General features: G+C 40.7%; 92 protein-coding genes and 1 riboswitch (1 of these 93 running past the window's edge). Of the genes, 57 read left to right on the top strand and 35 right to left on the bottom strand.

What is annotated here, in order from left to right:
* Together B3394_RS07165 and B3394_RS07160 are read left to right on the top strand one after the other, a co-directional pair.
* Window positions 1–3,154: the 3' portion of a DUF2723 domain-containing protein gene (locus B3394_RS07165; protein WP_286914604.1), read on the top strand. 50 nt of this gene lie to the left of the window's left edge; the window shows 3,154 of its 3,204 coding nt (coding positions 51–3,204); its start codon lies off the left edge, out of view; its stop codon occupies window positions 3,152–3,154.
* 60 nt (window positions 3,155–3,214) lie between these two features.
* Window positions 3,215–3,856, top strand: a complete 642-nt coding sequence (locus B3394_RS07160; protein ID WP_273246468.1) for a polysaccharide deacetylase family protein — start codon at window positions 3,215–3,217, stop codon at window positions 3,854–3,856.
* On the opposite strand, the gene B3394_RS07155 is transcribed toward B3394_RS07160, so the two are convergent.
* Complete coding sequence (locus B3394_RS07155) at window positions 3,853–4,149, bottom strand: thioredoxin family protein (RefSeq protein ID WP_177731584.1); 297 nt, start codon at window positions 4,147–4,149, stop codon at window positions 3,853–3,855. The genes B3394_RS07160 and B3394_RS07155 overlap by 4 nt on opposite strands.
* A gap of 74 nt (window positions 4,150–4,223) precedes the next feature.
* Window positions 4,224–5,459, bottom strand: a complete 1,236-nt coding sequence (locus B3394_RS07150) for a metallophosphoesterase (protein ID WP_286914603.1) — start codon at window positions 5,457–5,459, stop codon at window positions 4,224–4,226.
* 197 nt (window positions 5,460–5,656) lie between these two features.
* On the opposite strand from B3394_RS07150, the gene B3394_RS07145 reads away from it, so the two are divergent.
* Both B3394_RS07145 and B3394_RS07140 read left to right on the top strand, forming a co-directional pair.
* Entirely contained in the window at window positions 5,657–6,184 is a 528-nt protein-coding gene (locus B3394_RS07145) for a hypothetical protein (protein WP_286914602.1), read from the top strand.
* 251 nt (window positions 6,185–6,435) lie between these two features.
* On the top strand, window positions 6,436–9,030 hold the full coding sequence (locus B3394_RS07140; protein ID WP_286914596.1) for an FG-GAP-like repeat-containing protein: 2,595 nt from the start codon (window positions 6,436–6,438) through the stop codon (window positions 9,028–9,030).
* Window positions 9,031–9,106: 76 nt separating this feature from the next.
* Here B3394_RS07140 and B3394_RS07135 read toward each other — a convergent pair whose 3' ends face one another.
* The 3 genes from B3394_RS07135 to B3394_RS07125 all read right to left on the bottom strand — a co-directional run bounded on the left by B3394_RS07135 (window position 9,107) and on the right by B3394_RS07125 (window position 11,413).
* Window positions 9,107–9,298, bottom strand: a complete 192-nt coding sequence (locus B3394_RS07135) for a hypothetical protein (protein WP_177731572.1) — start codon at window positions 9,296–9,298, stop codon at window positions 9,107–9,109.
* 98 nt (window positions 9,299–9,396) lie between these two features.
* Complete coding sequence (locus B3394_RS07130) at window positions 9,397–10,731, bottom strand: sensor histidine kinase (RefSeq protein WP_286914594.1); 1,335 nt, start codon at window positions 10,729–10,731, stop codon at window positions 9,397–9,399.
* A gap of 7 nt (window positions 10,732–10,738) precedes the next feature.
* A complete protein-coding gene (locus tag B3394_RS07125) occupies window positions 10,739–11,413 on the bottom strand; it encodes a response regulator transcription factor (protein WP_286914590.1) in 675 nt (224 codons plus the stop codon).
* Window positions 11,414–11,546: 133 nt separating this feature from the next.
* On the opposite strand from B3394_RS07125, the gene polA reads away from it, so the two are divergent.
* From polA to B3394_RS06990, 27 genes are all read left to right on the top strand, one after another.
* The gene (gene polA / locus B3394_RS07120; protein ID WP_286914584.1) at window positions 11,547–14,405 is read left to right on the top strand and encodes a DNA polymerase I; all 2,859 of its coding nucleotides are present in this window, start codon (window positions 11,547–11,549) and stop codon (window positions 14,403–14,405) included.
* A gap of 124 nt (window positions 14,406–14,529) precedes the next feature.
* Window positions 14,530–15,435 (top strand): nucleotidyltransferase domain-containing protein, encoded by a 906-nt coding sequence (locus B3394_RS07115; RefSeq protein ID WP_177731559.1) that lies wholly within the window; start codon window positions 14,530–14,532, stop codon window positions 15,433–15,435.
* Window positions 15,428–16,885, top strand: a complete 1,458-nt coding sequence (locus tag B3394_RS07110; RefSeq protein WP_286914580.1) for a B12-binding domain-containing radical SAM protein — start codon at window positions 15,428–15,430, stop codon at window positions 16,883–16,885. The genes B3394_RS07115 and B3394_RS07110 overlap by 8 nt, the downstream gene beginning before the upstream one ends.
* A complete protein-coding gene (locus B3394_RS07105) occupies window positions 16,882–17,664 on the top strand; it encodes a class I SAM-dependent methyltransferase (RefSeq protein WP_286914576.1) in 783 nt (260 codons plus the stop codon). The genes B3394_RS07110 and B3394_RS07105 overlap by 4 nt, the downstream gene beginning before the upstream one ends.
* Window positions 17,661–19,046, top strand: a complete 1,386-nt coding sequence (locus B3394_RS07100) for a B12-binding domain-containing radical SAM protein (protein ID WP_286914571.1) — start codon at window positions 17,661–17,663, stop codon at window positions 19,044–19,046. The genes B3394_RS07105 and B3394_RS07100 overlap by 4 nt, the downstream gene beginning before the upstream one ends.
* Window positions 19,047–19,061: 15 nt before the next feature.
* Window positions 19,062–20,567, top strand: coding sequence for a hypothetical protein (locus B3394_RS07095; protein ID WP_286914566.1), 1,506 nt, complete (start codon window positions 19,062–19,064; stop codon window positions 20,565–20,567).
* Window positions 20,564–21,682, top strand: coding sequence for a hypothetical protein (locus tag B3394_RS07090; RefSeq protein ID WP_286914561.1), 1,119 nt, complete (start codon window positions 20,564–20,566; stop codon window positions 21,680–21,682). Before B3394_RS07095 ends, B3394_RS07090 begins: the two co-directional genes overlap by 4 nt.
* A gap of 2 nt (window positions 21,683–21,684) precedes the next feature.
* Window positions 21,685–22,431, top strand: a complete 747-nt coding sequence (locus tag B3394_RS07085) for a glycosyltransferase family 2 protein (protein WP_273246478.1) — start codon at window positions 21,685–21,687, stop codon at window positions 22,429–22,431.
* Complete coding sequence (locus B3394_RS07080; RefSeq protein WP_286914555.1) at window positions 22,428–23,987, top strand: glycosyltransferase family 87 protein; 1,560 nt, start codon at window positions 22,428–22,430, stop codon at window positions 23,985–23,987. The genes B3394_RS07085 and B3394_RS07080 overlap by 4 nt, the downstream gene beginning before the upstream one ends.
* A 36-nt stretch (window positions 23,988–24,023) precedes the next feature.
* Window positions 24,024–25,187: a hypothetical protein gene (locus tag B3394_RS07075; protein WP_286914552.1), complete on the top strand. Its 1,164-nt coding sequence runs from the start codon at window positions 24,024–24,026 to the stop codon at window positions 25,185–25,187.
* Window position 25,188: 1 nt separating this feature from the next.
* Window positions 25,189–26,712 carry a B12-binding domain-containing radical SAM protein gene (locus B3394_RS07070; RefSeq protein ID WP_286914550.1) on the top strand — a complete coding sequence of 508 codons (1,524 nt, stop codon included), beginning with the start codon at window positions 25,189–25,191 and terminating at the stop codon, window positions 26,710–26,712.
* The gene (locus B3394_RS07065) at window positions 26,712–27,374 is read left to right on the top strand and encodes a methyltransferase (RefSeq protein WP_273246481.1); all 663 of its coding nucleotides are present in this window, start codon (window positions 26,712–26,714) and stop codon (window positions 27,372–27,374) included. Before B3394_RS07070 ends, B3394_RS07065 begins: the two co-directional genes overlap by 1 nt.
* Before the next feature lie 54 nt (window positions 27,375–27,428).
* Window positions 27,429–28,742 (top strand): serine hydrolase domain-containing protein, encoded by a 1,314-nt coding sequence (locus B3394_RS07060; protein ID WP_286914547.1) that lies wholly within the window; start codon window positions 27,429–27,431, stop codon window positions 28,740–28,742.
* 220 nt (window positions 28,743–28,962) lie between these two features.
* The gene (gene rplM, locus B3394_RS07055) at window positions 28,963–29,418 is read left to right on the top strand and encodes a 50S ribosomal protein L13 (RefSeq protein ID WP_177731522.1); all 456 of its coding nucleotides are present in this window, start codon (window positions 28,963–28,965) and stop codon (window positions 29,416–29,418) included.
* Window positions 29,418–29,804, top strand: coding sequence for a 30S ribosomal protein S9 (gene rpsI / locus B3394_RS07050; protein ID WP_177731520.1), 387 nt, complete (start codon window positions 29,418–29,420; stop codon window positions 29,802–29,804). The genes rplM and rpsI overlap by 1 nt, the downstream gene beginning before the upstream one ends.
* A gap of 162 nt (window positions 29,805–29,966) precedes the next feature.
* A complete protein-coding gene (gene rpsB, locus B3394_RS07045; RefSeq protein WP_177731517.1) occupies window positions 29,967–30,734 on the top strand; it encodes a 30S ribosomal protein S2 in 768 nt (255 codons plus the stop codon).
* Window positions 30,735–30,834: 100 nt separating this feature from the next.
* Window positions 30,835–31,659: a translation elongation factor Ts gene (gene tsf / locus B3394_RS07040; RefSeq protein ID WP_177731513.1), complete on the top strand. Its 825-nt coding sequence runs from the start codon at window positions 30,835–30,837 to the stop codon at window positions 31,657–31,659.
* A gap of 150 nt (window positions 31,660–31,809) precedes the next feature.
* Window positions 31,810–32,475 carry a queuosine precursor transporter gene (locus tag B3394_RS07035; protein WP_177731510.1) on the top strand — a complete coding sequence of 222 codons (666 nt, stop codon included), beginning with the start codon at window positions 31,810–31,812 and terminating at the stop codon, window positions 32,473–32,475.
* Window positions 32,465–33,025: a DNA-3-methyladenine glycosylase I gene (locus tag B3394_RS07030; protein ID WP_273246483.1), complete on the top strand. Its 561-nt coding sequence runs from the start codon at window positions 32,465–32,467 to the stop codon at window positions 33,023–33,025. The genes B3394_RS07035 and B3394_RS07030 overlap by 11 nt, the downstream gene beginning before the upstream one ends.
* Before the next feature lie 64 nt (window positions 33,026–33,089).
* A riboswitch (TPP riboswitch) is annotated at window positions 33,090–33,187 on the top strand.
* Between the two features lie 51 nt (window positions 33,188–33,238).
* Complete coding sequence (gene thiS, locus B3394_RS07025) at window positions 33,239–33,445, top strand: sulfur carrier protein ThiS (RefSeq protein ID WP_286914542.1); 207 nt, start codon at window positions 33,239–33,241, stop codon at window positions 33,443–33,445.
* A 33-nt stretch (window positions 33,446–33,478) separates the two neighbouring features.
* A complete protein-coding gene (thiC, locus tag B3394_RS07020) occupies window positions 33,479–35,299 on the top strand; it encodes a phosphomethylpyrimidine synthase ThiC (RefSeq protein WP_177731501.1) in 1,821 nt (606 codons plus the stop codon).
* 3 nt (window positions 35,300–35,302) lie between these two features.
* Entirely contained in the window at window positions 35,303–35,887 is a 585-nt protein-coding gene (locus B3394_RS07015; protein WP_286914538.1) for a thiamine phosphate synthase, read from the top strand.
* Complete coding sequence (locus B3394_RS07010; protein ID WP_286914533.1) at window positions 35,860–36,615, top strand: hydroxymethylpyrimidine/phosphomethylpyrimidine kinase; 756 nt, start codon at window positions 35,860–35,862, stop codon at window positions 36,613–36,615. The genes B3394_RS07015 and B3394_RS07010 overlap by 28 nt, the downstream gene beginning before the upstream one ends.
* A complete protein-coding gene (locus tag B3394_RS07005; protein ID WP_286914528.1) occupies window positions 36,608–37,240 on the top strand; it encodes a thiamine phosphate synthase in 633 nt (210 codons plus the stop codon). The genes B3394_RS07010 and B3394_RS07005 overlap by 8 nt, the downstream gene beginning before the upstream one ends.
* Window positions 37,227–37,997 (top strand): thiazole synthase, encoded by a 771-nt coding sequence (locus tag B3394_RS07000; RefSeq protein ID WP_273246487.1) that lies wholly within the window; start codon window positions 37,227–37,229, stop codon window positions 37,995–37,997. The genes B3394_RS07005 and B3394_RS07000 overlap by 14 nt, the downstream gene beginning before the upstream one ends.
* Before the next feature lie 11 nt (window positions 37,998–38,008).
* Window positions 38,009–39,130 (top strand): 2-iminoacetate synthase ThiH, encoded by a 1,122-nt coding sequence (thiH, locus tag B3394_RS06995; protein ID WP_177731485.1) that lies wholly within the window; start codon window positions 38,009–38,011, stop codon window positions 39,128–39,130.
* A gap of 5 nt (window positions 39,131–39,135) precedes the next feature.
* Window positions 39,136–39,846 (top strand): HesA/MoeB/ThiF family protein, encoded by a 711-nt coding sequence (locus B3394_RS06990; RefSeq protein ID WP_286914522.1) that lies wholly within the window; start codon window positions 39,136–39,138, stop codon window positions 39,844–39,846.
* 21 nt (window positions 39,847–39,867) lie between these two features.
* On the opposite strand, the gene aat is transcribed toward B3394_RS06990, so the two are convergent.
* The 3 genes from aat to B3394_RS06975 all read right to left on the bottom strand — a co-directional run bounded on the left by aat (window position 39,868) and on the right by B3394_RS06975 (window position 41,892).
* The gene (gene aat, locus B3394_RS06985; protein WP_177731479.1) at window positions 39,868–40,515 is read right to left on the bottom strand and encodes a leucyl/phenylalanyl-tRNA--protein transferase; all 648 of its coding nucleotides are present in this window, start codon (window positions 40,513–40,515) and stop codon (window positions 39,868–39,870) included.
* A 56-nt stretch (window positions 40,516–40,571) separates the two neighbouring features.
* Entirely contained in the window at window positions 40,572–40,946 is a 375-nt protein-coding gene (locus tag B3394_RS06980; RefSeq protein ID WP_177731476.1) for a DUF3127 domain-containing protein, read from the bottom strand.
* Window positions 40,947–41,016: 70 nt separating this feature from the next.
* Window positions 41,017–41,892, bottom strand: a complete 876-nt coding sequence (locus B3394_RS06975; protein ID WP_286914519.1) for a flavin reductase family protein — start codon at window positions 41,890–41,892, stop codon at window positions 41,017–41,019.
* 169 nt (window positions 41,893–42,061) lie between these two features.
* Here B3394_RS06975 and B3394_RS06970 point away from each other — a divergent pair, with 169 nt between their 5' ends.
* Window positions 42,062–43,219, top strand: a complete 1,158-nt coding sequence (locus B3394_RS06970) for a sensor histidine kinase (RefSeq protein ID WP_177731470.1) — start codon at window positions 42,062–42,064, stop codon at window positions 43,217–43,219.
* Here the strand turns inward: B3394_RS06970 and B3394_RS06965 are convergent.
* The 3 genes from B3394_RS06965 to greA are packed head-to-tail and all read right to left on the bottom strand — an operon-like array spanning window position 43,209 to window position 45,010.
* Entirely contained in the window at window positions 43,209–44,120 is a 912-nt protein-coding gene (locus tag B3394_RS06965; RefSeq protein ID WP_286914514.1) for a hypothetical protein, read from the bottom strand. The two genes, B3394_RS06970 and B3394_RS06965, sit on opposite strands and share 11 nt — an antisense overlap.
* Window positions 44,121–44,122: 2 nt before the next feature.
* The gene (locus B3394_RS06960; protein ID WP_286914509.1) at window positions 44,123–44,512 is read right to left on the bottom strand and encodes an HIT family protein; all 390 of its coding nucleotides are present in this window, start codon (window positions 44,510–44,512) and stop codon (window positions 44,123–44,125) included.
* 21 nt (window positions 44,513–44,533) lie between these two features.
* Complete coding sequence (greA, locus tag B3394_RS06955) at window positions 44,534–45,010, bottom strand: transcription elongation factor GreA (protein WP_177731461.1); 477 nt, start codon at window positions 45,008–45,010, stop codon at window positions 44,534–44,536.
* Between the two features lie 159 nt (window positions 45,011–45,169).
* Between greA and B3394_RS06950 the strand changes: the two genes are divergently transcribed.
* On the top strand, window positions 45,170–45,592 hold the full coding sequence (locus tag B3394_RS06950; protein WP_177731459.1) for a Rieske (2Fe-2S) protein: 423 nt from the start codon (window positions 45,170–45,172) through the stop codon (window positions 45,590–45,592).
* Window positions 45,593–45,627: 35 nt separating this feature from the next.
* Here B3394_RS06950 and B3394_RS06945 read toward each other — a convergent pair whose 3' ends face one another.
* From B3394_RS06945 to B3394_RS06920, 6 genes are all read right to left on the bottom strand, one after another.
* Complete coding sequence (locus B3394_RS06945) at window positions 45,628–47,832, bottom strand: TonB-dependent receptor (RefSeq protein ID WP_177731456.1); 2,205 nt, start codon at window positions 47,830–47,832, stop codon at window positions 45,628–45,630.
* Between the two features lie 302 nt (window positions 47,833–48,134).
* Window positions 48,135–48,539 carry an alternative ribosome rescue aminoacyl-tRNA hydrolase ArfB gene (gene arfB, locus B3394_RS06940; RefSeq protein ID WP_286914500.1) on the bottom strand — a complete coding sequence of 135 codons (405 nt, stop codon included), beginning with the start codon at window positions 48,537–48,539 and terminating at the stop codon, window positions 48,135–48,137.
* A complete protein-coding gene (locus tag B3394_RS06935) occupies window positions 48,539–50,626 on the bottom strand; it encodes a DUF4301 family protein (protein WP_286914498.1) in 2,088 nt (695 codons plus the stop codon). The genes arfB and B3394_RS06935 overlap by 1 nt, the downstream gene beginning before the upstream one ends.
* Window positions 50,587–51,210: a nicotinamide riboside transporter PnuC gene (gene pnuC, locus B3394_RS06930; protein WP_286914494.1), complete on the bottom strand. Its 624-nt coding sequence runs from the start codon at window positions 51,208–51,210 to the stop codon at window positions 50,587–50,589. The genes B3394_RS06935 and pnuC overlap by 40 nt, the downstream gene beginning before the upstream one ends.
* Entirely contained in the window at window positions 51,207–51,932 is a 726-nt protein-coding gene (locus B3394_RS06925; RefSeq protein WP_286914489.1) for a geranylgeranylglyceryl/heptaprenylglyceryl phosphate synthase, read from the bottom strand. The genes pnuC and B3394_RS06925 overlap by 4 nt, the downstream gene beginning before the upstream one ends.
* Window position 51,933: 1 nt before the next feature.
* Complete coding sequence (locus tag B3394_RS06920) at window positions 51,934–52,575, bottom strand: 4'-phosphopantetheinyl transferase family protein (protein ID WP_286914487.1); 642 nt, start codon at window positions 52,573–52,575, stop codon at window positions 51,934–51,936.
* 164 nt (window positions 52,576–52,739) lie between these two features.
* Between B3394_RS06920 and ahcY the strand changes: the two genes are divergently transcribed.
* A complete protein-coding gene (ahcY, locus tag B3394_RS06915) occupies window positions 52,740–54,056 on the top strand; it encodes an adenosylhomocysteinase (protein ID WP_177731440.1) in 1,317 nt (438 codons plus the stop codon).
* Window positions 54,057–54,196: 140 nt separating this feature from the next.
* Here the strand turns inward: ahcY and rpmA are convergent, their stop codons facing one another.
* On the bottom strand, window positions 54,197–54,457 hold the full coding sequence (rpmA, locus tag B3394_RS06910) for a 50S ribosomal protein L27 (protein WP_136403778.1): 261 nt from the start codon (window positions 54,455–54,457) through the stop codon (window positions 54,197–54,199).
* A gap of 23 nt (window positions 54,458–54,480) precedes the next feature.
* Window positions 54,481–54,843: a 50S ribosomal protein L21 gene (gene rplU, locus B3394_RS06905; protein WP_177731438.1), complete on the bottom strand. Its 363-nt coding sequence runs from the start codon at window positions 54,841–54,843 to the stop codon at window positions 54,481–54,483.
* Window positions 54,844–55,045: 202 nt separating this feature from the next.
* Between rplU and B3394_RS06900 the strand changes: the two genes are divergently transcribed.
* Both B3394_RS06900 and B3394_RS06895 read left to right on the top strand, forming a co-directional pair.
* Entirely contained in the window at window positions 55,046–56,371 is a 1,326-nt protein-coding gene (locus B3394_RS06900; RefSeq protein ID WP_177731436.1) for a M16 family metallopeptidase, read from the top strand.
* Window positions 56,372–56,384: 13 nt separating this feature from the next.
* Entirely contained in the window at window positions 56,385–58,427 is a 2,043-nt protein-coding gene (locus tag B3394_RS06895) for a M16 family metallopeptidase (protein ID WP_177731434.1), read from the top strand.
* Window positions 58,428–58,477: 50 nt separating this feature from the next.
* Here the strand turns inward: B3394_RS06895 and B3394_RS06890 are convergent, their stop codons facing one another.
* A complete protein-coding gene (locus B3394_RS06890; RefSeq protein ID WP_177731432.1) occupies window positions 58,478–59,341 on the bottom strand; it encodes a DMT family transporter in 864 nt (287 codons plus the stop codon).
* Between the two features lie 114 nt (window positions 59,342–59,455).
* Here B3394_RS06890 and B3394_RS06885 point away from each other — a divergent pair, with 114 nt between their 5' ends.
* Window positions 59,456–59,974, top strand: coding sequence for a cation transporter (locus B3394_RS06885; protein ID WP_286914483.1), 519 nt, complete (start codon window positions 59,456–59,458; stop codon window positions 59,972–59,974).
* 47 nt (window positions 59,975–60,021) lie between these two features.
* On the opposite strand, the gene gldD is transcribed toward B3394_RS06885, so the two are convergent.
* Genes gldD through mutY form a run of 4 tightly spaced genes read right to left on the bottom strand, consistent with a single transcriptional unit; the run spans window position 60,022 to window position 63,452 of the window.
* Window positions 60,022–60,591 carry a gliding motility lipoprotein GldD gene (gene gldD / locus B3394_RS06880; protein WP_414654264.1) on the bottom strand — a complete coding sequence of 190 codons (570 nt, stop codon included), beginning with the start codon at window positions 60,589–60,591 and terminating at the stop codon, window positions 60,022–60,024.
* 3 nt (window positions 60,592–60,594) lie between these two features.
* Window positions 60,595–61,887, bottom strand: a complete 1,293-nt coding sequence (gene gldE / locus B3394_RS06875; protein ID WP_286914478.1) for a gliding motility-associated protein GldE — start codon at window positions 61,885–61,887, stop codon at window positions 60,595–60,597.
* A gap of 23 nt (window positions 61,888–61,910) precedes the next feature.
* Window positions 61,911–62,354, bottom strand: coding sequence for a single-stranded DNA-binding protein (locus B3394_RS06870; protein ID WP_177731424.1), 444 nt, complete (start codon window positions 62,352–62,354; stop codon window positions 61,911–61,913).
* Between the two features lie 42 nt (window positions 62,355–62,396).
* Window positions 62,397–63,452 (bottom strand): A/G-specific adenine glycosylase, encoded by a 1,056-nt coding sequence (gene mutY / locus B3394_RS06865; protein ID WP_286914476.1) that lies wholly within the window; start codon window positions 63,450–63,452, stop codon window positions 62,397–62,399.
* A gap of 116 nt (window positions 63,453–63,568) precedes the next feature.
* On the opposite strand from mutY, the gene B3394_RS06860 reads away from it, so the two are divergent.
* Both B3394_RS06860 and B3394_RS06855 read left to right on the top strand, forming a co-directional pair.
* Entirely contained in the window at window positions 63,569–63,880 is a 312-nt protein-coding gene (locus B3394_RS06860; RefSeq protein WP_262888439.1) for an HU family DNA-binding protein, read from the top strand.
* A gap of 334 nt (window positions 63,881–64,214) precedes the next feature.
* Window positions 64,215–65,774: an Rne/Rng family ribonuclease gene (locus tag B3394_RS06855; protein WP_177731415.1), complete on the top strand. Its 1,560-nt coding sequence runs from the start codon at window positions 64,215–64,217 to the stop codon at window positions 65,772–65,774.
* Between the two features lie 51 nt (window positions 65,775–65,825).
* On the opposite strand, the gene B3394_RS06850 is transcribed toward B3394_RS06855, so the two are convergent.
* Window positions 65,826–66,266 (bottom strand): nucleoside deaminase, encoded by a 441-nt coding sequence (locus tag B3394_RS06850; protein ID WP_177731413.1) that lies wholly within the window; start codon window positions 66,264–66,266, stop codon window positions 65,826–65,828.
* 38 nt (window positions 66,267–66,304) lie between these two features.
* On the opposite strand from B3394_RS06850, the gene B3394_RS06845 reads away from it, so the two are divergent.
* Together B3394_RS06845 and B3394_RS06840 are read left to right on the top strand one after the other, a co-directional pair.
* Window positions 66,305–68,074 (top strand): 1-deoxy-D-xylulose-5-phosphate synthase, encoded by a 1,770-nt coding sequence (locus B3394_RS06845; RefSeq protein WP_286914472.1) that lies wholly within the window; start codon window positions 66,305–66,307, stop codon window positions 68,072–68,074.
* A 46-nt stretch (window positions 68,075–68,120) separates the two neighbouring features.
* Window positions 68,121–69,071 (top strand): DUF3078 domain-containing protein, encoded by a 951-nt coding sequence (locus B3394_RS06840; protein WP_177731410.1) that lies wholly within the window; start codon window positions 68,121–68,123, stop codon window positions 69,069–69,071.
* A gap of 39 nt (window positions 69,072–69,110) precedes the next feature.
* Here the strand turns inward: B3394_RS06840 and B3394_RS06835 are convergent, their stop codons facing one another.
* The 6 genes from B3394_RS06835 to B3394_RS06810 form a co-directional block, all read right to left on the bottom strand.
* Window positions 69,111–71,756 (bottom strand): T9SS-dependent M36 family metallopeptidase, encoded by a 2,646-nt coding sequence (locus B3394_RS06835; RefSeq protein WP_286914469.1) that lies wholly within the window; start codon window positions 71,754–71,756, stop codon window positions 69,111–69,113.
* Window positions 71,757–71,846: 90 nt separating this feature from the next.
* Window positions 71,847–73,187 carry a dGTP triphosphohydrolase gene (gene dgt, locus B3394_RS06830; protein ID WP_273246540.1) on the bottom strand — a complete coding sequence of 447 codons (1,341 nt, stop codon included), beginning with the start codon at window positions 73,185–73,187 and terminating at the stop codon, window positions 71,847–71,849.
* Between the two features lie 51 nt (window positions 73,188–73,238).
* Entirely contained in the window at window positions 73,239–73,949 is a 711-nt protein-coding gene (locus tag B3394_RS06825; protein ID WP_177731406.1) for an AAA family ATPase, read from the bottom strand.
* Between the two features lie 184 nt (window positions 73,950–74,133).
* A complete protein-coding gene (locus tag B3394_RS06820; RefSeq protein WP_177731404.1) occupies window positions 74,134–76,518 on the bottom strand; it encodes a ribonucleoside-diphosphate reductase subunit alpha in 2,385 nt (794 codons plus the stop codon).
* A gap of 94 nt (window positions 76,519–76,612) precedes the next feature.
* A complete protein-coding gene (locus B3394_RS06815; RefSeq protein ID WP_177731402.1) occupies window positions 76,613–77,590 on the bottom strand; it encodes a ribonucleotide-diphosphate reductase subunit beta in 978 nt (325 codons plus the stop codon).
* Window positions 77,591–77,871: 281 nt separating this feature from the next.
* Entirely contained in the window at window positions 77,872–78,438 is a 567-nt protein-coding gene (locus tag B3394_RS06810) for a DUF3109 family protein (RefSeq protein ID WP_273246504.1), read from the bottom strand.
* 214 nt (window positions 78,439–78,652) lie between these two features.
* Between B3394_RS06810 and B3394_RS06805 the strand changes: the two genes are divergently transcribed.
* The 3 genes from B3394_RS06805 to B3394_RS06795 all read left to right on the top strand — a co-directional run bounded on the left by B3394_RS06805 (window position 78,653) and on the right by B3394_RS06795 (window position 80,104).
* Entirely contained in the window at window positions 78,653–79,228 is a 576-nt protein-coding gene (locus B3394_RS06805; protein WP_177731398.1) for a MarC family protein, read from the top strand.
* Between the two features lie 62 nt (window positions 79,229–79,290).
* Window positions 79,291–79,491: a hypothetical protein gene (locus B3394_RS06800; RefSeq protein ID WP_246297037.1), complete on the top strand. Its 201-nt coding sequence runs from the start codon at window positions 79,291–79,293 to the stop codon at window positions 79,489–79,491.
* 4 nt (window positions 79,492–79,495) lie between these two features.
* The gene (locus B3394_RS06795) at window positions 79,496–80,104 is read left to right on the top strand and encodes an FAD-dependent oxidoreductase (protein ID WP_286914457.1); all 609 of its coding nucleotides are present in this window, start codon (window positions 79,496–79,498) and stop codon (window positions 80,102–80,104) included.
* A 36-nt stretch (window positions 80,105–80,140) separates the two neighbouring features.
* On the opposite strand, the gene B3394_RS06790 is transcribed toward B3394_RS06795, so the two are convergent.
* The 3 genes from B3394_RS06790 to B3394_RS06780 all read right to left on the bottom strand — a co-directional run bounded on the left by B3394_RS06790 (window position 80,141) and on the right by B3394_RS06780 (window position 82,907).
* A complete protein-coding gene (locus B3394_RS06790; protein WP_273246506.1) occupies window positions 80,141–81,718 on the bottom strand; it encodes a S41 family peptidase in 1,578 nt (525 codons plus the stop codon).
* Between the two features lies 1 nt (window position 81,719).
* Window positions 81,720–82,148 carry a deoxycytidylate deaminase gene (locus tag B3394_RS06785; protein WP_177731392.1) on the bottom strand — a complete coding sequence of 143 codons (429 nt, stop codon included), beginning with the start codon at window positions 82,146–82,148 and terminating at the stop codon, window positions 81,720–81,722.
* Window positions 82,149–82,313: 165 nt separating this feature from the next.
* Window positions 82,314–82,907, bottom strand: a complete 594-nt coding sequence (locus tag B3394_RS06780; protein WP_177731390.1) for a HupE/UreJ family protein — start codon at window positions 82,905–82,907, stop codon at window positions 82,314–82,316.
* Between the two features lie 143 nt (window positions 82,908–83,050).
* Here B3394_RS06780 and B3394_RS06775 point away from each other — a divergent pair, with 143 nt between their 5' ends.
* Window positions 83,051–83,482, top strand: coding sequence for a TerB family tellurite resistance protein (locus B3394_RS06775; RefSeq protein WP_177731389.1), 432 nt, complete (start codon window positions 83,051–83,053; stop codon window positions 83,480–83,482).
* 53 nt (window positions 83,483–83,535) lie between these two features.
* Here the strand turns inward: B3394_RS06775 and fbp are convergent, their stop codons facing one another.
* A complete protein-coding gene (fbp, locus tag B3394_RS06770; protein WP_286914452.1) occupies window positions 83,536–84,549 on the bottom strand; it encodes a class 1 fructose-bisphosphatase in 1,014 nt (337 codons plus the stop codon).
* Window positions 84,550–84,655: 106 nt separating this feature from the next.
* Here fbp and B3394_RS06765 point away from each other — a divergent pair, with 106 nt between their 5' ends.
* From B3394_RS06765 to B3394_RS06710, 12 genes are all read left to right on the top strand, one after another.
* The gene (locus B3394_RS06765) at window positions 84,656–85,129 is read left to right on the top strand and encodes a GNAT family N-acetyltransferase (protein WP_286914450.1); all 474 of its coding nucleotides are present in this window, start codon (window positions 84,656–84,658) and stop codon (window positions 85,127–85,129) included.
* A 48-nt stretch (window positions 85,130–85,177) separates the two neighbouring features.
* On the top strand, window positions 85,178–86,431 hold the full coding sequence (locus tag B3394_RS06760) for an aspartate kinase (RefSeq protein ID WP_177731383.1): 1,254 nt from the start codon (window positions 85,178–85,180) through the stop codon (window positions 86,429–86,431).
* Window positions 86,432–86,557: 126 nt separating this feature from the next.
* Complete coding sequence (locus B3394_RS06755) at window positions 86,558–89,980, top strand: hypothetical protein (protein WP_286914444.1); 3,423 nt, start codon at window positions 86,558–86,560, stop codon at window positions 89,978–89,980.
* 147 nt (window positions 89,981–90,127) lie between these two features.
* Window positions 90,128–90,721, top strand: a complete 594-nt coding sequence (locus B3394_RS06750) for a TetR/AcrR family transcriptional regulator (protein ID WP_177731380.1) — start codon at window positions 90,128–90,130, stop codon at window positions 90,719–90,721.
* A 128-nt stretch (window positions 90,722–90,849) separates the two neighbouring features.
* A complete protein-coding gene (locus B3394_RS06745) occupies window positions 90,850–91,974 on the top strand; it encodes an efflux RND transporter periplasmic adaptor subunit (protein WP_286914440.1) in 1,125 nt (374 codons plus the stop codon).
* Window positions 91,975–91,997: 23 nt separating this feature from the next.
* The gene (locus B3394_RS06740) at window positions 91,998–95,165 is read left to right on the top strand and encodes an efflux RND transporter permease subunit (protein WP_286914436.1); all 3,168 of its coding nucleotides are present in this window, start codon (window positions 91,998–92,000) and stop codon (window positions 95,163–95,165) included.
* 16 nt (window positions 95,166–95,181) lie between these two features.
* On the top strand, window positions 95,182–96,585 hold the full coding sequence (locus B3394_RS06735; protein ID WP_286914433.1) for an efflux transporter outer membrane subunit: 1,404 nt from the start codon (window positions 95,182–95,184) through the stop codon (window positions 96,583–96,585).
* 268 nt (window positions 96,586–96,853) lie between these two features.
* On the top strand, window positions 96,854–97,456 hold the full coding sequence (locus B3394_RS06730) for a hypothetical protein (RefSeq protein ID WP_286914429.1): 603 nt from the start codon (window positions 96,854–96,856) through the stop codon (window positions 97,454–97,456).
* Entirely contained in the window at window positions 97,453–103,569 is a 6,117-nt protein-coding gene (locus B3394_RS06725; RefSeq protein ID WP_286914428.1) for a hypothetical protein, read from the top strand. The genes B3394_RS06730 and B3394_RS06725 overlap by 4 nt, the downstream gene beginning before the upstream one ends.
* 42 nt (window positions 103,570–103,611) lie before the next feature.
* Window positions 103,612–104,133 carry a hypothetical protein gene (locus tag B3394_RS06720; protein WP_177731368.1) on the top strand — a complete coding sequence of 174 codons (522 nt, stop codon included), beginning with the start codon at window positions 103,612–103,614 and terminating at the stop codon, window positions 104,131–104,133.
* 6 nt (window positions 104,134–104,139) lie between these two features.
* On the top strand, window positions 104,140–104,826 hold the full coding sequence (locus B3394_RS06715; RefSeq protein WP_286914424.1) for a hypothetical protein: 687 nt from the start codon (window positions 104,140–104,142) through the stop codon (window positions 104,824–104,826).
* 4 nt (window positions 104,827–104,830) lie between these two features.
* Window positions 104,831–115,343 (top strand): hypothetical protein (locus B3394_RS06710; protein WP_286914423.1); only part of this gene is annotated, 10,513 nt, incomplete at its 3' end.

Genomic DNA, 115,343 nt, shown 5'->3' with positions numbered 1-115,343 from the left:
ATTTGCAATTGCCTTAATTACTTATTCGCTAACCGTTGAACCCTCCTTAAGTTTCTGGGATTGCGGTGAATACATTGCTACTTCTGCAAAACTGGAAGTAGGTCACCCGCCGGGAGCTCCGTTATTTCAAATGATCGGTGCTTTCTTTGCGATGTTCGCAACAAGCCCTCAAAAGGTCGCTTTAATGGTGAACATGATGTCTGTTTTTTCGAGTGCTTTCACTATTTTATTCATGTTTTGGTCAATGACCATCCTTTTAAAGAAAATTGTTTCCGGCTTTACCGAGTTTGACAAAAACAATGCAATCGTTGTTTTAGGAAGTGCTTTTGTTGGTTCTCTTGCCTTTACCTTTTCAGACAGTTTCTGGTTTAGTGCTGCCGAAGCAGAGGTTTACGCCATGGCATCACTGTTCATTGCAGTATTGTTCTGGCTTGGCCTGCGATGGGAAGAAGACATGCACAGCCCGAGAGGAAACAGATGGCTTTTATTGATTTCGCTAATGATCGGACTTTCTTTTGGTGTCCACTTCATGGCCTTACTAACCATCCCCTCTTTAGGATTACTGTATTATTTTAAAAATTACAAAACCGTTACCATAAAGAACTTCATCATTGCCAATGTGGTAATTGTGGTGATCTTATTCTTTGTCTTTAAGTTCCTGTTACCGTACACACTGGCTTTCTTCGGAAAAATGGAGATTTTCATGGTAAATTCTTTAGGATTGCCGTTTAACTCCGGAACCATTTTCGCAGTCATCTTAATCATTCTTTTCTTCTATTTCGGATTGCGTTATACAAAAAAGAAGGAAAAACCGCTTTACAACACCTTATTACTTTGTGTATTATTCGTTTTAATCGGATTCTCTACCTGGTTAATGCTGCCGATTCGTGCCAATGCCAATGTGGTTATTAACGAAAACAGACCTTCGGATGCTGCAGAGGTTTTAGCCTACTACAACCGTGAGCAGTACGGAGAACAAAAAACATTCTACGGTCCGTTGTTTACTGAAGCCTATGTTGGACTGGACGAAGACAAACCGTATGAAGACGAAAAACCAAACTACGAAAGAGATTATAAAACCGGCACCTACAAAATTGTAAACAACTATGTTAATGCCCGACAAAATACCAGCGACACCCAGAAAGGCTTCCTGCCAAGAATGTGGAGTCCGGACAATGCGGTGAACTACATGACTTTTACACAGCCTGTAAAATTCACCATCAACCCGGAATATTCCCATGAAGACGAACTGGTACAGGTGGTAGCCGAATTCCGTAACGCTTACAGTTCCGGGAAATTAGGAATTGAAGAATATGATAAATTCTTAAAATCTTACGGCGAATACCTTATCATCGAAAAACCGTCCTTTGTTGACAACATGAAATTCATGTTCGAATACCAGTTTGGTTATATGTACTGGCGTTACTTAATGTGGAACTTTACCGGTCGTCAAAACGACATCCAGGGTAAATATGACACCCAAAACGGAAACTGGCTGAGCGGTATCAAGTTTATAGACGAAATCCGTTTAGGCTCTCAGGACAATCTTCCTGCTGATGTATTAAACAACAAGGCAAGAAATACCTATTATTTCCTTCCTTTTATCTTAGCCGTTATCGGTATGATTTTCCATGCCAAAAAAGATCTTAAAAGCTTCTATGTATTACTGGTTTTATTCTTATTCACCAGTTTGGCATTAAAAGTATTCCTGAACGAAAGACCGTTTGAACCGCGTGAAAGAGATTATGCGCTCGTAGGCTCTTTCTACATCTTTGCCATGTGGTTAGGATTCGGGGTTTATGCGATATACGACGGAATCAAAAATTATTTACAGCCAAAAATTGCAGGACCGGTTGTGATAACTGCCTGTTTACTGGCGGCTCCGGTTTTAATGGCCAAAGAAAACTGGGACGATCACGACCGTTCGAACCGTTATACGGCTGTAGCAATGGCTAAAGCCTACCTGGATTCCTGCGAACCGAATGCGATTTTATTCACCATTGGTGACAACGATACCTTCCCGCTTTGGTATGCTCAGGAAATCGAAGGCTACCGAACAGATGTGAGGATCGTAAACACCCAGCTTTTCACACAAGACTGGTACATCGACCAGATGAAATCGAAAGCGTATAATTCCGATCCGCTGCCTATTTCGTTCACACACGACCAATATGTAAAAGGAAAACGCGATTATATGTTCTTCCAGGAATTAACAAAAGAACGCATCGACATCAAACAGTTCATTGACTTTATTAAGAGTGACGATGAGCGAACGCTGTTTACAATTCCAAGAAGCGGACAAAAGATCCACTTCTACCCTACCAATAAGATCAGCATTCCGGTTAACAAGGAAACCGTTATTAAAAACAAAGTGGTAGCGCCACAGTTAAACGATTCTATTGTTTCGGCAATTGATGTGGATATTGAAGGCAGTGCTTTATACATTAACCGTTTAATGATGCTGGATCTGGTTTACAACAACAACTGGAAACGCCCTATCTATTTTACAGGCGGTAGTTTTGGTGACGACGATTATATCTGGATGAAAGATTACCTGCAGCTGGATGGAATGGTGTACAAACTGGTTCCGGTAAAAACACCGATACCGAAAAACGGAAGTCCGCTGGATATGGGTAATATCGATACGGAAAAAATGTACAAAATTGTAATGTCATGGGATTGGGGCAACAGTGGTGATCCTAAAATCTACCACGATCCTGAAACCCGTAAAAACAGTATTTCCTACCGCACGAATTTAGCCCGTTTAACAGAGAAATTAATCGCAGAAGGCAAAAAGGATAAAGCGAAAAATATTATCGATTTAGCAATGGCTAAAATGCCGATTGACGAATTCGGATTCTATACGTTCGTAGAACCTTTCGCTTCCGGGTATTATGAAATCGGAGAAGTGAATAAAGCCCGTGCGATCTTAACCAAGTTAGCCGGAAAATACCAGGAAAACATCCGCTACTATAAAGGATTAAAGAGTGCCGAACAAAACGATATGTATGTGGATATCGTTACCGACATCGAAAGATACCGTGCGCTTCTTGACATCATGAAACAATATGACAAACCGTTTTACGAAACCAACAAAGTCAAATTCAACAGTTATAACAAAATGTTTGAACGTTTCGCAAGAGACATGGAATAACAACCCGATACAATATGCCAATGAGATTCATTGGCATATTGCTTTTATACCGTCATTACAATGAGTTTCTGGATAAAAACGAACCGCTTTATAAAAGCCATTTTCTTTAATCAGGTTTGGGATGTCCCGAATACGGAGAACAGGATATACCTTACTTTCGACGACGGACCTACTCCCGAAATAACGGAATGGGTTTTGGCCGTTTTACAGGAACACCACATCAAGGCCACCTTTTTTTGCATTGGCAACAACATCGATAAACATCCTGATATTTTCAGGAAGCTCATCGCTCACGGGCACACGATTGGCAACCATACATACAACCACCTGAAAGGATGGCAAACAAAACAATCGGAATATATTGAAAACACGGAAGCCTGCCGTAAAGCCATACTAAAGCATTCCGGCACCAAAACAGCCTCCTGCCTGTTCAGACCGCCTTATGGCAAAATAAAGCCGTTACAATCGCGCCAATTGCGAAAATCAGGCTACAAAATAATCATGTGGGATGTGATCAGCATGGACTTTGACAAGACCATTACACCGGAACAATGTCTCGAAAATGTAGTTAAAAACACGACACCGGGAAGTATAGTCGTATTTCACGATAGCGTAAAGGCTTTTAAAAACCTCGAACATACGCTGCCAAAAGCCATACAGCTTTTAAAAGAAAAAGGATTTGAATTTGGTGTATTAAATTAGTATTGCTCCTGAACCAGCGCAATGATCGTATTGGCATCCAGCTCTCCGGATTGTCTCCATACCATCTGTCCGTCTTTATAAATCATTAAAGTCGGTAGTCCTTTAATACGTAGCGCTTCTGCCAGTTCCTGGTTTTTATCGATATCAATTTTAATCACTTTGGCTTTATCACCCAAAGCGGCCGCAACATCTCTGATAACCGGATGCATCGAAACAGAAGGTTCGTTCCAGTCCGTATAAAAATCAATCAGCACTGGTACTTGTGCATTGATAAGTTCTCCAAATTTTGACATAGCTTACAAGTTTAATATACTTTAAAGATACTTTTACAATCTATTATCTATACAAATGTAGCATTTTTAACGAATTACGCTACTTTTTCGCCTTTTTTTAGTTCGATAACCGTTATTTCCGGCCAGATGCCAACCCGTCCCGGATAGGCGTGGAATCCGAATCCGCGGTTCACATAAACATATTTACCAACCTCTTCATACAATCCGGCCCATTGTTTGTAAACGTATTCAATTGGACTCCATTTAATTATACCCGGAATTTCAATTCCGAACTGCAAACCGTGCGTGTGTCCGCTCAGCGTTAAATGGAAATGTTTGTCATGTTGTTTCACCTCGGCATCCCAATGCGACGGATCATGGCTCATCAGAATTTTAAAGTCCTCTTTTACCAATCCTTCCGAAGCTTTGTTTAAATCGCCCGCCTGTTTGAACTTTACACCCCAGTTTTCAACACCAACAAGCGCTATTTCATCGGAACCTTTTTTGATTTTTACATTTTCATTAAGCAACAGCCTGAAATCAATTTGACGGTGTAAATCCTTAATCGCCTTGAAATTTTCATCTTTGGCTTTTTGCGAAGGCCAGTCAACATATTCCCCGTAATCATGGTTCCCCAAAACGGAATATTTCCCTAATGCCGGTGTTTTAATTTTCCGGAAAGTCTCAATCCACGGGTGCATCTCTTCGGCATGTGTATTCACAATATCCCCGGTAAACAGGACAATATCCGATTGCTGCTCGTTTATCAGATCGATCGCATAACTGATTTTTTCAGGATTATCAAAACTGCCGCTGTGCACATCCGAAATTTGCGTGATCGTAGTCCCGTCAAAACTATCCGGAAGATCCGGGAAAAATATCGTCTGGCGGATCACCTTGAAATTGTATTTCCCTTTCGTCATACCATACAGCAAAGAGCTGAAAGGAATCAGCGCTACCATAATGGCAACCTGGCTTACAAACTTTCTTCTTTCCGGAATGGCTTCTTTTATATTGTCAACCTGAGTGAAGTAGTTGATCACTGTGGCGAACATACGGAAAATATCTTCTCCTAATAATATGATCGCGATCAGCAGTTTGGGTAAAAGCGTTATCAAAAGCAGTCCCATCGTAAAGAGCGTCTGTTTGTTCTGCCCTGTTCTTTTATCAAACTGGCTGAAGGAGTAAATCAGATACACAAAAATCAGCAGGCTTATCACCTGATAAGCAATCAGTATCCATCGCTCTTTTGTAATTGTTTTAAATGCCTGGAAAGCATACAGCTCAACCAGTAGTAAAATTATCCCTATAAAAACTAAACGCATCATCATAAATTAATAAACAAAGTAACAAAGAATGCCCTTACTCTTGGTTTTATATTAGCAATATTTTAACTATACCCTGTCATTACTCCGGACTTATCAAAATACCCGCAAAGAGACTATCAATATACATTTTGTTTTAACAAAAATCAAACTGATTAATCAGCATAAGCCAAAATGATTATTTTTGCCGCAAACCTTACAAAATGAGAAAAATCCTATTTTTACTTTTTGCTTTTAGCCTGACTTCGGCCTATTCGCAAGAAGTATTGACCGCACAGTCCAGAGGACGTGTTTTCAATGCCGGCAACCAGCGCCTGACCACAAGTGAAGTCCGCAGCCTGATGCAGACCAATGCAGAAGCATTAAAACTGTATAATGCCGGAAGAAATAAAAAAACATTCGGAAACATCCTGATTGCTGCCGGATCCGGAATGATTGCCGGAAACCTTTTGTACAACCTTACCACCGACAGCGATTCAAAAGTGACCCAGCATAATTTTGGTGCCGGGCAAGTCACTACCGTTGAAAAAGAAAAACAAAAGTTCACAGTAGCCGCCATTGGTCTGGCTGCCATAATTGTGGCCATCCCGATAAAAATAGGCTATACCAAAAAAGTAAAAAAAGCCGTGGATATGATGAATACAGACCTAAAAAATCCAAACCAGGGTTTTATCGAATCTTCTGCTATTATTGCCAATGGTAACGGATTGGGCATTCAGCTTTCCTTCTAAGCACACACTTTTCAATACAAACGATACAACCAGAGTAAAATGCTCTGGTTTTTTTATACAATCCGTTTCCGGCCAATCCAACCAAACCAAAATATTAACCTATAATTTTATTCAGAATACAATCTAACCGTTAAATAATTCCGCATCCCAAAAATATATTTCCAATATTATCACAAAAAGCTAAAAAATGGCTTCTGTTATTTTTATTTAATCTAAATAAATAAATTTGCAAAGACTTAATTAAATGATTTATGAAGAAAATATACTTACTCTTTACTGTCGTTTTCCTTTCCCAGCTGGATTGTAAAGCACAGTTATTAACGCAAAACAGTGCTGTGTTTACCGGAGTATTTTATGGCGACTGCGTGGCAGCCGACTTTAACGGTGATGGTAAAAAAGAAATGCTGGTAACGGGTGCCTTACCCGGCTATGACAGTTTTACAGCCCTATACGAATTGGGTCCTGACGGATTTGTAATGAATACGGCAAACAATTTTACGCCGATAATGTATTCTGCAGTGGCTGTTGGCGATATCAACAACGACGGACACCTTGACTTTGCCATTACCGGTACCGAGTCTATTAACGAAACCCAGGTTTTTGAAATTTACTATGGCAACGGTAACAACACATTCAGCAAAGTAGCAATACCTTCCATAGTTCCTACCAATTACGGTTCTATCGGATTAGCCGACCTGAATCAGGATGGTCACATGGACATCCTGGTGAACGGTATCAACGATACAGACAGTGTTACCAAAGTGTACTTCCAGACCGGAAATACCGGTGTTTTCGAACCGTCAAACATCAATTTATTAGGAACAAACTTTAGCGCGACCAAAATATTCGATGCTAATTCAGACGGATTACCGGACATATTGGTAACCGGATACAGCACAGCCTATGTACCGGAAACAAAACTATACATCAATCAGGGAAATGGTCAGTTTACCAGCCATAACAGCAGTTTAAACTCGGTTTATTTCTCTTCAATTGATACCGCAGACATTAACGGCGACGGTCATTTAGATATCTTATTATCCGGAATGAGCGACACGTTCGAACCGATACTGCATGCATATTTAAACGACGGAGCCGCACATTTTGCACCAATTGGCTCCTCTTTCTTAGGAACTTATTACGGCAGCTCCCGCTTTATTGACTACAACAACGACGGTCTTCTGGACATCTTTACCATGGGTTCCAATGCTGACGGAGACAACAAACTGGCTTTATACAAAAACAACGGCGACGGAACATTCAGCCAGGACGTTACAAACGCTGCTCCGCTGAATCCTTTAACCATGTCCCGCGCTTTATGCTTTGACTATGACAATGACGGCGATACCGATTTGTTTATCATGGGGTATGAAGACAATGATCTGGCAAAATCGATCCTGTACACCAACAATTCCGTTCAGGACTGTACTCCGGTATTCCAATACAATGCCGACAGTAATATGATTACCAATGTTACATTCGGTACGATTAACAATACTTCTCCTTTCCAATCGGGAACAACACCGGTATATGAAGATTTTACCAACATCAGCACACCGGTTATCAAAGGACAAACCTATCCTATCGCAGTAAAAGGACCATCCAGTTCTTTCCCGAGCGATGTAATGGTATATATCGATTTCAACAAGAACGGCAACTTTAATGATGCCGGCGAAGGTTTCTATATTGGCCAGCTTGCTCCGGCAAATCCGGCAAATGCCAATACCCTAACGGCCAATATTGCTATTCCGGCGAATGCCGCAACCGGAACTACGAAAATGAGAATCATCAAGAATACGAATGTAGCGGCTTTGAGCAATCCAGCTGCGCCAAACACCATTAACGATCCTTGTGACACCACATTAAGAGCCGGGCAAACAGAAGATTACAGTATTGCCATTGAAAGCGCTGTGGTTTGCCAGGAACCGGCAGAACCGGTAGGATCATTAGGCTGCATAACGTTTACTTACCAGGGCAATACGGTTACCTATACTACCGTTAGAGGTGCCGACAGAAACATCTGGCTACAGCAAAACTTAGGAACGCCTGCTGTAGCAACTTCTTCGACCGATGAAAACTCTTTTGGAGATTTATTCCAATGGGGACGTTGGGACGACGGACACCAATTGAGAACTTCTTCAACGGTTTTATCGCCGGCAGCAAACAATCCTTCAGGAATCGGAACCGGAAACCCGAACTTCTTTACATCCGGACCGGCATGGTGGAACGGCAACATTTTGACGGACGAATGGACTGCCGCAACACCGGCAGCAACAACCAGCACAAAAGGTTGTGACCCTTGTAAAGCATTAGGTAACGGATGGCGATTGCCAACACAAACAGAATGGGAAGAAATTGCCGTGAAAGAAGTGATTACATCACCCGGAAAAGCGTATGACAGTAATTTAAAACTAACCGTAGGCGGAAACAGAGATACCAGCGGAAATGCTAACTATAAAGGACAAAGAGGTTATTACTGGAGCAGTACCACAAGCAGTATCGGAGCGAAATACTTCTATTTCAGCAGTGCGATCATCAACCCGTCTGCCGGAGGACCACGTGGTCAGGGATCGGCAGTGAGATGTTTCAAACAAGGTACTAATTTAGGCCTGCACGAAACCGCTAAAGCCCGTTTCACGGTTTATCCGAATCCGACAAATACAATCGTAAATATCGATACGGAACAAACGGATATCACTGTAAAAATATTCAACCAGCTTGGACAGCAGATCATCGTTGCAAAATCGAAATCAATCGACCTTTCCAGACTGGCAGCAGGAATATACATCCTGAAAATAGATGGTAAAAACGGTGAAACCTACTCCCAGAAAGTAGTAAAACAATAAGGTGAAAGAAAACACCTCAAATAAAAGAGGCTGATTGTACAATCAGCCTCTTGATATTTTATAGCGAGAAAAACAATTATTTTTTCTCTGATTTCATTTTTGAATTCTCTGCTTTAGCATCCGTTTTTTTAGCCTCTTCTTTTTTAGCTTCAGCTTTCATTTCGGTTTTAGCGTGTTTGTGTGTTTTAACTGTTTTTGCTGGTTCAGTTTGAGCGAAAGTCATTGCTGCAGATCCTAGTAATACAGCAACTAGCATTAATTTTTTCATGATATAAAAGTTTTAATGATTAATTTATGAGTCAAAGTTATATCGCGAAAATGAAGCTAAAATGAAGATTTATCCTTCCCGGAAAAATTAACTTTTATTTAGCTTTTTGCCGGTAAATGGAAAAGCAGTGAAAAAACACTGCCGCTATCCGGCTCTGAGGTTACCGCAATCTCAATATGATGAAAATGCGCTATCGTATGCGCAATAGCCAGCCCAAGTCCTTGTCCTTCCACTTTTAAATTCATCCGGGCAAAACGATTAAAAAGCTTCGAAACCTGTTCCGGATCAATTCCGCAGCCGGTATCGGAAACCGAAAACCGGTATATCCCGGATTCAAAAGCATCCGAAAGAATTATCTTTCCGCCTTCTTTATTATACTTTATAGCATTCACCAGTATATTGAACAGTAAGATATGAATAAGTGTTTTATTCCCCTGGAATGAATAGGACGTACTCATTGTATTTATAACGGTAATGTTCCGGTCCCTGATCCGGTCCTCCAGTTCCAAAAGCAATTCTTCCAGCAATGCCTGCAACGCGATCGTTTCATCGGCCTGAAACTGATTGTTCTCAATCCTCGAAATCAGCAACAGATTATTGATAATCTTTTTTAAGGTATCCAAAGTCCGAAGCGAACTGACTATTTTGTCGAGTCCTTCATCGTTAATCGATTCGTTTACCAGCAGGTTTTCAAACCGGCTTCTCAGGATCGCGATCGGCGTTAGCAATTCGTGCGACACATTCGCAATAAACTGTTTCTCTTTATTAATAACATCCTGCATTCTGCCCATCATCTGATTCAAGGCCGTATCCAGTTCTTTAAAATCATCGGAATGGGACGGAATCATTTCATAATTAAACGCTTCCGGATTATCAATATACCTGATTTTCCTGTCGATAATACGGTAAAACGGCCGTAGCAGGTAATCAATAAAAAAAGCCTCAAACAAAAAGGTCAGCAAGACCAGACCTATCAGTACGGCTACTGTAAAAGAACGGATCACAAAATACAGATCCTTTACCTGAGCCAGGTTATTCCCTATTTCCAGCAGATATGATTTGCCTTCATATTTAAAAAAATACTGCAGTATGCGGTATTCGTTCTTTTCCTTTTCAATAATTCTGGGCGCCGTTATAAAAACCGTTTTCGGTTCCACCTTTACACTGTCGGGAATACGGGAAAGCTGCAAAAACTCGCTGTGCAGGTTGGAAAAACTCGCATAGGTATCGTCCATTGTATTGTTCGACAAAAAATCATTGATCTCCTCATTATTAAGGTTCTTGATAAACTTCTGCTTTTTCTCCGTTAAGCTGGTCGTAATATGCCGGAAAACCACTTTTTCAACCAGTATCGGCAAGGCAAACCACAACACTACAATAAGTGTAATTCTGGTGAGAATACTAAAGGTGGCGATCTGATGTTTAAACTTCATCGGCTGTTCATTCGTTAATGCGATATCCTACATTCCGGACCGTTTCAAACCAATCCAGCTTTTCGTGTTTTTCCAGTTTTTTTCTCAGGTTCCGGACATGCACGTCTATAAAATTAGAATCGGAATTGATTTCCAGTATATCGCCCCAGATATGCTCTGTGAGCTGCAAACGGGTAACCACCCTGTTTTTGTTGAGCACCAGGTACTGAAAAACATCAAATTCCTTTTTTGTTAAGCTAATCGTCTGTTCCCCGTGCCGGACTTTATAATCCTGCAACTGAATCCGGAAACCGTGAATCGGCAGTTCATTCATTGTAAAACCGTGTATCCGGCGGATCACGGCAAACAAACGGGCGCTCAATTCCGTCAATGCAAACGGTTTGGTCAGGTAATCGTCTGCTCCCAGATGAAAACCATTGATCCGGTCATCCAGTTCTCCTCTGGCAGTGATTACAATAATGCCCATCTTCGATTTATTCTTCCGGATGGTTTTTAGCAAATCCAGGCCGTCGCCGTCCGGCAGTCCTAAATCCAGCAACATCACATCATATTCGTTTCTGTCAATTTCATCGAGTGCCGCTTTGCAGTTCTTTTTTACCGTACAGATATAGCCGCTATCGGTCAGGAAACGCATAAGCTCCCCGGCTAATTCCTGATGGTCTTCCACAACAATAATATTCATACGGATAATAGCATTAAAATCTATTAAAATTACAGAATAATCCCCATAATAAATGCGGTTACCAATAAAATTTCCGGGGTATTGAATCCTATAAATATTGGATTCCTTATTTTTACATTCAAATATCATTATCATGTCACAACAAAAACGCCTTTTTCTTCTTGATGCTTATGCATTAATCTTTCGCGGCTATTATGCTTTTATCAAAAATCCCCGCATAAACTCCAAAGGATTAGACACTTCGGCTGTTATGGGATTCATGAATTCCCTGATGGATGTTATTAAAAGAGAAAAACCGGGTTATCTGGCTGTTGCTTTTGACAAAGGCGGAAGTGATTTCAGAAACCAGATGTTTCCGGAATATAAAGCCAATCGTGATGAAACTCCCGAAGCGATAAAAATTGCCGTTCCCTACATACAGGAAATATTAAGAGCCATGCATATTCCCATTATGGAATTACCGGGCTATGAAGCCGATGATCTGATCGGAACACTGGCAAAACAAGCCGAAAAAGAAGGCTATACGGTTTATATGGTTACGCCCGATAAAGATTTTGCACAGCTGGTTTCCGAAAATATTTTTATGTACCGTCCGGCACGAATGGGGAATGATATCGAGATCTGGGGCGTTCCTCAGGTACTTGAAAAATTTGAAATTGAAAGACCGGAACAGGTAATCGACTTCCTGGGCATGATGGGTGATGCTGTCGACAATATTCCGGGACTACCGGGAGTGGGCGAAAAAACAGCCAAAAAATTACTGAAAGAATACGGTTCTATGGAAAACCTCTTGGCCAATACCCATGAGCTGAAAGGAAAAATGAAAGAGAATATCGAAGCCAATGCCGAAAAAGGGATTATGTCCAAAACACTGGCTACGATCCTTTTGGACTGCCCGGTAACTTTTGATGAAAAAGACTTTGAACTGTCCCGTCCGGATGTTGAAAAAACGGAAGCCATATTCCAGGAACTGGAATTCCGGAGAATGAAAGAACAGTTCGACAAACTGTTTGCCGATGGATCGGAATTTGACGAAATCAATACCAATAATTTAGAACCTTCGGCATCGACAGTTTCCAAAACCACTCGGAAATCGGCTAAAAACGAAAACCAGTTCTCATTATTTGGTGAAGCGGCTCCGGCCGAAACAGCCGCTGCGGCACACAACAGTTACTACAATACATTAGAAAACACCAGTCATAATTACCAGATTGTACAAGGCGACCTGGGCATTAAACTAATGCTGCAAAACCTGCTACAGCAATCGGAAGTATGCTTTGATACCGAAACAACAGGCCTCGATGCCTTACATGCCGAACTGGTTGGAATTGCCTTTTCTTTCGAAAAAGGAAAAGGATTTTATGTACCGTTTCCGGAAAACCAGGACGAAGCAAAAGCACTGCTTGAAAAACTGCTGCCGTTCTTTGAAAACGAAAACATTACCAAAATAGGGCAAAACCTCAAATACGACTTAAAAGTATTGTCCAATTATGATGTGGTTGTAAAAGGAAAACTTTTTGACACCATGATTGCCCATTACCTGATCAATCCGGATATGCGCCACAACATGGACGTACTGGCGGAAACTTATTTAAAATATTCGCCGAAATCCATTGAAACCCTGATTGGTAAAAAAGGGAAAAATCAAAAATCCATGCGCGATGTGGAACTGGAAGATGTTAAGGAATATGCTGTGGAAGATGCCGATATTACGTTGCAGCTAAAAGAACTATTCTCGGAGCAGCTGGATAAAACTGGTACTAAAAAACTGTTTGACGACATTGAAATCCCATTGGTTACCGTTCTGGCAGCCATGGAACGCGAAGGAATCCGTCTGGATGTTGATTTTCTGAAATCGCTATCAAAAGAACTCGATAACGATATTAAAGTTTTTGAACAGCACATCTATGAAACTGCCGGGGAGAAATTCAACCTGGCTTCTCCGAAACAATTAGGAGATATCCTTTTCGATAAATTAAAGATTGGCGGAGCCAAACAAAAGAAAACCAAAACCGGACAATATGCAACCGGTGAGGAAGTACTGAGCTACCTTGCCAACGAACATGAAATTGTCAAAAACATTCTGGACTGGCGCCAATTGGTTAAACTTCAGAACACCTATATTGATGCGTTACCGAACCAGGTAGACAAAGTAACCCAGCGGGTACATACCGATTATATGCAAACGGTTGCCGCAACCGGCCGATTGAGTTCGAACAATCCGAACCTGCAAAACATTCCGATCCGTACCGAAAGAGGCCGTCAGATCCGGAAAGCTTTTGTAGCAAGAGATGAAAACTACACACTGGTTTCTGCCGATTACTCTCAGATAGAACTGCGCATTATCGCGGCCTTAAGCGGAGAACAAAACATGATCAATTCGTTCCGGAACGGAGAAGACATTCACGCCTCCACAGCTGCAAAAGTATTCAACGTGCCTCTGGAAGAAGTAACCCGCGAACAGCGTAGCCATGCCAAAACCGTTAACTTCGGGATCATATATGGTGTGTCTGCTTTTGGTTTGAGCAATCAGACCTCTCTGAGCCGTTCCGAAAGTAAGGAACTTATTGACACCTATTACCAGACCTATCCAAGACTGAAAGCCTATATCCAGGAACAAATGGAATTTGCCAGAAATCACGGTTATGTACAAACCGTTTTGGGCAGACGCCGTTATTTAAAAGACATCAATTCTGCGAATGCCGTTGTGAGAGGTGCCGCCGAACGAAATGCCGTTAACGCCCCTATTCAGGGTAGTGCTGCCGATATTATCAAGATAGCGATGATCAATATTCACAAACGCCTGATTGCCGAAAACTGGAAAAGTAAAATGCTGCTGCAGGTACACGATGAGCTTGTTTTTGACGTGCACAACAGTGAACTGGAGAAAATTCAGCCAATGATCAAACACGAAATGGAGAACGCTTTTATACTGGAAGTTCCTTTGGAAGTAGAATTAGGTCACGGAAAAGACTGGCTACAAGCCCATTAGAACAATCTCCTTCCGTTTCCCAATTATTTCATACCATATCATCAAAAAATTAATATTTAATAAAAGATTTTGCTAATTTTAATACGGTTCAACAAACATATTATTAATAGCAAAATCTTTTACTTTGAAGATATTAAAGCCTATTCTCTATTTTTCGATTTTTAATCACCCTCTGAAATTAGAGGAAATCTATTCTTTCTCCGATCATGAGAACAGAAATGATTTTGACTGCGAAATAGAACAGGCATTAGCAAGCGGAATCATCACCAAAACCGATTCCTACTACCATATCAACCTGACTTCCGAACACATTAAAAGACGCGAAACCGGGAACCGGAATGCCGTCAAAGCACTGGGAACCGCACAAAAAAAAGCCCATTTTATCAGTTCGTGGTTTCCTTTTGTAGAAGCCGTTGCCATTTCCGGATCGCTTTCAAAAGGATATTTTGACAGCAAAAGCGATATCGACTATTTTATAATCGTTAAACCGGAACACCTCTGGACCTGCCGGACATTCCTGGTAGCCTATAAAAAATTATTCCTGTTCAATTCCCGGAAATATTTCTGTATGAATTACTTCATTACAGCCGACAATCTTGAAATTGAAGAAAAAAACAGGTTTACAGCCACCGAAATTGCTACTTTAGTACCGCTACACGGAAAAGAAATGCTGACCGCTTTTTTTGAACAGAACCGCTGGGTAACCGACTATTTTCCAAACCATCAGAAAAAAGACGCAGAAATAAAACCCGTTGTTAAAAAACGAATTGTCCGCGCCGTTGAAAACCTGCTTTCCGGTTCCTTTGGAAAGAAAGTAGAGAAAATGACCTTTACCACTACTTTTTCATTTTGGAAAGTGAAATTCGAGAAAAAACTGGCTTCCGAATTTTCCATCGCTTTCAAATCATCAAAAAGAGTGTCCAAACACCATCCTTCCAATTTTCAGAAAAGAGTCATTGACGCTTTAAACCGGAAATACGAAGAATTATATACCGCACACAATATTCAATTAACCAAAGAACATGTCTAACATCCTTTTTTCGCATTCTTATTATTACAGGCTGGATCCGAAGCAATGGAAAAACAAAACGCCTTTTCCGCCTTTGGGAACGCTTTATGCAGCTTCGTTAATGCGACAGAACGGCTATAAGGTTGACTTGTTCGACACCAATTTATTAAACAGTCCGCTGTCTGTCATTCCCAAATTACAACAGTTTCAGCCCGATTACCTGGTTATTTATGACGACGGTTTCAATTACCTGACCAAAATGTGCCTCACTAAAATGAGAGAAGCCTGTTTTGAAATGATCGCCATCGGGAAACAACACCACGCCATTGTGATTGTCTGCAGTTCCGATTCGACGGATCATTATGAAAAATACCTGGAAAAAGGCGCCGATTATATTCTACAGGGTGAAGGCGAATACATCCTGCTGGAGCTTATAAAAGCTTTAGACAGCAAACAAACGGCTGCCAGCCTGAGCGGGATTATTTTTAAAGATCCCGACACGCAGCACACCCGTATAAACCCCAAAAGAACAGTTATTCAGCACCTGGACGAATTGCCGCAGCCGGCATGGGACCTGGTAAATATTCCTGACTATAAAGCCATCTGGCAAAAAAGCAAATATCCTTTCACCCTGAATATTGCCACCACCAGAGGCTGTCCGTATAAATGCAACTGGTGCGCCAAGCCAATTTACGGCAATCGCTACAATGCCCATTCGCCGGAATATATCGTGCGGCAGATCGCTTATTTAAAAGAACAGTTCGGGGTTTCCCGATTCTGGATGTGCGATGACATTTTCGGATTAAAGCCCAATTGGGTACAGGAATTCGGAAAAGAACTGGACAGGCAGAAAATCACCATCCGCTACTACATACAGAGCCGGGTGGATTTATTATTAAAAGAAGATACGATTTCTGTCCTGGCAAAATCCGGTCTGGAAGAAGTATGGGTAGGTGCCGAAAGCGCTTCCCAGAAAATCCTGGATGCGATGGACAAAGGCACTACGGTAGCCCAGATATATGAAGCGACCCGATTGCTCAAAAGCAAAAAAGTGAGCGTGGCGTTCTTTCTCCAGTTTGGCTACCTGACCGAAAACCAGGAGGACATTCAAAAAACCATTGCGATGGTTAAGGAACTGCTGCCGGACAATATTGGCATTTCGGTATCCTACCCGCTTCCGGGAACCAAATTTTACGACAAGGTCAAAGAAGACCTGAAACTCAAATCCAACTGGTCCGATTCTGATGATCTGGACATGATGTTTCACGGCACCTACTCCTCCGAATATTACCGGAAACTGCAACGTTTGGTGCATAAGGAATACCGCATCAGCCAGGGCATCAGTTTTCTGAAAAATATATTTAACGATTCCGTAAACCGGACACAGCTCAAATCCATATTAAAATTAGGGTATTATATTCCCAGTACCTATATTGATCGTTACCGGATAAAAGCATTGGCAAAATCATGAAGGCAACATTCGACATAGCCGCATCAACCTATGATGTAACGTTTACCAATACGGTCATTGGCAAATTACAGCGCAGTTATGTTTACGGTCACCTCAGCAATTGCTTAAACAACCAATCTGTCCGGTCTGTTCTGGAAATAAACTGCGGTACCGGTGAAGATGCGTTCTGGCTTGCCGGGCAAGGTTACCGGGTTACGGCTACCGATATTTCGGAGAAAATGATACAGGTTGCCCAACAAAAAAAGCAGGCTGAAAACATCACTTTCCGCCAGGCCGATATTAATGCGTTGCCGGCGGTTTTCCCTTCGGCACAATTTGATTGTATCTTTTCCGATTTTGGCGGTTTAAACTGTTTGTCGCCCGGAGAATTAAAGAATTTCTTTGCTAATGCAGCATCCTTATTGCCCCGAAACGGAAGCCTGTTTCTGGTGATCATGCCCAAAAACACCCTTTGGGAGCAAGGCTATTTTCTTTTAAAAGGACAATCCGGTAATGTTTTCCGCAGAAAGCAGGAAAAGGTTCTTGCCAATGTGGACGGAGAAAAGATTGCCACCTATTATTATAATCCAAACGATATTAAAAAACTGTCGGAAGAACATTTTACCATAACCACGGTAAAACCGGTTGGGTTGTTTGTTCCGCCTTCTTATCTGGAAACATTCATAAGCAGTAAGCCCAAAACAACCGCCTTACTGAACTATCTGGAAAACAAGGCAAAGAACCTCAGCTTTACCGCCCGTTATGCCGACCATTATTTTATAGCATTACAAAAGCGATGAGTATTCTGCTGACACATGGGTACTATCTTACCGATGACCCGAGAGAACAGAAAATAATGAAGCCCTATCCGCCGTTAGGGCTGCTCTATATTTCTGCCTATTTGTTAGAACGCGGCATCGACAACAAAGTGTACGACAGCACTTTCTATACCCAAACAGAACAGCTTCGCTTTATTGCCGGAATGCAGCCGAAGGTCATTGCGATCTATACCAATCTGATGACCAAAATTGAAGTCATTCAGTTGATCCGGATCTTGCTTATCGATTCCCGCTACGGATTTCCGAAAATCATACTGGGCGGTCCGGACATTACCTATAACTGTGAGAACTACCTGAATACCGGGGCTCATTTCCTGATCATTGGCGAAGGAGAAGAAACCGCATACCAGCTCTACAATGCGATCATGGACAACACCGGTTATTCCGGTATTGACGGCATTGCCTATCTGGAAAACAATGTCGTGGTTAAAACCAAAGCCCGGACAAAGTTCAAAGAGCTTAACGAATTGCCGATACCCAACCGCGAAGCCGTTCCTATTGAAAAATATTTAGAAACCTGGAAAACAAATCACGGCAAAAGCTCCATGACCATTTCCACCCAGAGAGGCTGCCCTTACACCTGCAAATGGTGCAGTACGGCCGTTTACGGGCAAAGCTACCGCAGAAGACCGGCACAGCAGGTTGCGGCAGAAATGCTGCTGTTAAAAGAAAAATACAATCCGGACAGCATCTGGTTTGTAGACGATGTATTTACCGTGAGCCACAAATGGCTGACGGAGTTTCACGATGAGGTCATTGCCCAAAAGGCGGTTATTCCTTTTGAATGCATCACCCGTGCCGAAAGGCTCAACGATGCGATATTGACCCTCTTGAAAGAAGCCGGCTGCTACCGGATCTGGATTGGCGCCGAAAGCGGTTCGCAGAAAATAATCGACCTGATGGACCGCCGTGTTGATGTTAACGTCGTAAAAGAAGCCATACAGAAAACAAATGCACTGGGTATCGAAACCGGAACGTTTATTATGGTGGGCTATCCGGGTGAAGACAAAACCGATATTTACAAAACCATTCAATATTTAAAAGAAGCCAACCCGACAGAATATACCATAACGGTGGCCTACCCGATTAAAGGAACATCCCTTTATGACGAGATCGAAAGCAACATTACCATCAAACCGGACTGGGAAACCTCAACCGACCGGCAAATTGATTTTAAAAGAACCTATTCCCGGAAATTCTATGATTATGCCGTGAGCAAAGTGGTTAACGAAGTCGAATTTTACCGCGAGCTCATTAAAAAGGAAAACAGGAATCCCGTTAAGATTTTAAAGCTGAAGGTAAAATCCCTTTTGGCCGGAGGACTAATGATGATTAGCAAATAGTATAAACAGACACTGATGATAACGGAAAAAGCCGAAGCAAAATACCTGATCTGTATTATAGCATTGTACTTTGCTGTAAGCCTTATTGGTATTCTCCATCATGAGCTCTGGCTGGACGAAGCACATCACTGGCTGTTGGCACGGGATAGCAGCAGTTTTTCGGAATTGTTGCAAAACAGGAAAAACGAAGGGCATCCCGTTGCCTGGAACATACTCCTTTTTATGATTAGCCGTTTTACCGCAAATCCGTTCTGGATGCAGTTTTTTCATATTGTTGTATCCACTATTGCCGTTAGCGTTTTTGTAAAGAAAGCCCCTTTTTCATTGGTCTTTAAAACCCTTTTTATTTTCGGGTATTTCTTCCTGTTCGAATACAACATTATCAGCCGGAATTATAACATCGGGATATTATTCCTGTTTTTAGCCTGCAACATTTACAGGCAGCGAAACGAAAAGTTCACGCTGTACTGCCTGTACCTCATTATCGCGGCAAATATTCATCTTCTGTTTGCAACAATCAGCTGTGCGCTGCTGCTGACCTTTATCTATGAAAACAGAAAAATAAAAACGACGCATTATTGGGGATATACGATATTCTTTTTAGGATTGCTGCTGCTATTCATACAGGTAGTCCCTTCCGATCTGCATGCTTTTGAGCGGAGAGTAGCCGACATTCCTTTCTATGAAAAATTCATCAAAGGTTTTATCTCGCTGTTTAAAGGCATCGTCACCATCCCTGACTTTAGCACCATTCATTTCTGGAATTCCAACTGGATTGTAAACACAAGCAAAACGCTGGCTTTATTAGTAGGCGCTTTACTCTATTTCCTGCCGCTATTGTTTTTCTACAAAAGAAAAAATACGCTGTTCTTTACCTATACCGCCTTAATTGGCGTGCAGTTCTTTTTCTTCGTTACCCAGACAGGTGCCACGCGGTTTGACGGAATCACCTACCTCATTATTATCATTGCCTTATGGATCGACCGCTATTATCAACAGGCCGGAACTTCCGGAAACATTACGGTACAGCTGTTAAAAAAAATAACTGTTTACACAATATTGATCATTCAGTTTTGCAGCGGTATCCTGGCCTGTACCATCGATTATAAAGAACCTTTTTCCTCCGGTAAAGCCGTAGCCGGTTTTTTAAACCGGAACAAACTGTCCCATCTGGAAGTGGCAACCCTGTTTTGTGAAGGAACCATCATCGCGCCTTACCTGAATCAGAAACCTTATTTTGTTTGCCAGAAAAGCCGTCAGAGTTTTTGCGACTGGAGTTTCCGGTGTGACACGCAGCTTTCCGGCGAACAAATCCTTACGATACTCTCGGCCGATACAAACATCAGCACGCCTTTTATCTTTATCAGCAAAAAAAACATCCTTGAAAATCCGGCCGGCATCAGCGACCGGCATCATTTAAAAGTGGAGCAATTAACAAAACTACAGGAAGCTATTGTCCGGAATACTGATTATTACCTTTATAAGATTAGCAATACCCGCCATAACCCGCAACAACAATGAAAAAAATAATACTCCTTTTTAGCTTTATATTCCTCTCCTGTGTTAGTGAGACCTATTCGGATCTATTGGAAACCAACGACCCGTCACTATTCCTGAAATGGAATAAGGCTTATGAAAATGACGACATCCACACTTCCGTTATCGGTCTGAAATGGGCATTATCCTATATAGGCGCCAAACTGCCTGCCAATGCTAACGGTATAACCGCCAGCGGCAATCGCATTGCGATAGATCTAAACAAACTGGGGTTTTCCGAAAATGCAAAAAACAAACTCTATCAGCTGCATGAAACTTTAAAAAACACTTCCGAATACCAGCTTACCGGCACAATCGATTTAGGACGGTATGTATCGCTGCTTTTAGGGGCATCCGAGCATTACTATAAAATTGCCGGAGTACCGGAAAATCTGAATACCCTTCTTAACAAGTACACCCTAAAACCCGAAAAAGGATATGTAAACGATTCAGGCGTTTCACTGGAGCACCGGATAATCCGGTTTTCAGAACAAAACGGCTTAAACCAGTTGTTTGTTTCTTCCGAAATTAATCCGGCAGACGGAACGGTACTGGAATATGAAACAATAGAACTGCTGGAAAACGGGCAATTGCGCTTTGGCATTTTCGACACAAACGGACAGCGAAAAAACAATGCCGATCCGGTACACTCAAATGCCGGCAAACCGGCCAAATGCATGTGGTGTCATGAATCCTCCATACAGCCGCTTTTCAGTATTCAGAACAATTACAACGGCTATCTGTCCTACAATGATTTCCAGAATACCCTTCTCAATTACAGGGTTTCCCATAACGCGATAAAGAACAGTCTGTCCGGTGAGATTGATTTTTCCCAGACCCAGCAGCACACCTTAACAGAATTGTTATATATTTCCTTTATGGAACCTTCTGCCGAAAGACTAAGCCTCGAATGGAATCTCCCGCTGGCTGAGGTGCAAAGCAGGTTATCGGGACTCACAACACATGTGTATCCGGAATTTCCTTTTCTGGGCAATCTGTACAACCGGAAAGACGTTGAAGCGCTGGCTCCTTTTCAGGGACTGGCGGTTTCCGATCATGTAAGGGAGCAGTCTCCGAATGAAGTCAATTATATCAACTGATTATGGTAAACAATAAAAAAATAATAGTTGTCCTTCCGGCTTACAATGCCGCAAAAACCATTGAACGCACCTACAGCGAAATCCCTTTTGATATCGTAGACGACATCATTTTAACAGACGATTTCAGTAAGGACGACACTATTGCTGTTGCCAAAAAGTTAGGAATACAGCACATTATTGCCCATGACCGCAACAAAGGATATGGTGCCAATCAGAAATCCTGCTATAAAAAAGCATTAGCCTTGCAGGCTGATATTATCATCATGCTGCATCCCGATTACCAGTACACGCCAAAACTGATCCCTTCGATGGTAAACATGGTCGTTACCGATTTGTATGATGTGGTACTGGGATCCCGTATTTTAGGCAAAGGCGCCTTAAAAAACGGCATGCCGTTTTATAAATACATAGCCAACCGGCTGCTCACCTTTTTTCAGAATCTGCTTATGAACCAGAAATTATCGGAATACCATACCGGATACCGCTGTTATAAAGCGTCGGTTTTACAGCAGATTGATTTTGAAAAGAACTCAGACGATTTTGTATTTGACAATGAAATACTGGCGCAGTGCTGTTTTACCAATGCCCGGATTGGTGAAATTTCCTGCCCTACACATTATTTTGAAGATGCATCGTCCATTAATTTTAAGCGAAGCGTTATTTATGGTCTTGGTGTGCTGAGGGTTTCTTTTAGCTATGCCCTGCAAAAAACCGGTTTGTTTTCATTTTCAATTTTTAACCGGTCATGAAAGCACTAACAGGAAAATACTACGGCCTGCTGCCACTGCTATTGCTGTGCGGTTTTTATATTGTTAAAGCCACCGGTTTTTCGTTGCATGATTTCGGGAACTACTATTTCGGCGGCTATTTCTTTGCTCAGGGAACGTTCACTGCCGACATGTACTTTCCTTATATTTTTAACCGGGACATTGCCGCTTTAGGATATGAATCCCTTTTTTTAAGTTATGCGCCCAATACGCCATTCCTGACTATCCTCTTTTACCCGTTTCATTTTTTAGATCCTTTTACCGCCAAGCTCATATTCAACCTGCTCAGTACCTTTTTATTCCTGTACAGTACCAGCCGGCTTGTCGCTTTTTATAAGATCAAACCCGTTTATGCCGCTATCATACCGGTCCTGTTTTTCCTTCCGGTTAAAAACAACCTGTTATTCGGTCAGTTATATTTTTTATTATTCTTTCTGTTAGCCGAAGGATGGCTCGCTTATGAAAAAAAACAGCTGTTCCGGATGAGTTTGTTTTGGAGCATGGCCGTTTTGATTAAGGTCTTCCCGGTAATGCTAATTGCTTTCCTGCTGTTTAAAAAAGCTTATAAACCGGCTGCATACCTTATTTTTTGCTGTGCCCTCTTAACAATAGGTTCCGTACTGTTAAACGGTGTTGAGATCTGGTTTTTCTTTTTTGAAAAAGTACTTCCAAAAGCTTCGAACGGCGAAATAGCAACTGCTTTTGTAGACAATTACCAATCGGTTTATATGTTTCTGAAACGTATCTTTATTACCGACGCCATCGAAAATCCCTACCCGGCAGTCAATAACCCGTTTCTGTTTCACTTACTGTTAATGAGTTTTAAGCTTGGACTGGTATTCACGGGGTACTACATAACCCAAATAAAAAAGAATACGCTTTTTGTTTTTTCCTATTGGATCATCATCATGCTGCTGCTTTCTCCCTATGGCAGCACCTATACGTTTATACTGCTGCTTTTTCCGTTTTTTAGTATTGTGAATACCAACAGCAGTCCTATCGTAAAATGCGGCTTTATATTATTACTTTGCGGCAGCTGCAACTGGCCATTACAATTTTTTACAAACAGTGTCTTTCCGGTCAGCTACTGCCGTTTATTACTATTCCTGTTGTTTTTTATACTATACCTGCTTTCCGAAAAAAGTACCGTCAACTGGAAATGGAGTCCGCTCATTTTAGTACTGGCCGCCGGGATGAGCTATTACAGCATCCATACCATGCGCCCTGCAGACGCAATGGGGTTGCTACCTGCAAAAAGTCCGATTCTTATTTATAAATATACCATTGCCGATAACCGGCTGACTTATTATTACTGGAATGAAAATGGTGAAAACCGGATGTCCATACCGTTAGCTGCATCAAAAACGGCTGAGGCAACGATCCGGAACAACCAGATTTACCACAATGACAAACAGCTCACTTATGGCAACGACAATAAAACCAATGCCCTACTAATCAATAACAAAACCCTGATCTATTTATCCGATTACAACCGAGGAATTGGTTTTTATACCTTACGGGTACTAAAAACAGAGTAACCTCAAACAGCTTTTCACCCTAAAACAAAAACCGAATTGGCCACTAAAATAAACCCTAAGCTATTACATATATCCAGCAATACCATCCGGCAGCTGATCATCTCAGCTTTTGGCATGGCGGTTCCTTTCCTGGTTATTCATTTTTCGCAAAAAGAAATATGGGGTGCTTTTGTTTCCATACTGCTGTACACGCTGTTCACCGTCCAGATCATCAATTGGGGCAACAAAGAATATTTACTCCGGCTGTTCAGCCTGCTTCCGAATAAGATCAAAAAGAACTATTCCGGAATATTATACACCCGTCTGCCTTTTGTATTCCTGTTTTCGGCAGGCAGCATGTTTTTCTTTCCGCTGCCTTACACCTTCTATATTTTTATCTGGATACTCGGGCGTTACTTTAATCATTCCACAGAAGCACTGGTGGTGTATGAAAAGAAATTCAATGCTTCCATTAGTATTGAATGTATTGGCTTCCTGATTTTTCTTCTTCCTTTTTATGTATTGAAAAACGATTTCGGAATCTATTCGCTGCTGGTCAGCTATAGCTTTTATCAGTTTGTAAGAGGCCTGCTGTACTTTTTGTTATTCAAAAAATACCTTTCCGTGAAAAACATGAAAATGGATTTTTCCTATTTTAAAACAGCGCTGCCTTTTTTCCTGCTATCCGTTCTGGGTTTCTTTACTTCCAAAATAGATGTGTATTTAGTGGACTATTTCGAAAACAAAACCGTGATTGCCAATTACCAGATCATCAACAGTCTTCTGGTTTTTGCCATGTCGCTGGCCGCTTTTATCTATGCCCCTTTCACTAAAAACATTTACCGCAATAACGAAACGGTCATTTTAAAAATCCAGCGAAAACTCCAATTATTAGGACTGCTGCTCGTTCCCTGCGCGCTGGCCGTTATTTACCTGATCGTACACTATTATCTCAAGCTCAGGCTTTCCTTCTGGTTTTACGGTATTGCTTTTTTATACATTTATCCCTCTTTTAGCTATGGCATTAAAATTGTGGAACTCTTCAAAATATACAAAGAAAAAAGCGTTATAAAAATTTTACTGGTTGGTGCCGTTGTTAATGCGGTTGTATCGACAATATTGCTATATTTAAACCACGGAATGACCGGTGCGCTTTTGGGTGCCGCAATTGCGCAGATTATCATATTACTGATTACCGACAAAACAACACTATTCCGATAAGTTGAAAAAGAATAAAGTCATATTATTCAATCCGAGAAGTGCTAACGGAAAGCACCGCATTCCCAATTCTATATTACAGGTTGGTGCCTCCATTCATGGGCTTTATGATTATGTGTTTATAGACGGAAATCTGGAAAAAGACCCGTGGAAAACCATTGAAAACTATCTTAAAACCGGCGAATTCAAATACTTCGGAGCAACGGTCATGCCCGGTCCGCAATTGCGGCAGGCGATTCCGTTTACCAAAAAAATAAAAGAAACATTTCCGGATATCATAACCGTCTGGGGCGGTTATTTTGCTTCCAATCAATACAAAGTAGCGCTAAATTCCGGTTATGTGGATTATATTATTAACGGTCCCGGCGACAGAACTTTTCCCGAGCTGATTCATGCAATCGAGAATGAAGCGACCGACCGTGTCGTACTCATCAAAAACCTTATCTATAAAAACCCGGAGAACAATATTACCAAAACGGCCGTTGAAGCCTTACTGGATCAGGACACACTGCCGAAGTTTCCGTATGAATACCTCAATACGTTTTATCCGGTCAGAAACTATCTGGCTAAGACATTCATGGGAAACAAAACCTTGTCCTACCATTCCAGCATGGGCTGTCCGTTTTCCTGTTCGTTCTGTGCCGTTGTCCCTATCTACAATGCCCGATGGAAAGGCATGTCGGCTTCCCGTATTTATGAAGACGTACAGTATTTCAAAGAAAAATACAACATTGACGCCATCGAATTTCACGACAATAACTTCTTTACCTCTAAAAAGAGAGTGCTCGAATTTTCCGAGCTCATTTTAAATGACAATATCAGCTATTGGGGCGAAGGAAGGATCGACACGATCAACATGTATTCGGACGATGAACTCCGGCTGATGCGTAAGGCAGGCTGCAAAATGATCTTTTTAGGTGCCGAAACCGGTAACGATGAGATACTCAAACAGATGAATAAAGGCGGTACTCAATCCGGAAAGATGATTAAGGATTTTGTATTGCGGATGAAAAATGTCGACATCGTACCGGAACTTTCCTTTGTACTGGGAATGCCCGCTGCAACAGAAAAACAGGTTTACGACCAGATTGTATGGGACATCAACTTTATACGGGAAATAAAAACCATTAACCCCAAAGCCGAAATCATAATTTACCTGTACAGCCCGGTTCCTACCGAAGGTTCTGAACTGTATCAGCAGATACTCGATGCCGGATTTTCCTTTCCGGAGCACCTGGAAGACTGGATCTCGCCAAGCTGGGAAAACTTCGACCTGCGCAAAAATCCGCTGACTCCATGGCTAAAACCATATATGATTGATACCATTAAAAATTTTGAAACGGTTTTAAACGGCTATTACCCCACCGCTTCCGATTTCAGGATCAGGGGCTTAAAAAAACAATTGCTGCAAACCATCGCCGGACTGCGGTACAAAACCGGATTTTACCAATATCCTTATGAAATCAAAGCTCTTCATAAAATATGGAAATACCGCCAACCGGAAATTGAAGGATTTTATTCGGAATAATGAGAAAGCTAATTCAAAAAATAGTCAGCCCTTTTCTGAAAAAAGCGAGTGCTTTATACCTTTCCAAACCCCGGAAATACCATTATAAAAATATCACTGTAAAGGTCGTACCAACAGTGTTCCCGCCTTTTATCACGATCAGCACCAAATTGCTGCTGCAATTTATCGAACCCCTGCCTTTAGCAAACAAAACCTTTCTGGAGCTGGGCTGCGGCTGCGGCATTATTTCCATTTTAGCAGCAACAAAAGGAGCGGTTGTAACGGCTACCGATATCAATACTGCCGCACTTGAAGCCTTACGGCAAAACAGCTGCCGGAATGCCGTTTCGATAAACATACTGCATTCCGATTTATTTCAAAATCTGAAAGACCACGCTTTTGACTATATCGTCATCAATCCGCCATACTACCCGAAAACACCACAGAATATAGCTGAAAATGCCTGGTATTGCGGCGAGAATTTCGACTACTTCGAACAGCTTTTCGCCCAGTTAAAACCTTATTTAACTCCGGCAAACAAAACCTATATGATCCTGTCCGAAGATTGCGAACTGGATACCATCACTAAAATAGCGGCCGGAAACAGCCTCCGGATGCAGTGCATTCACACGGAAAAAGTCTTCAAAGAAGAAAACTATATTTTTGAAATTGACCGGCAATAATTTTTGACGTAACTTTCGGGTGTAATAAGAAACCCATTCCGAAAGCCCTTTTTTATGAAAAAAGCAATCGTATTTTTCCTTTTCCTGTTTTCAGTAACCGTTGTGGCACAGGAGAAAACACGCTTCAATAAAATTGACAGCCTGCTCACCTATCTTAATGATAACAACAGGTTTATGGGCGCTTTGACCATTCAGGAAAACGGAAAAGTTGTTTTTGAGAAAAATTACGGATATGCCGATGCAGAATCTAAGACAGTGGCAAATCCGGACACCAAATACAAAATCGGTGCTATTACAAAAATGTTTACGGCAACGATCATCTTCCAGTTAATAGACGAAAAACGGCTGACCTTAGATACCAAACTATCCAAATTCTATCCGGAAATACCCAATGCCGACAAGATCACTATCGGGCTGCTGCTGAACCACAAAAGCGGACTGTTCAATTATACTAACGATCCGGATTTTAAAACCTATTCCCAGACACCGCAGACAAAAAAACAAATGCTGAAACGGATTGCTTCCCGTGAGCCGGTTTTTGAACCGGATACCAGAGCAGAATACAGCAATTCCAACTACCTTTTGTTAGGTTATATTATCGAATCGCTGACCGGGAAAAGTTATGGCGACAATGTCGCTTTCCGTATAGCAAATAAAATAGGTTTAAAAAACACCTACTATCCTAAAAAGAACGGAACCGCAAAAGATGAAGCGTTCTCCTATACTTTTACCAACAATCAGTGGACCAGAACAGCCGCCTGGGATCCAAGTACTATTGGCGCCTCAGACGCTTTAATTTCCACACCTTCCGATTTAACGCAATTCATTAATGCCCTGTTTAACGGAACCCTGATAAAACCGGCTTCCCTTGCCCAGATGACCGAAATGGAGCATGGCTATGGAAAAGGAATACTGCAATTCCCTTTTGGCGATAAAAAATTCCTGGGACATAACGGAAGCATCGAAAGTTTCAAATCCAGCCTCGGGTATCACGCCAGTGAAAAGCTTGCCTTTTCGCTTATCATAAACGGAAACAACTATAACGAAAACGATATCACGATTGGTATATTGAGCATTTACTACAAACTGCCATACCGTTTCCCGAACTTAAAAACCGTGGCTGTAGCCGAAAAGACCTTAAAATCATACGAAGGAATTTACAGTTCAAAACAAATTCCGCTCAAACTGACCATTAAATTAGAAAACGGGCAGCTATCCGGACAGGCTACCGGGCAAAATCCGTTTCCGCTGAATGCGATCAGCAATACGGAATTTATTTTTGACCCTGCCGGAATAGAAATTCTTTTTAAAGAAAAAGGCTTACTTTTGAAACAGGGCGATGCGAAATACAGTTTTATGAAAGAGTAATCCCAAAAAAACACGCTTTTCTGCAGCTTTTAGCCTGATTCTTTTCCAAAAAAGATTTTATTTTAAAAATGCAGCTCCCAAATCATCGCAAATTCTGCAATAACACAACTGATTATCAATCAATAAAATATTATTAGACTAGCATTTGTATTTAAAATAATTTATTGTACTTTTGCAACCCCTTTATTGGGGATGGAATGTTTAATTAAAATAAATTATTGTGAACAATTTAAGCTACAAGACAGTATCAGCTAACAAAGCAACTGCTCAAAAAGAGTGGATCGTTGTGGATGCTGAAGGTCATAACTTAGGTCGTTTTGCTTCAAAAGTAGCAATGCTTTTAAGAGGTAAATACAAGCCAAGTTATACACCGCACGTGGACTGTGGAGATAACGTAATTGTTATCAACGCAGAAAAAATCAACCTAACAGGTAACAAACTTGAGGATAAAACATATATCCGTCACACAGGTTACCCAGGTGGTCAAAGAAGTTTATCTGCTAAAGTAATGCAACAAAAAAATCCTGCATTATTAGTAGAGAAAGCTGTAAAAGGAATGTTACCTAAAAACAAATTGGGTGCAGAATTATTCCGAAATTTAAATGTATATGTAGGTTCTGAGCACAAACATGATGCACAACAACCTAAAACCGTTAACTTAAACGATCTAAAGTAATGGGAGTTATTCACAAAATCGGTAGAAGAAAAACCGCTGTTGCTCGTGTATATGTTACAGAAGGAACTGGAAACATCACAGTAAACAAAAAAGAATTTACAACTTACTTCCCAACGGCTACATTACAGTACAAAGTTATGCAACCTCTAACATTAACAGAGAACGCTTCTAACTTTGACGTAAAAGTAAATGTATACGGTGGAGGAACAACTGGTCAGGCTGAAGCTGTACGTATGGCTATTGCAAGAGCAATGTGTGAAGTTGAAGCTGAAAACAGAGCTATCTTAAAACCAGAAGGATTACTAACAAGAGATCCTCGTATGGTTGAGCGTAAGAAATTCGGTCAGAAGAAAGCTCGTAAGAGATTCCAATTCTCTAAACGTTAATATTTATTTATTATTAAAAAAACTAAGTTTTTGTTGCTCTCCTATTGAGGTAGGAATTAGTTTAGCATCTAAATGGCTGAGACCTGAGCTTCAGCATCCCAAGGGACTGATGAAATCGCTACTCTACCATTGCTAATACAACAGAACGTAAACTATTACAAAATGGCAAACAAAGTAGAAGTTAAAGAATTACTAGAAGCAGGTGTTCACTTTGGACACATGACTAGAAAATGGGACCCAAACATGGCTCCTTACATCTATATGGAGCGTAATGGTATTCACATTATCAATCTATATAAAACTGCAGCTAAAATCGAAGAAGCGAATGAAGCTTTGAAAAAAATCGCTGCATCTGGTAGAAAAGTCCTTTTCGTTGCTACCAAAAAACAAGCAAAAGATATCGTTGCAGAAAAAGCTACGGCTGCTAACATGCCTTTCATCACAGAAAGATGGCCAGGTGGTATGTTAACCAACTTCGTTACTATCCGTAAAGCTGTTAAAAAAATGGCTTCTATCGATAAAATGAAGAAAGACGGTACTTTCATGACATTATCTAAAAAAGAACGTTTACAGGTAGATCGTCTTCGTGCAAAACTTGAGAAAAACTTAGGTTCTATTGCAGACATGACTAGATTACCAGCTGCGTTGTTTGTAGTGGATATCAAAGCGGAACACATCGCTGTAAAAGAAGCACAAAAATTAAACATTCCAGTTTTTGCTATGGTAGATACCAACTCTGACCCACGTCAGGTTGACTATGTTATCCCGGCTAACGATGATGCTTCAAAATCAATCGACAAAGTTTTATCTTTAGTAAGTGGTGCTATCATTGAAGGTCTTTCTGATAGAAAGTCTGACAAAGACGAGCAACCAGCTGGAGAAGTAGCAGCTGCTCAAACAGAAGCTACAACTACTGCAACTGAAGAATAAAAATAACATTATGATAAAGTCGTTGTGCTGGTGGTTGCTTACTTTTGGAGTTACTATCAACATAACGACTTCATTTTTTAACTTAAAATAATACATTCAAATGGCAAATATTACTGCTGCAGACGTAAATAAATTAAGACAAATTACCGGTGCTGGTATGATGGATTGTAAAAAAGCATTGGTTGAAGCTGATGGGGATTTCGATTTAGCTATCGAAAACTTACGTAAAAAAGGACAGAAAGTTGCAGCGAACCGTTCAGACAGAGAATCTACTGAAGGAGCTGTTATCGCTGTTGTAAATGCTGATAAAACTGCTGGTGTTGTAATCTCTCTTAACTGTGAGACTGACTTCGTAGGTAAAAACGAAGGTTTCGTTAAATTAGCTACTGATTTAGCAAACCAGGCATTAAACTATGCTACTAAAGAAGAATTTTTAGCTTCAGATTTCAACGGAATCACTGTTGCTGACAAATTAATCGAGCAAACAGGAGTTATCGGAGAGAAAATCGAAATCGGTTCTTTCGAGCGTTTAGAAGGAGCTTTCGTTGGATCTTACATCCACGCTGGTAACAAAATCGCTACTTTAGTTTCTTTATCTGCTAATGTTGCCGGAGCTGAAGAAGCTTCAAGAAACGTTGCAATGCAGGCTGCTGCAATGGCTCCAATCGCGTTAAACGAAGAAGGAGTTGATGCTGCTATCATTGAAAAAGAAATCGAAATCGCTAAAGATTTATTACGTCAGGAAGGAAAACCGGAAGCTATGTTGGAAAACATCGCTAAAGGTAAATTAGCACGTTTCTTCAAAGACAATACTTTAATCAACCAGGATTATATCAAAGAACCAAAAATGAGCGTTACAGAATACGTTAAATCTGTTGACGGCGCATTAACGGTAACTGGTTTCAGAAGAGCTGCTTTAGCATAATTTCAATTCGGAATCCGGCTCAGAATATAAAACCGTTTCCCGAATGACAATATTACCTTCGGGTAACCCAAAAAAACCTCAATCGAAAGATTGGGGTTTTTTATTTTTATAAAATATTAGCGTACTTTTGAAATAACAACAAGAACACCAATGTTTAAAACCAAAAAGGATCTCGTATACATTATACTTGCCGGAATTTTTATAACCAATGCCGTCGTTGCCGAATTAACAGGAGGAAAACTTATTCATATAGGCCCTTTCATCATGAGCATCGGGATTATTCCATGGCCGGTTGTATTCATCACCACCGACTTAATTAACGAACATTTCGGAAAAGACGGCGTCAAAAAACTATCATTCATCACTGCCGGGCTAATCGCCTACTGTCTGATCATTCTCTTTCTCGCCATCCATATTCCGGCGGCAAAAGGCATCAGCACCGTGACCGACGAGCAGTTTCAGGCTGTTTTCGGTCAGGGCGTCATGATTATGATTGCCAGCATCATCGCCTTCCTGGTATCACAATTAATTGACGTATCTATCTTCTGGTTTTTACGCAATAAAACAGGCAAAAAAATGATCTGGCTGCGCAGCACCGGATCAACCGTAATATCGCAGTTATTCGACAGCTTTATCGTTTCCGGTATCGCCTTTTGGCTAACCGGGAAAATCACCACTGCCGAATACATCAATATGGCAGCAACCGGTTACACCTTTAAACTGATCATTGCGATCTGCCTGACGCCGATGATATACCTTGGACATTATATTATTGAAAAATATTTAGCAGAAGACCCGATAGCCGATGGAGACTAAAGAAAGATGCGGATGGTGCAAAAACGATGCACTTTACGAAAAATATCACGACGAAGAATGGGGCGTACCCGTTTATGAAGACCAGAAACTTTTTGAATTCCTGATCCTGGAAACCTTTCAGGCAGGCCTGAGCTGGATAACCATACTCCGCAAAAGGGAAAACTTCAAAAAAGCTTTCGATAATTTCGACTACAAAACCGTAGCCGCTTATCAGGAAGACAAAATCCAGGAACTACTGCTCGACAGCGGTATCATCCGGAACAAACTCAAAGTAAGAGCCGCTGTGACCAACGCACAGGCTTTTATGAAAGTGCAGCAGGAATTTGGCAGCTTTTCCAATTATATCTGGAAATTCACCGGCGGGAAACCCATTGTAAGCCACAGGGAAACACTGAGGGACATTCCGGCAACAACGCCGCTATCGGACGAGATCAGCAAAGACCTGAAAAAACGCGGGTTCAAATTTGTGGGCTCAACGGTAGTCTATGCACACATGCAGGCAACCGGCATGGTAGACGACCACATCAGCAGCTGCTGGAAACGGGCATGACTCCACACCCGAATGTTAAATCTTCCGATTTAGAATTCGACTTTTAAAATAATACTATACATTTGTTTCACTTTAGGGGTGTCTATTGAAAAGTAGGCTGAGATTTTACCCTTTGAACCTGATGCAGTTCATACTGCCGTAGGGAAAAGTGCAATGACTTCATTTTTATGTAGCCATTCCTAAAGTATATACCCATATAACAAACTTTAAGGAATGGAAATCAAAGTTAACAATCAAATTAAAGAATTTCCGTCTGGCGAATTAACCGTCCAGGCTTTACTCGATTTGGAAATTCCCAACAAGCAAAATGGCCTAGCCTTAGCCATAAACAATACCGTTATTCCAAAAGCCGACTGGAGCACACACTACATCCACGACCGGGATGACATCCTCATTATCATTGCCACACAAGGCGGATAATCCCCTATTGCTTAACGACAAACAAACATAAAAATGGAACAAAAAGAACAACAGATTTCGAGAACACCCTTTCCGAATTCAAAAAAAGTATACATAGACGGTACTATTCACCCCATTAAAGTAGCCATGCGGGAAATAGCCCTGCACGACACCAAACTATCCAATGGAAAAACGGAACACAATCCGCCGGTAACCGTTTACGACACCAGTGGCCCGTATACCGACCCAAACATGGAAATTGACGTGCGCAAAGGACTGGACCGCATTCGCGAACAATGGATTTTAGACCGGAACGACGTAGAAGTGTTACCTTCCATAACGTCAGACTACGGCAAGGAACGCCTTAACGACTCCAGACTGGATCACCTGCGTTTTGAATACCAGCACAAACCCAAACGCGCCATTCAGGGTGCGAATGTTACCCAGCTGCATTACGCCAAAAAAGGCATTATCACTCCGGAAATGGAATACATCGCCATCCGCGAAAACCAACAGATTGAATTGCTGAACCAGCAAACCAAAGCCATGCAGCATCAGCATGCCGGAAACAGCTTTGGTGCCAATACACCTAAAAAATACATCACCGCCGAATTCGTCCGCAGTGAAGTTGCTGCCGGAAGAGCAATCATCCCGAACAACATCAACCACCCGGAAAGCGAACCGATGATTGTAGGCCGTAATTTCCTGGTAAAGATCAATGCCAATATCGGAAACAGTGCCGTTACCTCAAGCATCGAAGAAGAAGTTGAAAAAGCCGTATGGGCATGTCGTTGGGGCGCCGATACAATTATGGACCTCTCCACCGGAAAAAACATTCATGAAACCCGGGAATGGATCATCCGGAACTCCCCGGTACCCATCGGAACCGTACCGATCTACCAGGCATTGGAAAAAGTAAAAGGCATAGCCGAAGACCTGACCTGGGAGATCTTCCGGGACACCCTGATTGAACAGGCAGAACAAGGCGTTTCCTATTTTACAATACATGCCGGCGTTTTACTGCGTTACATCCACTTAACCGCAAACCGTGTTACCGGGATTGTTTCCCGCGGCGGTTCCATCATGGCAAAATGGTGTCTTTTCCATCACAAAGAAAATTTCCTTTACACCCACTTCGAAGAAATCTGCGAAATCATGAAAGCCTATGATGTAGCTTTCTCTTTAGGGGATGGCTTACGTCCGGGTTCGATTGCCGATGCGAACGATGCCGCACAATTTGCCGAATTGGAAACACTGGGCGAGCTGACCAAAATTGCCTGGAAACACGATGTACAGGTTTTTATTGAAGGCCCGGGACACGTACCGATGCACCTCATCAAAGAAAACATGGACAAACAGCTGGAACATTGTGCCGAAGCACCATTCTATACCTTAGGCCCGTTAACCACCGATATTGCGCCCGGTTATGACCATATCACCTCGGCCATTGGTGCCGCTATGATCGGTTGGTACGGAACCGCAATGCTGTGTTATGTCACTCCGAAAGAACACCTTGGCCTGCCAAATAAAAAAGATGTGAAAGACGGTGTAATTACCTATAAAATTGCCGCACACGCTGCCGATCTTGCCAAAGGTCATCCCGGCGCACAGTACCGCGACAATGCTTTGAGCAAGGCACGGTTTGAATTCCGCTGGGAAGATCAGTTCAACCTGGCACTCGATCCGGATACCGCCCGTGAATTTCATGACGAAACCCTTCCGGCAGACGGAGCAAAAGTGGCTCATTTCTGTTCGATGTGCGGACCGAAGTTCTGCTCGATGAAAATCTCACAGGAAATCAGGGACGTAGCCGAAAAAGGAATGCAGGAGAAATCGAATGAATTTGTGGAAAGCGGTAAAGAAATCTATTTGTAAACCATGATCGTAATAACCAGTCCGACGGCTATTGCCAACGAAACAGCCATTATCCATGCCCTTTTTGAAGAAGGCTTAACGTGCCTGCATATCCGGAAACCGGATTTTTCAGAAACGGCTATGGCTGCGTTTTTGGCCGGAATAGCACCAACCTATAGCCATCGCCTGGTTTTACACAGTCAGCATCAGCTGGCACACACTTATGGAATACCAGGCATACACCTGACGGAGCGGGACCGGACCAGCCTGACGGACCGTTTCCCGCAAGCTACCCGGTACACCACCGCCACCCATGCCATAGCAACATTCAACACCCTGCCGAAACTATTCGAATATGCCTTTCTAAGCCCTGTTTATCCCAGTATATCCAAACCGGGATATACTCCGGAACACGATTTGTTGAAAAGCATAACAAACCGGACAAATTACCAGACGAAACTAATTGCTTTAGGCGGTATTACTGCTGCAAACATCAGGCATATCCTGGAAAGCGGTTTTGACGATATCGCCCTGTTAGGAACCCTCTGGAATAGTCCCAAACCACTTGAAAATTTTAAAAAATGCCAGCAAATCGCCCTTTCGTATTAACCATCGCCGGACTGGATCCAACAGCCGGTGCCGGTATCTTATCGGATATTAAAACCTTTGAAAACCACCGCACACAGGGTTTTGCCGTGAACACAGCAAACACCATACAAACGGAAAATGTGTTCTATGAGCTACAGTGGAGCGACATTGATTTTGTCCTGCAAAGCCTTCAGATCCTTTTAGAAAATTATGAATTCAAAGCGGTCAAAATCGGTATTGCTCCTTCATTGGATTACCTCAGCAAAATTGTGGCTATGATCCGTAAACACGCACCGCTAACGGTCATTATCTGGGATACGGTTTTAAAATCTTCAACCGCTTTTAGCTTTCTGACCATTGAAAACCAAACGGCTTTATTATCCATCCTGAAACAGCTGGATGTGATTACGCCCAATTATGACGAAATGCAGAAAATGCAGCCTTTTGAAAGCAATCCGGAAGCAACTGCCAAGGCACTTTCCAAATATTGCAGCGTCGTTTTAAAAGGCGGGCATAATCCCAACCAAAAGGGAACCGATTATTTGTATATGGAAAACAGCACGTTCGAATTCCCTCCGGAAAACAGCCTTGTATATCCAAAACACGGTTCCGGCTGCGTTTTTTCGGCCGCATTGGCAGCCAATATCGCTTTAGGACTGGATATCAAAACCGCTTGCCGCAAGGCTAAAGGTTATACCGAAAAATACCTTATTTCCAACAATACCCTAATTGGCTACCATTATGTATAACAAACTGCAATATATTTCACAGGGAGCAACTCCGGACGAACAATGGTTCAACATCCAAACGGCACTGGACAACGGCTGCCAATGGATACAGCTGCGTTATAAAAACGGCACCAACATGGAATTATCCGCTCTGGCCGCAACCGTTAAAAAGCACTGCGAACAATATGCCGCAACATTTATTATCAACGACAATCCCGAACTGGCAAAGCAAATCGATGCCGACGGAGTGCATTTGGGTTTGCAGGACATGTCCGTAACCGAAGCAAGGTCTTTACTGGGCACAGCTAAAATCATTGGCGGTACTGCCAACACCTTCGAAGATATCGAACAACGTTTTAACGAACAATGCGATTATATCGGACTGGGGCCATACCGCTTTACAACGACCAAACAGCAATTAAGCCCGGTACTGGGAACTGCCGGTTACCAATCCCTGTTGAGCCGGATGAAAACCCATAACATCAATATTCCGGTATATGCTATTGGCGGAATCACAATGACGGATATCCCGGAATTAATGGCGACCGGTGTATACGGCATTGCCGTTTCCGGTTTAATAACACTACAGGACAACAAAAAAGAACTACTAACACAACTCAACCAACAATTATATGGCAGCTTTTAAAATCGCCGACAAGACATTTCAGTCCCGCCTGTTTTTAGGAACCGGCAAATTCGGCTCATCCCAGCAAATGGAAGCAGCAATTCTGGCTTCTGCAAGCGAACTGGTTACCGTCGCACTGAAAAGAGTGGACTTAGAAACCGAAACCGATGCTATTTTAGCCCATCTGAAACATCCGCATATCAATTTATTGCCCAATACTTCCGGTGCCCGTAATGCCAAAGAAGCCGTTTTTGCCGCACAGCTGGCAAGAGAAGCACTGGAAACCAACTGGCTGAAACTGGAAATCCATCCCGATCCGAAGTATTTGCTTCCGGATCCTATTGAAACGTTAAAGGCTACCGAAGAGCTGGCAAAACTCGGTTTTATCGTGTTACCCTACATTCACGCCGATCCTGTTTTATGCAAAAAACTGGAAGAAGCCGGAACAGCCGCTGTAATGCCTTTGGGCTCGCCCATTGGCAGCAATAAGGGCTTAAAAACAGTAGACTTCCTGGAAATCATCATCGAGCAAAGCAAAGTTCCCGTTATTGTCGATGCCGGAATCGGAGCTCCATCTGATGCTTCCAAAGCCATGGAATTAGGAGCCGATGCCGTTTTGGTCAATACCGCGATCGCAGTAGCCGGAAATCCGGCACTAATGGCGGAAGCTTTTAAAGAAGCGGTCATTGCCGGCAGAAAAGCCTATGAAGCCCGGTTAGCCCCGATGGCTTCCAATGCCGTTGCATCCAGTCCGCTAACCTCTTTTCTGTACGAATAACACTCCCGATTATGAACACTACTTTCCAAACGGTTTTTGAACATTACGATTGGGATACCGTACAGGCAAAAATATATGCCACAACACCCGAACAGGTGCTCCGTTCGTTAGCCACAAACAAACGCAGCCTGGAAGACTTCCTGCACCTGATCGCTCCGGCTGCCCAGCCCTATCTGGAACAAATGGCACAACAGAGCCATGCTTTGACCACAAAACGGTTTGGAAAAACGATACAGATGTATGCCCCGATGTACCTGAGCAATGAATGCCAGAACATCTGCACCTATTGCGGTTTCAGCCTGGATAATAAACTGAAAAGAAAGACACTCTCTGCATCCGAAATCGCACAGGAAGTAACCGCGCTGAAAAAAGCGGGATTCGACCATGTGCTTTTGGTAACCGGAGAAGCCAATTATACCGTTAACATCCATTATTTCCTAAAGGTTATTGAGCAGATCAAAAATGACTTTGCCAATATTTCCGTAGAAGTACAGCCGCTTTCTGAAGAAGAGTATGTACAGCTGCATCAGGCCGGTGTTTACTCGGTGCTGGTTTATCAGGAAACCTATCACCGGGACGTTTACAAACAATACCATCCTAAAGGGAAAAAGTCCAATTTCGATTTCCGGCTGGAAACACCGGATCGTGTGGGAAGTGCCGGGATTCACAAAATCGGACTGGGTGTTTTGTTAGGTCTGGAAGATTGGCGTACGGACAGTTTTTTCAATGCGCTGCACCTGGATTATCTGCAAAAAACCTACTGGCAAAGTAAATTCTCGGTTTCTTTTCCGCGGCTGCGTCCGGCAGAAGGAATCATCGAACCCAATTTTATAATGGACGACAAGGATTTAACACAGCTGATCTGTGCGTACCGTCTGTGGAATGAAGACCTGGAGCTTTCCGTTTCCACGCGGGAAAATGAGAAATTCCGGGACAATATCATTCCGATTGGTGTAACCAGTATGAGTGCCGGTTCCAAAACCAATCCCGGCGGTTATGTTGTCGATCCGCAATCGCTGGAACAGTTTGAAACCAGCGATGAACGTTCTGCCTTAACCATAGCGCGGATAATAACCCAAAAAGGCTACGAACCGGTCTGGAAAGACTGGGACAAAAGCTACAGCCAACACTGATTTTTATGATAAGTATTCAGGATTTTTTACGATACAACCGGCAAATGCTGCTGCCGGAAATAGGCGAAAGCGGTCAGCAGCGACTAAAGGATGCCCGCGTTCTGATCATTGGTGCCGGCGGATTGGGCTGTCCCGTTTTACAATACCTTGCCACAGCAGGAGTGGGAACCCTCGGGATCATTGATTTTGACGTGGTGGAATTACACAACCTGCACCGTCAGATTTTATACAGGGAAGCCGATGTTAACCAGCCCAAAGCCCTTATTGCCGAATTGGCCCTGAAACAGCTGAATCCGGAAATCCGTACTATTGTTTTTAATGAAAAGCTTACTCCGGATAATGCCGCCGGGATTTTTCAGCATTTTGATATCGTTGTGGACGGCTGCGATAATTTCACCACCCGCTATCTGGTGAACGACACCTGCGTAAACTTAAATAAACCGCTCATTTACGGCAGTATTTTAAAATTTGAAGGACAGGTAGCTGTTTTCAATCATAACGGCAGCAAACAGCTCCGGAACCTGTTTCCGGAACCACCAAACCCGGAAGATGTACCGAATTGCAGCCTGAACGGCGTTTTGGGTACATTACCCGGAATAATCGGTTCGATGATGGCACACGAAACCTTAAAGCTGATTACCGGTTTACCCGTTTTAACCAATGAGCTGCTGCTGCTAAATACGCTGGAATGGCAATTGACCAGACTACAGTTTTAAGTATTAAAAAAGGGAACCGTTTCAGTTCCCTTTTTTATAATGCAATACTTTCATAAAGTCTTCCCGGTTCACTTCAAAAGCTCCCAGACTTTCCAGGTGTTCATTATAGACCTGGCAGTCGAGCAATACGTAATTGTTGTTCCGAAGGTGTTCTACCAGAGTGATAAAAGCCACTTTGGAAGCATTGGAAACTTTGGAAAACATGCTTTCCCCGCAAAAAATATGGCCAAGGTCAACACCATACAGGCCGCCAACCAATTCGCCATCCTGCCATACCTCAACAGATTGTGCATGTCCCTGCCGATGCAGTTCGCAATAGGCTTCAATCATGTCATCGGTAATCCAGGTTCCGTTTTGCCCTTCTCTTTTAATGGACTGGCAATTGGTAATGACTTCCCGGAAGTTTTGGTTGAATGTGACGGTAAAGATTTTCCGGTTCAGGATGTTCCGCATGCTTTTGGAAATCACCAGATAATCGAATACCAGCACCATTCTAGGGTCCGGAGCCCACCAGGTAATGGGTTCCCCGTCTTCAAACCAGGGAAATATACCGGAACGGTAGGCCAGTAAAAGGCGTTCTACAGATAAGTCGCCGCCTACGGCTAATATCCCGGAATAATCGGTTTCGGTAACCGGGGGGAAATACAATTCTTTTGTTAGAAAATACATAGTCGTTTAAAAAATAAATCCTGAAAGTTTTGAAGCTTTCAGGATTCTAAGTTTTATTAGAACGGCAAATCGTCATGTTCTTCTTCATTGAAATTTGAAGCCGGTTCAAAGGCATCGGCAGCCGGCATTGGAGGTACCTGACCTGCTGGTGCTTCTGCTTGTAATTTTTCGATTCTCCAACCCTGGATAGAGTTGAAATATTTTGTTTCTCCCTGAGGATTAACCCATTCTCTACCTCTAAGATTAATAGAAACTTTCACAGGTTCTCCCACTTGGTAACTATCCAGTAAATCACATTTATCCTGAGTAAACTCAATCATAATATGTTGCGGATATTGTTCTTCGGTAGTGACAACTAACTCTCTCTTTTTAAAACTTGCGCTAATTTGCTGCGCTCCATTAATCACTTTAATTTTCCCTGTAACTTCCATAGTAAAAATATTAATTGTTTATAGTAAGGCTTATATAAAAATTCAATTCAAAAATACAAACCGCTAATTCTTATTGTCTTGACAAAAGTACTTTCCAGGCGGTCAGCACTTCATTATTGTCCAGATATTCTTTCGCTTTCTGATGTTTTTTAGTTTCATCATCGGCACTTAAAACTGCTTTAATGGCAAAATTTTCTTTTACAAATATAGCAATATCTTCATCCGTTGGCAATGCTTCCACATTTCCAAGCTTACCAAGGTCATTCCCGTCAAAAACCGGACTTTCTTTAATAAAATCAGGAACGGCATCAACACCAATTCCAAGTGTTGTCAGTGGTTTTTCCACTTCAAACAATCCCTGATTGGCACGGGAATACCAGTTTCCTCCCATTCTGGAAACCAGATCTATTTTATATTGATCAACTGCCCCGTTTTCATCCAGAATGGCTTCATCAATATGTATTTTAACAACTTCACAGATAATCAGGTTTCCGGCACCGCCTTCGGTTCCCAGTTCGATGATATCGTTTACCTTACATTCAAACTGCACCGGGCTTTCTCCAACGCGATATGGCTTTACCACATCGGAAGGAACCATTGTCAATCCGGATTTCACAAACTCGTTAACGCCGTCGCCATATTCCGTACTGGACAAAGAAGCCTGCTGTACGATCGCATAGTTTACAATGTTGATTACCACTTCGCGCGTGCGTTCGGCATTGATCAGCGTGTGTTTCACGGTATTGTTACGCACTCTTCTCGCCGGAGAGAAAATCAGTATCGGCGGATTAGAACTGAACACATTGAAAAAACTGAAAGGGGATAAATTCGGGTTACCCTGTTCATCCATCGTACTTGCAAAAGCAATCGGTCTGGGACCAACGGCACCTTGTAAATAAGCTTGTAATTTCATCGGATTTAACTCCTTTGGATCGACACTAATCATAGCTGTAAAATTTCCACAAATATACTTTTTTTTAGCCCGAATGAAAATACAATTTTACATAGCTGTCTGTATTTATTTTGAAGTTCCCGATCGGGCAGCATGCATTTCCTGCTTATATTTTTGCTCCCTTATATCTTTTCCTTATTTTTAAACACAAATTACACAAAGCATGAACTTTTCGGAAAGAAGAAATTTAATTCGCTGGATAATTATTCTGGGATCCTTCAATATTTTAGTTTTGATTCTATGGAATACTTATACTTTTTTTCAGAAGTTCAAAGATGAAGAACGTCTTAAAATGGAGCTCTGGGCAACGGCAACCAAGACACTGAACAATGCCGATGAAAATACGGAAGTAGAACTTCCTTTCCAGATCCTGAGCAACAACACCACGATTCCGATTATACAAACGACCGACAAGGACAGCATTATCAACATGGTTAATGTGGATAAGGAGATTGTTGCCGATGCCGCCAAATCGAAAGTTTTCCTGAACAAGTTAAAATCCGAAAACCTCCCGATCATCATCGAGCTGGGCGGTTACAATCAATATCTCTATTACGGCAATTCATCGCTGCTGACCAAATTGAAATTTTACCCGGTGGCTTTAGTCCTTATCGGGCTTTTCTTTAGCGGTATGATCTTTAATTTTTACCGGGCGAGTAAAATGGCTACCCAAAACAGGCTTTGGGCCGGTATGGCCAAAGAGACCGCACACCAGATCGGCACGCCGCTTTCTTCTTTAATAGGCTGGCTGGAAATTATGAAAGCCGATAATGTGGATGAAACGACCATAGCCGAAATTGAAAAGGATATCAACCGGCTACAGACAATAACGGATCGTTTTTCCAAAATCGGTTCCGAACCGGTGCTTGGTGATTATGATCTGGTAAAAGAAACCGAACAGTCGTTCGAATATTTACAATCCCGTACTTCCAAACAGGTTGAATTTTCGTTCCTGGCTCCGGAATATCCCATCCATATCATGCTGAATCCTGTACTGCACAGCTGGACCATTGAAAACCTGGTAAAGAATGCTATTGATGCCATGAAAGGAAAAGGCAAACTGGCTATCGTTATTGAGGACACGGAGCGTTTTGTAAAAATCAAGGTTACCGATACCGGAAGCGGGATTCCGAAAAAACAGTTTAACAGTGTTTTCGAACCCGGTTTTACAACTAAAAAACGCGGTTGGGGATTAGGGCTTTCGCTGACAAAACGTATCGTGGAAGAGTACCATAACGGAAGGATTAAAGTAGCTCATTCCGAAATAGGAAAAGGAACAACCATGCAGGTCACGTTTAAAAAGGAGAAAGCTACTGCTTAATGATGCCTTCTTTCAGCTGGACTTTTTTTAGCAGGCTGGCTTTTTCGCCATCCCAGGAATAGGTTTCTTTCCACACCTTTTCCCGCATCATATAGTCCTCATTGTTTTCACTGTCTATTGCTTCGGCCTCTTCAATAATTTTGTAGATATAATCCGGTTTTCCTCCCGGTTCTTTCGGAAAAATAAAGTTCTCGCTGTGGTAGTAAACACCGGCATCGCCAACATTCATTTTTTCCGGCAGCAGCAATAGTTTTTTTCCGGTCCACCCGAAATAGAAAAAGTAGGTCGGTATACCGCAGGCTTCCCCGCTAAAACTGATCCGGTATAGTTCCTGAATATTTTTAAGTCCCTGGTTCCCCAGAAGACTTTGCTGGTAATAATAGCTTTCGCTAATCGGTTTTTTAATTTCTTTACTATCCAGCACCAGATTGTTTTCATCCAGGACCTTAACGGCAATAACGTGTTCCTGGGAAACATAATCTTCTTCTTTTTTAGCATTGATCCGTTCCAGAACGGTCAGGAATTTCAGTCCGTTTGTTTCTTTATAGTCTAATGCTAAAAATCCGAGCCAGAGATAGCCCTTCCGGATATCGCTATTGGGTAACTGGTATTGAATTTCAACCCAATTCATATCGATACCTTTTAGTTTCTGTGTTTTTTCGGTTTTGGATAAAACCGTTATTTTTTTTCCCAATTGCAGGGAGTCAATCAGTTTTCCCGCTGTGGAAGGCATATCCCTCACATAGCAGTTTTTAACACCAACAATTCCTTCTACATTGATCTGATTGGTTTCGGAATATCCTGCGTTTTTGCCGGACAGCCACAAATAGCTATCCTGTCCCTGGGCAAAAACCGAAACGGACAGCCAAAAGAAAAACAGCAGGAAAGTATATTTTTTCATGTTTACATATTGCCGGCAATAGCCTGGGCAAGTTCTTCAAACTGTAATGGTGTAAGGCTTGTTTTACGTTGGAAACGCATATCATCCATGTCCTGTAAAGGAATTAAGTGAACGTGTACATGCGGCACTTCCAGCCCCACTACAGCTACTCCGATCCGTTTGCAGGCCACTGTTTTTTCCAAAGCTTTGGCAACATTTCTGGAGAAACGCATTAATTCCAGATAGTGCTCTTCTTCCATATCAAAAATCTTGTTGATTTCTTTTTTAGGCACACAAAGGGTATGTCCTTTTGCATTGGGATTCACATCTAAAAAAGCGATAAAATTTTCGTCTTCCGCTACTTTATAACTCGGAATTTCCCCATTTATGATTTTTGTAAAAACTGAACTCATTGCCAAATAGGATTTAATTAATTAGTCTCTGGAAATTTCTAATACTTCAAATTTCAAAATACCGTTCGGTACCTGAATTTCTGCAATTTCACCTACGGATTTTCCTAACAATCCTTTACCAATTGGTGAGGTAACGGAGATTTTTCCGGTTTTTAAATCGGCTTCACTTTCTGCCACCAACGTATATTTCAATTCCATTCCGTTGGTTTGATTTTTTATTTTAACAGTAGACAGTACCAATACTTTTGATACATCCAATTGCGATTCATCAATTAAACGGGCATTGGCAACTACATCTTCCATTTTAGAAATTTTAAGCTCCAAAAGTCCCTGAGCTTCTTTAGCCGCATCATATTCTGCATTTTCAGATAAGTCACCTTTGTCCCTTGCTTCTGCAATTGCCTGCGATGCACGAGGACGTTCGATGCTTTTTAACTGATCCAACTCATCTCTTAATTTTTTCAATCCTTCAGCCGTATAATAAGATACTTTACTCATAATTTCGTCGTTTATATAAATAGAAAAAATCCCATCGAAACGGGATTTATTTCTACAAAGATATTGTTTTTTATTTATTTCAATTTTTAATACGCTTTATAGCATTAGTCAAAGTTAATTAAATTAAATTTGTTTTTCAATTGTTTTACGATAATTTATATGAAAAAGTACATCTTTTTATTGTTTTTAATTCCCCTGATTGGCGGCTGTAGCAAAGACAGCGTTGTTAACAACAATAATCCTTATCTGCCTAACTATCAGGTTTTGATTACCATCGACACGAACCTTCCTTCATACAGTCCTTTAAAATTCACAAACGGATCAGCTTATATTGCCGGCCCGACAGCCGGAATCAGAGGAATCATCCTTTTTAATACCGGAACCGGCATTACAGCATTTGACCGCGCCTGTCCGAATCAGTCGCTGAGCGAATGCTCCACTATGGATGTAGACGGTATTTTTGCCGTATGCTCCTGTGACAATAAAAAGTACAGCCTGTTCACCGGAATAGGTGACGGACAATATCCGATGAAGCAATACCGTACAGAACAGATGGGAACACTTATACGGGTATTCAATTAAAAAAAAAATCCTGATGACAACATCAGGATTTTTTTTTAGAACTTCAGCGTTAGGCCGGCCATAAAATTAATTCTTGCCTGCGGATAATATCCCGTTCCTTCAATGGTGGTAACCGTATCCGGACTGGACCAGTCATCATCATAAGTATAGAAGAATCCGTTGGACTGGTATTTGGTATTAAAGATATTGTTCACCAAACCGGAAATCACTATGGATTTAAAAATTCGTTTCGGTTTAATTTCATAGACAATATTAAAATCGGAAACCGAATAGGCTTTCAAAACAGATTTCTCCGAATCGATATTACCCATATACTGGTTCCCTACAAATTTTGACAACAAAGTCAGCTGCAGGTTTTTCAACGGTAAGAACGTTACCGCATTACCGGCAATAAAATCGGGTGAAAAAGCGATATTCGTTTTTCCGAAATTGTGCATTTCCCCATCTTTACCGGCTACAAAGTCGACAATTTTATTCTGACTCACCGTAACATTTTGTCTCAGCACCCATTTGTCGGAAACAAAAATACTGGCATCTACTTCAAGCCCTAAACGATAGCTGTTATCCACATTGATGCGTTTTGATTCTCCCACATCGTTTAATGCACCGGTTAACACTAACTGGTCTTTGTATTTCATATAATAGGCATTAACATTCAGTCTGGCTACAGCCGAAGCATGCCGCCATCCCAACTCGTAATCGTCCATTTTTTCCGGTTTCGGAACATTTCCTTCATAATCGTTTCTGTTTGGTTCACGGCTTGCTTTTGCATACGAGAAATACAGGTTGTTCTGTTTGTTTATCGCATAGTTCAACCCTCCTTTTGGATTGAAAAATTTAAATGTATCGTCAACAAGTCCCGTTTTTACAGCATTCGCTTTGTAATTTACCGTACGGTATTGCAAATCCCCGAACAGGCTTAACTGACTGGTAATATCATAGGTTGCTTTTGCAAATACATTCACATCTGTTTTGGTCGCAAAATCATCATAGAAAAGCTGCTCATAGTTATAGACCGCCTTTTCTTTTACCCAAAGCAGTTTACCAAAATGTGCGCCTTCATATTTATTCGCACCACCACCCAAAATCAGGTCCAGTTTGTCTTTTTTGTAGTTTGTCGAAAACGTCACTCCGTAAAAGTCATTATCCAGCCATTTCTGGTTGATCAAATCAGATTTTTTTATTGTAACCCCGTTTTCTTCAAAAGGTGTCAGTCCGAATTCACTGAACTTTCCACCTCTTTTATAGCTTTCATAATATCCTTTTCCTTTGGTATAATGCAGTGCCACATTGGTAGACCAGTTATCGGTCCATTTCTCATTCCAGTGCAGCTGATAATGATCCTGTCTGAAATTATCCGTTTGATTATCGTAAAATTTCACATTGCCGTTTTCATCAAAATACAAACCGGAAATATTGAATTTCGGATTGTTATCCAGCATGTGTTCATCCAGACCCAGGTCTTTAAGTTCCATACCGTCCAGCCCGTTCCATGACTGGTATGTTTTTTCGGAACCTCCGAAAACCAGGGCTTTTATCAATGTTGATTTCCCTACATAAGTTCCCTGTAAAAAATAGGATTCCAGGTTGGAAGAAGCCCTGTCAATATAACCATCGGAGTTGATCTTTGACAAACGTCCGGCTATTTCGAATTTATTATCCATCAAACCGGTACTGAATTTTACAGTATGTTTTCGCGTGTTAAAGCTTCCGAAAGAGTTGGCAATTTCACCGTATCCTTTTTCGGAATACGTATCGGTTAACATGTTTAAACTTGCTCCGAAAGCGCCGGCTCCGTTTGTAGACGTTCCGACACCTCTTTGCAGCTGAAGGCTTTCTACAGACGATACAAAATCGGGCATGTTTACCCAGAAAGTCCCCTGTGATTCGGAATCATTATACGGAATTCCGTTGATGGTAACATTCACACGGGTGGCATCGCTACCACGCACCCTGATTCCGGTATAGCCTACTCCGTTTCCGGCATCGGTTGTGGTCACTACCGATGGCAGGTAATTCATCAGCACCGGTATGTCCTGACCTAAGTTTCGTTCTGATAATTGTTTTTTACCAAGATTACTGAAAGTAACCGGTGTTTTGGAAGTAACCCGTACTGCCGACACCAAAACCTCATCCATCTGTTTGGGTTTAACGGTGTCCTGAGTTGTTTTTTCCTGCGAAAAAAGCACAAAAGGCTGCAGGCAAAATGCAATAACGACTGATTGTAATAACGTTTTCATTCGTAAAAGTTTACGAATAAAAGGGGTAATTATTCTTTGTTTTAAATTAAAATGATGTTTCAATGACGCGGAACAATTGCCTCATTCCGTTTGTCATTTCTCCCTAAACAGCATTACCTGTTCCAGGTTCATTGGGTATGATCTCAGCTCGATTGTCCGGAAAAACCGGATATAAGCACCCCTTTGAGACAGCGCAAAAGTATAAAAATAAAACACACAAAATCAAATAATACCAATAAAAACGCAATAATCACCTGTAATTCCTTAGCATTATTACATTTTACACAAATCAGCACCGAAAGTTAGTCCAATTTCGGTTTTTTGCGGAAGTCTTTTTTCTGGGATAAATTCCGTTTGCTCTGAATACGTTTTTTAATTACCGAATGCGGAATTTTAGTTGCTTTCCGTTCTTTATCAACCCATAACGATTCCTGAATGAGTGACAGAAAGCGCTTGGTAACTATTTCTTTATTTTTTAACTGGCTCCGGTTTTCATCACAATTCAGTAACAAAACCCCTTCTTTCGTCAGCCGGGCTGCCAGTTTTTCCAGCACTTTACTTTTCTCCTCATCGGTAAGTGCTGACGAATTGGAAACATCAAACGTGAGCTGGATTTTCGAAGAAACCTTGTTTACATTCTGTCCTCCGGCACCACTGCTTCTCACAGCTTTATAACGCAACTCGGCAATTAGCTTTTCTTTTTCCATTATCTGGGCTGATGTGCCGGTTTTAGCAGGTCGTTAATATTTTTTACCGGATTGAAGGTTAAAAGCGGCACTTCAACAAAAACCGTAATCCAGTTTGCCATAGCACCATTCCATAATCCGGGTAGTTCGTAGGCCTTAATATCGTGACAGCCTTTTGTTTTCTGAACGATAAAGCCTGCGTTATGGTCTACAAAATTTTCCAGTTCAAACTTTTCTCCTTTGTAGTTTTTAAGTCCGCACACCAGATCCACCGGGTTAAAATGTGTTGCACTATTCAGGATCTGCCACTGCTTTTTATTTTGCAGATCAATTTGTGACGATTCGACAATCTGCAAGGACAGGCCACCTTCTTCACCGGTAACCCAAAACGGTCCTCCGCCCGGTTCGCCTTCGTTTTTTACCATCCCGCAAACCCGGACAGGTCTGTTTAACAACTGAAACAATAAGTTTTTCTGGTTTTCAAAAGTGTATTTTGAAAAATTCTTCGGCAATACGATATTCAGCTGACTGGTTGCAAAATCTATTATTTTTTGCAGGCCTTCCTCGTTTACCGAGCTTTCCAGAGCATGAAGATATCCGAACGTTTCTTTTTGCAGTTGCATCAAAAGTCCGCCCAGTAGTTTTTTATAACGTACAATTCCTTCAAAATGATTATAACAGACATTGTCAATGTTCTTTACAAAGACAATATCACTCGTTAGCCGGTTCAGGTTCTGTATCAGCGCACCATGTCCGCCGGGACGAAAGAACAAACGGTCATTATCCAGTCTAAACGGAGTATTATCCATCGCTACCGCTAAGGTGTCGGTCGATTTATCCTGAAAAGAATAGAACACCGCAGCATTCACATTGCTTTGTGAAACAGATTGTTCAAAACTGTCTTTATGTTCTTCCGATACCGTGAAATGGATTTTCGGTTTCCCATCCACATTAGTATATACCAGTGCTTCTTTTAAATGTTTATCGATAGGAGTAGTAATAAAATCTCCTTCCTGATGAAACGGCAGGATTCCTTTTGGTTTATTCAGGAAGTCAAATTTTTCCGTAGCCAGCATTGCCGTAATAAAATGGTAATACTTTTCATCCTGTGTAAAATCGTCATAGCCTTTGTGTATCCTTCTCACTTCATACAGCACACTTTCATAAAAAGGAAATTTCTCAATTCCTACCAGAAACACTGATAGCTCCGCCTCTTTTTTTCTGTTTATATAGGCATTGATGCTTTCTTTATGCAGTTTGAATTCGTTTAGGAAATCTACCAGAAATTTAAACATCCTGCTGGCAGCCCCGGATGCCGGAACGAATTTCTCAATTGAAAATGCGGCTTTATTGGCATCAAAGTAGTCCACCAACTGCTGGATCTGCTCTTCTTTAAAAGCTGCGATACCATCGTTTACTGTTGCAATTTTTGCGAGGTTAATTTTTGCGATTCCTTCATTAAAGAAACCCAATTGTCTCGCAATGCTGTCGATATTGGTTCCCTGTTCCCACATTTGCACAAAATCAGCAGCCGTGAATCCAATGGATCTGGCAGTGATTAGTCCGTTAACGGCTTTTACCGCTTTTTCGAAACGCGCTTCCTGGTTTCCGGAAAGCACTATATAGGGCTTGTTGTTTTCGTCCAAGGCTTTTTTAAAGCGTTCAAACGTTTCTTTTCTGTTTTCCGGCCGGTCTCTTAAGTCATCTTTTTCCCAGGGCACATCTACATCCGTCAGAAAGAAAAGGTCGTATTCGTGTTCGCGTGCGGCTTCGTCTAAAGCCTCATCACAAAATCCGTAGTAAATTTCAGAAAACACTTTGGTCACCATTAAGTTGGTGTCACAAAACAGGAGTTTGTTTGCCAATAAAACAGCTTCATTTTCCAGTTTTATCTGTCCAACGGCAATAGGGAGCATGTCGTTGGCATCGCAGATCTCTTTTTTTAAATCCCATTTTTGCTGTAGATAATCACGGGCAAACTCCGGTATCCAAATCGTATTGAAATGTACAGCCAGCTGTTTTGACAAGGTTGTTTTACCGGTACTTTCAGGACCGTACATGGTTATCTTTATCGTTTCTGAATATTGTTGTTTAAGATCTTTCTCCATTCTAAATAGGCAGAGATTGCCAAAATTGTAAATATTAAATATTGTAGCGACAACATCCCCAAACCTCTATAGGCATAAAGAGGCACTGCAATTATGTCGCCTATTATCCAAAGCGTCCAGTTTTCTATTTTTTTATTGGCCATATACCACATTCCTGTAAAAAACAGTCCTGATGCCAATATATCGATATAATTTTCGTGCTTAATTTCGTAATCCACGGCATTATAGATCGCGAAAATTATAACAATTGTCGTTAAAAACAATGCCATACCGATAATTTTTTCCCGAAGGCTTGTCCTGGAGATAAGCAGACTATCTTCTTCATTCCGCTTTCTTGACCAGTTGTACCAGCCGTAAACACTCATGATCGAGAAATAAATATTGATGATCATATCCCCTAAATAGCCTGCCTGAAAAAGCAAATAAACCGTGATTGTCGTTGCTATTAATCCTGTAGGATAGACCAGAATGTTTTCTTTTTTAGCATACCATACGCTGGCGATTCCAAATACAAATGCCAGGAATTCCAGAATGATCTGCAGTAGCGGTGCGTTCTTATAGGCGTTCAGAAAAAATTCGATCATACTTGTGCTTCCCTAAAAAAGTTAGTATCTTTTTCAAAAGCCGTCCCGATGACCAGCATAGTGGCACCAGCCTGGTAGAGGGCTTCCATTGTTTTTTGCGAACGGATACCACCGCCCACAATCAGCGGAATATCAATATTATCTGAAACGTCTTTTACCATGGCTAACGGCACATGATTTTCGGCGCCGCTTCCCGCTTCCAGGTAAATGAGCTTATTCCCCAGCATTTCTCCCGCCATAGCCGTTGCCACAGCAATTTCGGGTTTATCTTTAGGAATAGGTGTTGTACCGCTCATGTAGGAAACGGTGGTTTGCCTGCCGCTTTCCACCAGCAAATAGCCGGTTGCCATTACTTCCAGCTGTGTTTGTTTTAGCAAAGGAGCTGCCTGGACATGCTGCCCGATCAAATACTCCGGGTTGCGGCCGGAGAGCAGCGACAGGAATAAAATCCCGTCGGCTAAATTGGTAATATGGGAAGCATTGCTTGGAAAAAGCAAAACCGGAACAGTTAATGCTGCTTTCAGTTCCCGGATGATCTCCTCCTGCGTGTCTGAAAAAAGCAGGCTTCCTCCGATAAAAATATGGGTCGCCGGAGCGTTTTTAATTTTTGTAATGAGATCCGCTAATTGTGCTAATTGTATCTTATCCGGATCCAGTAAAATTGCCAGTAGTTTTCTGCCTTCTCTTTTTGCTGCAACTATTTCGGCGTAAATTTTGTTCATGCTATTTTCTTTTATCTTGTTCTAAAGCATAAACCAGCGTAAAATCTTCAATTTCTTCAAAGTAAAACTGGAAATCTTTTTTAAAATCTTCTTTTCGAACGGTAGCCAGTCCTTTTTTATCTGCTAACTGAAAAGGATGTACGGTCATATTATCTTTAAAACTAAGGCTTTTCGAGTTACACATTTTGTATTTTGCTTCTTTCGCGCCCCATATAACGGTTAGTTTACGGATATAGTCATCTGCTGTTTTATCTAAAAACGAGAATTCCGTATCCATAAATTTATCGGCTATTTTACTTATTTTATCCCTGCGCAGTTCCATATCGATGCCCACATTGTCATAACCCACAATTATTGCCGCAAAACTATAGGAATGAGTTATCGAAATATGTTTACCGTCTTTTAAATGCGGTTTTCCAAATTCATCATAATACAAATCAAAATCGTCATACCCCAATGCTTCCAACAGGTTCCGCACACTTAAAAATCCTCTTTGATGCTGCTCGGATTTCATCCCTTCCACCCGGGTCAGACTGGAATCTTTTAAAGGTTTGTTCCGGAACAGTTCTTCCAAAGTTTCGGTAATTTTCCATACCAGAACCTTTGTATTACTATCTATTTCTATCGTTTTATACAGCGGCATCAGAGCGTATTTGATTTTAAGTTTACAACTTGTTAATTTATTTTTCTGAAAGTTAACACTTTAGCATCTTTAAACAAATGCTAATTATCAATCAATCCTATATATTTTAAAAAGTAATTCCGTAAATTTGCACTAAATTTTTTGTAAATACAAATATAGAGTAGATGAGCACAAAAACATTGCCTTTCGTGGCTTACAAAGTAAAAGATATTTCCCTTGCAGCCTGGGGAAGAAAAGAAATTGAATTAGCAGAAGCAGAGATGCCGGGATTAATGGCTCTTCGTGCTGAATATAAAGAGGAGCAGCCTCTTAAAGGTGCTCGTATCGCAGGTTGTCTTCACATGACTATCCAGACTGCCGTTTTAATTGAAACTTTAATTGCTTTAGGAGCTGAAGTTACCTGGAGTTCTTGTAATATTTTCTCCACTCAGGATCAGGCAGCAGCAGCAATTGCAGCAGCAGGTATTCAGGTTTATGCCTGGAAAGGATTAAACGAAGAGGATTTTGACTGGTGTATTGAGCAGACTTTATTCTTCGGAGAAGACAGACAGCCTTTAAACATGATTTTAGATGACGGTGGTGATTTAACGAATATGGTTATTGACCGTTACCCGGAATTAATCCCTGGAATCAAAGGTTTATCGGAAGAGACTACAACCGGAGTTCACCGTTTATACGAAAGAGTTAAAAACGGAACGTTACCAATGCCGGCTATTAACGTAAACGATTCTGTTACAAAATCTAAATTTGACAACAAATACGGATGTAAAGAAAGTGCTGTAGATGCAATTCGTCGTGCAACAGACTTAATGTTAGCCGGAAAAAGAGTTGTTGTTTGCGGATATGGTGATGTTGGAAAAGGAACTGCCGCTTCTTTCCGTGGAGCAGGTTCTATTGTTACCGTAACGGAAATTGATCCGATCTGTGCTTTACAAGCTGCTATGGACGGGTATGAAGTTAAAAAATTAGACACTGTAGTAGGAAATGCTGATATCATCATCACGACAACAGGAAATAAAGATATTGTTGTTGGAAGACATTTCGAGCAAATGAAAGATAAAACTATCGTTTGTAACATTGGTCACTTTGACAATGAAATTGACATGGCATGGTTAAACAAAAACCACGGTGCTTCTAAAATCGAAATCAAACCTCAGGTTGACAAATACACCATTAACGGAGTGGATATCATTATCCTTGCTGAAGGTCGTTTAGTAAACTTAGGTTGTGCTACAGGTCACCCAAGTTTCGTGATGAGTAACTCTTTCACCAACCAGACGTTGGCACAAATCGAGTTATGGAACCACAGCGATAAATATGAAAACCAGGTTTATATGCTACCAAAACACCTGGATGAAAAAGTAGCCGCTTTACACCTTGCAAAATTAGGTGTTGAGTTAGAAACATTAAACACAGAGCAGGCAGCTTATATTGGTGTTGAGGTACAAGGTCCATTCAAACCGGAATACTACAGATACTAAGCCGTATCGTTATAATAAACAAAACCCCTTACAGCTTGTAAGGGGTTTTTATTTACCTGTTTCTCAAATATTTCCGCATAAAAAAAGCCCGTTTCTTAGAAACGGGCTTTTTAATATTTTCTCTTGTAAGATATAAATTCTTATGCTTCGAATGGAATTACAGAAACGAAAGATTTGTTATCTCCTTTTTTCTGAAATTTCACAACTCCATCAACTTTTGCATGTAAAGTATGATCTTTACCCATGTAAACGTTTTCACCTGGATTGTGCTTAGAACCTCTTTGTCTTACGATAATGTTTCCAGCAATTGCAGCTTGACCACCAAAAATCTTAACACCTAAACGTTTCGATTCTGATTCTCTACCATTCTTGGAACTACCGACACCTTTCTTGTGAGCCATGACGTATTAGTTTTTAATGTTAATTATTCTTCTGTAGCTTCCGCTTTTTTAGTCGCTTTTTTCTTTGGAGCTCCACCTGCAACGATTCCCTCGATTACAATTTGAGTTAAAGATTGTCTGTGACCGTTTTTCTTTTTGTAACCTTTTCTTCTTTTCTTTTTGAAAACGATTACTTTATCACCTTTTAAGTGTTGTAACACTTTAGCTTCTACTGAAGCACCTTCTACAGCTGGGGCGCCTAAAGTTACATTCCCTTTGTCATCCAATAAAAGAACTTTGTCAAAAGTAACTTTTGCTCCTTCTTCAGATGCTAAACGGTGAACATAAACCTTTTGGTCTTTGCTTACTTTGAATTGTTGCCCTGCTATCTCTACGATTGCGTACATAACAATAATGTTTAATTAATTTTTTAAGAGTGCAAATATACAACTAATTCTTTATGATACAACCCTATATGCACAAATTTCACAATCCCGCAACAGGAAAGTAACTTAATTCTCAAAATTACGGGAAATCATCACTTTTAAATGTAACAATTTGCCGAAATTGCACACCTATACGAATATCCAAAATAAATTATTAATTTTTATGAAAAAATCTTTGATGGCTTTGAGTTCCCTTCTGATGCTTGGCGGCGTAGCTTCGGCGCAGAAAGTAGCGTTTGAAGAATACAATTTAGACAACGGACTGCATGTGATTTTACACAAAGACCCTTCCGCTCCGGTAGTGGTTACTTCGGTAATGTATCACGTTGGTGCAAAAGACGAAAACCCGGACAGAACTGGTTTTGCACACTTTTTTGAACACCTTTTATTTGAAGGTACTAAAAATATCGCAAGAGGAGAATGGTTTAAAATTGTAACGGCTAATGGCGGTAACAATAATGCCAATACTTCTGACGACAGAACGTATTACTACGAGGTTTTCCCTTCCAACAACCTGGAGTTAGCCTTATGGATGGAATCGGAAAGACTAATGCATCCGGTAATCAATCAAATTGGTGTTGACACTCAGAACGAAGTTGTTAAAGAAGAAAAAAGATTACGTGTTGACAACCAGCCTTACGGAAACTTATTCACTGAGGTTAAGAAAAACATCTTTACAAAACACCCTTACCGTTGGGCACCTATCGGTTCTATGGAGCATTTAGATGCTGCAACACTTCAGGAATTCCAGGCTTTCAACAAAAAGTTCTACATTCCTAACAATGCGGTTCTGGTTGTAGCCGGAGATTTCGATAGCGCTCAGGCAAAACAATGGATTCAGAACTATTTCGGACCAATCCAAAAAGGTACGCCTATCACGCGTCAGAAAATTGAAGAGACTCCGATAACACAAACAATCCACGCAACATACCAGGATCCGAACATCCAGATCCCAATGGCTGTTACGGCTTACAGAACACCGTCTATGAAAACACATGACGCCAGAGTACTGGACATGATTTCTTCTATTCTTTCTGACGGAAAAAGTTCAAGATTATACAAAAAGTTAGTTGACGATAAGAAAATGGCGCTTCAAATTGGCGCTTTCAACTACAGCCAGGAAGATTATGGTGTGTATTTCATCTACGGATTACCACAAAGCCCGACAACTCCTGCTGAATTAATTAAAGGTATGGACGAAGAAATCGTTAAGCTTCAAACGGAATTGATTTCTGAAAAAGATTTTCAGAAATTACAAAACAAGTTTGAAAACCAATACGTAAACAGCAATTCAAACTTAGAAGGTGTTGCAGAGAACCTGGCTTCTTTCTACTTACTTTATGGCGATGTGAACCTAGTAAATACTGAAATCGACATTTACCGTTCCATCACCCGTGAAGAAATCAGAGATGTTGCTAAAAAGTATTTAAATCCAAACCAACGTTTGATTTTAGATTATGTTCCAGCAAAAGATAAAGCACAAAACTAAGCAGCCAATAATCATGAAGAAAATAATATATATAGCAGCGAGCTTGTTTTTAACGATTACTATGCAAGCACAAGACAGACCTCAACCAAAACCGGGACCGGCTCCAACAATCAATGTTAAAAAACCGGAAACCTTCACTTTAAAGAATGGTTTAAAAGTAATGGTAGTAGAAAACCATAAACTACCGAGAGTTACTTATTCCTTAACACTGGACAACCCTCCGTATGCGGAAGGTGACAAAAAAGGTGTAGCCGATTTAACCAGCAGCATGATTGGTAAAGGTACCCGAAAAATATCTAAAGACGCTTTTAACGAAGAAATCGATTTCTTAGGCGCAAACATCAACTTCTCTTCCGGCGGAGCTTCTGCCAGCGGATTGTCTAAATATTCCGGAAAAATCCTGGAATTAATGGCTGATGGTGCTTTAAACCCTGTTTTCACTCAGGAAGAATTCGACAAGGAAAAAGCAAAATTACTGGAAGGAATAAAATCGCAGGAAAAAAGTGTTACGGCTGTTGCCGGACGTGTTGAAAACGTTCTGGCTTTCGGAAAAACACATCCAAGCGGAGAATATTTAAGCGAAGAAACGATCAACAAAGTAACGTTAAACGATGTGGTTTTAAACTACAACACATATTTTGTTCCGGGTAATGCTTATCTGGTAATTATTGGTGATGTGAACACAAAAGATACCAAGAAAATGGTTGAAAAACTTTTCGGTTCATGGAAAAAAGCGATTGCACCGCAGTTGGTTTATTCCGATCCAAAAAACGTACAGTACACTCAAATCAATTTTGTAGACATGCCAAATGCGGTACAGTCGGAAATTGCTTTAGTAAATACGGTTAACATCAAAATGACGGATAAAGAATATTTCGCTTCTCTTTTAGCCAACCAGATCCTTGGTGGTGGTGGTGAAGGAAGATTATTCTTAAACCTTCGTGAAAAACACGGATGGACCTATGGCGCTTATTCTTCTATCGGATCCGGAAAATACGTTACAAAATTCCGTTCTTCTGCTTCTGTTAGAAATGCAGTTACCGACAGTGCTGTAGTAGAGTTCTTCAACGAATTAAAAAGAATCAAAACAGACCTTGTTTCTGCTGAAGATTTAAAAAATGCAAAAGCAAAATACATCGGAAACTTTGTAATGCAAATTGAAAAACCGGCTACAATTGCCCGTTATGCTTTAAACACTGCAACTCAAAACTTACCGGAAGATTTCTACGAGAACTACATTAAAAACATTAACGCCGTTACTCCGGAAGATATTAAAAATGCCGCTAACAAATTCTTTTTATCAGACAACACCAGAGTTGTGGTTGTCGGTAAAGCTGCAGATGTATTGTCAGGATTAGAGTCTTTAAAAATTCCTATTTTCTATTTCGACAAATTCGGTAATGCTACAGAAAAACCAGTGGTAAACAAACCAATTCCTGCCGGTGTTACTGCAAAAACAGTATTTGACAACTACATCAAAGCTATTGGTGGTGAAAAAGCCGTTGCCGGCATTAAATCTATCGCTACTACAGCTACAGCTACAATCCAGGGACAAGCTTTGGAAATGACTTCCAAACACACTTCAGACAACAAGTCATTGTTTGAAATGAAAGTTGCCGGAATGACAATGTCCAAACAAGTTGTAAACGACAAAGCGGCTTATGCTATTCAACAAGGTCAGCGAAAAGATTTCACTGCAGAAGAATTCAAAGAGAAAAAAGAAAGTGCTGCTGCATTCCCGGAATTGGCTTTAGCGAAAAAAGCAGATTTAAAAATCAAAGCTATCGAAAGCATTAACGGTAAAGATGCTTATGCTATCGAAAACGGAAAAAGCACATTATATTATGATGTAAAAACCGGTTTAAAAGTAGCGGAAGCAAAAACACTTGAAAGAGCTGGTCAGAAAATGACACAAATGATTACTTACGGAGATTACAAAGATGTAAAAGGAATTAAAGTTCCTTACAAAATGGTAATGAACGTTGGAATGGATTTAGACTTTACAACTTCTGATGTAAAAATCAACGAAGGTGTAACACCAGCTGATTTCCAATAATCACAAAATACAATATCATAAAAAAGACCGCCTTCCGGCGGTCTTTTTCTTTATTTCCTGCTGGAGAAATACACTCCGACTAAAATTATCAGGGCCCCTACAATCTGGAAGAATTCCATTTTTTCATGATCCAATATACCCCACACAAAAGCGACCACCGGAATTAAATAGGTAACGGAAGACGCAAAAATGGGCGATGAGATCTGTATTAACCGGAAAAAGACAATGTTTGCAATTCCAGTCCCTACAATACCCAGAATAGCAATATACATCGCCGACTCCTGAACTTCCGGTTTACCGGCAACCTGAAAGAAATCGGTACAGGACAGCACTATCAATGCCGGAATGGTCAGCACAACAAAGTTCCCGGTAGTAATACTCAGCGTATTCAGATCGGAAAGGTATTTTTTAATCAGATTAACATTCATTGCATAGCAGATTGCCGCCACGACCACAAACAAGGTATAATAGTAATTCTGATTGGGATTGCTCTGCGCTCCGGAATAAATGAGCAGCACACAGCCTATCAGCCCTATCAGTACACCGAAGAATTGTCTTCGCTGAAATTCCAGCCCGAAAACAAAAGCACCGAGCAATAAGGTATTCAGCGGTGTTAACGAATTCAGAATCGCACTGGTTGAACTGCTGATTTCCGTTTGGGCAATAGAAAAAAGAAACACCGGCATAAATGTTCCCACAAAAGCCGTCAGCGCAATATATTTCCATTTTCCCAGCGGAATTTTCGGCAGGCTTCTAAATCCTATCAGCAGCAAAAAGGCAGCAGCAAACAATATCCGTAAAGCTCCCAGCTGAAAAGGCGATAATCCGACCAATCCTCTTTTGATTAAAATAAAAGAACTCCCCCATATCAGGGAAAGCCCTATCAGTAAAACCCACTTTAGCTGTTTTGTCATTTTCTATCAATTTTAAGGTGTAAAATTCCAATATTAAAACGAAAAAACGCCTGTTTTTTTATAATTTTGTAACTCTTTACAAAAGAGCTTTTTAATCTTAAAAAAAACACCATCATGAATTTCACAAAAAAAATAGCTGTATTTGCTTTAACCGCTTTTGTATTGGTTAGTTGTAAAAAAGAAGATAAAAACACTACTCCAGCAACCGCAACAGAAGCGTCAAAAGACGTAGCAGCAAAAATGGAAACAGCCAGCATGAACATTGAAGGAATGACCTGCGCTATGGGCTGTGCAGCCACCATTGAAAATAAATTATCCCACCTGGAAGGTGTTACTTCTGCCAAAGTTGATTTTGAAACCAAAACAGCTACTGTAGAATTTGATGCAAACAAACAGTCAACTACTTCCCTGACACAAACTGTTGAAGGTGTTGCCGACGGAAAAACATACAAAGTTACCAGCGTAAAATCATCCGGTGACAAAGCAATGGTTATGGATCAGGAACCGAAAAAAGCAGAAGGTAAAAAATGCTGTTCGGCTGATGCTAAAAAATCATGTTCCGATAAAAAAGGAGACGCTCCTAAAAGCTGTGCCGCTGACGCTAAAAAAGACACTGACGTTAAAAAGGCATAACCGGACACATAGTATAAAAAAAAGCGAACTGAATAGTTCGCTTTTTTTTATTTCCATCGTATGCTTTGCATGATTTCCCGCATGTCGTTTTTAATATAACTTGCCGCCGGCATAATGGAATCAAAATTTGGTTTTGCATAAAAATAAACCGATCCCACAATAAAATGCTTCGTACTGTCCGTTACATAAAACTGTGCATTCGTAGCCGCATCGCCGCCCACCTGGTAAAACATTCCGTAAACTTTATCTTTACGGTTCACAAACGGCTGTTCCTGTATATCGTCCGCTTTAATAACGTGCTCATACGTTAGTTTCTGCGCATCTCTTAACAGGACATCAATATTATTATTTACCGGCTTATAATCGATGTAAATGGTCCCTTTCATTTTCGGATACACAATATTAAAGCCACAGGCTCCTTTTTCGGTTATCTTCGTCAGCGTATTCACATCAAAAGTAAAAGCGCAGCCATCCGTAAACATTCTGTATTCCGGCATAGGGTATTCCAATCGCAGGTGTGCTTTTGGCTTTGGCACTACATCACCCTTGCAGGCTGTAAACAAGAAGCCTATTCCCATTAGCAGCAATAATCCGGTATTTCTTAATTTTCTATTCATTTTTTAAAGCAGTGTAACTTTAATTTGTTTCACACGGCGTTTATCGACCGATTCGACGGTAAATATACAATCTGCAAAATTTATTTTCTGGTGCTTTTTTGGAAAATTTCCGGAAATCTCTAAAATAAATCCGGCCAAAGTTTCCGATTCCCCTTTATTGGCTTCAAAAACCTCTTCATCGACCGGGACGATCCTGTAAAAATCTTTCAGGCTTATCTTCCCTTCAAACAGGAAGTTTTTGGCATCAATCTGCGAAAAGACAATATCTTCATCATCAAACTCATCACTGATATCTCCCACAATTTCTTCCAGTATGTCTTCCAGCGATATCAGGCCGGAGGTTCCGCCATATTCATCAACTACTATTGCCAGATGGTTTTTCATACCCTGAAATTCCTTTAGCAGGTTATCGAGTTTTTTATTTTCGGGAACAAAAAACGGACTCCTTAATAAGGTCTGCCATTCAAAATCGGTTTTATCAATATGTGGGATCAGGTCTTTTACAAACAAAACACCCTCAATATGATCGATATCTTCTTTATAAACCGGTATTCTCGAATAGCCTTTGTCTACGATCTTAGCAAAAATCTCTTCAAATGTTTCTTCAATATTTAAGGCAAAAACATCAATACGGGGACTCATAACCTGGCGCACTTCCGTATTACCGAAGGTTACTATGCCTTCCAGTATTTTCTGTTCTTCTTTGGTTGCATCGCCATAGTCGGTCATTTCCAATGCCTGCGACAGCTGATCTACCGAAAAGTTTTCTTTTTCTTTCCCTATTTTTTTATGCAGATACAGGATGATCTGCCGAAGCGGAACACTTACCGGCGTTAGCAGTCCGGTTAAAAAAACCACAAACGTGCTGACCCCTTTGGCAAATTTTACATTATTCCGGGTGGCATACATTTTAGGCAGTACTTCCCCAAAAAACAGGATCAATACCGCCACTATGGCAATTTCAAGGATTACTTTCGTGCTCAGCGCCATTCCTTCGGAAAAAACGCGGTTTCCAAAATAGGAAAAAAGCACCACTATTGTAATGTTCAGAAAGTTATTGGCGACCAGAAAAGTCATGGACAGCTTTTTGGGTGTTTCCAAAAGCCTGCTGATTTGTTTTCCTTTATTCGTATTGGCCGATATTAAATCGTCAATCTCTTTTCTATTCAGGGAAAAAATAGCGACTTCTGCACCGGAAACCAATGCAGAACAAAACAACAGGAAAAGTATTCCTATTATTAAAAAAATAAGGTGAAAATCTATTATACTTATTAAACTGACGGGGCCTGGGTCCAAATCAAATCAATTTAGTTAAACAATTAAAACGGCATGTCATCATTCTGACCTGACGTATTTGGCCCGTCAAAAGAAGGCTTCGAAGGATCTGATGACGAAGAGAATCCCTGTTTATTGTTTTCAATTTCCTTTTTAGTTGTTAAAAAAGTAAATTCCGTAACCTGGATTTCTGTTGTATATTTTGTAGTTCCGTCTTCTGCCTGCCATTGTCTGGACTTGATACGCCCTTCTACATAAATCTTATCTCCTTTAGAAAGATATTTTTCACATATTTCAGCCGCTTTATTTCTGACCACAAGATTGTGCCATTCCGTAGAAGTGATTCTCTCGTTAGTGGATTTGTTAATATAGACCTCATTAGTAGCCAAAGGGAAACGTCCTATACAATTTCCGCCTTCGAAATAATGCATTTTTACATCATCTCCCAAATGTCCTATTAACATAACTTTATTTACCGTTCCGTTCATGGCTGATACCTGTTTTATTCACTCAAATATACTAATTTCTATTCACTTTGCTCTATACTCTTCAATAAAATTATAGATCACTATCGGGAAGGGCAGCTTTTCAATCTCCGGAAAAGACATTCCGCCAACCAGTGGCTTATCTGTTTTCAGCTCCCAAAAATGGATGTGCAGGTGTTGGTGCGAAAGTTTATGGATTATTTTTTTAGTGTTCAGCAACCTCAGAACCGATGTTTCAATTCCCTCCCTGCTCCAATCCTGCCCGCTGTTTTGCAGCAGCCCCGCCATTTCCTCCTGCCCTATATCCTGACTGGTTTCAAACAGCGGAAATTCATATAATCCATGCCAGATCCCTTTTGCTTCCCTTTTCGCAACCAGCGATCTTTCATTGGCATCCTTTAAAATAAGGTAATTAAAATAGCGGTTAACAACTTTTGTCTTTTTTAATTTCACCGGCAGGCTGTCTACTTTTTTCTTTTGCAATGCCACACAACTGTCATTAAAAACGCAGCTTCCGCAATCCGGATTCCTCGGCACACATTGCAAAGCACCAAATTCCATCATCGCCTGATTAAACAAGGACGCCTGTTCTTTGGGCAACAAAGCTGCCGCCAGCTCTTTAAATTCTTTTTTAGCCGCCGGAGAGGCAATATCCGTTTCCACATCAAAATAGCGGGACAACACCCGGAACACATTACCGTCTACCACCGGAACAGGCTCACCATAAGCAATGGAAGCGATTGCGGCGGCCGTATATTCACCTACTCCTTTTAATGTTAGCAACTCCTTATAAGTACCGGGAAATACCCCATCCATTTCATACGCAACCTGTTTGGCCGTAGCATGAAGGTTACGGGCACGGGAATAATACCCCAAACCCTGCCAGAGTTTTAACACTTGTTCCTCTTCGGCATCTGCCAGATCACGAACCGTTGGAAAAGCCTCCGTAAAAGACAAAAAATAGGGCAAACCCTGCGCAACTCGCGTTTGTTGCAACATGATTTCTGACAGCCAAATAGGATACGGATTCGTTGTTTTTCTCCAGGGTAAATCACGTTTATTTTGTAAATACCATTGAATTAACAAGTTAGTAAAATGCATTCTAAAAAATTAGTCAACAAAAATAAAACTTTATGTAATTAAATTTTAATCAATTAAGGTTGAAATATTGTATTTTTAATTGCTATATTTGCAAACTCAAAAAATTACACATCAATATAAATCGAAAGAAAATGACGAAAGCAGACATCGTAGCGAAAATTTCCGAAAAATTGGGTCTAGAAAAAGGAGATGTACAAGCAACAGTTGAGTCTTTTATGGACGAAGTAAAAAACTCATTAGAAACTGGTGACAATGTATACTTAAGAGGTTTTGGTAGCTTTATCATCAAAACAAGAGCAGAAAAAACAGGTAGAAATATCTCTAAAAACACTACAATAAAGATTCCTGCCCACAACATTCCAGCTTTCAAACCAGCAAAAATTTTTGTTGATGGCGTGAAAACGAATACTGAAGTAAAAGTTAACTAATTTATTAATCACTAAACACTACAATTTATGCCAAGTGGTAAAAAAAGAAAAAGACATAAGGTAGCGACTCACAAACGTAAAAAAAGAGCGAGAGCTAACCGTCACAAGAAGAAAAAGTAGTTTAAAACTACTTTTTTCTTTTTAAAGTTTAAAGTTCATTGAAATTGAAATTATCGTATTTGGCTCAAAAAAGAGCGATTTATATTACAAATCGGTTTTTTAACACCTCAAATCTTTAATTTCGCGGGTTTAACCTGTAAATTAATGTTTAATCCATCTATACGTTTAGTTGCTGTTTTGCCTTGCAAAACACAATGGTCATGTATGGATAAAAATGTACCATGTGAACAAGGAATTAATTATCCGATCTGGTTCAGATGCTGTAGATTTTGCCTTATTAAAAGATGGAAAACTAATTGAATTACACAAAGAAGAGGGCGACAAAAACGGCAACGGCTTTCAGGTGGGCGATATTTTTATTGCCAAAATCAGGAAACCGGTTGCGGGACTAAACGCTGCTTTTGTAAATGTAGGCTTTGAAAAAGATGCCTTTTTACATTATCACGATTTAGGACCAAACCTATCTTCTTTAATAAAATTCATAAAACTTGTAAGCGCAGGTAAAATAAAAGATTTCTCCCTAAAAAACTTTCCTTTTGAACCTGAAATCAACAAAGATGGCGCCATCTCTGATGTATTAAGCGCCAACCAGTCGATTTTAGTTCAAGTAGTTAAAGAACCCATATCCACAAAAGGCCCGAGAATAAGCTCAGAGCTTTCTTTAGCCGGCAGGTATGTCGTTTTAGTTCCTTTTTCGGACCGGATTTCGATTTCTCAAAAAATCGAATCCAAAGAAGAAAAAGACCGCTTAAAACGTTTGGTTCAATCTATCAAACCAAAAGGATTTGGTGTTATTGTCAGAACAGTAGCAGAAGGCAAAAAAGTAGCTGAACTTGACAAAGACTTACAAAATTTACTGGACAAATGGACAGCAATGTGTAAGCGAATCCCTACAGCTCATCATCCTTCAAAAGTATTAGGTGAACTCAACAGAGCCTCCTCAATATTGAGAGATGTATTTAATGATACCTTTACCGGTATTCACATAGATGATGAGGATCTGTATTATCAAACAAAGGAGTATTTGCAAGAAATAGCTCCTTCAAAAGTATCTATTGTTAAGCATTATCAATCGAAAGAGTTACCTCTTTTTGAGAAATACAATATAGAGCGACAAATTAAAACGTCATTTGGAAGAACGGTTTCTATGAGTAAAGGAGCTTACTTAATCATAGAACACACCGAAGCATTACACGTCATTGACGTTAACAGCGGTAATCGTTCCAACAAAGCGCAAAATCAGGAAGACACTGCTCTTGAAGTTAATCTGATAGCTGCTGCAGAAATTGCAAGACAGCTGCGATTAAGAGATATGGGTGGTATTATTGTAGTCGATTTTATCGATATGTCCAATCCTGACAACCGCAAAGTACTCTATGATTTCTTAAAAGAAGAAATGAGCGATGACAAAGCAAAACATAAAATCTTGCCTCCTAGTAAATTTGGATTAATTCAAATCACTAGACAAAGAGTCAGACCTGAAGTTAATATCAAAACAAGAGAAGAAAACCCGAATAATGAAAACGGGGAAATCGAAGCTCCAATCTTGATTGTTGATAAGATATCAGCTGATCTAGAAAGAATTTTAAAGGATCACAGCAAAGTGGTTCTGAATGCGCATCCATTCGTGGCTGCATACCTTACAAAAGGTTTTCCATCATTACGTTCAAAATGGTTTTTTGAACATAAAAAATGGGTGAAAATTATACCTCGTGATGCTTACACGTATTTAGAATACCATTTCTTTGACAAACAGGGAAATGAAATTAAATAAACTAAAAAACCGCTATTCTTAACTGATTAGCGGTTTTTTTATATCTGTATATTATCGTTTTTTCTTAAAGAACTCCTTCATTAAAGCAGCACATTCATTTTCCATAACTCCGCCGGTAACAAGCGTTTTGGGATGCAGCTGTGTTCCCATTTTCTGAAATCCGCGCTGTTCATCGCGGGCACCAAATACGATTTTAGAAATCTGGCTCCAGTATAACGCCCCCGCACACATCTGGCAGGGCTCCAGCGTTACATAAAGCGTGCAGTCTTTCAGGTATTTCCCGCCTAAAAAATTAGCCGATGCAGTAATTGCCTGCATTTCGGCATGTGCCGTAACATCGTTTAACAACTCCGTCAGGTTATGGCTTCTGGCAATAACCCGATTGTCTATAACCACTATGGCGCCTACAGGAATCTCCCCTTTTTCAAAGGCAATTTCGGCCTCCTGCAAAGCCTTTTTCATAAAATAATCGTCGGTGAAAATATTTTCCATAAAAACAAAAATACAATTTCAAATTGTACCTTTGCTGCATGTCCGAAAAACTCTTACCAAATATTCAATCTCCAGTCGATTTACGGCAGCTTCCGGTTGAACAACTTCCGGTTTTAGCACAGGAATTACGCGACTTTATAATTGATATTGTTGCTGTCAAAGAAGGCCATTTAGGCGCAAGCCTTGGAGTAGTCGAACTTACGATAGCGCTTCATTATATTTTCAATACCCCTGAAGATTTATTGGTCTGGGATGTAGGCCATCAGGCTTACGGACATAAAATACTGACTGAAAGAGCCGAAATATTTCATACGAACCGCCAGCTGAACGGCATATCCGGTTTCCCGAAACGCAGCGAAAGCATTTACGATACTTTTGGTGTCGGGCATTCCTCCACGGCAATATCGGCCGCACTCGGAATGGCCATTGCTTCCAACCTGAAAGGAGAAACGGAAAAACAGCACATCGCCGTAATTGGCGATGCTTCCATAGCTTCCGGAATGGCTTTTGAAGGACTGAATCACGCCGGGGTAACCGATGCCAATTTACTGGTTATCCTGAATGACAATGCCATTGGGATAGATCCCAGCGTAGGCGCTCTTAAAGATTACCTGACTTCGGTAAAAGCCGGAAAAAATCCGAAAGAGAACAACATGATCAGTTCCCTGAATTTTGATTATTCCGGTCCTATTGACGGTCATGACATCCCTCTTTTGCTAAGTGAGCTGAACCGTCTTAAAAATAAAAAAGGTCCAAAATTCCTTCATATTATCACCACCAAAGGAAAAGGACTGGAACAGGCCGAAAAAGATCAGGTGAAATACCATGCGCCCGGAAAATTCGACAAAGTAACCGGTGAGATAATTCCCAAATCCGAAGATCATCTGCCGCCAAAATTCCAGGATGTTTTTGGTTTAACCCTAGTGGAACTGGCCCGACAGAATGAAAAAATAATCGGCATCACACCCGCTATGCCAACCGGTTCTTCCATGAAATTCATGATGGAGGAAATCCCGTCGCGTGCCTTTGACGTGGGCATAGCCGAACAGCATGCCGTAACACTGGCCGCCGGAATGGCAACACAGGGAATGGTTGTTTTTTGCAACATTTATTCTACCTTTTTACAACGGGCTTACGACCAGGTCATCCACGATGTGGCACTACAGGATCTTCCGGTAATTTTTTGCCTGGACCGGGCAGGGCTTGTCGGCGAAGACGGCGCAACCCACCAGGGTGTATTTGACATTGCCTATCTGAGCTGTATTCCGAACCTTATCCTGTTTGCTCCGCTTAATGAGATCGAACTGAGAAACGGGATGTACACCGCACAGACAGGACTGGAACATCCTATTGCGATACGCTATCCGAGAGGAAGAGGCTATATCCGCAACTGGCAGCTGCCTTTTGAAAAAATTGAGATCGGCAAAGCCAGACTATTGCAAAAAGGCACCCAAACAGCCATACTATCCACCGGCACAATCGGCAATAATATTACTGCGGCTTTAAACGAAATACAGGATGCGGCTTTATTTTCGCATTATCATTTTCCTTTTATAAAACCACTGGATGAACAAAGCCTGCATGAAATCTGCAACACACACACCACCATCATAACCATTGAGGATGGCAGCATCATCGGCGGCTTCGGCAGTCTTGTTACTGCTTTTATAACCGATAATAATTACCCTGTAAGTGTTAAAAAACTGGGGGTACCGGATTTTTTCATTGAACACGGCACAGTTATTGAGCAACAACAAAGTTGCAAAATTGACGTTATCAGTTTGAAGAATTTTTTATCAAGCCTCTGAATGTAAGCACTTTTGCCTATTACAAAATTAAAAACTCTATTTGATCATGAAAATTACTCCGTATCTAATCGGATTACTTTTTATTTTAACTATTTCAAAAAGTAATGCACAAGACGTTGTAAGAACAACAATCCCCGACACCACCACTTACTGGCACAAAAAGAACGTTATCGGCCTCGATTTCAGCCAGATTGCCTTTATCAATTGGAGCGTCGGAGGAAACAACTCCATTTCCGGCCTTTTAAAGGGTGCTTTCCTAAGAAACTACACCAAAGGCAATCTTAGATGGAAAAACGAATTAATCGTGCGCTATGGCGTAAATAAGCAGGAAGAAAGGGAATTACGGAAAACGGATGATGCGGTACAGCTTAATTCCACCATCGGATACCGTCATGATAGTATTTCAAACTGGTACCACAGTGCAAAATTAAATTTCAACACGCAGTTCACAAGCGGTTATGCTTACCCCAATACGGATCTGGCAATTTCCAAGGCTTTTGCCCCGGCTTACTGGTTTCTGGGTGTAGGAGCAGAATATTCCAATAAAGAAAAAAAGCTGAATGCCTATTTTTCTCCGCTGACACAAAAAACCACTTTAGTACTGGATCAGCGTTTAGCCGACCAGGGGGCTTTCGGGGTTGACAAAGCGGTTTATGACGCAGATGGCAATCTGATCAGGCATGGTAAAAAGTCCCGGACAGAAGTCGGAATTTTAGTCACCAACCAATGGAAGAATGAAATCTATAAAAATATTTTCCTGGATCATCGATTAAGCCTTTATACCGATTACCTGAATAATTTTGGCAATGTCGATGTAGACTGGCAGGTACAGCTTGATCTGGTCGTAAATCAATATGTAAAAGCCAATATCGGTACCAATCTCGTTTATGACGATGACATCAAATCGAAAAAGGAGATAGACGGCGTACAGGTTACACAAGGTCCTAAAATCCAGTTTAAACAATTACTCGGTGTAGGATTGAGCTATACTTTTTAAAAACAAAAAAGGTTCCTTTCGGAACCTTTTTTATTAGAATTAATTTAATATAACCTTCTTCGTATAACTTAGATTATCTCCGTCAATCTTAAGAATATACATTCCTGATTGTAATCCTTTCAGATTTATTGTTTTTTCGATATTGAAGTCGTCAACTTTTTGGTTGTACACTTTTCTACCGTTTATATCAAATACTTCAAGTGTCACTTTTCCGCTGTAGTTTCCAATAAACACATTGAACGTACCGTTTGAAGGGTTAGGATATACCTTGATCATATCTTCATTCTGGAAATAGTCTACTGCTAACGTACAGTTAGGCCCCTGTGGTGGCGTTGTAAAATCTTCCACCTGGTCGTTAATACCGGCAATACCGGAATTGGTTCCAGCCGAAGCATTAACACCCAATCCTCTTCTTGCAAATACATCCCAGATCATACAGAAATCCTGTCCGCCTGTCGTTGCCTGATCTGCTGCAATAATAGCATTTCTACCGGAAACGAATGAAGGGTTACAAGGCTGTAATTTTAAAGCGTCAATAACCAGTCTTAAAACTTTGTTATTTCCACCGGTACCAGTGTACATATTCGCATCGTATCCGTATTTGTTAACATAAGCCCAGGCTAAATCCCATAATACACTAGCCCAAACCGTTCCTACAGCGTGAACATCAATTCTTGTTGTTCCGTTAGCGTCTACATAGGTTAAACCATTTGTATCTCCGTAAGTAAGCGGGTTAATAGCTAAATCCGTTGAATATTTAAAAGCACGGATTCCTCTTCCGTCTGTAGGCTGATTGGCTAAGAAAGTAGCAATACCTTTACCAACAACCGGAGAATCACCAGCTTTCATCTGCAACATATAAGCAAAGAAATCTGACCATCCTTCTCCCATTTGCTCTGAACTTGTTAAACAAGCCGCATTAGCCGGTCCGCCGGTTAAACGGGAAGAAACACCATGTCCGTATTCGTGTGTAATAACACCATTATCAAAATCGCCATCAGAATTCACAAAGTTAACCGGCTGAATAGCGATCGTTAAATTAAGTGTTCCGTTTTGCATGGCTGCGATCATAGCATTTCCAACAGAAGGTCTGATGGAAATAGCAGGGATTGTTATCGCTGCATTATCACCACCCATCACGATATCTTCTTCTAAATTGTTTACCACGATAACTGCAAGTGCTCCTGCATTCTGAGCAAACATAACTTTTTCAACAAAAGAACAGGTTCCTCTTTTGATCATTACGATCTTACCGTTCAATTCTGCACCGTTTATAGCTGCTGTACAAGCATCTGCATTATCCGGAACACCGTCATTGAACAGGGCCACATTAGCCGTAATTCCTGCAGGCTGCACCGGCAATGCCACGTGACCGTTAGTAAAGTTATTGTCAACCGCTACATAGCTACCCGCTAAAGAAGCCGGGGAATGGATCTCGAAAAATTTTGGTCTTGGTCCAACATCCCATAAATACATCTGCATTCTCGGGCGCTGTCCGTCAACCGGTGTGGAAAAGTTTGCGTTATTTGTTCCGCTTCCATCCTGTGCATCAGCTAAAACAGCATCACCCTGAAGGGTAACTGTTCCTCCTTTTCCATAATTATTCTGCTGGAAGTTACCGTTAACTTCATTAAAACCATACTGATACATGATATCGTGCATGATATTATTCATGTAGAACAGGTTTGTCGTTGCAGCATTCGTATAAGTAGACGCTGCTACTCCGGTTCCGCCGTAAGGATAGTCAAAAACCAATCCTGCACCTCCGTCCGGACTTGCTCCGTTTCCGTTTGTTCCGGCAATATCTTCTTTTGCCCAAACGTTATTTCCTCTTGTAATGGTAAATTCCGCGCCGGCTGTTCCGTTAATATCATGCCATCCGTAAGGAGAGGCAAGCGCATTATGCGGAGAAACCAACAACTCTCTGTTACCGTGATTAGGACTTTCCACATTGAATGGGTACACGCGGTAAGATCCCGACTGTACCTGCGCAAAAGAATTTGCTTCTTTAAACGCTTTATTGCCAAAGTTCATGGAGTGGTTGTGCTCTTTGTGATTCGCATCACCAAAATTACAACTTAAAACCAAGTCAAAATTTTCCAGAAGCTTACCGTTTACAGCATCGATTCTAACACTCCATAAATGTTTGTAATCGGAAGTATAAAACGTATAATCCCAGGCCAGACGCAACGATTCGTCTTCCATTTGCTGGAATACCAATTCTGCACTTACCGGATCATCCTGTAACGTTCCGTTAGACAATTTAAATTCTTTATTGCTGATTGTAGTAACAACCTGGCTGCTGAACGTTTGTACTTTCAACAGGCTTAACGCTTTCTGGAAACCGTCAAGCACTGATAAAACCGGAGTAACCGTATTGATCTTTGCCGATATTCCCGGAACAAACCGATTTCCAACATTAATAACCTCTCCGTTTTTAACAGAAAAATTGGTTATCGCATTAAAAATTTCAATTCCTTTATACCGCTGCTTAACATAATAGTTATTGATTTTTGTAGTGGAAGAACTCGCTTCACTTTCAACAAACCAGTCCTCAACATCTTGCTTCGTTAATCCAAGTTTTTGATGATTATTAGCCAGATATCGCTGAATCTGCTCATTTTGGGATTGGGCAAATCCTACGCCACTTGCTAACATTAGCATCAATAGGGTAGTTTTTTTCATAATTTGTAGTTAGCTTTTTTAATTTAAGTATCACAAAATTAAACTTTTATTCCACTTAACAAAAAAATAGCGTTAATTTATCAGTAAGAATTAAATCCCGGCTTTTATAATATTAAAGATTTGTAAAGCTTTACCGTCAGTTAACATCGAAACGAAATGACAGATATGCATCAGCCGTTCATAAAGTTTCATTTTCTCGGTTATAAATTTCTCCGGCAATAATTTTAAGATCAGGATATCATAATTGGTTGCCTTGCCTTCAAATTTATTATTGTAAGCTGTACAGAATTTATCCAGCAACGTATTGATAATCTGGTAACCCATGATTTCTTTCTCAATTACCTCACGGCTCTGATAGATATTCTTAATACTAATCTTGATAATGTCGTCCATCTGGGCTTTGTACTGGCTTTTATCCATCAGGGCTACATGGAAGTTCCCCTGAAGAATCGCTTCTTCATTTTCAAGGAAGACCTTTACGGCATCGCCTATCAAGCTGCTGATCGCCAAAGCGCGCAGGTAACTGATACGGTCTTCTTTTGTGGTAAGGGTATTGTATTTTTTGTTATCGATCGTATGCCTTACTAAATTAATAAGGTATTCCAGAGCAAAGTCCTCCTCTACCAGCCCCAGATTAATACCGTCTTCAAAATCGATTATGGTATAACAAATATCGTCTGCCGCTTCAACCAGAAATGCCAGCGGATGTCTTTCGAACCCGATATCTTCCGTTTTTTTATTGGACAGCATTCCCAGTTCTGCCGCTACGTCTTTAAAAAATTCCTTATCGGTCTGGAAAAAACCGAATTTCTTATCGGCAATGTTTGCCGTAGGTTTTTTAGGAAGGCTTTCTTTCGGATATTTCATAAAGGCACCTAAGGTGGCATAGGAAATCCGAAGCCCGCCTTCATTACCCGGACGGGAACCGGTCAGCACCGAAAAGCCATTGGCATTTCCTTCAAAGTCCACCAGATCCTGCCATTCTTTAGGTTCCAGTTGCGCCTGATACTGCAAGCCGTTTCCGGTTTTAAAATATTCCCCTATCGCCTTTTCGCCGGAATGTCCGAACGGTGGATTTCCGATATCGTGTGCCAAAGCAGCTGCCGCCACAATCGTTCCGAAATCGTTCATGTGGAAACCGTGTATTTCTTTTAAATGAGGGTATTTTTCTAAGATTTTCTTCCCAACCAAACGGCCTAAAGAACGTCCCACAACCGATACTTCCAGACTGTGCGTTAACCGCGTATGTACGAAATCGGTTTTCGAAAGCGGAATAACCTGCGTTTTATCCTGTAAGCTTCGAAAGGCAGATGAAAAGATGATCCTGTCGTAATCAACTTCAAAACCCAGCCGGGTATCATCCTGTTCTTTTCTTAAACGTTTGCTTGTATCGCCTTGTCTTTTTAAGGACAAGAGCTGTTCCCAGTTCATCATTGGATTCCTTATATTATATATTCTGAATTGTTCTGATTCAAAATAGGATTAATTATTTTGTTGTTTGGCTATCTCTGCCTGAATAATATTATTTTTCACTTCTTTAAAAACATGGTTTTTTGCCTCTGCAAATGAAATGTCATAGATGCGTTCCAGTTTTTGGAATGGTACCGGATACTTAGACAATAAATGGGTGTAATATTTATCCAGCACATCTTTGGAGGGCAAGGTAAATTCCAGCTTTAATTCAAACCGGCGTACCAAAGCTTCATCAATCATCTGTATCTGGTTGGTTGCCGCAATTAGAATGGATTTTTTCGGGAAGTTATCAATCAGCTGTAAAATGGCATTGACAACCCTTTTCATCTCGCTACTGTCTTTGTTATCATAATCCCGGATTTGCCCCAACGAATCAAATTCATCAAAGAACAATACGGCACTTTCATACAATACTTCTTTAAACAGTCCTTCAATATTCTTTGCTGTTTCGCCCAGTTTGGACGACACGATACTCGCCAGGTTTACAATGATGATCTTCTTATCGAGCCGTTTTGCTATGGCTTTTGCCGTCATTGTTTTCCCGCAGCCGGTTTTTCCGTAAAGCAGCATTTTGTTGACTACCGGCAGTTCATACTGTTCCAAAATTTCCCGATACTGGTATTCCTTTAAAAACTGATTGATCTGTCCGGATACCGCTTCGTTAAAAACAACATCTTCCAGGTTGATATTACTCCTGTCTGTAAAATATAAAGTACTCAAAATTATTCCTGTTTTATACGTTAGGACTTATTCACAAATGTACAAATACAATTTCTTTAAAAACAAAACAGCTGTCAAATGACAACTGTTCTTTATATATTCTTTCTTTCTACTATTTTCTACAGTAAAAAAACAGCTACCTTTTCAAGTAGCTGCCTGTTATTCTTATAGTTTTATTCCAGAATTATGAACCACACATTTCGCAATCGTCCGGTTCTGCATTTTTAGAACGTTCCAGCATGGCGCGGAATTCGTCAACTGCAATTTCCTCTTCTTTTACGGATGGTGTTTCTTCTTTTTTATCATTATTCAATGTGAACTTGATCGCGTCAACCGCACTCTTCGTTCTTAAATAGTACATTCCTGTTTTTAATCCGGATTGCCACGCATAGAAATGCATTGATGTTAGTTTTGCAAAAGTAGCTCCTTCCATAAACAGGTTTAACGACTGGGACTGATCGATAAAATATCCTCTGTGACGTGACATATCGATAATATCTTTCATACTCATTTCCCAAACGGTTTTGTACAATTCTTTAATATCCTGAGGAATCGCATCGATATCCTGAATAGAACCGTTTGCACGCATGATTTCCTGTTTCAGGCTTTCATTCCACAATCCTAAGTTTACCAAATCATGTAATAAATGCTTGTTTACTACAATAAATTCACCAGACAATACCCGTCTTGTATAAATATTGGATGTATATGGTTCAAAAGCTTCGTTGTTTCCTAAAATCTGAGATGTGGAAGCTGTTGGCATCGGCGCCATCAACAAAGAGTTACGCACTCCGTGTTCCATTACTTCTTTACGCAGTGATTTCCAATCCCAACGACCGCTTAATTCTTCATCGCTTAATCCCCAAAGATTATACTGGAATTCTCCCTGAGAGATCGGTGATCCCTGGAAAGTTGAATATGGTCCTTCTTCTTTTGCCATTTCCATCGAAGCAGTAACTGCAGCAAAGTACATGGTTTCAAAGATTTCCTGGTTCAGTTTTTTAGCTTCATCGCTGGTGAAAGGCAAACGCAGTAAGATAAAAGCATCCGCCAGACCTTGCACTCCCAATCCAACCGGACGGTGACGCATGTTTGAGTTTTCCGCTTCCTGAACAGGATAGTAGTTCCTGTCGATTACTTTATTCAGGTTGCGTGTTACACGTTTCGTTACATCAAAAAGCAATTCATGGTTAAACGCCCCGTTTTCTACAAACATCGGTAACGAAATGGAAGCCAGGTTACAAACAGCAATTTCATCTGCCGATGTGTATTCCATGATTTCCGTACACAGGTTGGAAGAACGGATTGTTCCTAAATTCTTTTGATTTGATTTTCGGTTTGCCGCATCTTTATACAGCATATAAGGTGTTCCTGTTTCAATTTGAGATTCCAGGATTTTTTCCCATAGTTCACGGGCTTTTATTGTTTTTCTGCCTTTTCCAGCATTTTCATAGGCAATGTACATCGCATCAAACTCATCGCCGTAAACATTATATAATCCCGGACATTCGTTCGGACACATTAAAGTCCATGAGGCGTCTTCCTGAACTCTTTTCATGAAAAGGTCATTCATCCACATTGCATAAAAAAGGTCACGGGCACGCATTTCTTCTTTACCGTGATTTTTTCTCAAATCAAGGAAATCAAAAATATCCGCATGCCACGGCTCTACATAAACAGCAAAGCTTCCTTTACGTTTTCCACCACCCTGGTCTACATAACGGGCCGTATCGTTAAACACACGAAGCATCGGTACGATTCCGTTTGATGTTCCGTTTGTTCCACGAATATACGAACCGGTTGCACGAACGTTGTGGATCGATAATCCGATTCCGCCGGCAGACTGGGAAATTTTAGCCGTTTGTTTTAACGTATCGTAAATACCGTCAATACTGTCATCCTGCATGGCTAACAGGAAGCATGAAGACATTTGCGGTTTTGGTGTTCCGGCATTGAATAACGTTGGTGTTGCATGTGTAAAGAATTTTTTAGACATTAACTCATACGTTTCGATAGCCGATTCAATATCATTAAGGTGAATTCCAACGGAAACACGCATTAACATGTGCTGCGGACGCTCTACGATCTGCCCGTTGATACGCAGCAAATAAGAACGCTCCAGGGTTTTAAATCCGAAATAATCGTAATTGAAATCCCTGTTATAGATAATTGTAGAATCCAATCGTTCGGCATTTGCCATAATCACTTCGTGAACCTCATCGGAGATTAACGGTGAATCCTGATTGGTTCTCGGATTAACATACTGATACATGTCAGTCATGGTTTCCGAGAATGATTTTTTAGTATTCTTGTGCAGGTTGGATACCGCAATTCGCGCTGCCAACTGTGCATAATCCGGATGCGAAACGGTCATTGACGCTGCCGTTTCGGCAGCTAAATTATCCAATTCGGATGTTGTTACTCCATCATACAAACCTTCAATAACACGCATGGCTACTTTTACAGGATCAACCAGGTCGTTTAATCCGTAGCATAGAATTCTAACTCTATCTGTAATCTTATCAAACATTACAGGTTCTCTTCGTCCGTCTCTTTTTACTACATACATATTATTGAAAAATTTATGAGTGATTAATTAAAAATTGTGAGAAAACCTTTTTTGTTTTCTGCTTAAACTTTCCCAAAAAGGGAATACATGTCGATTAAAAATCAGCGTCAAAGCTAATTTTCTGCGAATCGGTATCTTTATTCATAACGCCCGCTTTCTGATATTCGGAAACTCGTTTTTCAAAGAAATTTGTTTTTCCCTGTAACGAAATCATGTCCATAAAATCAAACGGGTTTGTTGCATTATATACTTTTTCGCACTGCAATTCCACCAACAATCTGTCGGCAACAAATTCCAGATACTGAATCATCAATACAGAGTTCATCCCGATCAAACTCGCCGGTAACGATTCTGTAATAAATTCTCTTTCGATATTCAGTGCATCTGTAATGATCTCTTTAATTCTGTTTTTCGATACTTTATTAACCAAATGGTGGTTGTGTAAATGCACTGCAAAATCACAATGCACTCCTTCATCACGAGAAATCAGCTCGTTCGAAAATGTCAGCCCCGGCATTAATCCGCGTTTTTTCAACCAGAAAATAGAACAGAAAGCTCCCGAAAAGAAGATTCCTTCAACCGCTGCAAAAGCAATTAACCGCTCTGCAAACGAATCGGACTCAATCCATTTCAACGCCCACTCCGCTTTTTTCTTAATTGCCGGAAACACTTCAATAGCGTGGAACAACTGGTTCTTTTCCGCTTCGTCTTTTACATACGTATCAATTAAAAGCGAATAGGTTTCACTGTGGATATTTTCCATCATGATCTGGAAACCGTAAAAGAATTTCGCCTCGGCATACTGCACTTCATTCACGAAGTTTTCAGCTAGGTTTTCATTTACAATACCATCAGAAGCCGCAAAAAATGCCAGAATATGTTTGATAAAATATTTCTCATCCTCATTTAACTTGGTATTCCAGTCGGTTAAATCCTGATGAAGATCAATTTCTTCCGCCGTCCAAAAGCTAGCTTCCATCTTTTTGTACCATTCCCAGATATCATGGTGTTTGATAGGAAAAATCACAAAACGATCTTTGTTTTCTTGTAAAATTGGTTCGACTGCTGACATAGTATGTTGACTTTTATAGAATTATAATTTTAAAGATTCCCGGAAAGAACCCCTACAAAGGTTGTCATTTGAAATGTAAAAAGAAAGTCAAACCCAGCCAAACTTATTCACAATTGGAACGAGTTTTTAACAACCGAAGAAAATTCTTTCAAGGTCATTATTAAAGTCTAAATTTTTGAATTTCAACAATTTACAAAAAATCAAAAAACAACGAAAACCTGCCCGAAAAGCAGTAAATACATTAGCTTAAAGCCTAAAGGAAACGATTCTTTTTTGAAGCTTTATGCTTTGAGTTCTTCAGCTACTTTTTCAAGCTCATCATACCAGTCTTGTCCAAATTTCCGAACCAAAGCTTCTTTTACAAATTTATATACCGGCACTTCCAATTCCTTTCCTAACGAACAGGCATCATCACAAATATGCCATTTGTGATAGTTAACAGCTGCGAATTCCGAAAAGTCTTTAACGCGAATTGGATACAGGTGGCAGGAAACCGGTTTTTTCCAGTCTACCAATCCCTGATTATACGCCTGCTCTATACCGCAAAGCGCGGTTTTTCCATCGAAAATAACGTAAGCACAGTCGGCTCCGTTAATTAAAGGTGTTTCTAATTCTCCGTCTTCCCCAACAACAGAAGTTCCCTGCGCTTCAATAGCAGCAATACCTTCCGGACGAAGAAACGGCTTTACAATAGGATATATTTCCGCTAAAATTTTAGTTTCGTTTTCATCAAGCGGCGCACCGGCATCCCCGTCCACACAACAGGCTCCTTTACAAGCCGACAAATTACATACAAACTCTTTTTCAAGAATTTCCTCAGACACAATGGTTTTACCTAATTGAAACATTTTTACTTCCGATTCTAAATTTATCCGGCAAAGGTACAAAGTTTAAAGCATTAATGCGAATCAAAAACCACCTCACTCCAAACAGCTTTATTGCAGTATAAACAAAAAAAGCAGCCTTAAATACAGATATTTTATTTTTTTGTTAAAAATTAACTTGTTTTTATATAATTTTGTTAGAATAATATATAATTTTGCACCCTCAAAAAAACAAGTCATGGGATTCGATTGGAAAGAAATTTTTACGGTAGGAATGGTATTATTTGCGGTTATCGATATTTTCGGAAGCATTCCTATTATCGTAGATTTACGCAACAAGGTAGGACATATTCAGTCTGAAAAAGCGTCGATTGTTGCCGCGGTGATCATGATTTCCTTCCTGTTTGTAGGTGATGAAATCCTGAAATTAATCGGTATTGACGTGAATTCGTTTGCCGTAGCCGGTTCCTTTGTATTGTTCTTCCTGGCTTTGGAAATGATTCTTGGCATCACGTTATATAAAGACGATGCTCCCAATACGGCTTCCATTGTACCAATCGCATTTCCGCTGATTGCCGGTGCCGGAACCATGACCACTTTATTATCCCTTCGTTCGGAATACCAGACGATCAATATCATCTTTGGTATTGTAGCCAATATATTAATTGTGTACCTGGTCTTAAAGTCATCTGCCAAAATTGAAAAAACATTAGGTAAAAACGGATTGGGCGTGATCCGAAAGGTATTTGGAGTAGTGCTTTTAGCGATTGCTGTTAAATTATTTGCAGCTAATGTTAAAGGTCTCTTTATTTAAGCAGATTTTTATTAATTTCACCGCCATAATTTAACTACTCGTAGTTCTTTTTTTTAATTACAATGAAAATTTTCTCATACATACTAATTGCTGCTGCAATAGGGTTAATCATTTTTAATGTAACTCTTTTAGATTTTTCAAATCTTTTCGAAGGCAACAGTTTAGTGGCGCTAATAGGAATCGTAGCTTCTTTATGTGCTGTTTGTATTTTACTTATCTTTAAGATGTCGAAAGCCATCGAAGAAAAAACAAAAGGAAACTAGATTCATGTTTGATGTTTTAATTATTGGTGGCGGTGTAGCCGGGGTATCCTGTGCCCTGATTTTAGGCTCCGCACACAAGAAAAATTTCGTAGCCGATAAAAAGATCGGTATTATCACCCATCAAAAAGCGTCAGCATTACAAGATGCGCTTTTTAACAACGCCTATGGCATTCCTGCCGGAAAACCGGGCGCTGAGATCCTGACCGAAAGTACCGAACACCTGGCAATGACCTATCCGCACATCGAGCAGATTGCCGATGAAAAGGTTATTAGCGTAACCGGAAGTTATGGTAATTTTACGGTAACCACCAACAAAGCTTCTTATCAGTCAAAAATAATTGTTGTTGCCATTGGTGCTTCCAATCTGTTTAGCATTGAAGGTTTAACACAGTATATTGAACCGCATAGAAAGTCATTGGCAGAAAAGAACCGAATTCAATTAAAAAACAACGACCATCTTGTTGCCGAAGGCATTTATGCAGCCGGAACATTAGCCGGATGGAGAAGTCAGCTGGCTATTGCAGCCGGAAGCGGTGCAGCTGTTGCCACCGACATCCTGACCTTATGGAATGGCGGCGTTGAAACCCATTCACACGACAGTATTCGAAAATAACACCAGCATATAAAAAAACAGGGAGACAATGTCTCCCTATTTTTTTGCACTTAAAACAGCCTTAATCATCGGGTCCTGTTTTAAGATAATCTGATAATATTTTTGTTCGTTAAAGAGCTGTCGCACAAACTCCGCTGCCAAATATTGTTTTACCACATCCTGATGCTTTTCAAGATTAAAGATCAAACCGCTTTTGGAAAGGTGCTTTCTAAATCCGTTAAAGTAATAATCGGTATTCCTGATTTTCTCTTCAACCTGAACAGCGTTTAACTTTTCAAATTCTTTTCTGTTTTTATCGACTTCTTCAAAAACGAAATAGCTTACAATTCCGGATTGCATGATCATCGTTAAGGCTTCATCGCCGTGTTTTCCTTCCAGCGGAACAAAGATGTCCGGAATGATTCCACCGCCGCCGTATACAATTTTGCCTTTTTTGGTTTTAAATTTCAGGCTGTCCGCCACTTTAATACTATCAAAGGCATACAGCTCACCGCTTTCAAAACGTTTTTCGAAATCACTGAAATAATCATCCGCTCCTTTATTATAAGGCTTCTGGATAGAACGTCCGGATGGCGTATAATAACGTGCCACCGTTAAACGCACGGCAGAACCGTCGCCCAAAGGCATTTCACGCTGTACCAATCCTTTACCGAAAGAACGTCTGCCTACAATTATTCCCCTGTCGTCATCCTGAATGGCTCCGGCTAAGATTTCACTTGCAGAAGCACTGTTTTCATCAATAAGCATGTATAATTTACCGTTTTCAAAAGCGCCTTTGGAAGTGGCATAGGTTACTTCTTCTGTTCCTTTACGGTTTTTGATCTTTACGATCTGCTCTTTATCTTTCAGAAACTCATCGGCTATTTCCACTGCTTTTTCCATATAACCGCCGCCGTTGTTGCGCACGTCAACGATCAGCTGCTGCACTCCGGCCGCTTTTAACTGCAGCAAACCTTTGTGAAATTCATCATAGGTGGTTTCGGCAAACCGGTTAATTTTAATATATCCCGTTTGATTGTCCAGCATTAACGCCACATCAACACTTTTAATAGGCACAACATCGCGGGTAACCTTTACTTTGAATTTTTTATTTTCACTTTTTCGGTAAATCGTCAGCTCCACTTTAGAACCCACTTCGCCTTTCAGCTTTGAAAAAAGGGTGTCGTTGGATATTTTTCTTCCGAAAAGTTTGGTATTCCCGGCAAACAAAATCCGGTCACCGGCTTTTATCCCGGCTCTTTCAGACGGCCCTCCCGCTATGGGTTTGATTACCGCTACCGAATCCTTATAGGTATAAAAGTTAACCCCGATACCTACAAAATCCCCTTTCATGCTTTGGGAAATGGCTTCAAATTCATTTTTTGCAATGTATACCGAATGCGGATCCAGTTTTTCAAGAATACCGTTAACCGTAATATCCACAATAGAATCGGTATTCACTTCATCGACATATTCATTATTAATAAAATCAAGCAGTTTGTTGAGCTTGTTTTTACTTGCATTGGATGAAAATGTAGCTGTGGGTGCCGAAAAATTCAGATAGCCGCCAATAAGTACCCCAACGGCTATGGCCGTAGCGATGATAACGGGCAAATATATTTTTTTGATTCTCATATTATTCCAAGTCTGTAATATGATCTACTTCTACGCCTGCCTTTCTCAGGAAATCCAATCCGGCATCGTCTTTATAGCCTTCATAATAGACCACTCTTTTAATTCCCGCCTGGTGAATCAGCTTACTACAGTCTTTACAGGGCGAAAGTGTTATATAAAGTGTCGCTCCTTCGCAGGACTGTGTAGAACTGGCTACTTTTAAAATAGCATTGGCTTCTGCATGCAGTACATACCATTTTGTCATCCCCTCATGGTCTTCACAACAGTTTTCAAATCCTGAAGGTGTCCCATTGTATCCATCGGAGATAATCATCCGGTCTTTGACAATTATTGCTCCAACCTGTTTTCTTTTACAATATGATAATTGTCCCCATTCTTTCGCAATACGCAAATAGGCTTTATCATATTTATTCCGCTTTTGTTCTTTCATTAATGATTGCTTTTAAGCCTTAGCTAAACGCTATGGTTTCCCGTTTGCCCCGATGGCAACACATGCTTGTTACTGCAACAAGCTATCGCGAACAGCCGGCATTTTAGGCTTTACAAAAATACGCAAACGTTTCGCTACTGATACTGAAAAGATAAGCATTTTTTATTAGCGCTTCCAAATTTCGCTTTCGATAATCATCGGCAATACGACTCCAATAACAAAAGCAGACATTACCAGCGTCCAGTCGCGTTTTGAAAAACGGAAAAATGTCTGAATAATATACGATAAAATCAGCACAACCAGCACAACAATGATCTGTGCGCCTTCAATTCCCAAAGCAAATTCCAGCAACGGCAGCAGTTTGTCTGAAGCACCACCCGGAAGCAGTGTTTTAAAGTAGTTGGAAAAACCCAAACCGTGTATGATTCCAAAAAACAGGGTTACAAAAGCAACAAAGCTCACACTTTCATTCTTGCCCGATTTTCCGGCAGTAAACAAATGAAAAAGTGCCGTAACCAGTATGGTTATTGGTATTAAAAATTCGACCAGGCTGGCTTTTATATAAACAACTCCATACACAGAGAGCAATAACGAAAGGGTGTGTCCTAAGGTAAACAGGGTTACCAGAAGCAACACCCGTTTCCAATCTTTAAAAGCATAAGGAACAACAAGAGCAATAAGAAACAACACATGGTCATAAGCCCTGATATCCAGCACATGGCGCAGGCCGATATTAAAATATATCCAAAATTCCGACATAATTTTATTTTATTTAATTTGGGTTCTCAAACTTACAATTTATTTTGATATTTGATTTAACTGCTCAATAAAAGCTTCTCAATTGTTTTCAAACGATTGGAAATACAAGTATATTTGCATAACACCATTAATACCAAAAAATTATGTCATTTTCAGATTTATTCGATAGCGAATTTAAGAACAGAAATAAAGGTCATTTTTCTGCTATTGTAAGAGTTGCAATCGCCGACGGTGATTTAACCAATGAGGAAAGAGCCTTTTTAGACAAACTGGCTATCCAATTAGAAATTTCCAAGGAAGAATATGAAGAGATCCTGGAAAACCCTTCAAAGTACCCTATTAACCCTCCTTATTTATACACACAACGTTTGGAACGTTTGTATGATTTATCCCGTATGGTTTATGCAGACCATATTTTAGGACCTAAACAAAAAGAAATTTTAATGCGTTTCACTCTGGCTTTAGGCTTTACACCCGGAAATGCTTCTTATATTGTAGACAAAGCCTTATCCCTTTTGGTTCTGAGTGTGGACCTGGATACTTTTGTATATGAAATGCAGAACATGAACAAATAAAAGATTCCGCTATAAAAACAAAAAGTCCTGATTGCTCAGGACTTTTTTTATGGTTACAACTGACTTGCTTTTGTCATAAATTCTTCTGCTTTTTCAACCATGTTACGGCTTCCGCAGAAAAAAGGAACCCGCTGGTGCAGTTCCGTCGGTTTTATTTCCAGTATTCTATCAAATCCATCGGATGCTTTTCCTCCTGCCTGTTCTGCAATAAAAGCCATCGGGTTGCATTCATACAGCAAACGCAATTTTCCGCTTGGTGCTTTGGAACTGGTCGGATAAATATATACTCCGCCTTTGATCATGTTTCTGTGGAAATCGGAAACCAGACTTCCGATATAACGGGAAGTATACGGACGATCTCCTTCTTCCTGCTGGCAGTATTTGATATAATCTTTTACACCCTGCGGGAAATGAATATAGTTTCCTTCGTTAATCGAGTAGATCTTACCATCCTGCGAATAGCGCATGTTCGGATGCGAAAGATAAAACGTTCCGATAGCAGGATTCAGTGTAAATCCGTTTACGCCGTGACCGGTAGTATAGACCAGCATGGTCGATGTTCCGTAAATCACATATCCGGCAGCTACCTGATTGACACCCGGCTGTAAAAAATCTTCCAGCGTTACCGGTGTTCCCATTGGCGTTACTCTTCTGTATACCGAAAAAATGGTTCCTACCGAAACATTCACATCAATATTGGAAGAACCGTCCAACGGATCCATCAATACCACATATTTATTATTGTGGCTGGCGTCTTTTCCCTGAACCGTAATGAAATCATCATTTTCTTCCGAAGCAATTCCACAAACAATCTCCCTGTTGATCAAGGTCTGAATAAAAACCTCATTAGCATAAACATCCAGTTTTTGCTGGTCTTCACCTTGTATATTCTGTTCGCCGGCTGCCCCTACTATATCAACCAGTCCGGCTTTGTTTACTTTGTGGCTAACCACTTTTGCTGCCAGACGTATGGAGTTGATAATACGAGATAATTCTCCCGATGAGTACTTGAATTCTTCTTGTTTTTCAATGATAAACTCACCTAGCGTTATATTGCGATCTTTCATTATTAAATAGGATTGTTGTTGTGTTTTCGAGTACAAATATCGCTATTTTTGTGCAATGCGAATAATTATTCTCGCAATAATAAAACTCAATAATTTTTCTAAAAAAATGACAATACGGGAAGGAAGAAAAGAAGATATGCCTGCTGTTCTTGATTTAATTCAGGAGTTAGCTACTTTTGAAAAAGAACCGGATGCTGTGGTAATAACGGCTGAGGATCTGGTTCGTGACGGATTTGGAGACCGTCCGCTGTTTAAAACCTTTATCGCAGAGGTAGATTCCGAAATTGTAGGCATGGCTTTATATTACCACCGTTATTCGACCTGGAAAGGAAAAACGATCCATCTGGAAGACCTTATCGTAAAAGAAAAAATGCGCGGAACCGGACTGGGTCATGCCTTGTATGCCGAAATTATCAAACAGGGAAAGAAAGACAATGTCCGCCGTATCGAATGGGCAGTTCTGGACTGGAATCAGAATGCCATTGCTTTTTATGAAAAATCCGGGGCTAAAGTTTTAAAAGACTGGTATGTCGTTCAGATGAGCGAAGCCGGAATTGCTGATTTTACAAATAATTTATAGCTCCCAGCAGTTATAAATCACAATATTTATATGTCTAATTAATAAACAATGAGAGTATTCAAATTTGGCGGTGCTTCTGTAAAAGATGCCGGTAGTATCAAAAACGTATATGACGTTTTGCAAAAAGTAGGTTTTGACGATGTTCTTCTAGTTGTTTCGGCAATGGGAAAGACCACAAACGCTTTAGAAGTGGTAATAAAGAACTATTTTGATAAGTCCCCGGAGCTGAAGGCTTCCATACAGGAAGTCAAGAAATACCACAATCAGATTTTACTGGATTTGTTTGAAGACGAACAACATGCCGTTTTTGCTGCGGTGAACAGACATTTTTCCGATATGGAAAATTTCCTGAACATCAACAAATCCCCGAATTACAATTTTGTTTACGACCAGATTGTAAGCTATGGCGAGATCCTGTCGACAACCATATTGAGTTATTATTTTAATTATGCCGGACTAAAAAACGAATGGGTGGATGTCCGCAACCTGATTAAAACCGATACAACCTATCGCGATGCGATCGTAGACTGGGAACTGACTCAAAAAACCATTTCCAAAAACATCCGGAAAAAAGTACTGAATATTACCCAGGGCTTTTTAGGTTCGGATGAAAACAATTTCACAACAACTCTGGGACGTGAAGGTTCCGATTATTCGGCAGCAATTTTTGCATACTGCCTGAATGCGGAAAGCGTAACCATCTGGAAAGATGTACCGGGTGTTCTGAATGCCGATCCGCGTTATTTTGAAAATGCCGTTTTATTGAACCAGATCTCCTATCGTGAAGCGATTGAACTGGCTTTCTACGGCGCTTCGGTAATTCACCCGAAAACGTTGCAGCCATTACAGCGCAAAGAGATTCCTTTGTATGTAAAATCGTTTGTCAATCCGTTGTTACCGGGAACGAGTGTTTCCAAAGGTGCCGACCTGGAACCGCAAACATCCTGTTTTATTGTCAAGAAAAACCAATTGCTGATTTCGCTTTCTTCAATAGATTTCTCTTTTATCATGGAAGAAAACATCAGCGAGATCTTCGGCCTGTTCCATCAGTATAAAATAAAGGTAAGCCTTATTCAAAACACAGCTATCAGTTTCTCGGTTTGTATTGAAGATAAATTCAATAACTTTAACGAGCTGAAAAACACTTTATCTAAAAAATTCAAAGTCACCTATAACGATAATGTTTCGTTATACACCATTCGTCATTTTACGGAAAAGGCGGTACAAATGGTCGAAAAAGACAAAGATGTACTGGTTAAGCAAATGAGCCGCGAGACCATGCAGATTATCACTAAAGAATAATCCAAAATATAAACCGTTAAAAGGAGTGCTTTCCTTTTAACGGTTCTTTTCCCTGCCCTACTTTACGGCTTTTTTAAAATTTAAACGAAATTACACTACTTTTGGCATTTTGGAGTTATATCTTGTATGCTGAAAAACTGGATTTTAATTTTGTCTTTTTTATGTGTTTCTGGGCTTTATGCCCAAGAAATAGAGACTCCCTATAAATCCAAAAAGATCACGGTTTCCAAAGACACCATTACCATTGACAAGGTCAGCATTAATAAGGAGTTTTTCAAGCTTCTGGACAAAGCCGGAAATGAAATTGACACGACTTATTATACCGTAAATTTCCAGAAAGGCACACTTGCTTTTAAAAACAATTTTCAGACAAGCGACACTTTAACGGTTCGCTATTTAAAATTCCCGGAATTCCTGACCCGAAAATATACGATTTACGACCCGTCCCGCGTGGTCAACAACGGAACCGGGCAAAAGCTATATACCATTACCCGGGAACCGGTAAACAATTTCAAACCTTTTGACGGCCTGAACACTTCCGGAAGTATTACCAGAGGTGTTACAATCGGGAACAACCAGAATACGGTTTTAAACTCCAATCTGGATTTGCAGATCACCGGTAAAATATCCGATAAGGTCAGTTTACGTGCTTCCATTCAGGACAGCAATATTCCTTTGCAGGAAGGCGGTTATTCTCAAAAGCTGGATGAATTTGATCAGATCTTTATCGAATTGTTTTCGGACAAATGGAACATCCGTGCCGGGGATTTATTCCTGGAAAACCGGCAATCCCGCTTTTTAAATTTCAATAAAAAAGTACAGGGACTTTCCACGCATTTCACTTTTGGCGATGCCGGTAACAAAACCGATGTTTTCGCTGCCGGTGCATTGGTTCGCGGACAATATACCCGAAGTACCTTTATCGGGCAGGAAGGTAATCAGGGACCTTATAAATTAAAAGGACCAAACGGCGAATTGTATGTACTGGTGATTTCCGGCTCCGAACGGGTTTATGTAAACGGGATCTTATTGAAACGCGGGGAAAGCAACGATTATATAATTGATTATAATGCCGGAGAAATACGCTTTACCTCCCTTTTCCCGATTACTTCCGAAATGCGTATCAATATTGAATACCAATATACCGACCGGAATTATACGCGGTTTGTAACCTATGGCGGAGTAACCCATGAACGCGAAAAATGGAGTGTCGGCGGTTTTTTATATTCCGAAAGTGATGTAAAAAGCCAGCCGTTGCAGCAAAACCTGTCGCCTGAGCAGATTCAGATCCTAACCGATGCCGGCGACAATCCGGATCTGATGAATGCTCCTTCGGCTTATGTGGACAGTTATTCCGAAAATAAGATCCTCTATAAAAAAGTAGTGGTAAACGGCGTCACGACCTACCAGTATTCCAACAATCCGGAAGATGAATTGTACAATGTCCGTTTTACTTTGGTGGGTAACAATCAGGGAAACTATATACTGGCCAACAATCAGGCTGTGGGGCGTATCTATGAATACATTGCACCGGAAAACGGCCTGCCAAGAGGAAATTATGAACCGATTATCCGTTTGGTTCCGCCTACGAAAATCCAGATTGCCACTTTTTTAGGAAAATACAATCCCAGCGAAAAAACACTGGTTGATTTTGAAATCGGGTTGAGCAATAATGACAAAAACCTGTTTTCTCCAATTGACAATGACGACAACCAGGGATTAGCCGGAAGATTGAATATCAAACAGCGCTTATGGTCAAAACGCTGGGAAGTAGATGCCCTGCTCAACTATCAGTTTGTACAGAAAGAGTTTAAAACCATTGAACGTCTTTTTACCATAGAATTTGACCGGGACTGGAATCTTACCAATCCGCTGGGCGATCAGACGCTTTTGGTTTCCGGACTGAATTTCAGATTGCCGCAAAAGGCCAATTCTGCCAACAGCGGTTTTGCCAAATACCAGCTGGAAAAGCTCGATTTTTCGGAAAGTTTTTCCGGAACCCGCCATGTTGTTGACGGTCAGTTCAGCTTAAAAAACTGGGCAATCCGCAATAACAGCAGTTTCCTGAACAGCGACAGTAATTACTCGACCTCAAAATTCATCCGAAGTCAGTCGCTGGTAAAATACCATATCGACAAAAACTGGGTGGGTGGCAGCTTCCGACTGGAAAACAACGAAGAAAAAATTAAGGAAACCAATCAGTTTTCGGCTTTAAGCCAGCGCTTTAAAGAATTCGGTGCTTTTGTGGGACGTGGCGACAGTACCAAAGTTTTTATGGAAGTCGGCTATTTGCAACGCACCAACGACAGTTTGCAGCAAGGTCTTATTAAAAAGGTGAACACCTCTTATTCTTATTACCTGAAATCCCGGTTGATGCAAACCGAAAAAAGTGATCTATCCTTATTTGTCAATTACCGGAACCTGAAGTTTGAAGATCCGGCAAGAGCCAGCGAGCCTTCCTTAAACTCCCGTCTGCTCTATAACGATCGTTATTTCAACCAGCTTATCCAGGTTACTACTGCTTATGAAACCACTTCCGGTACAATTCCGCAGCAGGAATTCACCTATTTACAGGTCGAACCGGGACAGGGAATTTATATGTGGAACGATTACAACGGCAATGGCATTCAGGAGCTGGAAGAATTTGAGATTGCCCAATTCCCCGATCAGGCAAAATATGTCCGCGTATTCCTGCCAAACCAGATTTTTATCAAAACCCATCAAAATAAGTTTTCCCAATCGGTAACCCTGAATGCCAATCAGTGGCAGAATGAAAAAGGGTTAAAAAAACTCTTATCTTATTTTTACAACCAGACGTCTTTTATCATGGACCGGAAGATCATACGCAAAAGCGGCAATTTCGATCTGAATCCGTTTTTTGGTAACGACGACGATTTATTAGGACTGAATTCCAGTTTCCGAAACAGTTTATTTTACAATCGCGGCAAGCAGGACCATTCCATTACCTATACTTTTTTAACAAACAGGGCTAAAAACCTGTTGTCGGTAGGTTCACAGGAAAACACCAGTTCTTCCCACCAGATCCAGTATGCGCATCTGATCCAGAAAAGCTGGCTTGTTGGCTTTAACGGAAAAACAATCCGCTCCAATACCTATTCCCAGAACTATGCCAGCCGTAATTTCGAGCTCTCAGGCTATCAACTGGCGCCCAAAATCTCGTATTTGTTCTCCAAAAACGCAAGCTGGGATCTTTTTTATGAATACCAGCTGAAAGACAATAAGATCGCCGATTTTGAAAAGCTGAACCAGCAGCGTGTAGGAACTTCTTTTAGTTATGCTTCCGACAAGCGCTTTACGATTAACGGCGAGCTGTCCTACTATCAGAATAAATTCACCGGAAACGAATTATCGCCGGTTGCCTATCAAATGCTGGAAGGTTTACAAGCCGGTGAAAATTTAACGTGGCGCCTGCTTTTGCAAAAGAATCTGACGCAATACCTGGATATTAACCTCAACTATCAGGGCCGAAAAAGCGAAACCAGTCAGACTATTCATACCGGAAACGTTCAGTTAAGAGCTTATTTCTAACCCTAATAACCGGCTATTCCCTACTGTTTCAGGCATTTTCAGGCTGCTGTTTATGGCAGCATAGAAAAAAATTATAGTTGTTTTGTTGCATGATTAAAATTTGTATTACTTTTGCTTAACACTGTTAAATGATTTAATAGATGGGTTATGGGAAGTAAAGACAGAATATTACGGCAAAAAGAAGAGACGCGAAATAACATCCTGGATGCAGCCTGCACTATTGTAAAAGAAGAGGGCTGGCAAGGACTTAGTTTGCGTAAAATTGCTGATGCCATTGAATATACTGCTCCCATTATCTATGAATATTTTGCGAATAAAGAGGCAATACTGCAGGAGCTGACCATAAAAGGTTATGTTGTTCTGAACAAAGATTTAATTGCTGCACGGGACAAGTTTGACAATCCTGCCGATCAACTGGAAGCCATGTGGCTGGCTTACTGGGAATTTGCATTTGCAAATAAGGAAATGTACCAGTTAATGTTTGGGGTGGAAATGACCACCTGCCAGATGAGTAAATATCCGGAAGTGGAAACACCTTTCAAACTTTTCACAGCTCCTATTAAAGAGCTGATGAAAGATAACAATCCGGGTGAAGATACTGTTTGTCAAAAATATTACACTTATTTCTCAGTAGTGCACGGTTTAATCTCAATCAATATTGTCGGTAATGGGCTTCCACCAGATATCAACCAGCAAATATTAAAAGATGCCATTATTGGAATCACCCGTTCTATCCGCTAGCGCGGTTTTTTTTAAACACATTACTTAACACTGTTAAACAGTTTAATATAGTAAAACGCAAACAGTATGCAACGCACTGTTTTTTTTATTCAATTTCACTTAACGCCATTAAATAATTTAATATCATTATGAGACTACTAATTCTAAGCTTAACTTCACTTTTAGTTTTTGCCTGTGGGAATAAAACTGAGAATACCGCCATGCCGGCACCGGAGTTACCTGTAATCAGCATTAATGCCAATAATGCTATTACCTCATCGGAATATCCTGCTTCCATTCAGGGTACGACAAACGTGGAAATCCGTCCGCAGGTGGCCGGAAACCTGGAAAAGGTGTTTGTAGATGAAGGCGCTTTTGTTTCCAAAGGACAATTGCTTTTTAAAATTAACGAACAACCTTTCCGGGAGCAGCTAAACAATGCCCTTGCAAGCCTGCATGCAGCAGAAGCAGCGGTAATTAACGCGCAACTGGAGGTAGACAAACTAACGCCGCTGGTTCAGAACAAAGTGGTTTCCGACTATCAGCTGAAAGCCGCTAAGGCCGGTTATAAAATTGCCGTAGCCAATGTGAACCAGGCCAAAGCGATGGTAGGAAGTGCCGAAATTAATCTGGGCTATACTTCCATCAAAGCTCCGGTGAGCGGATATCTGGGAAGGTTACCTAAAAAACAAGGAAGCCTGGTTGGCCCTGCCGATGTGGAAGCGCTGACACAATTGTCTGATGTACACGAAGTACACGTATATTTCTCGTTGGGAGAAAGTGATTTTATTGCTTTCAAATCGCAGCATGCCGGAAATTCCATCAATGAAAAAATCAACAATCTTCCTCCGGTTACACTGGTACTGGCAGACAATTCCGATTATTCCGAAAAAGGACGTATTGATATGGTCGACGGGCAGTTTGACAAAAACACCGGTGCGATTACCCTTCGTGCTTCGTTCCCTAATGCCAAAGGTTTGCTTCGCTCCGGAAATACCGGAAAAATCAAACTGGATATGAAACACAGCGATGCACTGCTGATTCCACAGGAAGCGACTATGGAAGTTCAGGATAAAATCTATGTTTTCACAGTGGACAAAACCAATAAAGTAAGCAAACAGCCTATTGTTGTTGCCGGAAAAAGCGGTACCGACTACCTGGTTACCAACGGGATAAAATCGGGCGACAGAATTGTCTTCAAAGGATTTGAAAATTTACAGGAAGGTACTGTGATCAACCCTGAAAAGGCTAAAAAAGCAATTGCTCAGAAATAATTAAAAACTAACCAACAACATTTATGTTTAAAAAATTCATTGACAGACCTGTACTGGCCACTGTCATCTCCATACTATTGGTAATGGTGGGTATTTTGGGCTTAACAAAATTACCGCTCCAACAATTTCCGGATATTGCCCCGCCGGCGGTTCAGGTAACCGCCTTATATCCGGGAGCGAATGCCGAAACCGTATTGCGTTCGGTTGCTCCTTCGCTGGAAGAATCCATCAACGGAGTGGAAAACATGAGTTATATGAGTTCCACCGCCAGTAATGACGGTTCTCTCGTGATTACCGTATTTTTCAAACTGGGAACCAATCCCGATCAGGCGGCTGTAAACGTTCAGAACCGTGTAGCCCAGGCTACAAGTCAGCTTCCGGCCGAAGTGGTTCAGGCGGGTATTACTACAGCCAAACAACAAAACAGCCTTTTAATGGTTGTAGACCTGTATTCGGATGATGAAAAAACATACGACCAGACGTTCCTGGCAAATTATGCCCAGATCAATATTATTCCGGAGATCAAACGTATTCCGGGTGTAGGACAATCCATCATTTTTGGTGGTAATAAAGACTATTCCATGCGTGTCTGGCTGAATCCGACACAAATGGCGGCCTATAATCTGACACCAAAAGAGGTAATGGCGGCAATCCAGGATAAAAACCTGGAAGCAGCTCCGGGGAAATTCGGGGAAAGCAGCGCCGAATCTTTTGAATATGTGATCAAATACAAAGGAAAATTAAACAAGCCAACGGAATATGAAAACATCATTATCCGTTCCAATGCCGACGGTTCGGTATTGCGATTAAAAGATGTGGCTAAAATTGAATTCGGGGCTTACACTTACGGAAACTTTACCCGCGTGAATGGTAAACCGGGTGTTAATATTGCTTCGATGCAGTTAGCCGGTTCGAATGCCAATGAAATCCAGATTGCTATTGACAAGTTAATGCAAAAGGTTTCCAAAGATTTCCCGAAAGGCGTAAAATACCTGATTCTTTACAATACCAAAGATTCTCTGGATCAATCCATAAACCAGGTAATTTCTACTTTGATTGAAGCTTTTATACTGGTATTTATCGTGGTTTTCCTTTTCTTACAGGATTTCCGCTCTACTTTAATTCCGGCCATTGCGGTTCCGGTAGCGATCCTGGGTACATTCTTTTTTATGTCCCTGTTTGGATTCTCGATCAACCTGTTAACGTTGTTTGCGTTAGTACTGGCTATCGGTATTGTGGTGGATGATGCGATCGTTGTGGTCGAGGCGGTGCATTCCAAGATGGAGCACAAACACCTTCCGCCCAAAGCGGCTACGACTTCTGCCATGAGCGAAATTACCGGAGCGATCATTTCGATTACGCTGGTAATGTCGGCAGTATTCTTACCGGTAGGTTTTATGGAAGGTTCAACCGGTGTATTCTACCGTCAGTTTGCCTTTACGTTAGCCATTGCCATCATTATTTCGGCTATTAATGCTTTGACCCTAAGTCCGGCTTTAGCGGCTTTATTCTTAAAAGAGAATCATTCCCACGGAAATACCACGGAAGAAAAGAAAACCTTTAAAGAGAAATTCTTTATCGGCTTCAACCAGGGTTTTGACAAATTAACCAACAAATACCTGGGCAGTATCCGTTTTCTGATCCGCCACAGATGGTTAAGCCTTGGTGGTCTTGCCGTTGTGATCGCTGCCACTGTTTTTATGGTACAGCGAACGCCGACCGGATTTATTCCTTCGGAAGATCAGGGCTTTATTGCCATTTCCTTATCCATGCCGGCAGGAGCTTCCTTAGAAAGAACAACCAAAGTGATTCATGAGGCAGAAGGTTTGCTTCAAAATATGGAGTCTAAAAAGACGTTAATGGGACTGTCCGGATTTAACATCCTTACTCAGTCTTCCAGTCCGTCATCGGGTGTTGCTTTCGTTTTATTAAAACCGGCTAAAGAGCGCGGTGCCGTAAAAGATATCAATGCGATCATGGATGAGGTACGTCAGAAGTTATCAACCATAAAAGGGGCTAATTTCTTTGTCTTTACCTTCCCTACCGTACCGGGATTCAGTAATGTTGACGGTTTGGACCTGGTATTACAGGATAAAACCGGCGGCAGTCTGACCAAATTCAGCGAAGTCGGCAACAAATTCCTTGGGGAATTGATGAAACGTAAGGAAATTGCTTTTGCCTTTACTTCGTTTAAAGCCGATTATCCGCAATATGATATGGAGGTTGACGATGTCAAAGCGGAACAACTGAGCGTGAATACGAAAGATATCCTACAGACCATGCAGGCTTATTTTGGTAGTGCCCAGGCATCCGACTTTAACCGTTTCGGAAAATATTACCGGGTAATGGTTCAGGCTGACAAGTCGGCCCGTACGGAAGCGTCTTCCATGAATGGTATTTATGTAAAAAACAGAATGGGCAATATGGTTCCGATCAATACGCTTGTAAAGCTAAAACGTGTTTACGGACCGGAAACAGCATCCCGCTACAATCTCTTTAATTCGATTGGTGTGAATGCGATTGCCAAACCGGGCTTCAGTTCCGGAGATGCCATTAGAGCGGTAGAAGAAGTTGCTGCACAGCATCTGCCATCGGGATATGCTTTTGAGTTTTCGGGCATGACGAAGGAAGAGCTTTCTTCCGGAGGACAGTCGACCGTGATCTTTGTACTATCCTTATTGTTTATCTATTTCCTGCTATCGGCACAATATGAAAGTTACATCCTTCCGCTGGCGGTAATCTTATCGATCCCGACAGGAGTGTTTGGTGTATTTGCGGCTATCGGAATAGCCGGTATTGAAAACAATATTTATGTACAGGTTGCCCTGGTGATGCTTATTGGTCTATTAGCCAAAAATGCCATCCTTATTGTGGAGTTTGCCTCACAACGCCGGAAAGCCGGTAAGTCACTGCTTGCTTCTTCCATTGAAGCTGCGAAGCTCCGTTTGCGTCCGATTATCATGACGTCCCTGGCTTTTGTGGTTGGTATTATCCCGATGATGAGTGCCAAAGGACCATCGGCTATGGGTAATCACTCTATCAGTATTGGTGCTGCGGGCGGTATGGTTACCGGAGTTGTATTAGGGTTGTTTATCATTCCTGTTCTATTTGTGGTTTTCCAGTATTTACACGAGAAAGTTTCCACCAAGAAAACAGAAACGGTACCACACGAAGAAGCGGTAACGGTTTAATCAAATGAAAAAATACATGAAAAAATATATCATCTTATCTTTATTTATTGCAACGTTAAGTTCCTGTCAGGTCTCCCGGAATGTGGAGACTCCAAAAGATGCAATTCCCTCTGAATACAGAGGGGTTGCCTCTACCGACAGTACCACCGCAGGTGATCTGGAATGGAAATCCTTTTTTACCGAAAAAACATTGCAAGGCCTGATTGACAATGCCATTGCCAAAAACAATGAACTGCAACTGGCACAAAAGAATATCGAAATTGCCCAGCTACAGTTCAGACAATCGAAATGGAATACTATTCCTTCCCTGAATCTTCAGGTAACCGGCAATTCCACCAATCCGTCTGAAAACAGTTTGAACGGGGTGAGTTTAAGTCAGTTTTTAGGTAAAAATCATATTGAAGATTTTACTGCTGCCGCCAATTTATCCTGGGAAGCAGACATCTGGAGTAAACTCCGCAATCAGAAAAAAAGTGCCCTGGCACAGTATTTACAATCGGAAGAGGTAAAAAAAGCATTGCAAACCACTATCGTAGCAACGGTATCCAAAGGTTTTTACAACCTGCTGATGCTGGATGCCCAGCTGGAAATCGCCAAACAGAACCTGGCGCTGAATGACAGTATGCTGTTTATCATCAACCTGCAATATGAAGCGGGACAGGTTACTTCGTTAGCGAAACAACAGGCGGCATCGCAACGTTTGGTTGCCGCTCAGTTAATTCCGTTACTGGAACAGAATATTGTTATCCAGGAGAATGCGTTGAGTGTACTCACCGGAAGTTTTCCAAAAGCGATAGACCGCAAAGCAACGCTACAGGCTATTGCTGCCCATGAAGATCTGAAAGCCGGAATTCCATCGACTTTGGTGAACAAACGTCCGGATGTGAAAAGTGCGGAACTGGCTTTACAAAGTGCCAATGCTAAAGTGGGCCTTTCAAAAGCAGCTTTATATCCGTCCTTGTCCATCACGGCAACCGGCGGTTTAAATTCTTTTGAGTCCAGCAACTGGTTTACCATGCCGGCTTCTTTATTTGGCGTTGTTGCCGGAAGTATTGCACAGCCTTTGCTGAACAATAAAAAACTGCGTACGCAATATGAAATTTCCAAAAAGGAGCGTGAAAAAACGGTTATCAGTTTCCGTCAGTCGGTACTGACTGCTGTTGCAGAAGTTTCGGATGCGATGGTAAAAATAGACAAACTGGATGCACAAAATAAGATAGCTGCTTCCCGTGTGGAAACGCTGCAGGAAGCAATCCGCAATGCGACTATGCTATTTAAAAACGGTATGGCCAATTATTTAGAGGTCATCACGGCGCAAAGTAATTTATTACAGAGTGAGCTGGAACTGGCTGCTCTTAAAAAATCAAGGCTGGAAGCCGATATCGAATTGTACCGCTCTTTGGGCGGCGGATGGCGATAATATTATCTTGCAATTATTATATTCATTAAACCCTTTTGGACGTTTTTCAAAAGGGTTTTCCTTTTTTTAAGAATTTTGTTATTATTAATCTATAAACAAACATCTGCTATAATATAGAAACGTTCTTTATAAAAAAAATTATATTTTTGCCGCATATACGCCCCGTATGATCTTTTCAACAATGTTGAAAATTCAAAATATTTAAGCCTAAAAAAAACAATCATAGCTGATGGTTCCCCGGTAGAACTAATAGCTATACATTAAAGCCATGAAAATAGTTAAAGCATTCTTTACAGCCTGCTCCTTATTACTGCTCTTATCTTGCGCTAAAGATAAAAAGGGCGGTTCTGACGATTCCGAAATCCGGGAACGCTATTACAATCTTGAAAAAATCGGATGGAAATCCAAAGTCTACAGTCAAAAAGTTGATCAATTCGATTTTACAGCAACCGAAGTACCTATTCAGTATTACCTATTAAAGGATAAAGGCAATGCCAATTTATTCCTTGTAGACTCCCTATACAATGACAACAAAAGGGAAAGAGTAATTGAATTTACATTTGAGCAGGAAAACGAAAAAGACATTTTAGATCCCGAAACTACCGGAATCCCTTATGAAGATGGGGTTAAATATATGTCGTTTTCAATTGAAAACGACTTTTCTGTTGTTATCAATCAAAAAGATACTATCCCCTGTTCGGGAGCATTGTTTGAAAGAAGTTATAAAATAACACCCTATCAAAAAGTGATGTTGTTTTTCTCCAATATTGACCCCAACGCTAAAATTCAGCTTCTCTATAAAGACAACCTTTTTAAGAAAGGCACCCTAAAATTCCAATTTAAAGATCCATTTACAGAAATAGCCTTATGATAAAGCAAATCCGAAACAGCAAATTCACTAAAGTTGTGGCTTGGTACTTAACATTGATGATTTTTGTTGAAATCACCCAGCCCATCCGTATGTATGCTTTGACCAGTGGTCCGTCGCAGCCAGAATTTAACTCCTTTACCCCTATCGGAACTTCTGATATGGTTGATTTGGCCAGTGGTGATTTTAACTATAATATCCCGATTATGGATGTAGGCGGCTATCCTTTAAACTTATCCTACAATGCCGGTATCACAACCGATCAGGAAGCTTCATGGGTAGGTCTTGGCTGGAATTTAAACGTAGGACAAATTGAGAGACAAGTACGCGGTTTACCGGATGATTTTAATGGGGATAAAATTAAGTATGAAAATGATCTGAGGGATAATATTACCGTTGGAACTCATTTTGGTTTTAATGCTGCCTTTGCGGGTTATGACGCGATCAGACCCGGTGTAGGACTTGGTGTTCAATACAATAATTACGAAGGAATTACCTTTAAGCCTTCGTTTGGCGCCAACTTTGCTTTAAGTGAAAATGTAGCTGTAGGATTAAATTTTTCAAGTTCCGTTAGTGAAGGAGCAAGTGTTAATCCTTCTGTTAGTATATCCAAAAAATTAAAAGAAAAAGCAACAAGTGCAATCAGCTCAGAAAGCTTAAAAGGTACCGGAGGAATAGGACTCGGATTTAGCAGTAGAAAAGGTGTTGAAAACCTGAACTTATCTGCAAGTGTGAGGCGTATTAAAAACGTTTCCTTCTCTATTCTGGGAAACAGTTATAGTTTTACAAGCTCCAAAGGGGGCGGTGTTGGCGGAAGCATTTCATTCAACGATCAAAGCTATACGCCGAGTAAAAGAGTTGGTTTTGAAAATTCGAGTTTCACTTTTAACGGCGCTTTTGGTGGTGAATTTTACCTGGGTGAGTTTCAGGCACAACTGACCGGCTATGGCTCCTATCAAAAGGTTGCTTCTCAGTACCGAAACCGAACAGAGAAAGCATACGGTTATGACAATACGGAATACAAAAGAAAGCAGGCCGGTGTAATGGACTTTAACCGGGAGAACGACAGAACCGTTACAGAGAATACAACTGCTCTACCGGTAACCAATTACACCTATGACATTTACAATATTGAAGGACAAGGTGTTTCAGGAATGTTCAGGCCTTATCGTTCCCAAGTAGGCTATCTGTATAACGATAGAGTTTCAGATTATGGAGTCGGGGTAAGTCTTGGTGCCGAATTTGGAATTGGAAATTTAGTACATGGTGGTATTGACTTTAAAGTTGCTCCTTCAAGCAGCAGCACCGGCGGTTGGGTTAATAACAATCCGGCGTTGCAATATTTCAATGAAAGTAGTGATGACACCAAAGCTTTAGGCTATGAACCTGTAACCTACAAACTTGTAGGAAGCACCGTTGTAGATCCGGAGCAAAGTATTTATTTTGATAAAATTCATCAGACAAAAGCACTGAGAATCGGTTTGGGCGGTAGTACCAGAAACCGGATGACAACCAACAATTATAATGAAACACTTAATGATTCGTCCTATGCCATTAACTCTAAAATCAAGAGAACCAAACGGTATTTAAGAAACCAGGTTATCCATAAAGTAACCGCCGAAGAAACAGCCGGCGATCCTTTTGTGATCAAGAATGACAGTGCCAAGGTGCATCATACTGCCGGGATTAAAGTTTTGCAAACGGATGGTTCTACCTATGTGTATGGAAAGACAGCCTATAACACTAAGAAAGTGGAGGCTACTTTTGATGTTTCCAAACAACCCGGAAACAACACGACCGGTTTGGTGCCTTATAACGGAACGACAGCAGGTAACAACACCGATGTGAGCGATAAATTTCTGAATAAAATAACAACTCCTGCTTATGCACACAGCTATTTAATCACTTCAGTTTTATCAGCAGATTATGAAGATGTGGACAGTAACGGGCCGAGTCTAAACGATTTGGGAACATTTACAAAATTTGATTATACGACTATTAACAACTATCAGTGGCGCATTCCTTTTCAGAGCAATACCGCCAATTATAACGAGGGTTTGATCTCTAATAAAGATGATCAGAAAGGAACCTATATCTATGGAACAAAACAACTGGTGTATCTGGATAAAATCAGTACGAAAACCCATGTAGCCTTCTTTGATTTAGAAGACCGTCAGGATGCTGTAGGTGTTAGTGGAGAACATGGCGGTTCCGGTTCCGGGCGGATGAAAAGAATCAAGTCCATCCGACTTTATTCCAGACCGGAAGTAACCAATGCCTCAGGTGCAATTTTCGATCCCGGGATTGATGGTGCTGTCAAGCCTATTAAAACGGCACATTTTGACTATGATTATTCGCTATGTCAAAATACGCCTAACTCATTGGCTTCGACAAAAGGAAAATTAACCCTGAAACGCGTTTATTTCACCTACCGAAGTTCCAATATGGGAAAATATACACCGTATGTATTTAATTACGGACTTGAGAAATCAAAAGACAAACCGAGCGACTATACCATAAACAACGATTCTGTTAACAACCCGGAATACAATCCGAAAGGTTTTGATATTTGGGGGAATTACAAAGTGAACCCGACCGGAAGCGGTAACATTAACACCCCGCTTTCTAATACCGAATATCCTTTTGTACAACAGGACGACAAAATACTGGCAGATAACAATACCGGTGCCTGGACTTTAAAATCCGTTCAGCTGCCATCGGGAGGAGTTATTGCTATCGAAACAGAAAGTGACGATTATCAATATGTTCAAAACAAAAGAGCAATGCAAATGTTTAAGGTTATTGGAGCAGGAACAACGTATACCCCTGGATCGAATAATATAACCAATACCTTATACGGTGATGGTAGTGGTCATAAAAAATACCTTTATGTAAAACTGAATGCCGCCGATTCGATCACAACAAGGCAGCAGTTTATTGACCGGCATCTGGGTGAAAATTATAATAAAGCGATTCAGTTTCGTTTCCTAATGAACATGACGGCGAATGATGCACAATATGATTATGTCTCCGGGTATTTTGAGATAGAAGAAAATGAGAATCAAAACATCAAAATAAATGTCCTGAACCATGAAACCTATGGTCCTATAGCGGCGATTCCGCTTAAATTCCTGAACCGTGATGGTGCAAGTGGGTCCGCAGAGGTAAATCCTATTGTTAAAACCGGTTGGGGTTTTGGAAGAACCTATTTAAACCGGATTGTCTATAGTATCGGAGGAGACGCAACGAACACTAATTTTGTATCCATTGTTAACGACCTTGTTGGAAGTATCACTGCCATTGGCGAAATTTTTAGCGGTCCGAATAAAGCACTTCAAAACAAAGGCTGTGCCCGAATGTTCAAAACCGATAAATCATGGATACGACTCGAAAATGCAAAAGGAAGAAAATTGGGCGGTGGTTTGCGCGTTAAATCCATTCGACTGAGTGATGAATGGGGCTCCATGCTGGATAACAATCAATCCGGCGGCACCGATTTGTCCAACATGGAATACGGCCAAATCTATTCGTATAATGATGACCATAAAAGATCAAGTGGTGTGGCAACCTATGAACCTAACGGAAGTTCAGAAAATGCACTTTTAGAACCCTTATATCCAAAAAATGGCAGCTATGCTCAAAACATTTCGGCACCAAAGGAAAATAATTATGTAGAGAAACCGTTCGGTGAAAACTTCTTCCCGGCACCAAGGGTAACCTATTCGCGGGTAATGGTAAAAAACCTGCCTCGGAAAGATGGCAATAAAAAAGTCGAAAGACACGCAACCGGAATGGTTATAACCAGACATTACACCTCGTATGATTTCCCTACAAAAGTTGAATTTACCGACCCGGATATTAAAAATGATATTCCGGATCCAAGTAACATCATGAATATTGTTGTTCAACTGGCGAATGTTGTTGTAAGAAGTCATCTAACCATGTCACAGGGATATTCCATTGAAACCAATGACATGAACGGAAAAATCAAATCACAGGAAGTATATGCCGAAGGGCAGAATTCACCTATTTCGAAAGTAGAATATAAATATAACATAGCCGCAGATGGTACCCTGGATAATACTATACAAACCATTAATGAAAAGGGTGAGGTAAAAAAACAACTAATGGGTGTGGATTATGATATGGTGAATGATTTTAATGAAAGTCATTCCGAATCGGAATTGGCCGGTTTTGACGGAAATTTAGCGGCCTTTTTAGTTGCCATTTTCCCGGCATTTGTTCCTACTATACTTCCTAAATATTCGTATAACGAAAACTTACTACGAACGGCTGTTACTACAAAACACGTTCATAAGACCGGAATAATGGTTGAGAAAATTGCGTATGATTTAGGATCGACCGTTTCGACGAAAAACCTGGCATGGGATGCCAGTTCCGGTGAGGTGATACTCAATCAGACGATTAACGAATACGGCGATCAGTTCTATTCGCTAACGTATCCGGCCTACTGGAAATATGACGGTATGGGATTAGCCAGTACTAATATCGGTCTTGAGGGAAGTTTAAGAGCTGAAACTCCGGTAACAAGTCCTCCTCCTCCTAATAACGACGGAACTCCGATTCTTGCGACAGGGAAACCGTATTTTAAAATCAACTTTCAAAACGACTTAACCAAGTTTTTCCACTTGGGCGATGAGTTATATATTAAAACCGGAACACCTTTGGAACCGATAGAAACACAGGCGCTTGCTGCCCCTTCACCGGGAGCATCTATACTGGTAAACAGACTTTGGGTTATTGGCTTTAAGAGTGATAAATCCGGAATTCTATTGATGGATAAAGATGGTAACTACTTTAACAAGTGTGAAGATTATGTCGAGATTCCGTTTAAAATTGTCCGTTCGGGCTACCGGAATTTACAGGCCGCTTCAATGGCATCGGTTACTTTGATGAAAAATCCTGTTAAGATTACGGATGCGGTCAATCAAACCGGAATCCTGGATCAGGATATTCTGACATATAGCGGTTCGGCAACTGCGAATCCGAGGATACTAAATGCTAGTGCCGTGGTTTACAATGATTACTGGAAACCACAGTCTGAAAATAATTTACCGTATTATCCGGAACCAACGGCTAATCCTAATTCTCCGATTGATGCACAGGGGAATCCGAATTATCCGTATGCCGTTAGAGTTAATCCGTATCTCTGGAATATCAAAGGAGATTGGAGAACCGAAAAATCGTATGCATATTTAACCAGTAGAAACGCTTCGGCAACTACGGTAAATAACCCGAGAAATGAAGGCTTTTTTGCGAAGTTTACGCCTTTTTATATTGTCACAAATGGTCTTTGGTCGGTAAATACGGCTAACTGGACCAGTGCAAGCAGTATCACATTATATAGCCCTTATGGAACAGAACTGGAAAACAAGGATGCTTTAAACCGTTACAGCGCTGCGCAGTATGGTTATAACTATACGTTACCTATGGCGATAGCTTCCAATTCAAAATATTCGGAAATGGGGTTTGAAGGCTTTGAAGAAACGCCGAAAAACGGAACCACTAATCCATCACACTTTAGTTTCGACACCAGTAATGCATCGTATGCTACCAATCATTCGCATACCGGAAAGAAAAGTATAAAGGTGAGCACCGGCCAATCCGTTAAATTATCCCGTGAACTGGTTACGGCTCCGGCATCTATCCCGAAAGAAACCTGTCCGTCAAGTGCTGGTGAGAATCCGCCGAGCAACTGTACCTTTAATTTTACGCGAAATAGCTGTTCAAGTGGTGGCGATGCAGATGCCTGCAGAGGATTAAAATTAACATTCCCTGTAAATGTTGCTACTGTTACAGTTACAACCATTCCAAGTCCAACACAAGTTGCTTTGACCATTCCAAATAACAATATCGTTATCACCGGAAAAACGGTTCAGGTAAATATCATCGGAGACTTTTTAAATGGGGCTGACAATAACGGACAAAATGATAATCAGCAGTCTTCATTAAACGCAGAGATACAACTGAACGTTACTTTGGTAGGAAACACCTCACCTTGCTGTATCATAATTAAGTGTGAACACAATGTAAGCGGAGGAACAACACAAAACTATTTGGGTGTAACTCCAAGAACATGTAACAATAACCAATAGGATTCAATTTTTATGAGATATATTATATTCTTCGTGTTATTTATGAGTGTAAAAATAAATGCTCAGTATACCGACTTCACCAATTCATTCCAGCCAGCCCCGGGCAAGTATGTGGTGAGTGGATGGATAAAAGAAATCCATCCGACACAACAACTAACCTATACCGGCATGATTAAAATAAACATGTCCAATACGACTTCGCCACTACTGGCCACCTTACATCCGGTTGGAGAAATTATAGATGGCTGGCAGCTTATTGCCGGAGTGGTGGAAATTGTCTTCATTCCGGCCACGGTTCCGGGTTTGGAAATCGAACTGGTTTGTTCCAATACTGCCACGGAATGTTATTTTGACGATATCCGGTTCCACCCGTACAACGGCTCAATGAAAAGTTTTGTATACGATGAACAGACACAGCGTTTGATGGCCGAACTGGATGAAAACAATTACGCTACCTTTTACGAATATGATTTAGAAGGCGGCTTGATTCGTGTGAAAAAAGAAACGGAAAAAGGCGTCTTTACCATACAGGAGACCCGAAGTAACAGTATTAAAAAAAATTAATTCCTAATGATGAAAACATTACGATTCTATTTACTTTTCCTGATGGTGCTTCCTGCTTTTTCACAAGGGAAAGATACCGTTGAAGAGGTATTTGATAAAGTTGAAAAGAAATATAAGTCGGAGAAAAGCTACTGTTATCAATCGCAATATAACTTTTATAACACCGCTACTGCGACAAAACCGGTTGACAGTTATACCGGTACTATTTATAAAAATAATGCGGTAAGCTATCAGCAGATTAAAGACACTGAATTTGCCAGTTTCGGAGCAAACAACATCCTGATTAATCACCAGGAAAAAATAGTACAAATCGGTAAAGTGGAAAACAACAATTCACCAATTGCCTTAAAATCTTTTCTGAAACTATTTCCGGATTATTCGCTAAAACAAGATAAAACGTACTATATCTGTGAATTAAAATCAGGAAAGTATTCCCAGGTTTCGATGGATAAATTGATCATCTATATCAATAAAGCGGATTACAGTCTGGTTAAACAGTATTTTTATTTTATGGGTGAAAAAGATTTTGTGATTAAGGATAAAAAGATCAAAATAAAAAATCCAAAACTGGAAGTACGCTATAAAAAGAACCCGAAATGTCCGGAGATCAAACAACAGGATTTCTTCACGGTTAAGGACAAAAAGTTTATCGTTACCCCTAAATTAAAAAATTACAAGGCTATAACATTATAATAATATGAATACAGTATTAGGCAGGTTATTGATTATAATTACCCTTTTTTCATCCGTTTTTGTTACGGCACAAATAGATGAAAAGGAATATCCCATTGCTCCGATTCAACTAAATGGTTTTAGCCAGCAGACTTCGGTATCAGACCCCGAAGCCGGTTGGGCCAACCAGCATAATAAGGATCCTTATTGCTATGCACGCTTGCGGGTTGACAATACTTTGCCGCCCTATATCTGGTATGAGTTCAAGGCTACTTTTTTAGTTACGCCATTGTTAGCTGACGGTACCGTTGACACTTCGGTTACACCGAGAGAAGAGGTATTGTCGCTTTCGTATAATCCGCATTCGGCAGCCACGACCAATACCCTGTTTACTGATGTAAGCTTTTTACAGGTTAAGAATAGATACGGAATGAAGATCAGTTTGATTCCGGGGTCTGTTGTATATAAAAACCTTGTTAACAATACAACCTCTAATTATATTCCTGAAAACATTTTCCTGGATTTAGGATTAAAAGTAAAACGATATTATACGGTTTCCGATCAGTTACCGAATCCGGTCTCAACGATAACGAACCTGTTGGATTCCGCTACAGGAACCATGGTACCGGGTTCTATTAAAATAGAATGGCAAAAACTGACCGGTGCTCTCGAATATGAATTGGAATGGACATGGGTAGATTCCTATTCCGATACCGGTGCTACTGATAACTTAGCCGCGAATGCAATCAATTTTAGCGATCGTGATTTTGAATTGAACAATACCCGTATTCTAACCAAATCCAACTCCTACGAAATTCCATTGCTTTATGCCAAAGGCTATCTTATTTACAGAGTAAGGGCTGTGGGTTTATATCCGGAGCTTTTCAGAGGAAAATACTATGGTAAATGGAGTTCGGGAACGGCTTCAAAAACCAAGGTTTCCGACTGGCCGCATATTGCCCAGCTGTCTGAACACGAAAAAAACAAAAACTGGCAATTACAGGTTAGTTATGCCGAGAATGGCAAAAAGAAAGAAGTGATCAGTTATTTTGACGGCTCGTTGCGTAACAGACAAACGGTAACAAAAATCAATACCGACAAAAATGCCATTGTAGGGGAAGTAATTTATGATGCACAGGGCAGACCTGCTGTTGAAGTCTTACCTACTCCGGTAAATGAGAATAGTATTCGCTATTTTAAAAATCATAATAAAAATCAATCCGATACATCTTATTCCTATAAGGACTTTGATTTTGATTCCACCTCAGATACGATATGCAATGTGCAGGTCAATAAAATGGATTCCGGATTCGGTGCGGCCAGATATTATTCAAGCAAGAGCCTTTCCGATTTCCCGAACAGTATTCATCAGGAATATGTACCGGACGCGCAAAATTACCCTTTTTCCCAAATAGAATACACGCCTGACAATACTGGTCGTATTGCCCGAAAAGGCGGGGTAGGCTATAACCATCAATTAGGATCCGGGCATGAAATGCAGTATTTATACACTACACCTACAGATAAAGAAATCAATCGCCTGTTTGGTTATAGTGTAGGCGATGTCTCGCATTACAAAAAGAACATTGTAATCGATCCTAACAGACAGGTATCGGTTAGTTATATCGATCCGCAGGGAAGAACGATTGCAACAGCCTTATCAGATGATCCAAAAGACAATCTGGATAAACTTGAAGATGCCGGGAACGACAACCCGATGCATGGCATGATGGAAGTTGACTTGTTGGGTATCAACCGACTGGAATCTACCGGTAATTTCCCGGTAAACAACGATAAATTAGTCGTTTCAAAACAACTGGCTGTTGGAGGCAATCGGATTGCACATGAATTTGATTATACGGTAAATCAAACACAGCAATTTACGCCGGCCAGTCCGGAAAATTGTAACAGACCGGTCTATCCTTTTGTTTATGATTTAAAAATCAATCTGAAAGACCAATGTCAGGAAGACAAGATCGCTGTTGAAAAAATTAAATTGGGAAGCGCATCAAACCCTTTCCCCTACCAGTCGAATCCAAGTACTTTTTTCATGGCTTTGAATTCCGGTTCCTATACGCTTCTAAAGGAGCTTAAAGTCAATGCTGAGCAACTCAATGAATATGCCACGGATTATATCAGTAAGCTTAGGAATCCCAATAATTCCTGTTATGTAAATCCAAACCAGTTCTCTCCGAATATCTCATTGGATATGTGTAATATGACCTGTACAAGTTGTACGGCTGCCATTGGTACCCCATCAAACTATATTATAAATTCATTGAGTACCTATTACAGTGTTCCTGCGGCCACATTTAGTTTACCAACCAATCTTACGGCTCCGATATCCGTAACGATATCCGGCAATACCAGTATTGACCAAACTCAGGCTAACGGACTCGCCAATCGCTTTTTTAGAGAATGGCAATTGTTAAAACAGGAGTGCGACCAACTATGTCCTGCTGAAGTGTATTTTGATTCCAGTTGTACGGTTAATGAGCAAACCTTATTGGGCGATGTGAGTCCTTTTGGACAGTATGGAATTACTAAAAGCACAATACTGAATGCAAATGGGCAAGAAGTAGCCAATCCGGATTTCGAGTTAAGTGTTTTCAATCAACAGGGGAAATTATACCGAAACGGAGCGGTAACCGGTAATAACTGGAAAAATTCAAGTCTTTCTTACAAAGACATCGACGGTAATGATGCCTACGTAATCGTAATACCAAACGGAGACGGAACCTATACACCTGCTGTTACAGGCTTAGTTCTTACAGAGACGGTGGACGGTACATTACGCCGTAAAGTAAAACCGCAACAATTAGTTAACTACGCTGATTTTGTTGAGGCCTGGGATCTCAGTTGGGCGAAATCATTACTTATTTATCACCCGGAATATCCTTATTTAGAGTACAATAAAGAAGTTTGTAAACTTACTAAAAATGTTCAGGGTACCAGTACAATAATTGCAGTCAATTCAGATGGATATGACAGTTACCTGCAAAATGTAAAAACATTTAACGATGCCGTAAGTAAAGGCTTAATTGGGAATAATCTTTCCGCACATACCGGAATTTATACCAATGACCCCTACTTCCAGCAACTGCCGGCAGCTTTTGAAAGTGCCGCACTGTTTGGTTACCGAACCGGTATTATGCAGGAAGCCATCAATTCCGATTATTTATCGGACGGTACAACCGTACTGAAATTATATCAGGCCGCTTTACAGGCCGCTTACTGTAATCCACTGGTACAGTGCAATCTCCCAACGGCTGTTTCGTCTTTAACAACCGAACAAAAAGACGTCTTCTGGAAAACGTACCGAAGCCTTTATATTGGTTTAAAATCGAAAATAAAACACGTTTTCAGCAATATTTATGCGATCGAGAAAGGATCGTATAATGGTTGTATTGGTGGCGTATTGGATTATTCGGTTACGAATGTATTAACGGATAACTTCTCGCAAAAAGCCAGTTTATTCAATTATATCTATAGTATTTCGGTACCGTCACTTTGTGCCAGCACCAGCGGCATCTTATACAAAGAAAAAACAAAGCGCTTTATCCCGGTTGATTTCGGTTATGATTCCGGTGTTGATCCGCAAACGGCTCTGGATCAGTTACAGGCACAAAACGACTACGAATATTATACCCAAACCGGTAATTGTCCGTTGCTTTTTGATTTTGAATATTTTATAAGCGGATTCTTTAAAGACGCATCATTTACCGGGCAAAACATTACAGCATTGTCCAGCCGACCTTTTACAGGACAATATGTAACAGCCGATTTAATCAAAGCCCTGGGATCGGCAATTGTGCCGTTAAATTCGCTGAACATCAGCTCGGCTACGGCAAACAATACGCTTACGATAAACTTTAACAGTAGTCCGTCGCAACCGTTTTGTGGCACCACAGTTAAGGTTGATTCTTCCGAATATACGTGGGCGAATTATAACACCACGTGGAAAATTAAAAATATCAAGCAGTGTTATTATGACAGTGCAGCTTCCGTGCCGGCGAATCAGGTTTTCGCTTACAAAGCAGTGGCTGTAATTTTAGTTAACGGAACCGAAAAAGAAGTGGTTCTTTACGGAACGACCTGCGCACCGATTGGGGAATGCAGTACGGATCATAATAATCAAATTGGTCAGGTACTGGATCCTAACGCCGGAACATCCGAAAACGGAAACAGCTGTACCAAAAAATATCAGTTCCGTCAGGCTTTTGTAGCTTTTATTAACCAGCTAAAACAAACAGGCCAATTACAAAGTACAACTCCGGTAAATCTTGACAACGTATCCTCCTATAAAAATTCCTACCTGGCTACATTCTTTAATGAGCCTGCCAATTCTCCAATCCAGACAACATGGATCAGCAATCAATATGGTTATGGTATGAGCCGGGCAGGAGAAACTATATTTTCATTGGATCAAACTGTAAATCTTTCCACTCTGAGTACCTATCCGTTTAGTAATGTTACCATTACAAGTAACGGTTCAATAGATATTTTTACGTTTCATTATCCGAATGCATCGGGAGCTGTTCAGTCTGCAACCGGAAGAGTAAAGCCGAATCTTAATTATGATTGTTGTGCTGATGGTAAGGGATATGTTCCCCTATTAACTCTAAGAAAAGAAATATCTCAAAATTCTCTTGCTAATGGAAAACTAACGTATTCGGACATATATTTCACACCTTTAGATCTATATATTCAAAATAATGAAGTCCTAGATATCCAGGTTACAATGAATACCAACAATGCTAGTTCAGACTTAAAAAACGACTATACTGTTTCACTATTTATTAACAATAAAGAATACTCCTTTGAAAAAGGAAATCTTTCTTTTAGCTTACAATCAGGCGTGGTTAACGAATTGTACAGACTTCCGGCAATAAACAGGATTTCATGGAACAAGTATTATGGAGCCGGATTTGAAATGTTCAACTTGTATTATAAAATTAATGGCAATACCAGAACCTTCCCTTTTACTGAAGGCTCTGGTAACCCTACTGCTATTGAGAATTCTGCTATTGCAATAAAACTACCACAGGGAGTAAATTATAGTTCATGGCTTACAAACCCTACACGATTATGGTTCAACAAATTACTGGCAAATACCACTATATATGACCCTACGGAAGCTTATTGGGAGGATAATGGACTATTCCGATTCAAACCGAACACTCCTTTAAGTTTTACTGTAAAAACCAAAATGAAATTAACGGAACCACTATTTTATTTTGGCCCGAACGATACTTTTGGTCACTTCCTAAGTTTAACAAGTGACTTTGAACAAAATAACGTTCCAAACTCAGAAGGTTATACGATAATGTTGTCTGCACAAAGTGCTAAAACCGGTCAATGTACAACCTGTCTTACACAACCGGTGGTTCCTGTTGCCTGTGATGCGAAGAAAGCCGATTTTTTAAACTTTATACTTCATGGAGGTCCTAATAATGGTCCGCGTTTTAGCGATTATGATGTTCAAGCCAATCAGTTTGACAATTTCTGTGCAAACAATCTTCAATATATTGTTGACAGCTATAAATATTACTGCAATCAGTTAGCGATCACATCGTCTTACGATTTTAATTTCAGAACCATTGCCGAATTTGGAAATACCTATTTACATTACGGGTTTAATCAGATCAACAGTGTTATCGATGCCTATAAGGGATACTATACAGCTAATGCCGGCAATCCGGATCGTTTAAACTGGAACAACTGGGTAAACACCCTATATAAAGATGCGCATCCGGAGATATGCCCTCCGGCTTCATTAGGCACATACTCGCCGGAATTACCTGCCGATAACGAAAGCACCTGCGTACATTTAATTAAAAACCTGAACGAAACCTATCAGCAGGAGGCCTATGACAATTATTTAGAATCCTTACGAAAAAAATTCATTAAGGAATATACAGCTGCTGCAATGGCAACAGTTAAAGAAACATTCAAGGTAAATTATTTCGATAAAGAATATCAATATACACTATATTATTACGATCAGGCCGGGAATTTAACACAAACGGTAGCTCCGGAAGGCGTAAAACGTTTTACACCGGACGAGATTAATACTAAAAACACGGCGATCAATACTTTTAAAAATAATTTTGATCCGTTGGCTCCTAATGTTGAAAATACAGCGTTACAGCCACAACACACTTTTAAAACACAATACCGTTATAATACACTGAACCAACTGGTATGGCAAAAAACACCGGATGGTGGGGAAACCCGTTTTGCTTACGATGCGTTAGGAAGAATAATCGCTTCACAAAATGCTAAACAATATGTTCTTGAGTCTAGTATTAAGAGAATGAGCTATACGGTTTATGATAATTTAGGTCGCATTATCGAAGTTGGGCAAATCGTTATATCTGGTCAGCCAAATCAATATGGCACTCATTTTTTTATCTCAGATGAAGGAAGGCTGATGCGTTCCTATCTTACCGGAGGCAATGTTACAAATCAGATTGTCAATGGTTTTCCGGAAGAAGGACTTATGAAAGTGGAAGTAACCCGAACCGTTTATGGTGAAGCCCCTCAGCTTGAACTGTATCCGGAGTCAAGGTTGGCCTCCGATTTCTTCTATTCCAATTATAATCCGCAAGCGAGCAGGAATCGCGTAACCGGTATATTTGCCTATGACGAATACATTCAGGGTGAAGAGCTTGATTTTATAAATGCCATCGTTTATAATTATGACATACACGGTAATGTAAAAGAGACCCTGACATACATACCAACATTAAAAGATTATTATTGTGATCCGAACGTCATGGCGGATGCTGCTTTAGGGCTTAAAAATGATTGTGAACTGCATATTAAACGAGTGGTATATGATTATGACCTAATAAGTGGTAATGTGAACTCGGTTACGCTTCAGCCCGGAAGAGCCGATCAGTTTATTCATCAATATGAATATGATGCAGACAATCGTATTGTAGCCGTAAAAACATCTCCTGATGGTATTGTCTGGGAGAATGATGCAAACTATAAATATTATGCCCATGGTCCGTTGGCACGTGTTGAACTGGGTGATAAAAAAGTTCAGGGTATCGACTATGCCTATACGTTACAAGGATGGCTTAAAGCCGTAAACGGTGAGAATCTGGCGGCTCCGGAAAACGATATGGGGCTTGACGGAACGGCTTCAAAAAAAGACAGCAACAAAGATGCCTTTGGTTATTCCCTTACTTATTTTGACGGTGATTATAAAGCCATAGCAACGGAAGATAACGGAGACGCACAATTCAAACCGCTGATGTTTAGTCGGGACAATGGTATTGCCGCAAGTGGCAGAAATCTGTACAATGGTAACATCAAACAGATGACAACGGCTATTCGCACCAACAGAGAGGCCTTACTGGATGTTCAGAAAAACAATTACACCTATGACCAGTTAAACCGTATTACCGGTATGACCTCTGTTGCCATTACGCCTAACGCTACAGGTGCGGCCGATGTTAAAAACGAGAGTTACACCTCTCGATATACTTACGATCGGAACGGAAACCTAAAAACACTTTCCAGAACCGCTCCAGACCAGAATGGTGCTTTTCAGAAAATGGATGATTTATCCTATGACTATTTACCGGGAAATAACAAATTACGCCTGGTTAAGGATAAGGTTCAGGATAGTAATTTAAGTCCGAATGACCTGGAAGACCAGGTTCGGCAATTGGCTGAAATCGGAATTGTTTATAACATCAACAACCTGAATACGCATAATTATATTTACGATGAGATCGGTCAGTTAGTAGCAGACAAAACAGAAGGTTTAAAAATAAACTGGCGGGTTGATGGTAAAGTGCAAAGGATAACAAAAAATAAAAACGGAGCCGAGACGGTAATCTATTTTGAATATGACGGTTTAGGAAATCGAATTTCAAAAAACGTTGTTGAATCCTCATTTGGAGATCCGCTTACCAACTCCGATTATTATTCCAGAGACGCTCAGGGGAATGTCCTTGCCGTTTACAGGTATTCGACCCTTTCAAACAGAAATGGAATAAGTAAAAATTATTACATTAAAGAACATCATATTTTTGGCAGCAGCCGATTGGGTCTGGAAGACAAATTAGTACAATTGTATAAATACAAAAAACCGGAAATTATCGGGCCGCTGGCACATGCTGCTCAGGCAGGCAACGCTGCAACAGCAAGTGCTCCGAGTGTACCGCAGAGTGTTTCCGATTTAAAAATATATTCCTTAAATGTTACCCCGTCTACTAATGCGACCTGGAATGAGCCATATTTAACAACGGTAAATTCAAACGTTGATACTGTAGCATTAACCAGCAAGTTTAAAATAAGCCAGACAGCTACGCCGCCGGCTTCCACTTTAATCGGTCAGGTAGAAATTATGGGTCAGGGAACCTATATCGACCATAATAAAACGATTGTCCGTCCGCCATTAAATGTAATGTCTAATATTAACATAGAAGCCGATGGTACAATAACCCGAACAGTAGCCGGAGATAGTTGGGGTGATGTGGGCGGTTCTACACCATATCTTTTAACCGGAGATGGTTATGTGGAAAGAACTATAAAAGGACCTTTGGCTTCTAATGAATATGTGATGTTAGGCTTATCATATTCCGATCCTAACGTTCATTATAACACCATCAATTATGCATTCTATACTTTCGGTTCCAATATTTTGTATGCTTATGAAAATTCCGTACGATATACATTACCCACTGGAAACGATCTTTTTGCGATAGGTGACCTGTTACGAGTAGAAAGACGAAGTGGAAAAATCAGATACTTTAAAAATAATACATTGGTGCGAGAAGTTGTCGAGTCCCAGCCAGGACAACCTATGCTGGTTGACTTTGCCCTGTATAGAAGCCAGACTAAAATCTACGATCTGAAAGTTGTAAAATATAATATTCCTTATGTTAATGCAAATGAAACAATAATAAACCCACAATTAACCCGCTCACAAAACGTTGCTGTTGATGCCTCCGGGAAAATTACAAAAACAAGTATGACCGACTGGAATTCGGGAGGTGAAACGGCTAAATTATTAGTTGGTAATGGTTATGTAGAAAGAATAATTGGCGGAACTTTGGAGTCCAATTATTATGTGATGCTTGGATTGTCATACCAAACAGATACTGAAATTGCAAGTCCATACACTATTAATTATGCCATGTATAGTTATATGGACGGCAGAGTTATGGCTTATGAAAATGGTGTCAATCAGCCCTTAACAGCATCGTTTCCGGTTGGGGCTAATTACTACAAAATTGGCGATGTCTTAAGAGTTGAAAGGATAAACAGCAAAATTAAGTACTTTATTAATGGTATTTTACTACATACATTGAATGAATCTGCTGCAAATGCCGGTCAGCCAATGTTAGTTGATTTTTCAATAATAAAACAAAATTCCAGTATTTACAACCTTAAAGTAGTCAACTATGATGCGGTACCACAGCCGGAAAACTATTATATCATTACCAAACCGCCGTTAACGGCTTCACAGAATGTTGCGGTTGATGCTAATGGTAAAATTACAAAGACATCCCCTCAGGCATGGGATGCAGGTGGTGAAACGGCCAAATTATTAGTAGCAAACGGTTATGTGGAAAGAACCATTGGAGGCACGCTGGAGTCGAATCACAACATTATGTTAGGATTATCCTATCAGTCTACTGCAGATCTTACCGAGTACAGAACCATTAATTATGCGCTGTATTCCTATATGATTAACAACAAAGTTATGGCATATGAAAATGGTGTCAATAGAACTTTATTGGGCTCATTTCCTGTTGGAACAGATGTTTTCAAGATAGGAGATGTTTTGCGATTAGAGCGATTAAACGGTAAGATTAAATTCTACAACAACGGAATTTTATTACATACCTTGAATGAAGCAGCGGCAAATGCCGGTCAACCGATGTTAGTCGATTTCTCCATGCCCAATCAAAACTCCAGTATTTACAACCTGAAAATTGTAAATTATGTAATGCCGCAACAGGTCACGGAAGGCAATATCAAAACAGGAATTCAATTGTTTGCCGATTACCAGAACAGCACTTTTAAACCGAAAGCAATCGTAACCAAAGAAGTATTTGCGAATGGTATTACGACTAAAAAGCAATATACAATAGCCAATCTTTCCGGTTTAACCGTAACGGCTGCGGAAATGAAAGAAAAAGGAATGCAGGTTTCTTTTGAAGGAAAAATAACACCGGTATTAGGTTCGGATAGTATTGAAGGTGGTATGGCCGTAAACGGAAGTCAAAATACTGCATTCAACAGGAATGCGGTGACCTCAACATCGGCAACTGCTCCAACAGCTCCTGTTTCAAAATTAGGTGCCGGAACGTTTGATATTTGTAGTGTCAATTATAGTTTGGGTAGCCCGGTTAACACACTAACGCGTGAATTTGACTTTAACAATAATGTAGGAACCGGATTAAACAATCCGCCGGTTTCTGCTTCCGGCAATATTACAATGACCGTATCCCCTGCTGCCGTTCGTGTTTTAGGACCGTGTTTAACAGATACCGATGGCGATGGGCTTTATG

Source organism: Flavobacterium sp. UBA4197 (genome assembly GCF_002379575.1).
Lineage (GTDB): Bacteria > Bacteroidota > Bacteroidia > Flavobacteriales > Flavobacteriaceae > Flavobacterium > Flavobacterium inviolabile.
The sequence above is the reverse complement of the archived record's forward strand: the minus strand, read 5'-3'. Positions and strand labels throughout refer to the sequence as shown.

Coding starts and splice junctions, on each gene's coding strand:
- mutY (WP_286914476.1), bottom strand. CDS start 63,452: ATGCATTTTACTAACTTGTTAATTCAATGGTATTTACAAAATAAACGT.
- B3394_RS06935 (WP_286914498.1), bottom strand. CDS start 50,626: ATGGAGAAAGATCTTAAACAACAATATTCAGAAACGATAAAGATAACC.
- B3394_RS06895 (WP_177731434.1), top strand. CDS start 56,385: ATGAAGAAAATAATATATATAGCAGCGAGCTTGTTTTTAACGATTACT.
- B3394_RS07080 (WP_286914555.1), top strand. CDS start 22,428: ATGAAAGCACTAACAGGAAAATACTACGGCCTGCTGCCACTGCTATTG.
- ahcY (WP_177731440.1), top strand. CDS start 52,740: ATGAGCACAAAAACATTGCCTTTCGTGGCTTACAAAGTAAAAGATATT.
- B3394_RS07135 (WP_177731572.1), bottom strand. CDS start 9,298: ATGAAAAAATTAATGCTAGTTGCTGTATTACTAGGATCTGCAGCAATG.
- B3394_RS06820 (WP_177731404.1), bottom strand. CDS start 76,518: ATGTATGTAGTAAAAAGAGACGGACGAAGAGAACCTGTAATGTTTGAT.
- B3394_RS07090 (WP_286914561.1), top strand. CDS start 20,564: ATGAAAAAAATAATACTCCTTTTTAGCTTTATATTCCTCTCCTGTGTT.
- B3394_RS06900 (WP_177731436.1), top strand. CDS start 55,046: ATGAAAAAATCTTTGATGGCTTTGAGTTCCCTTCTGATGCTTGGCGGC.
- B3394_RS06730 (WP_286914429.1), top strand. CDS start 96,854: ATGAAAATAGTTAAAGCATTCTTTACAGCCTGCTCCTTATTACTGCTC.
- B3394_RS07100 (WP_286914571.1), top strand. CDS start 17,661: ATGAGTATTCTGCTGACACATGGGTACTATCTTACCGATGACCCGAGA.
- B3394_RS06885 (WP_286914483.1), top strand. CDS start 59,456: ATGAATTTCACAAAAAAAATAGCTGTATTTGCTTTAACCGCTTTTGTA.
- B3394_RS06735 (WP_286914433.1), top strand. CDS start 95,182: ATGAAAAAATATATCATCTTATCTTTATTTATTGCAACGTTAAGTTCC.
- greA (WP_177731461.1), bottom strand. CDS start 45,010: ATGAGTAAAGTATCTTATTATACGGCTGAAGGATTGAAAAAATTAAGA.
- B3394_RS06835 (WP_286914469.1), bottom strand. CDS start 71,756: ATGAAAAAAACTACCCTATTGATGCTAATGTTAGCAAGTGGCGTAGGA.
- B3394_RS07110 (WP_286914580.1), top strand. CDS start 15,428: ATGTCTAACATCCTTTTTTCGCATTCTTATTATTACAGGCTGGATCCG.
- rplU (WP_177731438.1), bottom strand. CDS start 54,843: ATGTACGCAATCGTAGAGATAGCAGGGCAACAATTCAAAGTAAGCAAA.
- B3394_RS06800 (WP_246297037.1), top strand. CDS start 79,291: ATGAAAATTTTCTCATACATACTAATTGCTGCTGCAATAGGGTTAATC.
- B3394_RS07155 (WP_177731584.1), bottom strand. CDS start 4,149: ATGTCAAAATTTGGAGAACTTATCAATGCACAAGTACCAGTGCTGATT.
- polA (WP_286914584.1), top strand. CDS start 11,547: ATGTCACAACAAAAACGCCTTTTTCTTCTTGATGCTTATGCATTAATC.
- B3394_RS07095 (WP_286914566.1), top strand. CDS start 19,062: ATGATAACGGAAAAAGCCGAAGCAAAATACCTGATCTGTATTATAGCA.
- B3394_RS07145 (WP_286914602.1), top strand. CDS start 5,657: ATGAGAAAAATCCTATTTTTACTTTTTGCTTTTAGCCTGACTTCGGCC.
- B3394_RS06970 (WP_177731470.1), top strand. CDS start 42,062: ATGAACTTTTCGGAAAGAAGAAATTTAATTCGCTGGATAATTATTCTG.
- B3394_RS06855 (WP_177731415.1), top strand. CDS start 64,215: ATGTACCATGTGAACAAGGAATTAATTATCCGATCTGGTTCAGATGCT.
- B3394_RS06760 (WP_177731383.1), top strand. CDS start 85,178: ATGAGAGTATTCAAATTTGGCGGTGCTTCTGTAAAAGATGCCGGTAGT.
- thiS (WP_286914542.1), top strand. CDS start 33,239: ATGGAAATCAAAGTTAACAATCAAATTAAAGAATTTCCGTCTGGCGAA.
- rpmA (WP_136403778.1), bottom strand. CDS start 54,457: ATGGCTCACAAGAAAGGTGTCGGTAGTTCCAAGAATGGTAGAGAATCA.
- B3394_RS06845 (WP_286914472.1), top strand. CDS start 66,305: ATGTCCGAAAAACTCTTACCAAATATTCAATCTCCAGTCGATTTACGG.
- thiC (WP_177731501.1), top strand. CDS start 33,479: ATGGAACAAAAAGAACAACAGATTTCGAGAACACCCTTTCCGAATTCA.
- B3394_RS07160 (WP_273246468.1), top strand. CDS start 3,215: ATGAGTTTCTGGATAAAAACGAACCGCTTTATAAAAGCCATTTTCTTT.
- B3394_RS06810 (WP_273246504.1), bottom strand. CDS start 78,438: ATGTTTCAATTAGGTAAAACCATTGTGTCTGAGGAAATTCTTGAAAAA.
- B3394_RS07005 (WP_286914528.1), top strand. CDS start 36,608: ATGTATAACAAACTGCAATATATTTCACAGGGAGCAACTCCGGACGAA.
- B3394_RS06840 (WP_177731410.1), top strand. CDS start 68,121: ATGAAAATTACTCCGTATCTAATCGGATTACTTTTTATTTTAACTATT.
- B3394_RS06765 (WP_286914450.1), top strand. CDS start 84,656: ATGACAATACGGGAAGGAAGAAAAGAAGATATGCCTGCTGTTCTTGAT.
- tsf (WP_177731513.1), top strand. CDS start 30,835: ATGGCAAATATTACTGCTGCAGACGTAAATAAATTAAGACAAATTACC.
- B3394_RS07030 (WP_273246483.1), top strand. CDS start 32,465: ATGGAGACTAAAGAAAGATGCGGATGGTGCAAAAACGATGCACTTTAC.
- B3394_RS06870 (WP_177731424.1), bottom strand. CDS start 62,354: ATGAACGGAACGGTAAATAAAGTTATGTTAATAGGACATTTGGGAGAT.
- B3394_RS06785 (WP_177731392.1), bottom strand. CDS start 82,148: ATGAAAGAACAAAAGCGGAATAAATATGATAAAGCCTATTTGCGTATT.
- B3394_RS06725 (WP_286914428.1), top strand. CDS start 97,453: ATGATAAAGCAAATCCGAAACAGCAAATTCACTAAAGTTGTGGCTTGG.
- dgt (WP_273246540.1), bottom strand. CDS start 73,187: ATGAACTGGGAACAGCTCTTGTCCTTAAAAAGACAAGGCGATACAAGC.
- B3394_RS06805 (WP_177731398.1), top strand. CDS start 78,653: ATGGGATTCGATTGGAAAGAAATTTTTACGGTAGGAATGGTATTATTT.
- fbp (WP_286914452.1), bottom strand. CDS start 84,549: ATGAAAGATCGCAATATAACGCTAGGTGAGTTTATCATTGAAAAACAA.
- B3394_RS07065 (WP_273246481.1), top strand. CDS start 26,712: ATGAGAAAGCTAATTCAAAAAATAGTCAGCCCTTTTCTGAAAAAAGCG.
- B3394_RS06755 (WP_286914444.1), top strand. CDS start 86,558: ATGCTGAAAAACTGGATTTTAATTTTGTCTTTTTTATGTGTTTCTGGG.
- thiH (WP_177731485.1), top strand. CDS start 38,009: ATGAACACTACTTTCCAAACGGTTTTTGAACATTACGATTGGGATACC.
- B3394_RS06790 (WP_273246506.1), bottom strand. CDS start 81,718: ATGAGAATCAAAAAAATATATTTGCCCGTTATCATCGCTACGGCCATA.
- B3394_RS07125 (WP_286914590.1), bottom strand. CDS start 11,413: ATGAATATTATTGTTGTGGAAGACCATCAGGAATTAGCCGGGGAGCTT.
- rpsI (WP_177731520.1), top strand. CDS start 29,418: ATGGGAGTTATTCACAAAATCGGTAGAAGAAAAACCGCTGTTGCTCGT.
- B3394_RS06745 (WP_286914440.1), top strand. CDS start 90,850: ATGAGACTACTAATTCTAAGCTTAACTTCACTTTTAGTTTTTGCCTGT.
- B3394_RS07010 (WP_286914533.1), top strand. CDS start 35,860: ATGCCAGCAAATCGCCCTTTCGTATTAACCATCGCCGGACTGGATCCA.
- B3394_RS06965 (WP_286914514.1), bottom strand. CDS start 44,120: ATGAAAAAATATACTTTCCTGCTGTTTTTCTTTTGGCTGTCCGTTTCG.
- aat (WP_177731479.1), bottom strand. CDS start 40,515: ATGTATTTTCTAACAAAAGAATTGTATTTCCCCCCGGTTACCGAAACC.
- B3394_RS06740 (WP_286914436.1), top strand. CDS start 91,998: ATGTTTAAAAAATTCATTGACAGACCTGTACTGGCCACTGTCATCTCC.
- B3394_RS06780 (WP_177731390.1), bottom strand. CDS start 82,907: ATGTCGGAATTTTGGATATATTTTAATATCGGCCTGCGCCATGTGCTG.
- B3394_RS06890 (WP_177731432.1), bottom strand. CDS start 59,341: ATGACAAAACAGCTAAAGTGGGTTTTACTGATAGGGCTTTCCCTGATA.
- B3394_RS06715 (WP_286914424.1), top strand. CDS start 104,140: ATGATGAAAACATTACGATTCTATTTACTTTTCCTGATGGTGCTTCCT.
- B3394_RS07015 (WP_286914538.1), top strand. CDS start 35,303: ATGATCGTAATAACCAGTCCGACGGCTATTGCCAACGAAACAGCCATT.
- B3394_RS06720 (WP_177731368.1), top strand. CDS start 103,612: ATGAGTGTAAAAATAAATGCTCAGTATACCGACTTCACCAATTCATTC.
- B3394_RS06980 (WP_177731476.1), bottom strand. CDS start 40,946: ATGGAAGTTACAGGGAAAATTAAAGTGATTAATGGAGCGCAGCAAATT.
- B3394_RS07130 (WP_286914594.1), bottom strand. CDS start 10,731: ATGAAGTTTAAACATCAGATCGCCACCTTTAGTATTCTCACCAGAATT.
- B3394_RS07085 (WP_273246478.1), top strand. CDS start 21,685: ATGGTAAACAATAAAAAAATAATAGTTGTCCTTCCGGCTTACAATGCC.
- B3394_RS07060 (WP_286914547.1), top strand. CDS start 27,429: ATGAAAAAAGCAATCGTATTTTTCCTTTTCCTGTTTTCAGTAACCGTT.
- B3394_RS07105 (WP_286914576.1), top strand. CDS start 16,882: ATGAAGGCAACATTCGACATAGCCGCATCAACCTATGATGTAACGTTT.
- B3394_RS07000 (WP_273246487.1), top strand. CDS start 37,227: ATGGCAGCTTTTAAAATCGCCGACAAGACATTTCAGTCCCGCCTGTTT.
- B3394_RS06925 (WP_286914489.1), bottom strand. CDS start 51,932: ATGAACAAAATTTACGCCGAAATAGTTGCAGCAAAAAGAGAAGGCAGA.
- B3394_RS06945 (WP_177731456.1), bottom strand. CDS start 47,832: ATGAAAACGTTATTACAATCAGTCGTTATTGCATTTTGCCTGCAGCCT.
- rpsB (WP_177731517.1), top strand. CDS start 29,967: ATGGCAAACAAAGTAGAAGTTAAAGAATTACTAGAAGCAGGTGTTCAC.
- B3394_RS06750 (WP_177731380.1), top strand. CDS start 90,128: ATGGGAAGTAAAGACAGAATATTACGGCAAAAAGAAGAGACGCGAAAT.
- B3394_RS06775 (WP_177731389.1), top strand. CDS start 83,051: ATGTCATTTTCAGATTTATTCGATAGCGAATTTAAGAACAGAAATAAA.
- B3394_RS06815 (WP_177731402.1), bottom strand. CDS start 77,590: ATGTCAGCAGTCGAACCAATTTTACAAGAAAACAAAGATCGTTTTGTG.
- B3394_RS06950 (WP_177731459.1), top strand. CDS start 45,170: ATGAAAAAGTACATCTTTTTATTGTTTTTAATTCCCCTGATTGGCGGC.
- B3394_RS06990 (WP_286914522.1), top strand. CDS start 39,136: ATGATAAGTATTCAGGATTTTTTACGATACAACCGGCAAATGCTGCTG.
- B3394_RS06975 (WP_286914519.1), bottom strand. CDS start 41,892: ATGATTAGTGTCGATCCAAAGGAGTTAAATCCGATGAAATTACAAGCT.
- B3394_RS07035 (WP_177731510.1), top strand. CDS start 31,810: ATGTTTAAAACCAAAAAGGATCTCGTATACATTATACTTGCCGGAATT.
- B3394_RS06960 (WP_286914509.1), bottom strand. CDS start 44,512: ATGAGTTCAGTTTTTACAAAAATCATAAATGGGGAAATTCCGAGTTAT.
- pnuC (WP_286914494.1), bottom strand. CDS start 51,210: ATGATCGAATTTTTTCTGAACGCCTATAAGAACGCACCGCTACTGCAG.
- gldD (WP_414654264.1), bottom strand. CDS start 60,591: ATGAATAGAAAATTAAGAAATACCGGATTATTGCTGCTAATGGGAATA.
- B3394_RS07150 (WP_286914603.1), bottom strand. CDS start 5,459: ATGATGATGCGTTTAGTTTTTATAGGGATAATTTTACTACTGGTTGAG.
- B3394_RS07140 (WP_286914596.1), top strand. CDS start 6,436: ATGAAGAAAATATACTTACTCTTTACTGTCGTTTTCCTTTCCCAGCTG.
- B3394_RS06850 (WP_177731413.1), bottom strand. CDS start 66,266: ATGGAAAATATTTTCACCGACGATTATTTTATGAAAAAGGCTTTGCAG.
- B3394_RS06795 (WP_286914457.1), top strand. CDS start 79,496: ATGTTTGATGTTTTAATTATTGGTGGCGGTGTAGCCGGGGTATCCTGT.
- B3394_RS06920 (WP_286914487.1), bottom strand. CDS start 52,575: ATGCCGCTGTATAAAACGATAGAAATAGATAGTAATACAAAGGTTCTG.
- arfB (WP_286914500.1), bottom strand. CDS start 48,539: ATGGAAAAAGAAAAGCTAATTGCCGAGTTGCGTTATAAAGCTGTGAGA.